At 44.2% G+C, this 115343-nt stretch carries 96 protein-coding genes, 1 tRNA gene and 2 pseudogenes (1 of these 99 running past the window's edge); 58 read left to right on the forward strand and 41 right to left on the reverse strand.

Annotated features, from left to right (window positions below; genetic code table 11):
• Positions 1–140, reverse strand: a pseudogene (locus tag L5M17_RS05900) (IS4 family transposase); the annotation flags it as partial.
• Positions 141–261: 121 nt separating this feature from the next.
• On the opposite strand from L5M17_RS05900, the gene L5M17_RS05905 reads away from it, so the two are divergent.
• A complete protein-coding gene (locus tag L5M17_RS05905; RefSeq protein ID WP_113941310.1) occupies positions 262–567 on the forward strand; it encodes a TapY2 family type IVa secretion system protein in 306 nt (101 codons plus the stop codon).
• Positions 568–659: 92 nt separating this feature from the next.
• Here L5M17_RS05905 and L5M17_RS05910 read toward each other — a convergent pair whose 3' ends face one another.
• Together L5M17_RS05910 and L5M17_RS05915 are read right to left on the reverse strand one after the other, a co-directional pair.
• Positions 660–1154, reverse strand: a complete 495-nt coding sequence (locus L5M17_RS05910) for a GspH/FimT family pseudopilin (protein WP_028760913.1) — start codon at positions 1152–1154, stop codon at positions 660–662.
• Positions 1155–1297: 143 nt separating this feature from the next.
• The gene (locus tag L5M17_RS05915; RefSeq protein WP_105249932.1) at positions 1298–1810 is read right to left on the reverse strand and encodes a GspH/FimT family pseudopilin; all 513 of its coding nucleotides are present in this window, start codon (positions 1808–1810) and stop codon (positions 1298–1300) included.
• A gap of 241 nt (positions 1811–2051) precedes the next feature.
• Between L5M17_RS05915 and glnB the strand changes: the two genes are divergently transcribed.
• Positions 2052–2390: a nitrogen regulatory protein P-II gene (gene glnB, locus L5M17_RS05920; RefSeq protein WP_028760911.1), complete on the forward strand. Its 339-nt coding sequence runs from the start codon at positions 2052–2054 to the stop codon at positions 2388–2390.
• 196 nt (positions 2391–2586) lie between these two features.
• The gene (locus L5M17_RS05925; protein WP_105249931.1) at positions 2587–3876 is read left to right on the forward strand and encodes an NAD(P)/FAD-dependent oxidoreductase; all 1290 of its coding nucleotides are present in this window, start codon (positions 2587–2589) and stop codon (positions 3874–3876) included.
• A gap of 49 nt (positions 3877–3925) precedes the next feature.
• Here L5M17_RS05925 and L5M17_RS05930 read toward each other — a convergent pair whose 3' ends face one another.
• The gene (locus L5M17_RS05930; protein WP_131525952.1) at positions 3926–4942 is read right to left on the reverse strand and encodes a LacI family DNA-binding transcriptional regulator; all 1017 of its coding nucleotides are present in this window, start codon (positions 4940–4942) and stop codon (positions 3926–3928) included.
• Between the two features lie 429 nt (positions 4943–5371).
• Between L5M17_RS05930 and L5M17_RS05935 the strand changes: the two genes are divergently transcribed.
• The 3 genes from L5M17_RS05935 to L5M17_RS05945 all read left to right on the forward strand — a co-directional run bounded on the left by L5M17_RS05935 (position 5372) and on the right by L5M17_RS05945 (position 10400).
• Positions 5372–7996, forward strand: coding sequence for a TonB-dependent receptor (locus tag L5M17_RS05935; protein ID WP_263146137.1), 2625 nt, complete (start codon positions 5372–5374; stop codon positions 7994–7996).
• A gap of 149 nt (positions 7997–8145) precedes the next feature.
• Positions 8146–9669 (forward strand): tryptophan halogenase family protein, encoded by a 1524-nt coding sequence (locus tag L5M17_RS05940; RefSeq protein WP_105249928.1) that lies wholly within the window; start codon positions 8146–8148, stop codon positions 9667–9669.
• A gap of 44 nt (positions 9670–9713) precedes the next feature.
• Positions 9714–10400 carry a SapC family protein gene (locus tag L5M17_RS05945; protein ID WP_105249927.1) on the forward strand — a complete coding sequence of 229 codons (687 nt, stop codon included), beginning with the start codon at positions 9714–9716 and terminating at the stop codon, positions 10398–10400.
• 102 nt (positions 10401–10502) lie between these two features.
• Here L5M17_RS05945 and L5M17_RS05950 read toward each other — a convergent pair.
• A pseudogene (locus tag L5M17_RS05950) lies at positions 10503–11420 on the reverse strand (sulfite exporter TauE/SafE family protein).
• A gap of 495 nt (positions 11421–11915) precedes the next feature.
• Here L5M17_RS05950 and L5M17_RS05955 point away from each other — a divergent pair.
• The 8 genes from L5M17_RS05955 to nagP all read left to right on the forward strand — a co-directional run bounded on the left by L5M17_RS05955 (position 11916) and on the right by nagP (position 23958).
• Positions 11916–12932 carry a substrate-binding periplasmic protein gene (locus L5M17_RS05955; RefSeq protein WP_263145965.1) on the forward strand — a complete coding sequence of 339 codons (1017 nt, stop codon included), beginning with the start codon at positions 11916–11918 and terminating at the stop codon, positions 12930–12932.
• A complete protein-coding gene (locus L5M17_RS05960; protein ID WP_263145966.1) occupies positions 12932–14419 on the forward strand; it encodes a methyl-accepting chemotaxis protein in 1488 nt (495 codons plus the stop codon). Before L5M17_RS05955 ends, L5M17_RS05960 begins: the two co-directional genes overlap by 1 nt.
• 28 nt (positions 14420–14447) lie before the next feature.
• On the forward strand, positions 14448–17246 hold the full coding sequence (locus tag L5M17_RS05965; protein ID WP_263145968.1) for a family 20 glycosylhydrolase: 2799 nt from the start codon (positions 14448–14450) through the stop codon (positions 17244–17246).
• Between the two features lie 221 nt (positions 17247–17467).
• Positions 17468–18403, forward strand: coding sequence for an N-acetylglucosamine kinase (nagK, locus tag L5M17_RS05970; RefSeq protein ID WP_006080664.1), 936 nt, complete (start codon positions 17468–17470; stop codon positions 18401–18403).
• A gap of 17 nt (positions 18404–18420) precedes the next feature.
• On the forward strand, positions 18421–19419 hold the full coding sequence (gene nagB-II / locus L5M17_RS05975; RefSeq protein WP_219252032.1) for a glucosamine-6-phosphate deaminase NagB-II: 999 nt from the start codon (positions 18421–18423) through the stop codon (positions 19417–19419).
• A 156-nt stretch (positions 19420–19575) separates the two neighbouring features.
• Positions 19576–20730, forward strand: a complete 1155-nt coding sequence (gene nagA, locus L5M17_RS05980; protein ID WP_263145970.1) for an N-acetylglucosamine-6-phosphate deacetylase — start codon at positions 19576–19578, stop codon at positions 20728–20730.
• Between the two features lie 173 nt (positions 20731–20903).
• Positions 20904–22058 (forward strand): transmembrane glucosamine N-acetyltransferase NagX, encoded by a 1155-nt coding sequence (gene nagX / locus L5M17_RS05985; RefSeq protein ID WP_263145972.1) that lies wholly within the window; start codon positions 20904–20906, stop codon positions 22056–22058.
• 601 nt (positions 22059–22659) lie between these two features.
• Positions 22660–23958 carry an N-acetylglucosamine MFS transporter NagP gene (gene nagP / locus L5M17_RS05990; RefSeq protein ID WP_105252977.1) on the forward strand — a complete coding sequence of 433 codons (1299 nt, stop codon included), beginning with the start codon at positions 22660–22662 and terminating at the stop codon, positions 23956–23958.
• 82 nt (positions 23959–24040) lie between these two features.
• Here nagP and L5M17_RS05995 read toward each other — a convergent pair whose 3' ends face one another.
• The 4 genes from L5M17_RS05995 to L5M17_RS06010 form a co-directional block, all read right to left on the reverse strand.
• Positions 24041–24763, reverse strand: coding sequence for a TorF family putative porin (locus tag L5M17_RS05995; RefSeq protein WP_263145975.1), 723 nt, complete (start codon positions 24761–24763; stop codon positions 24041–24043).
• A gap of 183 nt (positions 24764–24946) precedes the next feature.
• On the reverse strand, positions 24947–25312 hold the full coding sequence (locus L5M17_RS06000; protein ID WP_263145978.1) for a cupin domain-containing protein: 366 nt from the start codon (positions 25310–25312) through the stop codon (positions 24947–24949).
• A 30-nt stretch (positions 25313–25342) separates the two neighbouring features.
• Positions 25343–26833, reverse strand: a complete 1491-nt coding sequence (locus L5M17_RS06005) for a CoA-acylating methylmalonate-semialdehyde dehydrogenase (RefSeq protein ID WP_263145981.1) — start codon at positions 26831–26833, stop codon at positions 25343–25345.
• A 69-nt stretch (positions 26834–26902) separates the two neighbouring features.
• On the reverse strand, positions 26903–28240 hold the full coding sequence (locus tag L5M17_RS06010) for an aspartate aminotransferase family protein (protein ID WP_263145982.1): 1338 nt from the start codon (positions 28238–28240) through the stop codon (positions 26903–26905).
• A gap of 280 nt (positions 28241–28520) precedes the next feature.
• On the opposite strand from L5M17_RS06010, the gene L5M17_RS06015 reads away from it, so the two are divergent.
• From L5M17_RS06015 to L5M17_RS06040, 6 genes are all read left to right on the forward strand, one after another.
• Positions 28521–30017, forward strand: a complete 1497-nt coding sequence (locus L5M17_RS06015; protein WP_028760892.1) for an aldehyde dehydrogenase — start codon at positions 28521–28523, stop codon at positions 30015–30017.
• A 423-nt stretch (positions 30018–30440) separates the two neighbouring features.
• Positions 30441–30836 carry a hypothetical protein gene (locus tag L5M17_RS06020; RefSeq protein WP_263145986.1) on the forward strand — a complete coding sequence of 132 codons (396 nt, stop codon included), beginning with the start codon at positions 30441–30443 and terminating at the stop codon, positions 30834–30836.
• Between the two features lie 118 nt (positions 30837–30954).
• On the forward strand, positions 30955–31350 hold the full coding sequence (locus tag L5M17_RS06025) for a hypothetical protein (protein ID WP_263145988.1): 396 nt from the start codon (positions 30955–30957) through the stop codon (positions 31348–31350).
• A 262-nt stretch (positions 31351–31612) separates the two neighbouring features.
• On the forward strand, positions 31613–32026 hold the full coding sequence (locus L5M17_RS06030; protein ID WP_263145991.1) for a septal ring lytic transglycosylase RlpA family protein: 414 nt from the start codon (positions 31613–31615) through the stop codon (positions 32024–32026).
• Positions 32027–32332: 306 nt separating this feature from the next.
• Positions 32333–33190 (forward strand): sulfurtransferase, encoded by an 858-nt coding sequence (locus L5M17_RS06035; protein WP_263145993.1) that lies wholly within the window; start codon positions 32333–32335, stop codon positions 33188–33190.
• Between the two features lie 108 nt (positions 33191–33298).
• Positions 33299–33805, forward strand: coding sequence for a DUF2937 family protein (locus L5M17_RS06040; protein ID WP_263145995.1), 507 nt, complete (start codon positions 33299–33301; stop codon positions 33803–33805).
• Here the strand turns inward: L5M17_RS06040 and L5M17_RS06045 are convergent.
• The gene (locus L5M17_RS06045) at positions 33789–35096 is read right to left on the reverse strand and encodes an NAD(P)/FAD-dependent oxidoreductase (RefSeq protein ID WP_263145997.1); all 1308 of its coding nucleotides are present in this window, start codon (positions 35094–35096) and stop codon (positions 33789–33791) included. The genes L5M17_RS06040 and L5M17_RS06045 overlap by 17 nt on opposite strands.
• 237 nt (positions 35097–35333) lie before the next feature.
• Here L5M17_RS06045 and L5M17_RS06050 point away from each other — a divergent pair, with 237 nt between their 5' ends.
• From L5M17_RS06050 to gabT, 10 genes are all read left to right on the forward strand, one after another.
• Positions 35334–35882 (forward strand): cupin domain-containing protein, encoded by a 549-nt coding sequence (locus L5M17_RS06050; protein ID WP_028760885.1) that lies wholly within the window; start codon positions 35334–35336, stop codon positions 35880–35882.
• 433 nt (positions 35883–36315) lie between these two features.
• A complete protein-coding gene (locus L5M17_RS06055; RefSeq protein ID WP_219252965.1) occupies positions 36316–37077 on the forward strand; it encodes a gamma-glutamyl-gamma-aminobutyrate hydrolase family protein in 762 nt (253 codons plus the stop codon).
• A 2-nt stretch (positions 37078–37079) separates the two neighbouring features.
• The gene (locus L5M17_RS06060; protein WP_105249908.1) at positions 37080–38435 is read left to right on the forward strand and encodes a glutamine synthetase family protein; all 1356 of its coding nucleotides are present in this window, start codon (positions 37080–37082) and stop codon (positions 38433–38435) included.
• 599 nt (positions 38436–39034) lie between these two features.
• Entirely contained in the window at positions 39035–40135 is a 1101-nt protein-coding gene (locus L5M17_RS06065; RefSeq protein WP_028760882.1) for a polyamine ABC transporter substrate-binding protein, read from the forward strand.
• A 177-nt stretch (positions 40136–40312) separates the two neighbouring features.
• Complete coding sequence (potA, locus tag L5M17_RS06070) at positions 40313–41449, forward strand: polyamine ABC transporter ATP-binding protein (RefSeq protein ID WP_028760881.1); 1137 nt, start codon at positions 40313–40315, stop codon at positions 41447–41449.
• Positions 41446–42351, forward strand: a complete 906-nt coding sequence (locus L5M17_RS06075; RefSeq protein ID WP_028760880.1) for an ABC transporter permease subunit — start codon at positions 41446–41448, stop codon at positions 42349–42351. Before potA ends, L5M17_RS06075 begins: the two co-directional genes overlap by 4 nt.
• The gene (locus L5M17_RS06080; RefSeq protein WP_105249905.1) at positions 42348–43163 is read left to right on the forward strand and encodes an ABC transporter permease subunit; all 816 of its coding nucleotides are present in this window, start codon (positions 42348–42350) and stop codon (positions 43161–43163) included. The genes L5M17_RS06075 and L5M17_RS06080 overlap by 4 nt, the downstream gene beginning before the upstream one ends.
• Before the next feature lie 262 nt (positions 43164–43425).
• Complete coding sequence (locus L5M17_RS06085; protein WP_263146002.1) at positions 43426–44712, forward strand: NAD(P)/FAD-dependent oxidoreductase; 1287 nt, start codon at positions 43426–43428, stop codon at positions 44710–44712.
• Positions 44713–44762: 50 nt separating this feature from the next.
• Positions 44763–46211 carry an NADP-dependent succinate-semialdehyde dehydrogenase gene (gene gabD / locus L5M17_RS06090; protein ID WP_263146005.1) on the forward strand — a complete coding sequence of 483 codons (1449 nt, stop codon included), beginning with the start codon at positions 44763–44765 and terminating at the stop codon, positions 46209–46211.
• A 32-nt stretch (positions 46212–46243) separates the two neighbouring features.
• Positions 46244–47521, forward strand: coding sequence for a 4-aminobutyrate--2-oxoglutarate transaminase (gabT, locus tag L5M17_RS06095; protein WP_263146007.1), 1278 nt, complete (start codon positions 46244–46246; stop codon positions 47519–47521).
• Positions 47522–47668: 147 nt separating this feature from the next.
• Here the strand turns inward: gabT and L5M17_RS06100 are convergent, their stop codons facing one another.
• Both L5M17_RS06100 and L5M17_RS06105 read right to left on the reverse strand, forming a co-directional pair.
• Positions 47669–48676, reverse strand: coding sequence for an LLM class flavin-dependent oxidoreductase (locus L5M17_RS06100; protein WP_263146009.1), 1008 nt, complete (start codon positions 48674–48676; stop codon positions 47669–47671).
• 540 nt (positions 48677–49216) lie between these two features.
• A complete protein-coding gene (locus L5M17_RS06105; RefSeq protein ID WP_263146012.1) occupies positions 49217–50782 on the reverse strand; it encodes a peptide MFS transporter in 1566 nt (521 codons plus the stop codon).
• A gap of 419 nt (positions 50783–51201) precedes the next feature.
• Here L5M17_RS06105 and mak point away from each other — a divergent pair, with 419 nt between their 5' ends.
• The 4 genes from mak to L5M17_RS06125 all read left to right on the forward strand — a co-directional run bounded on the left by mak (position 51202) and on the right by L5M17_RS06125 (position 57020).
• Positions 51202–52098: a fructokinase gene (mak, locus tag L5M17_RS06110; protein WP_028760873.1), complete on the forward strand. Its 897-nt coding sequence runs from the start codon at positions 51202–51204 to the stop codon at positions 52096–52098.
• A gap of 230 nt (positions 52099–52328) precedes the next feature.
• Entirely contained in the window at positions 52329–54449 is a 2121-nt protein-coding gene (locus L5M17_RS06115; protein ID WP_105249900.1) for a methyl-accepting chemotaxis protein, read from the forward strand.
• Between the two features lie 454 nt (positions 54450–54903).
• Complete coding sequence (locus L5M17_RS06120; protein ID WP_011846135.1) at positions 54904–56445, forward strand: tyrosine-type recombinase/integrase; 1542 nt, start codon at positions 54904–54906, stop codon at positions 56443–56445.
• Between the two features lie 104 nt (positions 56446–56549).
• Positions 56550–57020, forward strand: coding sequence for a 5' nucleotidase, NT5C type (locus L5M17_RS06125; protein ID WP_263146018.1), 471 nt, complete (start codon positions 56550–56552; stop codon positions 57018–57020).
• A 1776-nt stretch (positions 57021–58796) separates the two neighbouring features.
• Here the strand turns inward: L5M17_RS06125 and L5M17_RS06130 are convergent.
• The gene (locus tag L5M17_RS06130) at positions 58797–59006 is read right to left on the reverse strand and encodes a hypothetical protein (RefSeq protein ID WP_220778090.1); all 210 of its coding nucleotides are present in this window, start codon (positions 59004–59006) and stop codon (positions 58797–58799) included.
• An 817-nt stretch (positions 59007–59823) separates the two neighbouring features.
• Between L5M17_RS06130 and L5M17_RS06135 the strand changes: the two genes are divergently transcribed.
• The 11 genes from L5M17_RS06135 (at position 59824) to L5M17_RS06185 (ending at position 74827) form a co-directional block, all read left to right on the forward strand.
• Complete coding sequence (locus tag L5M17_RS06135) at positions 59824–60702, forward strand: hypothetical protein (protein WP_248943595.1); 879 nt, start codon at positions 59824–59826, stop codon at positions 60700–60702.
• 393 nt (positions 60703–61095) lie between these two features.
• Positions 61096–63558: an EcoAI/FtnUII family type I restriction enzme subunit R gene (hsdR, locus tag L5M17_RS06140; RefSeq protein ID WP_220777842.1), complete on the forward strand. Its 2463-nt coding sequence runs from the start codon at positions 61096–61098 to the stop codon at positions 63556–63558.
• Positions 63559–63659: 101 nt separating this feature from the next.
• Positions 63660–65162 (forward strand): type I restriction-modification system subunit M, encoded by a 1503-nt coding sequence (locus L5M17_RS06145; RefSeq protein WP_220777841.1) that lies wholly within the window; start codon positions 63660–63662, stop codon positions 65160–65162.
• The gene (locus tag L5M17_RS06150; protein WP_220777840.1) at positions 65162–67015 is read left to right on the forward strand and encodes a restriction endonuclease subunit S; all 1854 of its coding nucleotides are present in this window, start codon (positions 65162–65164) and stop codon (positions 67013–67015) included. The genes L5M17_RS06145 and L5M17_RS06150 overlap by 1 nt, the downstream gene beginning before the upstream one ends.
• Before the next feature lie 3 nt (positions 67016–67018).
• Positions 67019–68410, forward strand: a complete 1392-nt coding sequence (locus L5M17_RS06155) for a DUF262 domain-containing protein (protein WP_220777839.1) — start codon at positions 67019–67021, stop codon at positions 68408–68410.
• The gene (locus L5M17_RS06160; RefSeq protein WP_220777838.1) at positions 68400–70340 is read left to right on the forward strand and encodes a DUF262 domain-containing protein; all 1941 of its coding nucleotides are present in this window, start codon (positions 68400–68402) and stop codon (positions 70338–70340) included. The genes L5M17_RS06155 and L5M17_RS06160 overlap by 11 nt, the downstream gene beginning before the upstream one ends.
• 587 nt (positions 70341–70927) lie before the next feature.
• A complete protein-coding gene (locus L5M17_RS06165) occupies positions 70928–71263 on the forward strand; it encodes a helix-turn-helix domain-containing protein (protein WP_106649799.1) in 336 nt (111 codons plus the stop codon).
• Positions 71250–72491, forward strand: coding sequence for a type II toxin-antitoxin system HipA family toxin (locus L5M17_RS06170; RefSeq protein ID WP_226059044.1), 1242 nt, complete (start codon positions 71250–71252; stop codon positions 72489–72491). The genes L5M17_RS06165 and L5M17_RS06170 overlap by 14 nt, the downstream gene beginning before the upstream one ends.
• A complete protein-coding gene (locus L5M17_RS06175) occupies positions 72492–72923 on the forward strand; it encodes a bifunctional diaminohydroxyphosphoribosylaminopyrimidine deaminase/5-amino-6-(5-phosphoribosylamino)uracil reductase RibD (protein ID WP_107404666.1) in 432 nt (143 codons plus the stop codon).
• A gap of 722 nt (positions 72924–73645) precedes the next feature.
• Positions 73646–74155, forward strand: a complete 510-nt coding sequence (locus tag L5M17_RS06180; protein WP_259582411.1) for a hypothetical protein — start codon at positions 73646–73648, stop codon at positions 74153–74155.
• A gap of 66 nt (positions 74156–74221) precedes the next feature.
• The gene (locus L5M17_RS06185; RefSeq protein ID WP_259582412.1) at positions 74222–74827 is read left to right on the forward strand and encodes a hypothetical protein; all 606 of its coding nucleotides are present in this window, start codon (positions 74222–74224) and stop codon (positions 74825–74827) included.
• A gap of 543 nt (positions 74828–75370) precedes the next feature.
• On the opposite strand, the gene L5M17_RS06190 is transcribed toward L5M17_RS06185, so the two are convergent.
• Positions 75371–75769: a hypothetical protein gene (locus L5M17_RS06190; protein ID WP_248943596.1), complete on the reverse strand. Its 399-nt coding sequence runs from the start codon at positions 75767–75769 to the stop codon at positions 75371–75373.
• A 254-nt stretch (positions 75770–76023) separates the two neighbouring features.
• Here L5M17_RS06190 and L5M17_RS06195 point away from each other — a divergent pair, with 254 nt between their 5' ends.
• Together L5M17_RS06195 and L5M17_RS06200 are read left to right on the forward strand one after the other, a co-directional pair.
• Positions 76024–76812: a type IV toxin-antitoxin system AbiEi family antitoxin gene (locus L5M17_RS06195; protein WP_248943597.1), complete on the forward strand. Its 789-nt coding sequence runs from the start codon at positions 76024–76026 to the stop codon at positions 76810–76812.
• Positions 76805–77740 carry a nucleotidyl transferase AbiEii/AbiGii toxin family protein gene (locus tag L5M17_RS06200; protein WP_220778073.1) on the forward strand — a complete coding sequence of 312 codons (936 nt, stop codon included), beginning with the start codon at positions 76805–76807 and terminating at the stop codon, positions 77738–77740. Before L5M17_RS06195 ends, L5M17_RS06200 begins: the two co-directional genes overlap by 8 nt.
• Positions 77741–77859: 119 nt before the next feature.
• Here L5M17_RS06200 and L5M17_RS06205 read toward each other — a convergent pair whose 3' ends face one another.
• From L5M17_RS06205 to L5M17_RS06215, 3 genes are all read right to left on the reverse strand, one after another.
• Positions 77860–78270, reverse strand: a complete 411-nt coding sequence (locus L5M17_RS06205) for a hypothetical protein (RefSeq protein WP_220778074.1) — start codon at positions 78268–78270, stop codon at positions 77860–77862.
• Between the two features lie 36 nt (positions 78271–78306).
• Complete coding sequence (locus L5M17_RS06210; RefSeq protein WP_107404660.1) at positions 78307–78564, reverse strand: hypothetical protein; 258 nt, start codon at positions 78562–78564, stop codon at positions 78307–78309.
• Between the two features lie 117 nt (positions 78565–78681).
• The gene (locus tag L5M17_RS06215) at positions 78682–80142 is read right to left on the reverse strand and encodes a tyrosine-type recombinase/integrase (protein ID WP_107404062.1); all 1461 of its coding nucleotides are present in this window, start codon (positions 80140–80142) and stop codon (positions 78682–78684) included.
• A 188-nt stretch (positions 80143–80330) separates the two neighbouring features.
• Here L5M17_RS06215 and L5M17_RS06220 point away from each other — a divergent pair, with 188 nt between their 5' ends.
• Complete coding sequence (locus L5M17_RS06220) at positions 80331–80717, forward strand: helix-turn-helix transcriptional regulator (protein WP_107404063.1); 387 nt, start codon at positions 80331–80333, stop codon at positions 80715–80717.
• Between the two features lie 482 nt (positions 80718–81199).
• Here the strand turns inward: L5M17_RS06220 and L5M17_RS06225 are convergent.
• From L5M17_RS06225 to rpsU, 5 genes are all read right to left on the reverse strand, one after another.
• Positions 81200–81276: transfer RNA gene (locus tag L5M17_RS06225), tRNA-Ile, on the reverse strand.
• 255 nt (positions 81277–81531) lie between these two features.
• Positions 81532–83370, reverse strand: a complete 1839-nt coding sequence (rpoD, locus tag L5M17_RS06230) for an RNA polymerase sigma factor RpoD (RefSeq protein ID WP_105249892.1) — start codon at positions 83368–83370, stop codon at positions 81532–81534.
• A 135-nt stretch (positions 83371–83505) separates the two neighbouring features.
• A complete protein-coding gene (dnaG, locus tag L5M17_RS06235) occupies positions 83506–85230 on the reverse strand; it encodes a DNA primase (RefSeq protein WP_105249891.1) in 1725 nt (574 codons plus the stop codon).
• An 83-nt stretch (positions 85231–85313) separates the two neighbouring features.
• Positions 85314–85757, reverse strand: a complete 444-nt coding sequence (locus tag L5M17_RS06240) for a GatB/YqeY domain-containing protein (RefSeq protein ID WP_028760869.1) — start codon at positions 85755–85757, stop codon at positions 85314–85316.
• A gap of 6 nt (positions 85758–85763) precedes the next feature.
• On the reverse strand, positions 85764–85979 hold the full coding sequence (gene rpsU, locus L5M17_RS06245; protein ID WP_006080725.1) for a 30S ribosomal protein S21: 216 nt from the start codon (positions 85977–85979) through the stop codon (positions 85764–85766).
• 215 nt (positions 85980–86194) lie between these two features.
• Between rpsU and tsaD the strand changes: the two genes are divergently transcribed.
• A complete protein-coding gene (gene tsaD / locus L5M17_RS06250) occupies positions 86195–87211 on the forward strand; it encodes a tRNA (adenosine(37)-N6)-threonylcarbamoyltransferase complex transferase subunit TsaD (RefSeq protein ID WP_071939217.1) in 1017 nt (338 codons plus the stop codon).
• A gap of 84 nt (positions 87212–87295) precedes the next feature.
• Here tsaD and plsY read toward each other — a convergent pair whose 3' ends face one another.
• Positions 87296–87907 carry a glycerol-3-phosphate 1-O-acyltransferase PlsY gene (gene plsY, locus L5M17_RS06255; protein ID WP_028760867.1) on the reverse strand — a complete coding sequence of 204 codons (612 nt, stop codon included), beginning with the start codon at positions 87905–87907 and terminating at the stop codon, positions 87296–87298.
• A 268-nt stretch (positions 87908–88175) separates the two neighbouring features.
• Here plsY and folB point away from each other — a divergent pair, with 268 nt between their 5' ends.
• From folB to L5M17_RS06275, 4 genes are all read left to right on the forward strand, one after another.
• On the forward strand, positions 88176–88526 hold the full coding sequence (folB, locus tag L5M17_RS06260; protein ID WP_131523061.1) for a dihydroneopterin aldolase: 351 nt from the start codon (positions 88176–88178) through the stop codon (positions 88524–88526).
• Between the two features lie 68 nt (positions 88527–88594).
• On the forward strand, positions 88595–89098 hold the full coding sequence (folK, locus tag L5M17_RS06265; protein WP_263146041.1) for a 2-amino-4-hydroxy-6-hydroxymethyldihydropteridine diphosphokinase: 504 nt from the start codon (positions 88595–88597) through the stop codon (positions 89096–89098).
• An 18-nt stretch (positions 89099–89116) separates the two neighbouring features.
• Positions 89117–89917, forward strand: a complete 801-nt coding sequence (locus L5M17_RS06270; RefSeq protein ID WP_168823474.1) for an undecaprenyl-diphosphate phosphatase — start codon at positions 89117–89119, stop codon at positions 89915–89917.
• Positions 89918–90035: 118 nt separating this feature from the next.
• On the forward strand, positions 90036–90878 hold the full coding sequence (locus L5M17_RS06275) for a putative RNA methyltransferase (protein WP_263146042.1): 843 nt from the start codon (positions 90036–90038) through the stop codon (positions 90876–90878).
• Positions 90879–91501: 623 nt separating this feature from the next.
• Here L5M17_RS06275 and L5M17_RS06280 read toward each other — a convergent pair.
• Positions 91502–91768 (reverse strand): Lpp/OprI family alanine-zipper lipoprotein, encoded by a 267-nt coding sequence (locus L5M17_RS06280; RefSeq protein ID WP_006080732.1) that lies wholly within the window; start codon positions 91766–91768, stop codon positions 91502–91504.
• A 233-nt stretch (positions 91769–92001) separates the two neighbouring features.
• On the reverse strand, positions 92002–93252 hold the full coding sequence (locus tag L5M17_RS06285) for a multifunctional CCA addition/repair protein (protein ID WP_263146043.1): 1251 nt from the start codon (positions 93250–93252) through the stop codon (positions 92002–92004).
• A gap of 178 nt (positions 93253–93430) precedes the next feature.
• On the opposite strand from L5M17_RS06285, the gene L5M17_RS06290 reads away from it, so the two are divergent.
• A complete protein-coding gene (locus L5M17_RS06290; protein WP_028760861.1) occupies positions 93431–95104 on the forward strand; it encodes an ExeA family protein in 1674 nt (557 codons plus the stop codon).
• The gene (locus L5M17_RS06295) at positions 95104–96192 is read left to right on the forward strand and encodes a general secretion pathway protein GspB (RefSeq protein WP_263146044.1); all 1089 of its coding nucleotides are present in this window, start codon (positions 95104–95106) and stop codon (positions 96190–96192) included. Before L5M17_RS06290 ends, L5M17_RS06295 begins: the two co-directional genes overlap by 1 nt.
• Positions 96193–96299: 107 nt before the next feature.
• Here L5M17_RS06295 and nhaD read toward each other — a convergent pair whose 3' ends face one another.
• The 4 genes from nhaD to L5M17_RS06315 all read right to left on the reverse strand — a co-directional run bounded on the left by nhaD (position 96300) and on the right by L5M17_RS06315 (position 102641).
• Positions 96300–97547, reverse strand: coding sequence for a sodium:proton antiporter NhaD (gene nhaD / locus L5M17_RS06300; RefSeq protein ID WP_263146045.1), 1248 nt, complete (start codon positions 97545–97547; stop codon positions 96300–96302).
• Positions 97548–98346: 799 nt separating this feature from the next.
• Positions 98347–99639 (reverse strand): glutamate-1-semialdehyde 2,1-aminomutase, encoded by a 1293-nt coding sequence (gene hemL, locus L5M17_RS06305; protein WP_263146046.1) that lies wholly within the window; start codon positions 99637–99639, stop codon positions 98347–98349.
• Positions 99640–99665: 26 nt separating this feature from the next.
• The gene (locus tag L5M17_RS06310; RefSeq protein WP_113940696.1) at positions 99666–100685 is read right to left on the reverse strand and encodes an aspartate carbamoyltransferase; all 1020 of its coding nucleotides are present in this window, start codon (positions 100683–100685) and stop codon (positions 99666–99668) included.
• Between the two features lie 231 nt (positions 100686–100916).
• Positions 100917–102641, reverse strand: a complete 1725-nt coding sequence (locus L5M17_RS06315) for a chloride channel protein (protein ID WP_263146047.1) — start codon at positions 102639–102641, stop codon at positions 100917–100919.
• A gap of 74 nt (positions 102642–102715) precedes the next feature.
• On the opposite strand from L5M17_RS06315, the gene L5M17_RS06320 reads away from it, so the two are divergent.
• Both L5M17_RS06320 and erpA read left to right on the forward strand, forming a co-directional pair.
• Positions 102716–103519 carry a DUF6776 family protein gene (locus L5M17_RS06320; RefSeq protein ID WP_028760855.1) on the forward strand — a complete coding sequence of 268 codons (804 nt, stop codon included), beginning with the start codon at positions 102716–102718 and terminating at the stop codon, positions 103517–103519.
• Complete coding sequence (erpA, locus tag L5M17_RS06325; protein ID WP_006080742.1) at positions 103512–103862, forward strand: iron-sulfur cluster insertion protein ErpA; 351 nt, start codon at positions 103512–103514, stop codon at positions 103860–103862. The genes L5M17_RS06320 and erpA overlap by 8 nt, the downstream gene beginning before the upstream one ends.
• A 116-nt stretch (positions 103863–103978) precedes the next feature.
• On the opposite strand, the gene L5M17_RS06330 is transcribed toward erpA, so the two are convergent.
• The 5 genes from L5M17_RS06330 to L5M17_RS06350 all read right to left on the reverse strand — a co-directional run bounded on the left by L5M17_RS06330 (position 103979) and on the right by L5M17_RS06350 (position 108665).
• On the reverse strand, positions 103979–104428 hold the full coding sequence (locus L5M17_RS06330; RefSeq protein ID WP_028760854.1) for a hypothetical protein: 450 nt from the start codon (positions 104426–104428) through the stop codon (positions 103979–103981).
• A 25-nt stretch (positions 104429–104453) separates the two neighbouring features.
• Positions 104454–104834, reverse strand: a complete 381-nt coding sequence (locus L5M17_RS06335) for a DUF2750 domain-containing protein (protein WP_028760853.1) — start codon at positions 104832–104834, stop codon at positions 104454–104456.
• 164 nt (positions 104835–104998) lie between these two features.
• Positions 104999–105694 carry an aquaporin Z gene (gene aqpZ, locus L5M17_RS06340; RefSeq protein ID WP_028760852.1) on the reverse strand — a complete coding sequence of 232 codons (696 nt, stop codon included), beginning with the start codon at positions 105692–105694 and terminating at the stop codon, positions 104999–105001.
• Positions 105695–106128: 434 nt separating this feature from the next.
• The gene (locus L5M17_RS06345) at positions 106129–107238 is read right to left on the reverse strand and encodes an anhydro-N-acetylmuramic acid kinase (protein ID WP_028760851.1); all 1110 of its coding nucleotides are present in this window, start codon (positions 107236–107238) and stop codon (positions 106129–106131) included.
• 20 nt (positions 107239–107258) lie between these two features.
• Positions 107259–108665: a peptidoglycan DD-metalloendopeptidase family protein gene (locus L5M17_RS06350; protein WP_263146048.1), complete on the reverse strand. Its 1407-nt coding sequence runs from the start codon at positions 108663–108665 to the stop codon at positions 107259–107261.
• A gap of 126 nt (positions 108666–108791) precedes the next feature.
• On the opposite strand from L5M17_RS06350, the gene tyrS reads away from it, so the two are divergent.
• The gene (gene tyrS, locus L5M17_RS06355; protein WP_168823448.1) at positions 108792–109985 is read left to right on the forward strand and encodes a tyrosine--tRNA ligase; all 1194 of its coding nucleotides are present in this window, start codon (positions 108792–108794) and stop codon (positions 109983–109985) included.
• A 99-nt stretch (positions 109986–110084) separates the two neighbouring features.
• Here the strand turns inward: tyrS and L5M17_RS06360 are convergent, their stop codons facing one another.
• From L5M17_RS06360 to L5M17_RS06390, 7 genes are all read right to left on the reverse strand, one after another.
• Complete coding sequence (locus tag L5M17_RS06360) at positions 110085–110513, reverse strand: hypothetical protein (protein ID WP_028760848.1); 429 nt, start codon at positions 110511–110513, stop codon at positions 110085–110087.
• Between the two features lie 126 nt (positions 110514–110639).
• A complete protein-coding gene (locus tag L5M17_RS06365) occupies positions 110640–111131 on the reverse strand; it encodes a nuclear transport factor 2 family protein (protein ID WP_028760847.1) in 492 nt (163 codons plus the stop codon).
• A 1-nt stretch (position 111132) separates the two neighbouring features.
• On the reverse strand, positions 111133–111759 hold the full coding sequence (locus tag L5M17_RS06370; protein WP_173497025.1) for a trimeric intracellular cation channel family protein: 627 nt from the start codon (positions 111757–111759) through the stop codon (positions 111133–111135).
• Positions 111756–112133 carry a DUF2721 domain-containing protein gene (locus L5M17_RS06375; protein ID WP_012088590.1) on the reverse strand — a complete coding sequence of 126 codons (378 nt, stop codon included), beginning with the start codon at positions 112131–112133 and terminating at the stop codon, positions 111756–111758. The genes L5M17_RS06370 and L5M17_RS06375 overlap by 4 nt, the downstream gene beginning before the upstream one ends.
• A 56-nt stretch (positions 112134–112189) precedes the next feature.
• Positions 112190–113179, reverse strand: coding sequence for a cobalamin biosynthesis protein (locus L5M17_RS06380; protein WP_263146050.1), 990 nt, complete (start codon positions 113177–113179; stop codon positions 112190–112192).
• A 22-nt stretch (positions 113180–113201) separates the two neighbouring features.
• Positions 113202–113912 carry a 5'-methylthioadenosine/adenosylhomocysteine nucleosidase gene (locus L5M17_RS06385; protein WP_028760844.1) on the reverse strand — a complete coding sequence of 237 codons (711 nt, stop codon included), beginning with the start codon at positions 113910–113912 and terminating at the stop codon, positions 113202–113204.
• 322 nt (positions 113913–114234) lie between these two features.
• Positions 114235–115343: the 3' portion of an FAD-dependent oxidoreductase gene (locus tag L5M17_RS06390; RefSeq protein ID WP_263140514.1), read on the reverse strand. It continues 298 nt past the right edge of the window; the window shows 1109 of its 1407 coding nt (coding positions 299–1407); its start codon lies beyond the right edge, outside the window — the gene reads right to left on this strand; its stop codon occupies positions 114235–114237.

Raw genomic sequence — 115343 nt, forward strand, 5'->3', positions numbered from 1 at the left:
TTTCGACCTAACTCAGTCAAGGTCAGTGTCTTACATTCAATCAGTGCCTTAGAGGCCAGCATCAAGCTGTTTAATCGTTTTAGGTGAAGTTCTGGGCAGTATTGGTGTAAAGAATGTTGTAGGATATTGGCTTCGCGCATCTTGTTGTCCAAGTGTAGTTTTTAGCGAAACCATTTGATCATGCAACAAGATGCGCTTCCACCCTAATTTGATGATTTATTTGTAAATCATCAGGGGATTCTTCAGTGCGGAGTGTTGGAAATGAAATTAATAAACCTCTTTATAACGGTGGCTTTCTTACCAAGCTTAGTTTGGGCTGACTCTGGAGCGACAGTCAGCGAACAAGACTTCAAATGCTACATTACATCAAAGAAAAGTGCTGAGATTGCCTTCTATCATTGGAAGAGTAGTGAAATGAATGTGAGAATGGCTAGCCTTGTTGGTACTACTCGCCAATCAAATGATGGATCGAAATATTACATCTATAGTGTTGAGGAGTGTGTCGCATTAAACGCTGAATTTACTAATACTAAGGCGCAAGTTTTGGATAAGTTAACACCTAGATAAACATCTAACATGTATTTTTAAATATTAACAACGAACGATTTAAGGATAATATTATTTTAGGGTAGTGAACGGTAGATTTAGTCTCCCATAGTTTATGTGCAGCTTTTCCCATCTGCGCCCTCTTTTATTAAACCTGAAGTGCTAATGTTGATGCTTTTAGAATTGTCACTTTGCCCATTTGAACAATAGATAATTGATGTTTCAACTGAGACTAAACCATCGGGTGTAAAATCAATTTTTTTATCGGCGGGCCCTGATAGGGAAATTACATCGTGTGTATTGAAACTATCGATCACTTTCAATACATTCTTGGCACCCCCATTGTCAATATATACACTGAACCCCTTATTCCAGTCTGTGCCGCATGGTGATGCCGCGTATGGGCAGACTGTTACTGTTGCGCCATAGTTGACAGCTTGGTTTCTTGCAAAAGCAAACACATCACTAATTTTTCGTATTTCATTAGCGCTGCGTGTCCCTTCGTATAGCGACGTAAGTGATGGAACCCCTATGGCTAGTAGGATTGCTGCTACGGCAATTGTGACCATCAGTTCGACTAAGGTAAATCCTCTTGAAATAATTAACATGTAGCTATCCTCGTTAAAACTTAGCTAAGTATATGCGAGGAGACTCTAATGGTCAGTATCTATTCTATATTTTCAATATACCCAATAAATTGATTTTCTTGCTTTTATATAATTAAATTTAAATAGGGAGTATATATTTAAATTTAATCGCAATTGATATTTTTTGCGGTAGAAAGGCGAACTCTACCCGCCTGATTAACAACGATTGCACGGGAGTTTTTGCTATCAATTGTTCGTGGGCAATACTTGAAAGTACCATTACTTCCAGAAGCTAACCCATCAGGTTGAAATTTTATCGAACTTTTATTGTATGTTAAAAAATCTTTCGAATCGAATTCATCAATGACCTTAATAATTTTATCGTTAGCATCGAAGCTTTCGACTACACCTGTATCAATGAAAATTGTTAATCCCTTTTGCCAATCTTGAGTGCATTTTCCATTTACGAGTGGGCATACTGTGACCCTATAACCATAACTAACAGCTGTATTTCGCGCAAATTGAAGTGTCTGCTGGATAGTTTTAATATTAGTATCAGCTCTTATCTGATCGCTGAGCTCGGTCAAGGAAGGAGCTCCAACTGTTAACAAGATTGTTGAAATCGATATCGTAGTGATAAGTTCTATCAGGCTAAAGCCTTTTCGATGGAAGTTCATAACAGATCCTTGTTATTTTACGCTTGCATCCCGCGAGCGAGTTAGTGCTGGTTAGAATGTAAGTATAAAATCTGAGGCAATATTCATAGTACTTTTTTTAGACTTTTATGTGCTAAAAGCGATTTTATAGAAACTGTGTTTTATGAGTAAAGCACTACATTCACTTCAATATTGACGTAACCCCGTGTAAGCTAGTGTTATTCTGTTTGTTTATGTTATTGCAAGGGATGAGGAATTTTTAATGAAAAAAGTTGAAGCCATTATTAAGCCATTTAAGTTAGATGATGTGCGCGAATCACTTGCAGAAATTGGTATCACTGGGATGACGGTACTGGAGGTTAAGGGTTTTGGTCGTCAGAAAGGGCATACAGAGTTGTATCGTGGTGCCGAATATATGGTGGATTTTCTTCCAAAAGTAAAAATAGAGTTAGTGATCCAAGACGATCTGCTCGACCAAGCAATTGATGTCATTGTTGAAACGGCCCGCACAGGCAAAATTGGTGATGGTAAAATTTTTGTCACTGATGTTGAACGTGTTATCCGTATTCGAACGGGTGAAGAAAACGAAGAAGCGGTATAAACTGCTTACGAACGATTCTAAAGGGCCTAGTGGCCCTTTTTTGTTGCCTAAGCATGTGGAAAAACTAAATAGTACCGCTAGGTTTCTGAAATATCTTTAATGGAAAATAGCCTGTTTTACTCAACTAATGTAGTTATCTCTTATCTGTAACATGGTATAACTTAGCCTCGCAAATGAGTTTTATGAGGTTGTCATTTTGGCTACAAAAAGAATAGTGATCGTGGGTGGTGGTGCTGCTGGTTTAGCGCTTGCATCGAAGTTGGGCCGTAAATGGGGCGGTAGTGATGTCGTCGATGTGTGCTTAATTGATAAAAGTCCTATTCATATATGGAAGCCTAAATTACACGAAGTCGCTGTTGGTGTGATAGATCAATCTATTGAAGGTTTACTCTATCGCGATCATGGACTTAAAAACGGTTATCGCTATATTCGTGGTGAGATAGAGCAGTGTGAGCCGGATGCTAAATCGATTCAGTTAGCCGCAGTCTATAATGATGAAGGTGAGTTGCTCCTAGAGCAGCGACAAATCAATTACGATTTTTTAGTGCTTGCATTGGGTGGAGTTTCTAATAGTTTCAATACATTAGGTGCTGATGAGCATTGTATTTTCTTAGACAGCCTTGAAAATGCTAATTTATTTCATCATAAATTACTCGACGCTTTACTCCAATTAAATGAAACGCAAGAAAGAGTCAGCATTGGTATTGTCGGTGCGGGTGCGACAGGTGTTGAATTGGCAGCAGAGCTTCATCATGTCATTGAGTCTGTTAAAGAGTACGGCTATCTGAATATCGCTAAGCATCATCTTGATGTGCATTTGATTGAAGCGTCCCCCAAAATCCTTCCTCAATTACCAGAGCGTGTAAGCGCTAGGGCTCAGGCTGTTCTTGATCAGATTGGTATACGTTTACATATCGGTGTTCAAGTTAAAGAAGTGACTCGTGATGGTTTCATTACCCAAGATGGCGATGTGATTAAAGCAGGCTTAAAAGTATGGGCAGCCGGTGTCAAAGGGCCAAAAGCATTTCAGCATTTTGCAAAACTGCCGATTACTCCGCGAAATCAGGTAGAAGTTGATGATTGTATGCGAGTGAAAGGTCATCAAGATATCTACGCCCTTGGCGATTGCGCTCTATTGATCCAAAGTTCTGGCCAGCCTGTTCCACCAAGGGCGCAAGCAGCAGCTCAGATGGCTGATACCTTGTTTGATAATATCGTTAATCGATTACAAGGTAAGCCTGAAAAGGCCTTTATTTATAAAGATTACGGCTCATTAGTGTCTTTAAGCCGCTTCTCTGCGGTAGGCAATTTAATGGGGAACCTACGTTCTGGCACTTTCTTTGTTGAAGGCCATATAGCAAGATTGATGTATATCTCTTTGTATCAGAGGCATTTAGCCAGCCTTTATGGTTGGTTTTCGGCAATTGTGTATCGAGTGGCACAAAAGTTATTGAAGTGGCAGCGTCCGAAGCTCAAATTACATTGATTTCTATGTGATTTAGGAGATAGAAAGAGAGCAAATATGCTCTCTTTTTTTATTGTTTAGGAATTGCCGACGAGTCACGAATGATAGGTTCAGGAGTAAAGGTTCTAGAATATATGGCATCTTGCTCGCGACGTTTTGCTATTAATAATTCAGTAGCAACCTGAGCTATTTCTGCGTTTGGCTGATGTACTGTGGTAAGTTTAGGCCAGGTTTGACGTGAGAATGGGCTATCTTCGAAACCGACAATTGATAAATCAACGGGTATGTCTAAACCCGCTAAACGAGCCGCAAAAAGTGCACCAGCGGCAATTTCATCGTTACAAGCAACAATCGCCGTCGGGCGATTTTTTAGTTTGATGAGCTTGTTAGCGCCATCAACACCGGACTCAAATGAGTACTTCCCTTCAATTATGTAGTTTTCATTCAGCTTTAGGTTATTTATTGTTAATGCCTGTTTAAAACCAAGTAATCGCTCTTTGGTGGATTCATGGTGTAAATCTCCGCTTAAAAAAGCGATATGCTTGTGGCCTAAATCAATCAGATGCTGGGTGATTTGAACTGCACCGAATTTATCGTTGACTAAAATAGTCAACCCATTCTGATCGTTGTCCTTTTCTCCCGCAATAATGCGCACATAGTTAGCATCAATTTCAGTGAGTGCTTTGAGTACTTTAGGATCTTCTGACAAGGGAGGTGTCAGTACTAATCCAGCGAGCCTAGAATATTTGACTAGTGCTGTAAGCTCATCACATATGGTCTCTGATTTGGCATTGCAAGGGTGGATGACAAGTTCATAGCCCTTGTCTTTACAGGCTGACAAGATCCCATTTTGCATATCAATAATATAGTAAGCGTTTGGATTATCGTAAATAAAACCAATAGCATAGGATTTAGTTCCTGCTAGATTTCTTGCTGCTAAATTAGGTTGGTAGTTAAGTGCTTTTATCGCCTCGTTCACTTTGTCAACGGTGGCCTGCTTCACTGAAGGTTCGTTATTGGTTACACGGGATACTGTCTTGATAGACACTCCAGCATATTTAGCTACGTCGTTGATAGTGACTTTCATTGATGTAAAAACTCTTTGTCTAAGGTCGCGAGGGGTTAACTGTTCTATGAACCTAAATTCTTTACCAGCAATTTACAAGCTTACATTTTTTATCAGTTTTTTCTGACTTATACATCTTATAGTGCGAGCTTTTGATGTGCTTAGCAATCCTGAATTGTTACAAATTGGCGTTAATTTATCATTGTTGCAATTATGCTGGGAGTTGTAAATTTACGTCATAATATTAAAGCTCATGTTTTATAATGGTTTTTAATAAAACTACTGATTCAAAATTCTGCTTTATGACATTTTTTTGCTTCCATCGTTATTTTGTTGTGGCAAGGCTGTTAATTATTGTGTAATGTTTGCACTAGACATGACAGCGTTGTCATTCCTCAGGGAATGGTTATGAATACTAAAACGATAATAAAGTTATGGAAGGGAAACGAGATGCGACCATCAACCTTTAAGAAAACTGTACTAGCTACAAATATTGCTATCCTACTCGGCAGTGCTGTATCCATTAGCGCTGTTGCTGCAGACGCCGTGGCAACCACCGCAGCATCTGAAAATATTGAAAAAATTGAAGTTCGCGGTATGAGAGCATCAATGAAGGCATCAGTTAACGACAAACGTTTTTCTGATGCTGTAGTGGATGCGGTCACTGCAGAAGATATTGGTAAATTTCCAGATGGAGATGTGGGTGAGTCTTTAGGACGCATTCCTGGTGTCGCGGTTAATCGTCAATTTGGTCAAGGCCAACAAGTATCAATTCGTGGTGCTTCAAGCCAGTTAACCAGTACTCTGCTAAATGGTCATTCTGTGGCTTCAACGGGTTGGTTCGACCAACAAGCTATTGACCGTAGCTTCAATTACAGTCTATTACCACCAGAAATGGTGGGCGGTATTCAAGTTTTCAAATCATCTCAGGCAGATATTGCCGAAGGTGGTATTGGTGGTACTGTAATTGTTAAAACCCGTAACCCATTAGATTTAGATGCAAATTCTGTATTCTTAAGTACAAAGGGGGATTACGGCACTGTATCCGAAGAGATAGATCCACAAACCTCAGGACTTTATAGCTGGAAAACGGAAGATGAAAAATTCGGTTTCTTAGTTGCAGGTTCTTTAGATAAAACTCAATATCAACGCAATGGTATCGAATCTTTACTTGGTTGGGGGGAGATAGTTCCGACCACATTCCAGCAAGACCGAGAGCGTACCGCTGTTAATGCGGCATTCCAATACAGACCAACTGATAATCTTGAGTTTGGTTTGAATTTGATGAGCCTTCAACTTGATGCAAACAATGCTAATACTTCAATTTTCTTATTTCCTACTCAGCAGGGTGAAAATACTTGCCTTAAGAAAAATGCTGCAGGCGTGTGTACATTAGTTGAGCACACAGGTAAAGGTGGATTTGCTTGGGCTCAAACTTGGGCACGTAAAGCGAGTATGTCTTCTGACACAATTGATTTGGATTTTGCATATCAGGCAGATGCTTATAAGTTAGATGGTCGTATTGGTAAGACTAAAGCTGAAGGTGGTACCGATTTAACTTCAAACTATGGTCAGTCTATTGGTAAACCTGAAGATTTCGCGGGTATCTATGATGCTACTGGCGATGTCATTGATATTAACATTGCAAACAACGCATTTGATGCTTCTGATTTTAATGGACAATTAGAAACAGCGGGTTGGGCTCTAAAAAAACAACCTAATACTGATGAAGAGTCCTTTGCGACATTTGACATTACTATTCCTGTTGAGCTAGGTGCTATCACATCATTTAAATCAGGTATTAGTTATGCCGATCATGATGTTACTCAAACTACCGAGGCTGCTCAATCCTCTAATATAGTAGCAAAAGATGCATCAGCTTATTATTCTGGTACTATGTCATCTGGCGCAGGCTTCACCTTACCTAAGCCCATTTTTGATAACATGATTAATGATGCCTATGCTGCTATCGATGGTTTTACTCTCGATAAATCAGGATATGGCACACTGCAAGAAAAGAATTTAGCGCTCTATACTATGGCTACATTCGCTGGTGAAGGCGTTCGTGGTAACTTCGGTTTAAGATATGTGTCTACTGATGTTGAATCTGATTATTATGCGTTCAGCAAAACAGGTACATATGCTGATGGTTTAAGTACTGATAAAGCCAGCTATAACGATGTTTTACCAAGTGTAAATATTGCATTTGACCTTGCAAGTGATTTAATTTTAAGAGCCTCAGCAGCTCAAGTTATTTCACGTCCAAATTATGCCGATTTATTCGCAACCTCTAAGTTACCTGGCTTCAACGATGGTACTCCTGGTAACGAGAAGAAAGTCACCGGTAGCGTAAATTTACAGCCTTTTAAAGCTTCACAAGCAGATGTCAGTTTAGAATGGTACTTCAGTGGAGAAGGTTTATTTGCAGCAACTTACTTTATCAAAGATGTAAGTTCATTTATCTCTACAAGAGAAAAACTGAATCAACAAATAGGAATTGAAGATCCCAACTTAATCACTGCTGGTGGTAGTACATGTGGTGCGGGTATTTACGATTGTTGGACTGTAAGTGAAAATTATAACGCTAATGGTGGCTCAATTGATGGTATCGAACTTCAGTTACAAGATTCATTCGATAGTGGTTTAGGTTACTCAGTTAACTACACCTTTGCAGACGCTTCATCACCAGCTGAAAACTATGCAGACCGTGTTGGAGTATTCTCTGACTCATCCAAACATACTGTAAACTTAGTTGGTTACTACGAAATGGATGATTTCTCAGCTCGGGTAGCTTATAACTGGCGTTCTGAATATATGATGCGTGAATTACCAGGGTTCTATGGTAACCGTGAACATCAAGCGTATGGCACCTTAGATTTAAGTGCTAGCTATAATCTAACAGATTATCTGTCGTTAACTTTTGAAGTGGTTAACTTGCTTGAAGAAGATAGCGTACAAAAAGGTGTATCTCCAGTGGATGCAGAGGGGGTTATTAGTGAATTTAAAGATAATTACCCTGTATGGAGTTTTGATGGTGAAGCCCGTTATAAACTCGGTGTTGCGTTGCGCTTCTAATTTAATTAGTTAGATTAATAAGAGCCTAGCAATTGCTAGGCTTTTTATTAAGCACTAAACTGCGTTAAGTTAAAAGTAATAATATTAAAGGGCTAATGGTTATCCAATATATGACTCAATGTGTTCATGCTTAATTGTAGGATCATGCTATGACTATAAGAAAAGTAGCGATAGTTGGTGGTGGGACATCAGGTTGGTTAGCTGCTAATCATTTAGGACTGGTTTTAAAGAACAATCCAGAACTCTCCATTACGCTCATCGAATCTCTAGATATCCCCATTATTGGTGTTGGTGAGGGGACTGTTCCCTCAATACGTAAATCATTATCAAGCTTTGGTATAAGTGAGTCAGACTTTATTAAATCTTGTGACGTCACTTTTAAACAGTCAATAAAGTTTGTAAATTGGCTCGATCGAGCAAAGCACGGAAACAATAATTTTTATCATCACCTTTTTGATATGCCGAGTCCATTGGGTGAGGATTTGACACCATATTGGTTAACTCATCCAAGAGAGCACTTTGCCGATTTAGTCTCGCCACAGCATGCCGTTTGTGAGGAAAATAAAGGACCTAAGTTTATAACAACTCCGGAGTATGGTGGCGTTATGGGTTATGCTTACCATCTTAATGCCGCAAAGTTTGCTAAGTTATTAGCTAAAAATGCCATTGAACGATTTAATGTTGAACATATTTATGCAACGGTAAATGATATTTCTTTAGAGAAAGATGGTTCTATTTGTTCATTGTTGACAGATAAAGGGGAGTTATTTTTTGATTTATATATTGATTGCAGTGGTTTTGAATCTATTTTGTTAGCAAAAGGATTTGATGTACCATTTATTGATAAATCACACCAACTCTTCATTAATACAGCATTAGTTGCTCAAGTGCCCACACAGGCTTTAGATCAAATTCCGCCATTTACGATTGCAACGGCTCATCAGGCAGGGTGGATTTGGGATATTGCCCTCACACAAAGACGTGGAACTGGTTTTGTCTACTCGACTGATTATATGAGTAATGCTGAAGCTGAAGATACATTTGATCAGTACTTAGGTGGTCAACTTGCCGATCTTTCACATAGAAAAATTGCTATGAAAGTTGGTTATCGTCAGCAGTTTTGGGTAAAAAATTGTGTTGCATTAGGCTTAGCACAGGGATTTTTAGAACCGATTGAAGCGACATCTATTCTACTGACGGACTTTTCTGCACGCTTTCTTGCGGAGCGATTTCCTTCCGATAAAGATGATATTGATTATCTTGCTAAGCGCTTTAATGAAACAGTTTCTCAAGCGTGGGAGAGAGTCGTTGAATTTGCTAAGTTACATTATTGTTTATCCGACAGGTCAGACTCTGCTTTCTGGCGTGATAATCGCACCGATGAAACTATTCCTGAAGGCTTAAAACAACGTCTTAAAATGTGGCAAGATTTTATTCCAATCGCAGAGGATTTTCCTTCAAAGTTTGAAGTGTTCAACAGAGAAAATTATTTATATGTGCTTTACGGTATGAAGTATTCTACTCGACCAACTTATAGCAATGCAGAAGTTGATCAACGCGTTGTTCAACATCTGGCTAAGATGACGTTGTTAAAAAGTAAAATGATAAGTGAGTTGCCAGATCATAGAGAACTACTTGATAAAATCCGTCTCTACGGATTGCAATCTATATAGAGTTGTACGAGTTATATAGAAAAATATTAACAAGGAAAATAAAGATGACAACACATTATGTCCCTTTGAATGATTCTATTCATAGACACTTAAAAGTGAAAAACATTGTTGACTATAAATTTTTTGAAAACATGCACATGTTGCCTCTTCAGGTTCAAGAGTTCATGTCAGCAGCGACGAGCTTTCCTATTATATTTACCAAAAATTCTCAAACAGGTGAATTCTTACCTGTAGCAGTTACATCTTTAAAAGAAAACTCGAACAAATTGATGATAAATGGTAGATGGATTGCTCGTTATTTACCTATTCAAGTTCAATTGTATCCTTTTGGTGCGAGTTATATTGATAATAAAATAATTATTGGAATTGATCTAAATAACTCGTCTGTGTGTGAAAACGGTGAAAATTCTTTGTTTACAGCTGATGGCGATAATACTGCTTATCTCAATACGCTGCTAGAGTTGGCCAGTCTTCAGGCTGACTATCAGGAAATGACAAAACATTTTATTAAGACTTTAATACAGCATGAGCTATTACAGCCTAGAACATTAACAGTAAATGCTCTGGACGGTACTAAGACTAACATTAATGGTATTTATATCGTTGATGAACAAAAAATTCATGAACTAGACGAAAGCGTTATGCTGGATTTTGCAAAACGTGGATTTTATTCTGTGATTTATGCACACCTTTGTTCTCTTAGTTTAATTGATTTAGTTATGGATAAATAATATTTAAAGAATGGTGTCATGCTGTATTGGTGGCATCAAATTATACGATTTATTTATGCTAGTTTTAAATTTAAGTAATGAATATGAATCACTTATAAATTTCTAACTCGCCAACATTACGCTACCCGTCAAAATGATCCAAATGGAGAAAAAGAGTTTTAATACTTTTACTGGGAGAAAGAGTGCTAATTTACGAGCGAGTAATCCTCCGATAATGGCGCCAGGACCTGCGAATAACACTAGCTCAAAGAGGGCATGGCTATTTGTTGAAAAAATATGGATAGGGCTTGCCGACCAGACTGTAATCGCAGAAACAACAACGCCAGTGGCGACCGCCATTTTGGCGCATAGTCCCCTTATCATGAGATAAATGACGACTAATTCACCGACGCCTACCGATAACCAAGCTGTGATAATACCGCCGAAATAGCCAATGAGAGCGAGCCAAAGAAAATCGACCGGCATTATAGAGCGAGTGATTTGTGTGCTACTTTTGCTACTGATAATGATGGCGATACCAAGCACTATCGAGAAAATGCTAAAGCTGGTGTGTAGCGAAGAGGGCGAATTGAGTTGTAGTAATTGGCTACTCCAGAAACCTAAGACAGAAAAGAAGGCAGCAAGTAATGATGCTTTTACAAAACCAGACCATGCATCATCTTCTCGGTGGTGCTTTTTATAATGCAGTGACCATGAAATCGCGCCTGCGGTCATGCCAAAGCATTGGATCATAAATGAAGTCGAGACACTTTGAGACTCACTAAAGTTGAGGCTCGAAAATACCGGAATAAAGATGACTCCACCGCCAGCTCCAGTCGAGTTTGCAAATATCGCTCCTGTGATGCCTAGAAAAACGAAGCGTCCATATTCTTAGATAAGATCAAATAGCGAATGAAAATGGCTCGCCCAAAATAACCAAGTTCCACAGAGTAGCAATACCAAACTGAGGTTTAGGTAATACCGATTTAAGCGCGGAGCAGGCTGGGTATTATTGGGCACAAGTGTGTTAATGGGATTCATTAATAGCTACCGTGATCTTTGTCATGTTATCGCTATGTTATCAATGAAAGACAGCGTTGTCACATAAGCTTGAATAAATAAATTAAACATTTTAAGTATATGAAAAAATAGCATTAATTATGTCTATTCATAAAAAATAACAATAATTGTCAAAAAAATGTAGAAATCCTGTTCTTTCTTGTGTACTTTAATAATGACAACGCTGTCATCTGCTTGTGTGACGCGTTTTTTGTAAGGTCTGCATGAGAGGATGAGGTCTCCTTATCATGTGTTTGGCAGGAGTATTGCTGTCGGGCGGCGATACGTTTGTCTTTGATATTTTGATAGTCTCTCCCCAGAAACTAGCGTGGGCTGGGTACTGTAAGCAGTGCCCAGCCATTTTTTTAGGATGTTTTTACGGTATTACTCAATTGCCTACCTCAGCACTTGAACGTTAGCGGCATAGATAAATAAAACTCACTGGTATAAACCAGATAATAAAAGAGGCTGCAATTTATGGCGATTCATTTAACGGCTGCGATGCGTGTCATTGCAATTGGCATGACGAGTGTCATTGCCTATATCACCGCACTCATCATGACAAGAAGAACGGTTTGCATACCCCTGTTTATAATGGCATTAGCGTTTTTTTCGGCATTTTCCTCTTTTGCTGTATTTGCTACCGACACAGCTATAAACAATTTAGCTGCAAATTCTGATGTGTCTAAATCGTCTGCACAGGTTTCAAAAAAAATCACCACCGCGATACAGCAGGAATGGTTGCTAAAGTTACTTGATGAAGCACTGCGGCGCTCGGATTCGGGTTATCAAGCGCAAGAAATGCCGACTCAAATGAATCAAAAGCGCAAGGTCGAAGAAGCACTCGCTGGGACAGTAGACGTGTTTTGGAGCATGACCTCAAAAGAATTGGAAGAAACTGTGCTTCCCGTGCGCATTCCATTGTTTAAAGGGTTACTCGGTAATCGGCTGCTGATTATCCGTAAATCGGATGAGGCACGATTTGCTAATGTGAAAACCATGGCGGATTTTAGGCAGTTAAAGGCGGGGCAAAATCGTTATTGGCCCGATGCAACGATTTTAGAAGCCAATGGATTACCCGTCGTCACTAGCTATCAGTACACCAATTTATACCCCATGTTAGAAGGCGGGCGTTTCGATTATCTTGCCCTCGGCGCCCAGGAAATTGGCGAAGAACTCGCAAATCACCCCGATCCCGCACTTAAGGTCGATAGCCATATCCTGCTGCAATATCGTTCGCCAGCTTATTTCTTTGTTTCCCCTAAGCGCCCCGAACTTGCTGCGGCCATTTTAGCCGGGCTTGAAAGTATGGTAAGCGACGGCTCTTTTGATGAGATGTTTAATCGCGAGCTTAAAATTGAGCAACTGTATCGTGAGGCTAAGTTTGAACAACGGGTGATTATCCGTCTTGATACACCTGATTTAAGTCCATTAACACCAATAGAACGCACAGAATTATGGTTAGATCTTTTTAGTATGCAAGGTGCAAAATAATGAAAACATTAGCCTTAAAAGTACAGATTGGATTAGCGGCAGCAATTTTTATGATTGTTAGCGTTCTGTTCGGTGCATCTTACTGGTTGGCGAGCGATAAATTGGCTGCCAGTGAAACTGAGTTTGAAGAAAATACCGTCGCCAATTTACAAGTGACCATGGCGCAGCCCATCTTCACCTACGACTATGAACAAATCCAAGCCGTGTTGTCTGTGATGCTTAAATCTGCGCAAATTTATCATATTGTCGTGAGTGACCATCGCGGTAAAGTGTTAGCCGAGAGTCAACAGGCTCAAACAGTGGCCGATGAGTATCTAGTGAAACGTGAAATTCAATTTGCTGATCAAGGTAACCCAACGGGCCAATTGGCTATTCAGTTTTCTATGTTGCCTATTCGCGCTCAGTTGTCAGATTTACTCTTAGGTTATTTCTTGCAGGCTTTGTTAATTCTCGGTGGCAGTTTAATTGTTATCTTCATTATTCTTAAACGTTTAGTGATTAATCCACTTGGGAATGTGGTCCGTGCTATGGAAGAAATTGCCAGCGGTGACGGCGATTTATGCCACAGATTACCCGTTGAGAGTCAGGATGAGATTGGTCAGCTTGCCAAGGCATTTAATGGTTTTGTTGAGCAAATTCACGGCACGATTTCCAGAGTGCACGAAACCTCAGGGCAATTACTGGGCGATGCCAAATCGCTTGGTTCACTGTCGCAAACCAACAATGATCGTGTGCAAACCCAATTAAAAGAAACCGAGGCGGCAGTGACGGCTGTAACTCAGCTGAGCGCCAGTGCCAATGAAGTCGCCATTAATGCGAAACGCACCGCGGATGCGGCGAGTCAGGCCGATAAAGCGGTCGATGACAGCCAGCGGCAGTTCGATTCGGGATTAGACATTACTCGTAAACTGGCATCTGAATTAGCCCGCTCGGCACTGTCTGTTTCACAGTTACAGCAAGAAACGCAAAAGATTGATGAAGTCGTTGTAGTCATCAACAGTATTGCCGAACAAACCAACTTACTGGCGCTTAATGCTGCGATTGAAGCGGCGAGGGCGGGTGAACAAGGGCGCGGTTTTGCTGTGGTTGCCGACGAAGTGCGTACGCTGGCGAGCCGAACCCAACAGGCAACTGGTGAGATCCAGAAGATGATCCAGCAGGTCCAGAGCCGAGTGGCCGAAACAGTCACTGTGATGAAAGCGAGCCAAGCCCTCTCAACTCAGGGCGTTAACCGCTCGGAAGAAATTAAGTTAGTACTCACTAAAGTGACTGATTTAGTCTCAAATATCAGTAATATGAACATCGAAGTTTCCCATGCGGCGCAGGAGCAAACCTGCGTCACCGAAGCGATTTCTCGTACGTTAAATGATCTTGCCAATGTCTCAGGTTCAGCCTCACTCGATAGCGAGCACTTAGCGCACTCGAGCGAGCGACTGTTTCACCAAGGGGAAAGACTGCGGACGTTAGTAACTTCCTTCAGATTGTAGCCATTTCTGGAGCTAGATAAGGATAATCATGAAAAAAACACTCTCAGCAAGCGCCATTTTACTGGCTTTAGGATTAGCGGCCTGTACCGAGGCGCCTGTGACGCCTTCCGCAGCGTCAGCCGATAAGGCTGTGGCTCAAATACTGCAAGTTCAGGACGCATTAACTCAAGCGCAGTTGCAACAACTCGGGGATTCGTTAGTCGTAACTTACCGTGTTGTGACCAATATGCCAGACGATAAGTGCCTAAAAGATAAAGCCGATGGTCGCTGTTTTGTCGCTCAAATTGATTTCGTCCCCAGTATGGATTTAGCCAGCCAAGATTGGGAAATTTATTTAAGCCAAATGCGCCCAGTGCAATCGGTTGAAAGCGGTGAATTGACGATAACGCACGTTAAAGGCGATTTACATCGTATTACGCCAACGGCTGCTTTTAAGGGATTTGTTAAGGGCGAGAAAAAGCAACTGACATTCCGTGGTGAGCCGTGGCAATTGGCTGAAACCGACGCTATGCCAAACTATTACCTCGCAGCAAAAGGATTAGAGCCCGTCATTATCGCCAGCACTCAAGTGGGTAAAGATGCCGAAACGGGTTTAGAGACGCGTCCGTATGTTGAAGGGTTTACGAATTTTAAAACCCAATATCAACGCACTGAAACGGATAAACTCGCGCCAGCCGATGCCGCGCAATTATTTAAAGCTAATCAAAGCGTGAGTGAAGATGCCGCCTTGGCTGTGGATACCATTATCCCAACGCCACAAAAGGTGAAGATCCATTCAACTGATACACCAGTATCCCTTGCTGGTGGTATTAAGCTCGAATATCAGCAAGATAACCCAGAGCAAAAGAGTCAAGTTGCGGCGGCGGTGGCACGTTTAGCTCGCCTGAGTGTGGCTGAATCTGCTAGTGGCATTACGGTGAAATTTGCCAGCCAAAAAGGGGATGAGGGCAGTTATCGCTTAGATATTCAGCCAACTGAAATTGTGATTGCTGCCAATGATGCGGCGGGCTTCTCTTACGGTTTGTCATCACTAGCAAGCCTTGTGGATGTGAATTTGCTGAAAGTGAATTCCATGACCATTGAAGACAGCCCACGTTATCCGTTCCGTGGTATGCACATTGATGTGGCACGTAATTTCCACAGCAAACAATTGTTGCTGGATTTGCTCGACCAAATAGCGGCTTATAAGCTCAATAAACTGCATTTACACATGGCTGACGATGAAGGTTGGCGTTTAGAAATCGACGGGTTACCTGAGCTGACCGACATCGGTAGTAAACGTTGTCATGATCTTGCTGAAAATACCTGTCTGTTACCGCAACTGGGCAGTGGTCCTTTTGCGGGGTCGAGCGTTAATGGTTTCTATACTAAACAAGACTATATCGACATAGTGAAATATGCCGAGGCGCGTCAAATTCAAGTGATCCCATCGATGGATATGCCGGGTCACAGCCGCGCCGCGATTAAAGCGATGGATGCGCGTTTTCGTCGATTACAGGCTGAAGACGTAGAGCTTAAAAACACGGGCAAAGTGCAAGTTGTCCCTGTGCAGGAAACGGCAAATCAAGCTAGCACAGCGGTAAAAGCGTTAGATGCGGGCGCTCGTCAATTGCAAGCTGAAGGGAAAACCACTGCAGCTGAGCAATATTTGTTATCCGATGCAAACGACAAAACGGTTTATTCTTCAGTGCAATATTACGACGACAATACGCTTAACGTGTGTATGGAGTCGACTTATCACTTTGTCGATAAAGTGATTGATGAAATTGCCAAGTTACACCAAGCCGCGGGTCAACCATTGACGCGTTACCACATTGGTGCCGATGAAACGGCGGGAGCTTGGAAACAATCTCCGCAGTGTTTAGCATTTGTCGCCAATAACGATAAAGGCGTTAAGTCGATAGATGACTTAGGCGCTTATTTTATTGAACGAATTTCGACTATGTTAGCGGCAAAAGGCATTGAAGCAGCAGGATGGAGCGATGGTATGAGCCATGTTCGCCCTGAGAATATGCCCGCTAAAGTGCAGTCTAATATTTGGGATGTGATTGCCCACAAAGGTCATTCGCGCGCCAATCAGCAGGCGAATCTCGGCTGGGAAACCATACTTTCTAATCCTGAGGTATTGTACTTTGACTTCCCCTATGAGGCCGATCCTAAAGAGCATGGTTATTACTGGGCGAGCCGCGCGACCAATAGCCATAAAGTCTTTAGCTTTATGCCTGATAATTTAGCCGCTAACGCCGAGCAATGGACCGATATTGAAAATCAGCCATTCGAAGCGGATGACAGAATAAAATTTGATGAGGCGGGTAACAAAGTCTCGGGTCCAAGGGAGAAAGGCAAACCCTTTACTGGCTTGCAAGGGCAGGTTTGGAGTGAGTCGATTCGCAGTGACGATACGATTGAATACATGGTGTTTCCGCGTTTGTTGATGCTGGCTGAGCGTGCTTGGCATCAAGCTGCGTGGGAAGTGCCTTATCAGTATCAAGGCGCTGTGTATAACCAAAGCTCTGGGGCTTTTACCTTAGCCATGCGTGATGCACAGGCAAAGGAGTGGCAACAACTTGCGAATACCTTGGGCCACAAAGAGTTTATCAAGCTAGATAAAGCGGGGATTGATTATCGCGTACCGACGGTCGGCGCCGAGATCCGTGACGGTAAACTGTTTGCCAATATTGCCTATCCCGGCCTTAAACTCGAATACCGTAGCCTCAATGGCCAATGGCAAGCTTATCAAGCGGGATTGGCGGTCACTGCACCAATTGAGATCCGAGCCATTGCGGCCGATGGTATTCGTAAAGGCCGAAGTTTAATCGTTAACTAAATCGTTTTTATATCTGGCTGTATTTTAAAGATAAAATACAGCCTTTTTGTTTTTCTGTGTCAGTGATTGCCTAAATTTGATTTTAGATCATAAATCACTTAAAAACTAAATGACAACGCTGTCATTTTTGCTGTAACATTGAGTTAACTAAAGTTGAGCGCTGTATTAACGGCAAATAATAAGCAACGGTAGCGCTGCATTGATAGGTGAAGAGGGGTGTCATGGGGTTAGTCCAGACAAAAGATCAACAACTGTTTATAGGTGTAGATGGCGGCGGCAGTAAATGTCGAGCCACCATTTACTGCGCAGACGGTACCGTTTTAGGGACAGGTGTTGCTGGACGCGCAAATCCACTGCATGGTCTCACACAAACATTTGAATCCATTGAAGCATCGACTCGCCTGGCGTTGCTGGATGCGGGCATGAACGAGAGCGATAGTCACTTGCTGGTGGCGGGTCTTGGTCTTGCTGGCGTAAATGTCCCTCGGTTATATCAAGACGTGATCAACTGGCAGCATCCTTTTGCAGCCATGTATGTCACTACCGATTTGCATACGGCTTGTATTGGTGCCCACCGTGGTGCCGATGGCGCGGTGATCATCACGGGTACAGGCTCTTGCGGTTATGCCCATGTTGGTGATACCAGTTTGAGTATTGGCGGTTATGGTTTTGCATTAGGTGATAAGGGCAGCGGTGCTTGGCTTGGATTAAAAGCTGCGGAACACGTGCTGTTAGCACTCGATGGCTTTGCCGTACCAACCCGATTAACCGATATGCTGCTGAGCTACTTTAACGTCACCGATGCGCTCGGCATTGTCGAAAATCTAGCCGGTAAATCATCAAGTTGCTATGCCGCATTAGCCAGAAGTGTGCTCGATTGCGCCAGTGAAGGTGACGCGGTCGCGACGGCGATAGTACAAGAGGGCGCAGATTATATTAGCGACATGGCGCGTAAGCTATTTAGCCTAAATCCGGTGCGTTTTTCGATGATCGGTGGCCTTGCAGAGCCTTTACAAGCCTGGCTCGGTGCCGATGTGGTCGCCAAAATTTCAGAAACCTTAGCACCACCCGAACTCGGTGCTATGTATTTTGCTCAGCAAGAATTTAATAAGTCGTTGTCAGTGCAAATAGGCACTGAAGCCAAATCCTGTATTTGAACGTGAAGGTAAAAGACATGACAAACACTATTATGGAACAAGAAGCACGCACTGCACCGCAAAAAATTGCGGGTCAATTAGAAGCTAACGCTGACATCATGCAGCAGTTAGGTGAGAAACTGCGCGCCTTCGCCCCTCGTTTTGTGATGATAGTAGGTCGCGGCTCATCGGATCATGCGGGAGTGTTCGCTAAATATTTATTTGAAATTGAAGCGGGTGTACCGACCTTCGCCGCCGCACCTTCAGTGGCGAGTGTGTATGGTAAAACCTTGAAACTCGAAGGCGCGTTAGTCATTGTGATTTCACAATCTGGCCGTAGCCCTGACATTTTGGCGCAGGCGCGTATGGCAAAAAATGCCGGTGCTTTCTGTGTTGCCTTAGTGAATGATGAAAGTGCACCGATTAAAGATATCGCCGATGTCGTTGTGCCTTTACGTGCAGGTGAAGAAAAAGCCGTTGCTGCGACTAAGAGTTACCTCGCAACGTTGTCGGCGATTTTACAACTCGCCGCCGCCTGGACTCAAAGCGAATCGCTCGCTAGCGCCGTAGCGTCTTTACCCCAAGCGCTGCAAACGGCGGTGGACGCTGAGCCGCAGCTCACGCCAGAATCCGTTGCCGACGTGAAGAACTTAGTCGTACTCGGCCGTGGTTTAGGTTATGCGGTATCTAAGGAAATCGCACTTAAGCTAAAAGAAGTGTGTTCAATCCATGCCGAAGCGTTCAGCAGCGCCGAGTTCCTCCACGGCCCTGTCACTTTAGTTGAGAAAAAACTCACTATCGTCGATGTGTGTATTGGCGATGAATCCTACGCTAGCCATATCGAACAGATTGAAAATGTGAGCCAACGCGGCGCCGATTTAGTGCATCTGAATCAAACCTCGACGGACATTCACCCACGTGTGGCGCCGTTAGCCTTATTACAACGTTTCTATATCGATGTGGCTGCGGTTGCGATTGCCCGCGGTATTGATCCCGATCAACCTGCTGGCCTTAAAAAAGTGACCCAAACGCTCTAAGCCGCCAACGTTTTAAAGGTTTAGGTGCTGCGGATTAGATTTAGCGGACTTTTAGCTGCACGATTAAGCAGCTGCACGATTAAACCTGTTCAGCTAAGCCAGCGCAGTTAATTTAAGACTTAAGTCACTCGTGTTATTTATTGAAAGAGGTTTGCGATGAAAATCACCTTGATCGCCGAGCGTATTTTTGATGGTGAATATTTCCATCAAGATGTGCCTGTGACTGTTGAAGACGGGCACATTCTGGCGTTTGATACGGTTGTTGGCGCGAAGGAAATCCGCCAAGCCGGAACGCTGGTGCCAGGTTTTATTGATGTGCAAGTGAACGGTGGCGGCGGGGCGTTATTCAATGCCGATCCGAGTGTTAATTGCATTGAAACTATCGGCCGTGCCCATGCGCGTTTTGGTACGACAGGTTTTTTACCCACGCTTATCACCGATGATGTCAGCGTGATGGCCAATGCGGCCGATGCTGTGGCCGAGGCTTTAGTCAAAGGTAGCGCTGGCGTTTTAGGGGTGCATTTTGAAGGACCACATTTATCTGTGCCTAAAAAAGGTGTACATCCGCAGGGTTTTATTCGCGAAATCACCGATGCTGAACTCGCGGTATTTTGTCGTCAAGATCTGGGGATTAAAGTGGTCACACTTGCGCCTGAGAATGTGTCGCCAGAGGTGATCCGCACGCTTGTCGCCTCGGGCGTGAAGGTGTGTTTGGGTCATTCTAATGCCGACTACGATACTGTGGTTGCGGCATTAGCGGCAGGCGCGACGGGCTTTACCCATCTTTATAATGCGATGTCTCCTCTGGGCTCCCGTGAGCCAGGCATGGTTGGCGCGGCGATTGAGAGTGAAACCGCTTGGTGTGGTTTGATTGTTGATGGTCACCATGTGCATCCCGCTGCGGCAAAGGTTGCACTAAGGGCAAAACCGAGAGGTAAAATGATGTTAGTCACTGATGCTATGCCGCCTGTCGGTATGGACGATGAGACTAGCTTCGAGCTTTTTGGTACTCGAGTGCTGAGAGTCGGCGACAGATTAAATGCCGTGACAGGTGAGCTGGCGGGTTGTGTGCTCGATATGGCGACTGCGGTCAATAATACCGTCAACTTGTTGGGTTTACCTTTGGCGGAAGCCTTGAGAATGGCGGCGTTATATCCCGCGCAGTTCCTCGGGATTGACCATAAGGCTGGCCGTTTAGCACTGGGACATAGGGCTGACTTTGTCTTGCTCGATGCGCAGAACAAAGTGCAGGCAAACTACATTGCGGGACGAGCCGTCTATTCAGGACAGACAATAGGGGGACACCCTTAAATTGCTTTCGTAGTTGAGGTGATGTGTAACAATTGGCCCTTGTCGTATTTTGATGACAGGGGCTAAGTTTTTTTATTGTACAGCACTAATTTTATTCAGTATTAGTTTTGTACCGTATTAGTTTTGCTCAACTTTTATAAAAACTTTTAATAACAATAATAAAGGATGATGGCATGGGGACGACACAGACAAACGCAATTGCGCCAGTAAAGGTGAATAAACCTAGGTTGATGTCGCTGGATGCACTGCGCGGCTTCGATATGTTTTGGATTTTGGGCGGTGAGGCTCTGTTTGGTGGCTTGCTTATTTTAACGGGCTGGGCAGGTTGGCAATGGGGCGATGAACAAATGCACCATAGCCAATGGCATGGTTTTCACTTCTACGATTTGATTTTTCCGCTGTTTATTTTCCTCTCTGGTGTGGCCTTAGGTTTATCTCCCAAACGTTTAGATAAATTACTGATGAAGGATCGATTACCTGTGTATCGGCATGGGATTAAACGACTCTTTTTATTGCTGCTACTGGGCATTTTATACAATCACGGTTGGGGTACGGGCGCGCCTGCCGATCCTGAAAAAATTCGCTATGCCAGTGTGTTAGGCCGAATCGCCTTTGCATGGTTCTTTGCCGCATTACTGGTGTGGCATACGAGTCTACGAACGCAAGTTATTGTCGCCTTGGGCATTTTACTCGGTTATGGCGCAATGCAACTTTGGTTGCCTTTCTCAGGTGGACAGGCGGGCGTGCTCTCGCCAACGGAATCCATCAATGCCTATGTCGATTCAATTTTACTACCCGGCATAAGCTATCAGGGGCGCACGCCCGATCCTGAAGGTTTACTGTCGACCATCCCCGCCATAGTCAATGCGTTAGCGGGTGTGTTTGTCGGCCACTTTATTGTTAAATTCCATCCTAAAGGTGAGTGGGTCAAAGTGGGATTACTCGCCGCAGCGGGTGGTGCTTGCTTAGCCTTAGGTTGGCTGTTGGATCTTATTATTCCGGTCAATAAAGATCTGTGGACCAGTTCATTTGTGCTGGTGACGTCGGGCTGGAGCATGATCCTGCTGGCGGTATTCTATGCATTAGTCGATGTGCTTAAGTGGCAAAAAACCGCATTTTTCTTTGTGGTGATTGGCACCAACGCCATCATTATTTACCTAGCGTCGAGTTTAGTGGATTGGAAATATGTCGCCCAAAGCGTGTTTGGCGGCTTAGTGATGGCCTTGCCTGAAAGCGCTCAAGCGTTAGCTGCAGTTATCAGCTTACTTGCGGTGCAGTGGCTGGTGTTATATTGGATGTATCGCCGCAATATTTTTGTCAGAATTTAATCTGTTCGCTTAATTGCTTGAGCCGCACGCACTCAGTGTCTGCGGCTTTTTTTACATTATTTTCTGGATGTGAGTCATCACTTACTTATACCCATCGTATTAAATATCTGTTCATTCAGCGGGAGTTCAACGCGCTTTAGACAAGGCGAAGGCTTGAAAGCATAGTGGTGCTCTGTCGAAAACCTTAAACGCAGTATAAAGCGCGTTGCCATGTAGTGAACATCAGCCGCCCTTCGGGAGCCACACAGGCATCCCACTCCGGTGTTGCATTGACTTAAAAGGGAATAACCATTTCAGCGTCAATGCGCCTTGGATTGAGATGCCTGTGAGGCTCTGAACTGATTAGATATTTATGTGATTGGTATTTCTACTAGTTGTCGGCTAATTAATGATTACGAGGGAATATTCGCGAGAATTTATTAAATGACAGCGTTGTCTTTTTGTGTTATTTGTTTTAACATCACTGAAACAATGGTGCGTTTGGATGATAACATTAGCCATTGCGGACGAGTCGCGATACGGATATTCGGGAACTTAGGCATTAATTTAAACCCCGTTATCACCTAAATAATTAATTACTATAAGAAGCAGGTTTATGGAAATGACACTCGATAAAAGCCAGCAGAAAAGCAGCTTTCTCCCCATGGCCATAGTGGCCGCTCTCTTTTTCATCCTCGGATTCGCCACTTGGTTGAATGGTTCTTTGATGCCTTATTTGAAACAAATATTGCAACTCAATCCCTTTCAAGCGTCGTTGATCCTGTTTTCTTTTTACATTGCCGTGACCTTTACTGCCTTGCCATCCGCTTGGCTTATTCGCAAAGTCGGCTATAAGAATGGTATGGCGATAGGCATGGGCGTGATGATGTTGGCGGGCTTACTGTTTATCCCTGCTGCGGAAACACAAATATTTGCCCTATTCCTTTTCGCCCAATTAGTGATGGGCGCAGGCCAAACCCTATTACAAACTGCGGTTAACCCTTATGTGGTGCGTTTGGGGCCTGAAGAATCTGCGGCCGCCCGTGTCAGTGTGATGGGTATTTTGAATAAAGGTGCGGGTGTGATTGCGCCTTTGGTGTTTTCGGCGTTGATTTTAGACAGCTTTAAAGACCGTATTGGTACTGAGCTAACTCAAGTACAAATTGAAGAAATGGCTGACGGTTTAGTATTCCCCTATTTAGGCATGGCCATTTTTATCGGTATTTTAGCGCTCGCGGTAAAAAAATCACCTTTGCCAGAGTTGTTGAATGAAGATGAAGCTGCTGAAAATACTGATAAAGGGCAACTTAAAGCGGCATTATCTCACCCTAACTTAGCGTTTGGCGTGTTAGCGCTGTTTGTTTATGTTGCTGTAGAGGTTATTGCTGGCGATACCATTGGTACATTTGCTTTGTCTTTAGGCATAGAGTCATACGGTGTTATGACTTCCTATACTATGGTGTGTATGGTGTTGGGTTATTCTTTAGGTATCCTGTTAATTCCTCGTTTTATTTCACAGCCTAAGGCTTTGATGGTGTCGGCTATTCTGGGTTTGTTACTGACATGCGGTATTTTGTTTGGCGACAATAATTCCTACGCTATTGCTAATGTTTTGTTAGTGCCTTTTGGCGGTGTGGCGCTGCCCGATACTTTGTTGATGATTGCTTTTCTTGGTTTAGCTAATGCGATTGTTTGGCCTGCGGTGTGGCCGCTAGCTTTGTCTGGTATGGGTAAATTGACCAGTACAGGTTCTGCGCTTCTCATCATGGGGATTGCAGGTGGCGCCTTTGGTCCAGTGTCTTGGGGGTTAATGAGCTCAGCGACAGATATGGGCATGCAGGGTGGTTATATTGTGATGTTGCCATGCTACTTGTTCATCCTTTTCTACGCGGTGAAAGGCCATAAAATGCGTAGTTGGTAGTCAAGTCTGTTTGAACAGCTAAAAAGAAGCCCTCGATGATGAGGGCTTTTTTGTGTCTTAGTTAATCTAACCTAAGGCGAAATTAAAATGCGTAACTTACGCTAGCAAGTACGGTATCTGAGTTTTTGAATGCACCATCAGAGACTTTTTGGTCACCGCTGAGATCTGTGCCTAACCAAGCGAGAGAAAGCCCAAAGCCTGCCAATTCAGTCGATACACCAATGGAGTAATCTGAGTAGCTATCAAAACCTTCACCGTCATCTAATGCATCACCAACGTTATAGCCGTAGTGCAGATCGAGACTCCAGTTTTCAACAAATTCATGGGAATAGTTAAGCTCGGCATAGTGATAGTCTAAATCAGTACCACCGTAATCATTGGTAAACCAATAGGCTAGGCGAAAGCCCTTAAATTCCATACCCGTAATCACTTCGAAATAACCTATATCACTCTCGCCTGAGTAGTTATAACGGTTAAGGGTGATGTCGTAGGTCAGAGCTTCGTTGATCTCACCACCATAGGCGACATAGAAATCGTATTCGATCGCTGGGCCGTTATAACCTGGCTCATCAAAGTCCACGTTACTTGCCCAAGCCCCGACAGAGAAACCCGAATCGAAGCTCCAATCGATACCACCTTGCAGGGCAGGATCGCCAGCGGTTTGTGATACGCCGCGAAAACGATAGTCATTAGTAAGACTAATTTCCCCAGTCACTTCGGCGGCGACCATGCCGGAGAATAGGGTCGTGGTTAGCGCGAGTCCGACAAGCTGTACCAGCCGTTTTTTTTTCAGATTATTATGCACGGTATTTCTCCCATTTTCTTTGTTGACTCGGACGTGTTACTGGCGACCATGGTTATTCAATCGCGCCAGTGCATCCGTTGGTTTGCCAAACAACAGCCTAGGAAAACCCGTTGCTGTGACCTCATGGCGAGTTATTGCTAAGATAACTTAGCTTTTTTGAGGCTAACATCAGCCTCGTCGATCTCACTTTTGTTCGAAAATGACGTAAACCTTGCGGCAGGGCTCCACGACTTCCCAAGTGCCTTGAAAACCCGCGGGTATGATAAACCTGTCACCCACAGTGAACGTCTGCGATTGACCTTGAAGATCTGTGATAACACTCATCCCTTCGAGGATTTCGCAGTACTCGTATTCAGTGTAGTTTATTTTCCAAGCGCCTGATTCACTTTGCCAAATTCCACTGTGAAATTGATCACAAGGGCTAGAATAATGATTCTCTAGCCCTTGAGTTGGATTGCCTACTAACAACTTTTCCACCGGTAACTGATAGGTTTCGACGGGTGTTTGCGCCGTAGCAAAGCGAATAATGGCGTTGATACTCACAGTCATTTGCGATTTCCTTGTTGAGCTGACATTCGGCTATTTCATCGTTGGCATCACAAACTCAGCTTGAGTCTGTTTACCCACGGGCCAGCGGGCAGTAATTGCCTTACGCTTGGTATAAAAACGCACGCCATCGGGGCCATGCATATGCAGCGGCCCAAACAATGAACGCTTCCAACCGCCAAAACTGTGGAACGCCATTGGTACTGGGATCGGCACGTTCACTCCAACCATACCGACTTGCACGTGGTGACAGAAATGCCTTGCCGCTTCACCACTTTGGGTGAAAATCGCCGTGCCATTACCAAATTCGTGTCGGTTAATCAGCTCAAGCGCCGTTGGGTAATCTTTCACGCGCACAATCGCCAGCACAGGGCCAAAGATTTCTTCGCGGTAGATGCTCATTTCAGGCGTGACGTGGTCGAACAAACAGGCGCCGAGGAAATAACCCTGTGGATTTTCTTCAACACTCAGTTTACGGCCATCGACCAGCAGCGCTGCGCCTTCTTGAACACCGGCTTCAACATATTGGGTGACCTTGGCAAGGTGCTGTTTGGAGATCAGTGGCCCCATTTCCATCTCTGGCGTCAGGCCGTTGCCGACTTTTAAGGTTTGAATTTGCGGTAGCAGTTTTTCCACTAATGCGTCGCCCACATCGCCTACCGCGAGTACGACTGAAATTGCCATACAACGCTCACCAGCACTGCCGTAAGCGGCACCCATTAAGGCGCTAACGGCTTGATCTAAATCTGCATCTGGCATGAGTAACATATGGTTTTTCGCGCCGCCTAAGGCTTGCACGCGTTTGCCATGTTTAGAGGCTGTACTGTAGATGTATTCAGCAATCGGCGTTGAGCCGACAAAGCTCACCGCTTGCACATCTTTATGGGTGAGTAAGGTATCGACGGCTTCTTTGTCGCCGTTAATCACGTTAAACACGCCATCGGGAAGACCCGCTTCTTTAAGCAGCTCGGCAATCCGCATCACCGAGCTTGGGTCTTTTTCCGAGGGTTTCATAATAAAGGTGTTACCGCAGGCAATCGCGATTGGGAACATCCACATGGGAACCATCACGGGGAAGTTAAAGGGCGCTATGCCTGCGACAACACCTAAAGCTTGATTAACTGACCAAGAATCGACGCCGCCACCGACTTGCTGGGTGTGTTCACCTTTAAGCAAGTGCGGAATACCACAGGCAAATTCGACCACTTCGAGACCACGGATCAACTCGCCCTTAGCATCGTCTATCACTTTGCCGTGCTCACGGGTGATAAGCTGCGCCATTTCATCTAGGTGCTGCTCGACTAAGGCTTTGAATTTAAACAGCACTCGAGCACGGTTGAGCGGCGTGACTTGCGACCAGGTTTCAAAGGCGGTTTTAGCGATTGCGATGGCTTCATCCACTTCAGTTTCGCTTGCGAGTGAGACTTGGCCACGTAGTTCACCCGTGGCGGGTTCAAAAATATCTTGGGTTCTGGTACTGGTAGGGGTGTGCTGACCATTAACAAAGTGAGTGATCTTGAGCATAGTTAACCTTTGAAGTTCCCCGCCGCAGCGGGGTGTTAAATGTGAGAGTGGAACGAACAGCTAGTGCTATTATCCAACGGCGTTAATGGCATCGCTTAGGCTATTAACCATTTGGTCAATCTCGCGTTTATCGACAATCAGTGGTGGTGACATGGCAATAATGTCTCCCGTGGCTCGCACTAAAGTGCCGTGGCGGAAGCAGTGTTCAAACACGCCGTAACCCCGTTTACCCGCGCCTTGAGCGTTAGGGGAGAATTGAATCCCCGCCACTAAGCCTGTGTTGCGGATATCAATCACATTCGGCAACCCTTTGAGGCTGTGCACGGCGTCTTCAAAGTAGCGCTCAAGCTCAAAACTACGTTCGAATAATTGCTCATTCTCATAAATTGATAGGGTGGCAAGTGCCGCAGCCGCGGCCACGGGATGACCTGAATAGGTGTAGCCGTGGAAAAACTCAATCAGTTCATTAGGGCCTTGCATGCAAGTGTCGTGAATAAAATCTTGCACAAACACTGCGCCCATAGGGATGGCGCCGTTATTGATGGCTTTAGCCGTGGTGATTATATCTGGGATAACGCCCCAACGTTGACTCGCAAAAGCGGCGCCAACGCGGCCAAAAGCGGTAATGACTTCGTCAAAAATCAGTAGGATGCCGTGTTTTTTGGTGATTTCACGTAGACGTTTTAAGTAACCTTGTGGCGGCAATATCACCCCTGCTGAACCCGACATAGGTTCAACGATCACGGCGGCAATATTCTCGGCGCCATGCAGGGTCACTAGTTGTTCTAATACTTCGGCTTTTTCAGCGCCAAAGTGTGAGAGTCCACGGGTAAATGCCGCATTTTGGATATCTAAGGTGTGCGGTAAGTGATCGACGCCTTGCAGTAATTGGCCGCTAAATGCCTTGCGATTATTGCTTAACCCACCCACAGAGATGCCGCCAAAGCCGACACCGTGGTAACCCATTTCGCGCCCGATAAAGCGGGTGCGTGAGGCTTGACCATTGGCTCTGTGATAGCAAAGTGCCATCTTAAGCGCAGTATCGACGGACTCAGAACCTGAGTTAGTAAAGAAGACTTTGTTCAATCCCTCAGGACTGAGCTCGACTAACCGCTCGGCAAGTTCAAAGGCAATAGGATGACCCATTTGGAAGGAGGGTGCGTAGTCCATCTCTTTAATTTGTTTGCTGACCGCTTCGCTGATTTCCTTGCGACCATGGCCTGCGTTACAACACCATAAACCGGCGGTGGCATCTAATACCTTATTACCATCAATATCCGTGTAATACATGCCTTCCGCTTTGGTGAGTAACCGCGGACTGGCTTTGAATTGGCGGTTGGCGGTAAAAGGCATCCAGAAATGTTCAAGTGAGGGTGCGCTTGAGGAATTGAGCGGCAAATCGGCCATAGTGTCTACCTTGTCCTGTATTTTCAGGTCTTGTTTTAGGGTGGCTAATATTTGCTATGCTATGTTAGAAATAATGAACATGGAAGAGCCGTGTGCAGTTATTTGTGGCAAAAAAGCTATTTTTGTAAAAAATATTGAATTTTATTGCTTAAACAGCGTAACCTGAAACTCGGATTATGACTGTGATGATGTTTAGCATTTGCGTTAAAGTCGTCACAGACCACTATTTTCTTGTCGATGAACGATAAACCACACCTATACGAATGATTAAGAGGTCATCATGAGCACACCGAAGAAACGCAGCGAATGGGAAAGTCTGGCTGCCAGCCTGTCTATTAATGGTAAGGCGTTTATCAATGGCGAATACCAAGATGCCGTTTCGGGTAACACCTTTGATTGTATTAGTCCTATTGATGGTCGCTTGTTGGTAAAAGTGGCGAGTTGCGATCTTGCAGATGCTAATCTTGCGGTTGCTAATGGCCGCAGCGTATTCGAGTCTGGTGTTTGGTCGCAGCAATCTCCGGTAAAGCGCAAACAAGTGATGATACGTTTCGCCGAGTTACTGGAAGAAAATGCCAATGAACTCGCGCTGTTAGAAACCCTCGACATGGGTAAACCAATTCGTTTCTCCAAAGCGGTGGATGTGGCGGGGGCTGCCCGTGCGATTCGCTGGTCTGGCGAAGCGATTGATAAAATTTACGATGAACTTGCGCCAACGGCTCACAATGAAATTGGCATGATCACCCGTGAGCCTGTGGGGGTTGTGGCCGCGATTGTTCCGTGGAACTTCCCAATGCTGATGGCGTGTTGGAAGCTCGGGCCCGCGCTGGCCACGGGTAATAGTGTAGTGTTAAAACCCTCTGAAAAATCACCCTTAACGGCTATCCGCATGGCGCAACTCGCCATTGAAGCTGGGATCCCACAAGGCGTATTAAACGTGTTGCCAGGATTTGGTCATACCGTAGGTAAAGCCTTAGCATTGCATATGGATGTGGATACGTTGGTGTTCACAGGTTCCACCAAAATTGCTAAACAATTAATGATTTACGCTGGTGAGTCGAACATGAAACGCGTGTGGTTAGAGGCGGGAGGCAAGAGCCCCAATATCGTCTTTAATGACGCGCCAGATCTAAAAGCCGCCGCTGTTGCTGCGGCCGAAGCCATTGCCTTCAACCAAGGTGAAGTTTGCACCGCAGGTTCGCGTTTGCTGGTGGAATCTGGGGTGAAAGATGAGCTTATCGCGCTTATTGCTGAGGAGTTAGCATCATGGCATCCGGGGCATCCACTCGATCCCGCCACTGTGAGCGGCGCCGTTGTGGATAAACAACAGTTAGATACAGTACTCAGTTACATCAAAGCGGGTAAAGACGAAGGTGCAACTTTAGTTCACGGTGGCTGCCAAGTTATGGCCGACACGGGCGGTGTATATGTGCAGCCAACGGTATTTTCTAACGTAAACAACCAAATGAAAATTGCCAGCGAAGAAATCTTTGGCCCTGTGTTATCTGTTATTGAATTTAATGGCATGGAAGAGGCGATATCGATAGCCAACGATACTATTTACGGTTTAGCCGCTGGCGTGTGGACATCGGATATCAGCAAGGCCCATAAAACCGCTAAAGCCCTGCGCTCTGGCATGGTGTGGATCAACCATTATGATGGCGGCGATATGACAGCGCCATTCGGTGGCTATAAACAGTCAGGTAATGGCCGAGATAAATCTCTGCACTCCTTCGACAAATACACAGAATTGAAAGCGACTTGGATCGTGCTATAACCGCTCTTTTTTTGTCTATATAAGAGAAGGAGCCGCTTTCGCTCAATACTAAAACCTCTTTTCATATTACATGGAAAGAGGTTTTTTATTTTTTGTAGCTCAAGGCGTCCCCATTTTTCTAAGCCAGATTTCACTTGTAAAATCTGCATCTGTTACCGTAAATAAAATGTTACCGTCTTGATTCGTAATGTTGTTGCTCATTTATACCCGATAGAATATTGACTTTAAACACTCCCATTAATATCTCAATTTACTTCCATTCTTATCTGCTTCATAAATATCGTAAGTTATCGCTTATAAATTTGTGGCTTTCAAAAATTACCATTAATGAATTTAGTCATAGTGTAGTGGCATAGTGTGAAAAGTGTTGTAAGTTATTTGTGATATTATAGGGTGCTTAGATCATTGAATAAGAAGACAAGTATGAACAACGTAGAAGAGTTTGGGGCAATCGTCAGTAAAGCTCTCGATAGTTACAAATCTGATTTTATGGAACTTGTTAGGGAATATGCGATTTACTGTAAGAATCAAGGTGAGGCATATTGCGATTTTTTTGTCGACATAGCCTCTATGATGAATGGCGCATGGCTTTTAACCGCAGTATGTGAGTTTGAGGATGTTTCAGAATTTAAAGCCTTTAATTGGTATCAATTATTAAATTTTGATATAGACAATATGCCAGAAGATGATTTGTTCTCCCTACAAAATAAGCTATATGAAATCGGTTATATTTGGTTGGTGGAGCAATTAATTTCCTCTAAAAAAGAAATAAAATGTATCGAAATTAGGTTATTTCATAATGGCAGCAATGAATACTAATCTTTGGCATAATTAGCTTCTAACAGAGCTAAACGACATCAGTCACTGGGCTCATTGGATAGACTTTTTTGTGTGTGGTTATGTCATACCGTTGGTAGTATTTACCTCTAGGGCAAGTATGAAGAACTTTATTAGCAAAGATCTAGATATTGAAGAGTTCAAAAAAAGATTCGATAACACCAGAGAAAGTTTTATAAATTCTCTAAAAACAGCAAGTAAAGGTTATCGAAATGTAAGGTTCTTCGCTTGTGATGAAAGTGGAGTCCCCATTAAATGGGTATGGGATGATGAAACGTTCACACATAACTGGGAAGAGGGCACTCTTGAAGACGCTATTCAGTTTGCCCGTCACATGATAAATAGTGGAATGTATTTTATGTTTATGGGTTGTTTGTCTGGTTCCAGTGATCTTGATATTTGGCTGACCACCTTTGAAAACCCCATAAAGAAACCTACATGGCCAAGTGGTAAAGAACCCAAATTTGAGATTATCCATGAAGTGTTAACTCGTTAGGGCTTTGTTTACCGATCTAAATTAGGAAACAAAGCCTCGTTATGACTGCATATTTTATCTCAACGTAAGAGCATTCACCTGTAAATACGTGATTTTAGCGTGCAACTGCTGTAGCCTCGTGGAAATTTATTGTTTCTTATTTTGATCTTTTAGGATGCAGGTCTTGAGCTTTGCCATCTAAGGTTGTTGGTTATTTTCCCCGAGACTTTTGCTGAGCCTTTCGCTCGTCAGCAAAGCGTTCACTCATTAGAGAGGGTGTCATGTGAATGCACTTCAAAACCCAATTAGGCAGTTCAATGTCGTCAAACTAGCTGTGCTGGCATTGTTAAGTTTTTTGGCTGGCTGTTCTTCACTGCAGACGGGTGAGAATGGAAACTGGGTGGGATTCACGGAAGCTGGTCAGGCTTCATTTTATGGGGATAAACATCAGAATAAGCAGACGGCCAGCGGTGAACTTTACCAGCATAAATTAAAGACAGCAGCGCATAAAAAGTTACCCTTTGGCTCGAGTGTTAAGGTCACCAATGTCGATAATGGCAAAAGTGTGATTGTGAAAATCAATGATAGAGGGCCTTTCGTGCGTGGCCGCATTATTGATCTGTCTAAATCGGCGTTCAGTAGTATAGGCAATACTTCTTCTGGCTTGATTGACGTGAAAATAGAAGTCATTAAATAGCGGCTATTTTGAAAACAGTTGTCTCGAAAAGGACTTTTGCGAAAACGGCTATCTCGAACACGGCCATATCGACAGGATCGTTTTGAAAGCGGCATCATTAAAAATGAGCAGTTTGAAAGCACTCTCTTCAAAACACGGCTTCGCTGCAATCTAATGATTGAATGCACTAATAATTGAGCGCATAAAACCGAGTCGGCGCTTTTAAATAAAATCCCAAAGCAGACAATTTGTTAAGCTGATATTTGGGCTTTACGGCATTTGGTGAGAGACTATCGGCAGATTTGGATAACAGTAAAAGGACCCGCTATGGAATACCCACTTGTTAGTACGCAGTGGCTCGAAGCACACCTCACCGATCCCCATTTAGTCTTACTCGATGCCAGTATGGAAACCGTTATTGGTAAAGAACCCCTAGTTTACGATGAGCCTATTTGCATTCCGCGCTCACGTCGATTCGACTTGGAAAATGTGTTTTGCGATAAGACTTCAACCCAAATTCATGCCTTGCCGACGTTTGAGCAGTTCAGCCAAGGGATAGCTCAACTTGGGATTGAGGTCGACAGTGTTATTGTTATCTATGATAACCAAGGCATTTATTCATCTCCACGGGCGTGGTGGACCTTTAAAGTCATGGGCTTTAATCGAGTCTATGTGCTTGATGGTGGCTTGCCTCAATGGATTGAAGAAGACCGCATTACCTCATCGCGTTATCAAGCGAAAGGCGTCGATTATGGCCCGACGGATATCGATACTTTGGCGGATGTGTTGCAATACCACCCTGAGCTTGTGATGGATGCCGAGGCCGTGTTATCACGAATTGAAGATGCCGGAACGGCGATTGTCGATGCCCGTGGTGCGCCACGCTTTTTAGGTCAAGTGAGTGAGCCGCGTCCCGGTGTGCGCTCTGGGCATATTCCTTGCTCGGTTAATTTACCCTTCGCTCAAGTACTCGATGGTAATAAAATCAAAACGGTCAGTGAGCTACAGTCTATTTATCAAGGGCTAGCAGCGGATAAATCCGCACGGATATTCAGCTGTGGTTCCGGGATTACGGCGTGTATTTTGATCTTAGCTTCGGTCGCCGCGGGGCATAAAAATCCCATCCTCTATGACGGTTCATGGGCGGATTGGGGCAGCCGTAACGATCTGCCGATAGAGTGTTAATTGAGTATCACCATTGAAATTAGTGCTGTAGATTAATTAAGTTAGCGTGGTTTTTGTTGAACATCATGTGACTTCTACGTCGTTTGGCTAAATGCCAAGGAGAAACCTTTGATAGCGAGATTGATCGATAAGTTGGTATTTGGATTTATTTTAGTGATTGCCTTACAGTTACCACAACTGGCTGATCATTATCAGCAATTTTTATCAGGCCTTTATGAATCGACTCGATGGCAGGTAGAAGGTTACGAGGCAACGGCTAAGGAATATCATTACGCCGATGTTGATGCCATGATTGCCCGCCACCAGCAAAATGAGGAGCCAAGTGTGCGTGCCGACGCGGAGCAAAAGGTACAGACACTGGCGCTTTATAAAGCGTTAACACAGGGCGTGGCGATCTTTAATACGGGCAATTTGTTTGAGAAAACTGCCTATATGTTTAACCCTGTTCGCTTTGATTATCTTGAGAAAACCATCAGCAACTTTAAGCCAGGGATACCTTTAACTTCTAGTGGTATTGGCTTTGGTGTGTTGGTGGCTTTAGTCGTGCATTATCTTGGATCTATCCCTTTTATCCTGTGGGCAAGGCGTAACAAGCGAATTAAAACAAGTCCTTAAATCTGTGATACAGCATGCCTGCAGCGAGCATAGGTGAGCGGAATGTTGGGCCGCCGGGGAAAGTGATGTGTTTGATTTTAGCAAACACATCGAAATGTCCCGCCTGTTGGCAAATGGCCTCGGCAAGCAGTTTTGCCGCCATGTGAGTGGCATTCACACCATGTCCCGCATAGGCTTGGGCGTAAAAAATATTATTGGCATCAGGAAGGCGACCAATTTGTGGCATACGGTTAGCACCGATACCTATCATGCCGCCCCATTCATAATCGATACGTACCCCTTTTAATTGCGGGAAAACTTTCTCAAGATTCGGTCTCAGTGCCGCTTCAATGTCTTTCGGATCTTTACCCGAATAGGTACAAAGGCCGCCAAACAGCAAACGACGATCTGCCGATAAGTGAAAGTAATCTAGGGCAATTCGCATATCCGCGAAGGCCATGTTTTGCGGGATAATACTCGCGCATTGGGCCTCAGTTAAGGGCTCTGTCGCCAATAAATAACTGCCTGCAGGTAATACTTTCCCCCCTACAAAGCTATTAAGTTTGTGGCCGATATAGGCATTGCCCGCCAGCACTACGTATTGGCATGTGACTTCGCCCTTAGCGGTAATGACCTTAGGTTTGGCGCCTTGAATGATTTTTTCAGCAGCGCTGTACTCAAACAACCTAGCGCCGAGATTACGGGCGACGCGTGCCTCACCCAGAGCAAGATTCAGCGGGTGTAAATGGCCGCTGCCCATATCTACCAGCGCACCTTGATAAAAATCTGAGCCTATGACTTCACCTAATTGTGGCTTAGTTAACAGCTTGATTTCTTGCTGATAACCCATGGCCTTGAGTGCGCTAAATTCTTCTTCAAGCTCATCCATGTGACGAGGTTTTACCGCTAAGTCGCAATAACCCATTTGCAGATCACAGTCGATACTGTGTTCTTGTATGCGATTTCGCACAATTTCGACGGCTTCAAAGCCCATCTGTTGAATTGCTTGAACACCTTCAGTGCCGATTTCACTTTGAAATTGCGAAGGGTCATGGCCTATGCCGCGAATGAGTTCGCCGCCATTACGCCCCGATGCGCCCCAGCCAATTCGCCTCGCTTCTAACAGCACAACACTCATACCGCGCAGTGCGAGTTCTATGGCGGTATTGATACCGCTAAAGCCGCCGCCCACGATACAGACATCGGCATTGATATTGCCTTCTAGTTGTGGGTGCGCATAAATTTCTTTAGCAGTATCAACATAATAAGAGTGTGGATACTGTTCGCTGTGCACTGGAGGTTTGCTTGCCATTATGGCTCCCAAAAATTGTTTTTATTGTAAATTGGACTTGTCTCAGTATACTCATCACACTTTTAACCATGACGCAAAAAAGTGTTCGTTTTATTTAACACGCTTTTTATGTAGAATACAATGAAAGCAGTAAAACACGCGCTTTTTGGGCGAAAATGCGTTCTGGATGGTGTTTATCCTGAACAACCTGTTCGTCATCTATCGGGATTGACCCGAGCCTTTAGGGGGATGTGAAATTTGGATATTGGAGCCAGCCTCAAAACTGTTAGAAAAATGAAAGGCTTATCTCAACGAGAATTAGCCAAACGTGCTGGTGTGACTAACAGTACGATTTCAATGATCGAGAAAAACAGTGTTAGCCCGTCAGTCAGCTCTTTAAAAAAAGTGCTGTCGGGTATCCCGATGTCTTTAGTGGACTTTTTCTCCATTGAAGCCTCAACGGATAGTGAGCAAAAGGTCGTCTATCGATCCAATGAATTACTGAATATCGGTACTGGACCACTTGAATTTAAACTGATTGGCCGTGATTACCCGAACCGCGCAATGTCAGTGATGAATGAGATTTACCCACCCGGTTCAGATACGGGTGAAGAGATGCTAAAGCACGAAGGTGAAGAGGCCGCTATGGTGATAGAAGGTAAATTCGAACTCACTGTTGGGGATGAAGTGTATATTTTGGAAGCGGGTGACAGTTATTATTTTAACAGTGAATTGCCCCATAGATTCCGCAATCCCTTCGATGAACCTTGTCGCCTAGTGAGTGCGACTACGCCTGCAAACTTCTAATTAAGTCATTAACTTACCCTATTATTCAACATATTAGGCCACTTATTAGCTAAAAGTGAGTGGCGTAATACTGTTATTCAACATTCCTGCGTATTTACCTACTTTCTAACCCTGTCATATTGGTTATGTATCCTCTTCTTTGTGTAAATAATATTGGTTCAAATTTGGTTCGAATACGGTTTAATTTACCCTGTAAAAAGTGAGCTTTATGCTGGTGTAACCGCTGGTTTATATACATGAATTAGCGAGAAATGGGGTAAATATACATTTAACTACATGTTATTTATGCTTATTAAGAATAAGTGGATTAAATAACCTTTAACAAGTGTTTAACCTCTTGCCTAGTGCTAAATTTCGGTGTACTGTGTGAAAAAATGAACATTTAAAGGCAAAGTGTTCGTTATGCTAGTAAAATCAATTCTAAAGGTGAGATATGTCAGCCGATTTACCCCTCATAGGTGTTATTGCATGCAATCAACAATTGGGATCACACCCCTTTAATATTGTTGGTGAAAAATACCTTTTAGGCGTAGTTAATGGCGCGAAAGGCTGGCCGTTAGTGATCCCATCTTTAGGTGGCGATTTACCGATAGACGCTATTTTAGATCGTCTTGACGGTATTTTGTTTACTGGCTCTCCTTCTAATGTAGAACCCCATCTTTATGCAGGCCAGCCGAGTGAGCTTGGTACACACCATGATCCTAAACGTGACGCGACAACTTTGCCGCTGATCCACGCTGCTATTGCTGCTGGGGTACCTGTATTAGGTATTTGTCGCGGTTTTCAAGAAATGAATGTGGCTTTTGGTGGCAGTTTGCATCAGAAGCTCCATGAGGTGGGTGGCTTTATTGAACATCGAGAAGATAAAACCACATCCTTAGATGTGCAGTATGGGGCTTCTCACAGTATTACTGTTGAGCCCGGGGGGCTTATTTACGAGGCCTGGGGCCGTAACTCTGCAGAGATTAACTCTGTACATACTCAAGGCGTGGAGCGCCTGGGTGTTGGGTTGCGGCCAGAAGCTTATGCTCCAGATGGGTTAGTGGAGGCTTTCTCCGTAATTGGTACTAAAGAATTTGCCCTCGGTGTGCAATGGCATCCAGAGTGGAAGGTGAGCGAGAATCCGTTTTACCTCTCCATTTTCAATGCTTTCGGTGATGCATGCCGACGTAGGGCTACAACTCGAGTGAAATAATAATGAATAAGCTAATCGCTTTTTTAAAAGAACGAAAAATCACAGAAGTCGAATGTGTTATCAGTGACATGACTGGCATCGCCCGCGGCAAGATTGCTCCAGTCGATAAGTTTCTCGATGAAAAAGGCATGCGTTTGCCCGAAAGTGTGTTGTTGCAAACTGTGACCGGTGATTTTGTCGACGAAGAGATTTATTACAGTTTGCTCGATCCCGCCGACATCGATTTTGTTTGTGTACCCGATGAAAATGCCGTTTTTATGTTGCCTTGGACCATCGAAGCCACGGCACAGGTTATCCACGATTGCTACGACAGAATGGGTAATCCTATTGAGCTTTCACCACGTAACGTATTGAAAAAAGTCTTGTCTCTCTATGACGAACAGGGCTGGGAACCTGTTATCGCTCCCGAAATGGAGTTCTATTTGACTCGTCGTAGTGACGACCACGATTTACCCCTAAAGCCTCCAATTGGTCGTTCAGGCCGCCCCGAAGCGGGTCGCCAGTCATTCTCTATTGATGCTGCCAACGAATACGATCCTATGTTTGAAGACATGTACGATTGGTGTGAGCTTCAAGGTTTAGATATCGATACTTTAATCCATGAAGATGGTCCCGCACAGATGGAGATTAACTTCAGCCATGGCAACGCATTATCTTTAGCTGATCAAGTGTTTATCTTTAAACGCACTTTACGGGAAGCCGCGCTGAAGCACGATGTGTGTGCCACTTTTATGGCAAAACCCGTGACGGATGAACCTGGCAGTGCGATGCATATTCATCAAAGCGTGATCAATAAAGAGACGGGCAAGAATATTTTCACCAATGAAGATGGGACTAAGAGCAAGCTATTCTTGGGATATATTGCAGGCCTACAAAAATTCATTCCTGAGTTGCTGCCACTGATGGCGCCAAATGCGAACTCGTTTCGTCGTTTCCTCCCCGGCACTTCGGCACCTGTAAACTTAGAATGGGGCGATGAAAACCGTACCTGTGGTTTACGCATTCCAGAATCTTCACCACAAAACCGTCGCATTGAAAACCGCATTCCCGGCGCCGATGCTAACTGTTATTTGGCGATTGCCGCGAGCTTGTTGTGTGGCTATATCGGCATGGTTGAGTCGCTAAAACCTTCGACTCCTGTGCAAGGTAAAGCCAATGAAAGTCGTAGCAATAATACCCATTGTTTACCACTGACATTAGAGGAAGCATTAGCGGCGATGGAAGAAAGTGATGCCTGTAAGCAATATTTAGGCGAATCCTTCACCACTGGATTTGTGGCGGTAAAACAGGCTGAACTTGAAAACTTCCGCCGTGTTGTCAGCTCATGGGAACGTGAATTCCTATTACTCACTGTGTAATGTTTTGGATTGATTGCACTGACCGTGTTGCCGCGTTAACCCAAGGAATAAGGGGTTAACGTTGGCCATAATGATACTGATGTGTGCACTGTTTTAGCGAGGTTGCACTTAACTGGTGCAACTCGCTTGTTAAATAATATGATGGTTTTTAATGGCTTGTCCGTTAAAGTGATTATTCAATTCCATTGCTTGTCTGCAAGGGAAGTAAAATAGGCTTAACAATTTTAGGTTGTTCGCTTGCTAGCGTTACTAACTAATTGTTAGTCATATTTAAAATGTGTTTATCTAAGTGTTTTTTTGCGATTGCTTAGGGACTTGAGGCATTTGCCTTAATGTTGCAAAATGTACAAGCAGTGTCATATCTAGTCTATTTTTTTGAGTGTTAATGCAATACCGATGCCTCGAAAATTTGGCACGAAACCTGATACTTAACAAATTGCAGCAAGATATAAAGTAGGCATGGTTATCATGCCGTAGAGACTGCCGATGCGGTTTTTAAGGTGTAGCATTGGTCGAAAATAACAACAATATCCGGGCAGCCCGGTGACACAATGTCAGAATTTGCTTAAGCAGTTCTGCTACCCGAGAAAGGAGAAAGCATGAAGCTATTTAATAAGATGACCACATTAGCGCTGGTGACTGCGAGCGTATTTGCGAGCGCAGTGGCCCAAGCGGAAGAAGTGGTTCGCGTGTATAACTGGTCAGATTATATCGCGGAAGATACCTTAGAAAACTTCAAGAAAGAAACGAGCATTAGGGTAATTTACGATGTATTTGATAGTAATGAAGTGCTTGAGGCTAAATTACTGTCTGGTCGTAGTGGCTACGATATCGTTGTACCTTCTAACCACTTTCTCGCTAAGCAAATCAAAGCGGGTGCTTTCAAACCTTTAGACCGCGCTAAGTTACCTAATTTTAAAAATTTAAATCCAGCCCTGATGAAGTTGCTTGAAAAAGCCGATCCGGGTAACCAATATGCCGTGCCTTATTTATGGGGAACCAATGGCATTGGTTACAACATAGATAAAGTGAAAGCCGCTGTGGGGGAAGATGCGCCATTTAACTCAATGGAACTGATCTTCAATCCTAAATACGCTGAAAAAATTTCTAAGTGTGGCTTTGCTATGTTGGACTCTGCCGACGACATGGTGCCACAGGCGATGATTTATTTAGGCTTAGATCCTAACAGCACTAAGGCTGAAGATTATGAAAAAGCGGGTGAGTTACTGGAAAAAATTCGTCCTTATGTGACGTATTTCCATTCTTCACGTTATATTTCTGACTTAGCAAACGGTGACATTTGTGTCGCTTACGGTTTCTCCGGTGACGTATTCCAGGCGAAGGCCCGTGCTGAAGAAGCAAAAAATGGCAATAAGATCGGCTACTCCATTCCAAAAGAAGGTGCCAATCTGTGGTTCGATATGTTAGCTATCCCAGCTGATTCAACGAACGTCGATAATGCACTCACGCTGATTAACTATTTTCTGCGTCCAGAAGTCATAGCGCCTATCTCTAACTATGTGGCCTATGCTAACCCCAACGATCCCGCTCAACCTCTGGTTGATGAGGCTATCCGTACCGATCCTGCGATCTATCCGCCACAAGAAGTGTTAGACAAACTTTATATTGGTGAAATTCGTCCTTTGAAAATTCAGCGCGTATTAACCCGTGTTTGGACCAAAGTGAAATCAGGACAATAGTCGATAGGGGGCAAGCCTAGCTTGCCCCCAGCTTGGCAAACTTCTATGTCCAATCCTATGCATAGTTAATCCACGTATAGGATTTGACACAGTTTGTTTAACCACTTTTCATTCATTAATCGTGTTGAACCTAGAGTTTGAGCGTATCTACGCCTCATTTTCGGGTGGAGAAGTACTATGGCAATCACCTCGAGCGTCACCAATAAACCGACAACAAAGACGCAAGAAAAAGTACTGCTCAAGATTGAGCGGGTAAGCAAATTATTCGATGACGTGCGGGCTGTCGACGATGTGTCATTAACTATCAATAAAGGCGAAATTTTTGCCTTACTTGGCGGGTCAGGCTCGGGTAAGTCAACACTACTGCGCATGTTGGCGGGTTTTGAAAAGCCCACCTCTGGCCGTATTTTCCTTGATGGGGAAGATATCACCGATTTACCGCCATACGAACGTCCCATCAATATGATGTTTCAATCCTATGCTTTGTTTCCCCACATGACAGTGGCACAAAACATTGCATTTGGTTTGAAGCAAGATAAGCTGCCTAAAGCCGAAATTGAACAGCGTGTGCAAGATATGCTGAAACTCGTGCATATGGAGCAATACGGTAAGCGTAAACCGCATCAGTTATCCGGTGGTCAGCGCCAGCGTGTTGCACTGGCCCGTTCATTGGCGAAACGACCTAAATTATTACTGCTCGATGAGCCTATGGGCGCATTGGATAAAAAACTGCGTACCCAAATGCAGCTAGAAGTGGTTGAAATCCTTGAGCGTGTCGGCGTGACCTGTGTGATGGTGACCCACGATCAGGAAGAAGCCATGACAATGGCTGGTCGAATTTCGATCATGAGTGATGGCTGGATTGCTCAAACTGGCTCGCCAATGGATATTTACGAAAGCCCGAACAGTCGTATGATTGCCGAGTTTATCGGTACTGTGAATTTGTTTGGTGGCGCGATTGAAGTAGATGAAGTCGACCATTTGATCATTAAGTCCAATGATTTGGCCCAACCTTTCTATGTCGGTTATGGCGTCACGACTAACGTTGAAGATAAGAATGTTTGGTTAGCAGTGCGTCCCGAAAAGACCATTATTAGCCGTGAACAGCCTGAAGGTCAGTACAACTGGGCAAAAGGAATCGTGCATGATATCGCTTATTTAGGCGGTATTTCAGTCTATTACATTCGTTTAGAGAATGGTCAAATCGTACAGTGCAGTATGACTAACCGTGAACGCCGCGCCGATCATGCCACATGGGATGACGAAGTGTTCATTAGTTGGGAGGACACCAGTGGCGTGGTGTTGAGATCATGAAGAAACCCATTAAATTAAAGTGGCTTAAGGGCCGCTTCTGGACCATAGGTATTCCCTACGCTTGGCTGCTGCTGTTTTTTGCCTTACCGTTTGCGATTGTCCTTAAACTGAGTTTTTCGACGGCGGCGATTGCTATCCCGCCCTATGAAGCAACATTCCAATATGCTGACGATGTATTAAATATCTTCCTGCATTTGGGTAACTATTTGATGTTGCTCGATGATTCGCTATATTACATGGCTTATCTCAGCTCATTGAAAATGGCGTTAATTTCGACCTTGGGCTGCTTGATTATTGGCTACCCAATGGCCTATGCCATTGCCCGTGCCCCTGCGCGGTTGCAAACCGTGCTGCTGCTGTTAGTTATGTTGCCTTCTTGGACCTCATTTTTAATCCGTGTTTACGCTTGGATGGGGATCTTAAGTAACACTGGTATTATCAATAATTCACTGATGTGGTTGGGGATTATTTCTGAGCCGTTACAGATCCTCAATACCAATATTGCCGTGTATATCGGCATCATCTATGCGTATTTACCCTTTATGATTCTGCCCTTGTACGCCACCTTAGTGAAACTTGATATGAGTTTGATTGAAGCTGCGTCTGACTTGGGTTCAAGCCGTTTGAATACCTTCTGGAAAATTACTTTCCCGCTGTCAAAAAGTGGTGTGATTGCTGGTTCTATGCTGGTGTTTATTCCTGCCGTGGGTGAGTTTGTGATCCCAGAGCTACTCGGTGGTCCCGATTCCTTGATGATAGGTCGAGTGTTATGGCAAGAGTTTTTCAATAACCGCGACTGGCCTGTGGCTTCGTCACTGGCGATTGTGATGCTGGGCTTATTGATTATTCCGATCACTTTATTCCATCGCTATCAGGCGCGTAGTTTGGAGAAAGACCTATGAAAAAATTAAGCTTTTCTTCAGTGATGCTCTGGTTTGGCTTGTTTTTCTTGTATGCACCTATGTTAGTGCTGGTGATTTATTCCTTTAACGACTCTAAATTAGTGACGGTATGGGGCGGATTTTCACCTAAATGGTATGGCGAGTTATTTCAAGACCAACAGATTTTAGATGCAGTATGGACCAGCCTGCGGATAGCGTTTTATAGCTCAACTATGGCAGTCATTATCGGCACTATGGCAGCCTTTGTGATGACACGCTTTAAGCGTTCATGGGCAAAACTGACCCTGTCGAACATGATTACTGCACCGCTGGTAATGCCTGAAGTGATCACTGGTCTGTCTTTGCTTTTACTGTTTGTGCACATGGCAGATTTGTTGGGCTGGCCTAGGGAGCGTGGCATGATGACAGTGTGGATTGCACACTCAACATTTTGTGCTGCCTATGTGGCTGTGGTGGTGTCTTCAAGATTGCGCGAGCTTGATATGTCAATCGAAGAGGCGGCAATGGACTTAGGGGCAACACCGCTCAAGACTTTCTTCTTGATCACTGTGCCTATGATTTCGCCGGCGCTGGTGGCGGGTTGGTTGTTGTCATTCAGTTTGTCCTTAGACGATTTAGTGATCGCAAGTTTTGCCTCAGGCCCTGGTGCAACGACCTTGCCTATGGTGGTGTTCTCTTCTGTACGTTTAGGGGTTTCTCCTAAGATCAATGCCTTAGCGACGCTGATCATACTGTGTGTTTCACTCATCGCTTTCCTTTCTTGGTATATGGCAAGACGGGCAGAGAAACGCGACCGTACACCAATGAACTAGTTAGCTTAATTTTGGGATGGCTTTGGTATTGCCAAAGCCATCCTTGATATTTGTCACCGCTCCCATCACCCGCTTTGCTTTGCAGGCTAGTCCTGTTACTCAAGATCACCAGAATTGAATCACTGAGCTAAAAATAATCTCGTGTTTGATATATCAAACAAAATGTAAATTATTGCGCTTTTCTGGCTAGTGTTTCGTTTTATGAAGGTGTAGGATGTGATGGCTGTTTAAAATAATGAACATTAGAATTCAAGGGAACAACATGTCTGCCATAGCTCACGCTGGATCATATTATGCGGCATCGGCCAACGATAAGGTTGAACGTCCGCGTCTACAGGAATCGATTGAAGCCGATGTTTGTGTGATTGGCGCAGGTTATACAGGCCTTTCTGCCGCGCTGCATTTATTAGAATCGGGCATGAGTGTGGTGGTGTTAGAAGCCGCTCGCATAGGTTGGGGCGCCTCGGGCCGTAATGGCGGACAAATCGTTAATAGTTATAGCCGTGACATTGATACTATTGAAAAAACAGTTGGTAAAGAACAAGGTAAACTCTTTGGCCAAATGGCCTTTGAGGGCGGGCAAATCATCCGCGATCGTATTGCTAAGTATAATATTCAATGCGATCTAAAAGATGGCGGCGTGTTTGCCGCGATGAACGAAAAGCAAATGGGCCATCTACGCCATCAAAAACAACTGTGGGAAAGCCACGGCCATGTTAATCAGCTCGAACTTCTCGATGCTAAAGGTATTCGCGGTGTGGTAAATACTGAGCGTTATGTCGGTGGTCTACTCGATAAAAGCGGTGGCCATATTCACCCGCTTAATTTAGCCCTAGGCGAAGCGCGCGCGGTTGAATCCCTCGGCGGTAAAATTTTTGAAGACTCAGCAGTGCTGAGTGTCGATGAGGGCGATAGCCCAGTGGTGCATACGGCGCAGGGCAGCGTCAAAGCCAAATTTGTGGTCGTGGCGGGTAACGCCTATTTAGGTAAGTTAATGCCAGAGCTGCAGGCGAAATCTATGCCCTGCGGTACGCAAGTCATTACCACTGAGCCATTGAGTGCCGATCTGGCGGCGAGCTTATTACCACAGGATTACTGCGTCGAAGACTGTAACTATCTGCTCGATTATTTCCGCCTGTCTGGCGACAAGCGGATGATTTACGGTGGCGGCGTGGTGTATGGCGCCCGCGATCCGGCGGACATTAAATCCATCATTATTCCGAATATGCTCAAAACCTTCCCGCAATTAAAGGATGTGAAAATCGATTATGCCTGGACAGGTAACTTCCTCCTGACGTTATCGCGTCTGCCACAGGTCGGCCGTATCGGTAAAAATATTTATTATTCACAGGGTTGCAGTGGCCACGGTGTCACTTATACCCATCTGGCGGGCAAGTTACTGGCCGAAATGCTCAACGGCCAAGCCACGCGCTTCGATGCCTTTGCTGGATTGCCACATTATCCTTTCCCCGGCGGTCACGCACTTCGCGTCCCTTTTAGTGCTATCGGAGCTTGGTATTACACGTTAAGAGACAAACTGGGTCTCTAACATCATCACTTTTAAGAAGCTAGGTAGCTTCACAATACGAGGAAATCCTTGTGCAATTAAATGATCCGAGTTTGCTACGTCAACAGTCTTTTATTAATGGTCAATGGTGTGATGCCGTTTCTGGTGACACGCTAAAGGTGGTTAATCCCGCAACCAATGCCGTGATTGGCTACGTTCCTAATATGGGACAAGTTGAAACTGAAATGGCGATTAAGGCGGCAGAAGCGGCTTTACCTGCATGGCGAGCGCTCACAGCCAAAGAGCGTGGCGCTAAGTTAAGGCGTTGGTTTGAATTACTCAATGAAAATAGTGATGACTTAGCATTGCTCATGACGACTGAGCAGGGTAAACCGCTGGCAGAAGCGAAAGGTGAAGTAACCTATGCCGCTTCGTTTATCGAGTGGTTTGCCGAAGAAGCGAAGCGTATTTATGGCGATACCATTCCTGGGCATCAAGGGGATAAACGCTTGATGGTAATTAAGCAGCCTGTCGGTGTAACTGCCGCGATTACGCCGTGGAACTTTCCTGCTGCGATGATCACCCGCAAAGCCGCTCCAGCGTTAGCTGCGGGTTGCACTATGGTGGTAAAACCTGCGCACCAAACACCCTTTACCGCATTAGCGATGGCTGAACTCGCTAAGCGTGCCGGTATTCCTGCGGGCGTATTTAGTGTGTTAACGGGTGATGCGGTGCAGATTGGTAATGAAATGTGTGCTAATCCCATAGTGCGTAAATTATCCTTCACGGGCTCAACCAATATCGGTATTAAATTAATGGCGCAATGCGCGCCTACCTTAAAAAAATTGTCGCTAGAGCTTGGCGGCAATGCACCATTTATCGTATTTAACGATGCCAATATCGATGCCGCTGTCGAAGGCGCCATGATAGCTAAATATCGTAATGCCGGCCAAACCTGCGTCTGCGCTAACCGCATTTATGTGCAAGACGGTGTATACGACGAGTTTGCCTTAAAACTTAGCACTGCTGTTGGCAAGCTTAAGGTTGGAGAGGGCATCAACGAGGGCATCACTACGGGCCCGTTGATCAATGCCGCTGCGGTCGAAAAAGTGCAGAGTCACCTTATCGATGCTATCGCTAAAGGCGCCTCTGTGATCGCGGGCGGCAAAGTTCATGATCTTGGCGGTAATTTCTTCGAGCCAACCGTGCTCACCAATGTCGATAAAAGCATGCTTGTTGCCCGCGAAGAAACCTTTGGTCCACTCGCGCCGCTGTTTAAATTCAGCGATGTCGACGATGTGATTAAACAAGCTAATGATACTGAATTTGGCCTCGCCGCCTATTTCTATGGCCGCGATATTTCATTGGTGTGGAAAGTCGCCGAAGCCTTGGAATATGGCATGGTTGGGGTCAACACTGGCTTGATTTCGACGGAAGTCGCGCCCTTTGGTGGGATGAAATCTTCAGGGCTTGGCCGTGAAGGCTCTAAGTTCGGTATCGAAGAATATCTAGAAATTAAATATATCTGTATGTCCGTTTAATACGGCCCGATTTGGCGAGTGAGGAAGACTAAATGACAACAACCAATGATTCATTGATGGCACGTCGCCAAGCCGCAGTTGCGGGTGGTGTCGGGCAAATTCACCCTATTTTTACCGCCCGAGCCGAAAATGCGACTGTGTGGGATGTTGAAGGTCGCGAGTTTATCGATTTTGCGGGTGGCATTGCCGTGCTCAATACGGGCCACCTTCATCCTAAGGTTAAGGCGGCGGTTGCTGCTCAGCTGGATAATTTTTCCCATACCTGTTTTATGGTGCTCGGCTACGAGAGCTATATCCAAGTATGTGAAAAGCTCAATCAACTGGTTCCTGGGGATTTTGCCAAGAAGACGGCACTATTCACTAGTGGTTCAGAAGCGGTTGAAAACGCAGTTAAAGTGGCGCGTGCCTATACCAAACGTGCTGGTGTGATTGCGTTTACCTCGGGCTACCATGGTCGCACTATTGCGGCTTTGGCATTGACCGGAAAAGTCGCGCCTTACAGTAAAGGTATGGGGCTGATGTCGGCGAATGTGTTCCGCGCTGAGTTCCCGTGCGAAATGCATGGCGTGTCCGATGATGATGCTATGGCCTCGATTGAACGTATCTTTAAAAATGATGCCGAGCCGAGTGATATCGCCGCCATTATTTTAGAGCCAGTGCAGGGCGAGGGCGGTTTCTACGCCGCATCGCCCGCTTTTATGCAACGTTTACGCGCACTATGCGACCGTGAAGGCATCATGCTTATCGCCGATGAAGTGCAAACAGGCGCGGGCCGTACTGGCACTTTCTTCGCTATGGAGCAAATGGGGGTTGCTGCAGATATCACGACCTTTGCTAAATCTATTGCGGGTGGTTTTCCACTCTCGGGTATTACCGGCCGCGCCCAAGTCATGGATGCAGTGGGTCCCGGTGGTCTTGGCGGTACTTATGGTGGTAATCCGTTAGCGTGCGCCGCTGCGCTTGCTGTCATTGAAGTGTTTGAAGAAGAAAAGTTGCTAGAAAGGGCTAATGCCATTGGTGAGCGCATTAAGTCTGCCCTAAATGTGATGCAGGTCGAACATCCACAAATCGCCGATGTGCGTGGTTTAGGCGCTATGATCGCCATCGAATTGATGGAAGAGGGTAAACCTGCACCGCACTATTGCGCGCAAGTGTTGGCTGAAGCTCGTAACCGTGGATTGATTTTATTATCTTGCGGTACTTACGGTAATGTGCTGCGTATTTTGGTGCCATTAACGGCGCCGGATGCACAAATTGATGCAGGCCTTGGTATTCTTAACGCCAGCTTTAATGCCGTACTGAAAAGCTAATATCACTTTGATATAAAAACAGTTTTAGATAAAAGCTTTGCCCAATAAAAATCCCGCTTCGGCGGGATTTTTATTGGGGGCGATTGTTTTGGAATTGGCTGTTTTTACTGCCAGTGACTTTTAGTACCTATGACGGTTACTGAATCGCTACTTTTTAATCTCCATTAGGATCTGTAATGCTTTTTTGCGTTTATCAAGGTCATACAAGTCGTTGGTAAAAATAAACTCATTCACGCCGAGTTCTTTTACGATCATTTCCAAACGATGCTTAATCGTCGCTGGGCCACCAGTAACGGATAAACCTAAGAAATTATCGACATAGGTTTCTTCTTGCACACTCCATAAGCCATCCATAGTGTTAACCGGTGGCTTTAGCCATAACTCGTGACCACGGATAAGTGCCAGCACGCGCTGTTTTGAGGTCGTGCCCAAATATTGCGCCTCTTCATCTGTATCGGCGGCAACTAACGGTAAGCCAAGCATCACATACGGCTTATCAAGCACTTGAGAAGGTTTAAAGTCGCGGCGATAGATTTCAATCGCATCGTAGAGAAAACGTGGTGCAAAGTGACCCGCAAACACATAGGGTAAACCGCGCTGCGCCGCTAACTGTGCGCTAAAGAGACTCGAGCCCAATAACCAAATTGGCACATTAGTGCCTTCTCCGGGAATCGCTCGCACCGCATGGCGACCATTGTAAGGGCCAAGTAGAGTTTGTAATTCACTGACTTCTTCGGGGAATTGTTCGGCGCGACTGGTATCACGGTTCAGTGCTCGACTGGTAATTTGATCGCTGCCGGGCGCGCGGCCCAGTCCTAAATCGATTCGACCAGGATATAAGCTTTCAAGGGTACCGAACTGTTCGGCGACCACTAAAGGCGCATGGTTTGGCAGCATAATCCCACCCGCGCCGACGCGAATACGCTGAGTATTGCCAGCAATATAGCCAATTAATACCGAGGTCGCCGCGCTAGCGATACCGGGCATATTATGGTGTTCGGCAAACCAAAAACGATTAAAGCCGAGTCTGTCGGCTTCCTTGGCATACTGCAAACTGCTGTGCAGCGTTTCACCCACGGTTGAGCCTTGGCGCATGGGCGCGAGTTCCAATAGCGAGAAGGGAATATCGGCCAATATTGATGTCTGTTGTGACATAGTGTCTCCAAGTGACTGCCGTTTTTGCTAGCAACAACAAGAGGCGCTAACTGTGTTAGGCGTATTGTTTGTTGCATTGCTAGCTAGGCTCATTGCTAAGAAAAAGCGTTAACGGCTCAGTCTTGATGAATAAAAGGTATTCAGTGTTATTGATATGGGGCTAAGTTCCGTGCTTCTCAAGCTTGAACGGCTAACTCTTTTCCCTTCGTTATTTCATTAGTCATGTCAATTTGAGTTTGTACTTGAGCAGCGCTATTAAACCGAGTGCGTCCGAGTTCATACTTTCTTTGTAACAAATCGAGACGGTGAAGTCATCCCTGTATGAGGGCCGATAATGTGGAACTGAAGTTCTTATTCTCAGCAACTCAGCGCTAAGCCAGTCACAGTGGGATTGCATGACTTTCGCTAAAGCTCATTTGGCTATGAGTAGCAATATAAGGGTATAAACGATGTTGAATGAAGTGATAAAAAAACTGCCGATAGCAGGGCTATCGGCAGTTAATGTTATGCAATAGATAAATCGCTATTGTCAGTCGAGCATTACTGCTCGGCTTTCACATCCCGTAGCGATGCTGCAGCACTTTCATTAATATCATGATCAGCCGCATTGCTATGTGAATGGTGAGTCTCAGTCAGGCGACGCATCAGAGGTAATACCGCAAGTGCGATAAAGGTACAGACCACAGCGGCTATACCTAGTTTATTAAACAGACTTGTGTATACGGGTAAGGTTTGCAGTGGGTCGACTAAATCCTTGGGTACACTGGCGAAGTTAGCAACCACACCGCCTAAATACTGGGAAATACCTGATGCGACGAAATAGGCACCCATCATAAAGCCGCCCATGCGTGCAGGTACGTAACGAGCAATCATGGCAAGTCCAAGACCACTCACCAGCAATTCCCCTAAAGAGTAAGAGGCATAGCCCCAGATCATGATCCATGAAGAGGTTTTACCATTGACGGCAAATTGGCCCGCAAAGCCATAGATAAAGAAGCCAATCGCCACAACGGCAAAACCGAGAGCAAATTTCGCCGCGATAGAAAAGTCTTTATCATTGCGTCCAGCCCACGAATAGCTCCATGCGAGTACTGGACTTAATACCATAATCCATAATGGATTTAATGCTTGGAACTGGGCAGGTGACCAAGTCCACAAGTGGGTACCAAAAACTTGAAAATCCCAATCCACGTTACGCAGGGCAAACAGCGCGAGTGACGTTGACATTTGTTGATAGAAAATAAAGAAGAACACAGTTTGCACGGTAAGGATCAGTGCTGCAATCAGTCCAGCTCTTTCACTGGTTTCGCTGGTGCGGATCAAGTGGAAGAAGATTGCCAATACGGCTACGCCTGCTGCATAAACGAAGACGCGCGCAACAGCTTCGTATTCAAGAATAATGGCTGAAGCGACAACCGACAATGCGGATAGACCCAATACAATCGCGAGGTTTTTCTTGTTCACTGGGCGAGTATCTGGCTCAGAACCGTAATGGACTAGACTCTTACGCATGAGTGCATAGTTACCTAACCCCACCAATATACCGACACAGCACACAGCAAAGGCCGCGTGCCAGCCAAATTCGTTGCCATATTGGGCGTTAACGTAATCTTTAATCCAAGGCGTGAGCAACATAGAGAAGGTCGAACCCACGTTTACCGCCATGTAATAGATGGTAAAAGCACTGTCGATTTTAGAATCGTCACCTTCATAGATTTTACGGACTAAGTTACCCGCATTCGGCTTGAATAGGCCGTTACCGACCACAATCACGCCGAGCGCTGAAAACATAAACCACGTATTTTCAGTGGGTACGGCCATTAGCGCATAACCCAGAGAGAGGATCCCCGCACCGAGCAGCATAGTGCGTTTGGTGCCGAGAATTTTATCCCCAACCCAGCCACCAATCGCTGGTGATACATAAATAAGTGCCGCACAGGCACTCCATACTAAGTTTGCACGTGAGTCATCAAAGCCAAGGCGCTGCACCATAAAGTACACAATCAGCGCTTGCATGCCGTAATAACCAAAGCGTTCCCATAATTCGATAAGAGACACTGTCATAAATGAATGTGTTTTACTTACCGGAGCAGTCCCAATAGTCATATCGCTTGCTTCCAACATTGTTGTTTTAATATTTGAGCTCAAAAGTATAAGGCGATAACCAATTCAAACCAATGGCAGACATAGGCAAAAACAGACTTTGTTACAAATGACCTTATCAATTTTAAGGTGGATTTAAGCGGAGACAGTTTTATCCAAGTTTTTCTGCTGCGGATAAATCAAGGAACATTCGCAGTACTATCGGATAAGCAGATAATGGCATGTGCGGGTATGCGCTATGGTGTATTTAAATACATTGAGGTTGATTGCTGTTTGTCCAGCAGGCATAGTGCGCTTGGAAATTCTAATGTAGATCACTTTAAAACGAAAAGTTCTACTTAGCAGCGTCTCTACAGTTGCAGATATGCATCAGGTTGTTAATGCACCGCTTTGCGTTAAATATATTTAAACGGAGTATATGAATGTTACGAATTGGTATCGATCTTGGTGGCACAAAAATCGAGGTAGTCGCATTAGATAGCGATGGTAACGAAGTCTTTCGTAAACGCATCCCGACACCGAGAGAATATGTTGCGACAGTCAATGCTTTGGTTGCATTGGTAACTGAAGTCGAAGACAGCCTGCAGCAAACCGCCACTATCGGAATAGGTATTCCTGGGGTTGTTTCTCCTTTTACTGGCCTAGTAAAAAACGCTAATTCAACTTGGATCAATGGTCATCCACTTGATGTGGATCTGGGGACTCGATTAAATCGTAAAGTAAAAATTGCTAATGATGCGAACTGTTTTGCCGTATCAGAAGCGGTAGATGGCGCTGCCGCAGGAAAGTCCGTTGTATTTGGTGCCATTATTGGAACGGGATGTGGTGCTGGTATCGCAATTAAAGGCCAAGTACATGACGGTGGCAATGGTATTGGTGGTGAGTGGGGCCATAATCCTTTACCGTGGATGAAAGCCGATGAATTTAATACCACGACGTGTTTTTGTGGTAATAGAGACTGTATCGAAACGTTTATATCTGGAACGGGTTTTGTTCGCGACTTTCGCGCTGCGGGCGGTGTTGCTGACAGCGGTATTGAAATTGCCCAAATGATGCAAGCGGGAGATCCGCTGGCAACTCAAGCATTTAACCGCTTTATTGATCGTTTAGCCCGTTCATTGGCCCATGTGATCAATATGATGGATCCTGATGTTATCGTCCTTGGCGGCGGCGTGTCTAACATCGATGCTATTTATACCGAATTACCGAAAATTTTGCCGCTCTATGTGGTTGGCCGAGAGTGCCACACACCTGTTGTTAAAAATTATTATGGTGCTTCATCGGGGGTGCGTGGCGCCGCTTGGTTGTGGGGACGCTAATCCTAGACTCAATCAAGAATAGTGTTTGATATTAAAGGCTGAATTCATTTATTTGAATTTGGCCTTTTTTTGATTTAGTCATTCAAAAGTTTTACATTCCATTGACAACTCTTTATCTTAAGTACTGGTAATTCTTACCCTAAGTGCTATTTTTAATGCTGTATAGAAAGTATAAAAATAAAGTAGATCAAAATAATTACGCTATTGTCGTTCTCTTGGGAGTTTACTAGATGAAGCATTTGTCCATCAGTACTAAGTTGTTGTGGATTACATCAGCATTATTTTTATCGATAGTGGCTATTTTATCTATCAGTTTATGGTGGACACTGTCGGCTCAAAACGCGCAATTATCGGATCAAGTTCAAAATACCCTACAAACTGAAACGCGGGATAAACTCGAAGCCCGCGCCGGTGAATATGGCGAAATGGTCGCTGGATTTATTAACGAAGCCTATCGTATTCCTTACTCTTTTGCCGGTATGGTGGAGAGTACGGCAGAAGAACTTCCCTTAAAGCGTGATCGTTTAGAACTCACTGTGGCGGCTGTGCTTAAGAAGAATGCGCAAGTTTCCTCCATGTATGCCCAGTTTGAACCTAATGGTTATGATGGGCTCGATACTGAGTTTCTGAATATTAATTCCAGCCACAGTGTTACGACATCAGGCGCCCTAGAGGTTTACTATACCCGTGATGACAATGGCACTGTTGCACATCAACAGGTTGAAGATTCGTCAGAAAAATACCTTACTAGCCTAAATGAATTTGGGATCCGTGATGCAGAATGGTATTTATGCGGTAAAGAAACCTTAAAGCCCTGTCTAATGGAGCCGTATTTATACGAAATCACTCCCGGTAATAAAGCATTAATGACCTCGCTAACTGTGCCTGTGCTTAAGCGTAAACAGTTTATCGGTGTGGTCGGTGTTGATTTAAACTTACCCGTCTTTCAAACCCTTATCGATAAGTTATCTAAGAGCCTCTACGATGGGCAAGCAAAAGTGACCTTATTAAGTACCCGAGGTTTAGTGGTTGCAGCAAGTCATTACAGTAAAAAGGCACGCCCTTTAGCTGAGTCAATAAATCCAGCTATTGCCTCACAAATCATCTCGTTACATAAGAACTCGGGTTACATGGTTAACGATGATGAAATTATTGTTGCCTACCCAATTAAGATCCCTTTAGCGAATGCCGAGTGGTCCTTAGTGATCCAAGTGCCGACTGCGCAGGCGTACAAGAGTTCGATTGTGTTAAATAATGACATGGATGAAATGGCAACTTCCTTGGGAAGTTTGTTGCTCATGGTCGGTGTTGTCGTGTCGATTGCTGCTGTGATTACGATTAGCCTAGTGATCCGTAGCATTATTTCACCCTTAAAGATGATCCAAGGCCGTGTAGAACACTTGGCAAGCGCTGATGGCGATTTAACGCAATCGATAGAAGTGGACTCCCATGCAGAGTTGATTGCGTTAGCAAAAGGTTTCAACTCCTTTATTTATAAACTGAAAAACCTGATTGCCGAGCTTAAAACCCTCGCGAGTCGTTCTCAGGAAGAAAGCCAAGCTTCAGCGAAAATTGCCCAGCTCACGCGTGATAGTGTCAATCGTCAATATGGTGAAATTGAGAGTGTGGTAACGGCCGTAAACCAAATGAGTGCCACCGCACTTGAGGTTGCTAAGGCGTCTGAGCAAACCGCTGCAGAAACAGAAGCTATGTCACGCAACATTCGTCACAGTGAAGAAAGTCTGACTAAGGCGATGGGCTTTGTGGCGACTATGTCTAAAGAGTCAATGGAAGCTAAGCTGGCCGTAAGTAAAGTCGCAGACAGCAGTATGAATATTAGTCGTATTCTTGAGGTGATCAGCTCCATTGCCGCACAAACAAACCTGCTGGCACTAAATGCGGCGATTGAGGCGGCGAGGGCGGGTGAACAAGGACGGGGTTTTGCTGTGGTGGCTGACGAAGTCCGTGCGCTGGCATCTAAGACTCAAAGCTCGACGAATGATATTAGTACTCTTATCGATGCACTGCAAAAAGAAGTTCAAAGTGCTTCTGGCATCATAGATAAAGGCGCTGAACGGGCACAAATGGCCGTATCTCAAACTGAGCAAGCGCTGAACTCATTGAACTCTATGGTGAGTCAGATTGAAGAAATTTCGGGCCAAGTGACCCATATCGCGGCAGCGGCAGAAGAGCAGAGCGCGGTGACTGAAGAGGTTAATCGCAATATTACAGGCATTTCTGATTCGGCTTCTGAACTTGCGCGTCTTGCGGGTGAAGCACAGCAAAGCAGTGTAGTTTTAGCAAACTTAGTGAAGCAGCAACATGAGCAGTTAGGCAAGTTAAAAACCTAGCACCAGAGGTTTGTTGAATTAGTTCATTGATTTTAAATAGGCTCTTTGATTGTGTTGCTGCTTAACACTTATCAAAGAGCCTATTTTATGGATATTTAAATAGCATCGAATAGGCTAAAAATTTAAAACAGTTCAGCGAGGGGAATGTGTAAATACACGGATATTGTGTGATAACTAGCGGAGATCAGTTTTTAGATACAAAAAAGCCCATTGGATCAATGGGCTTTTTTGTTGAATCGGGTGGTGGCCCCTCACGGACTTGAACCGTGGACCTAACGATTATGAGTCGATCCTGAATGATTTACCCGACCCGCGAAACCATGTTAAGTTGTTGATAATAAATATTTTTTGTATTTTTGGCAACTTAGGGTTTTGCATGGTTTTGCACTGTTTTGCATGTATCATGTGCGATAGGTGTGCGATCAAATTTCATCAAATTGAAGTGAGATAGCACATGAATAAGACATTAAAAATTGCGTTTACCAATCAATCTATATCAAGTTTTTTGGCCTACTTAGGTTACAGAGTCTCTTCTACTAGGAAGAGATTAAAAGTTGTCCAAGAGTTTGAGGTGTATTTAAATAGTCAATTTACGTTTGCAGAACTAGCTGCTTTCCACGAGAGCATAGAAAGTTGGTGGGCGGGGAATTCTAAATACTTGGCTATAAATAGTCATGAGATAGCAGGTCTTTCAATTCGGCTTTACAAGTCTGAATTTACATTGAAAAATGAAAAGCTTACAGCGATAGGAGAATCTCTCGCGAGTGTTTATCTAAGGCAGCGTGATACGCTTTCTGCAGCGCTGAAAACAATAAAGCTTGGCAATTTGACCAATTCTAATTTTCAAGTTCTTCTGAAGGCTGCACAACACGTTAAAGCAGGAAATAATCTAGGGATAAAAATCGTCGACAAACAACGTGGAACATCCGCAAGTGGAGAGAGTAGTGTTTCCCTTAGGGATTTTTTATATGGAGAATATGTAGAGACAAAACGATATGAAAATCCAAAAACGGTAATGGTGAAGGTGGATATCATTTCACGTCATTTTGGGCATTTACTAGATAGCCCTATCGGTAATATTAATGCTGATTTGGTACGGCAGTGGATGAAATCTAAAGAGCGAAAGTTGACGAAAAGGCAGTTAGCTGCGGGTGATAGTCTTTGGACGTTGAGTCCTTCAACGATGAAAGAAGGTATTTGCACTTTTCGAGCCTGTATCCAGTTAGCAAAGGAAAAAGGTCTTATTAAAGATCATGATCTGTATAGCTTACCTAGAATAAGAGTCGATAATCAGGTCATTCGTTATCTATCTGACCATGAGGAATTAAGGCTGTATGCTGCAATTAACCAGCGCAACTCATTAAAACATGAGCAAAGAGCTAGGACGATTGAGCATAGGATATTACGCAGGCTAGAAACGCCAGCGCATCTCGAAAGTTGTCATTTTGTGGATCATGTTTCACCTTTTATTATTTTGTTCAAAGAGACGGGAATTAGGCCTGGTACGTTGTTCAATTCAAAATGGTCTGATGTTGACTTGGACTCAAAATTTTTCCGTATTCGAAAATCGATTGATAAACGCGGAATATCTAATGTAATTCCTTTAAATTCTCTGGCGTTGGAGACACTAAAAGAATGGCGTAAACATGGCATTCATAACGAATCTGCTAGTTATTTTAAGACCAGAATGGATGCTTGGTTATTTCCATCGCCAGCTAATCCTGAGCTTCAGCTCACCACAATAAAAAAATCATGGGACATGATTATTAAAGAGGCAAAAATTGAAAATTTTAGGCTGTACGATTTACGGCATGATTTTGCATCTAAAGTGATGATGCAGACTGGTAACATCTATATGGTTAGTCAGCTGCTAAACCATCAACAGATTGAGACAACTAAACGTTATGCACATTTGATGGATAGCTCAAGGTTTGAAGCTGTGAATACACTTGATAAATCAAGACAAGTGGGTGCATTACCTGACTTTCTTAAGTAAGTTAAGACACTGCTTCTATAGAACGTACTCTTCTATATTGTGAGAATGCAGATGTCTTATTATAATAATCATATTTTAATACAGTTACTTAGGTTGGTTTTGTTATGAATGGTAAGGCTATGCCAAAAATCGTATATGTTGATATGGACGATGTGCTTGTAAATTATACAGAAGCTGTAACCTTTAAAAAACTCCAGAAACCTGAGCAGGCATACCCTCAAGCTGAATTGGGTTTTTTCAGCTGCTTAGCCCCTAAAATAGGTGGCATTGCTGTGATGAAAAAGATGCTTGAACATCCAGAAATTGAACCTTATATAGCCACAGCGCCAAGTCTGCAAAATCCATTGTGTTATATGGAGAAGCGTATTTGGGTAGAGCAACACTTAGGCATGGAATATGTCAGTCGTCTTATCATCATTCCGAACAAAGGATTACTGAAGGGAGATATTCTTATCGACGACCACGTTGAAGGAAAGGGCCAAGAGTTTTTTAAGGGGGATTTGTGGCAGTTTGGTTCGATTCGCTTTCCAGACTGGAGTGCTGTTGAGATTGAATTATTTAATAACTTGCTTTGATGATTAAAGATCCTTTCAATTGTAGTTCTTGTTTTCACTGGAAACAGCTTTTTATCGATAGCCCTCGTTTGCTTATTGCCTGCGCTGATCTTGTTTCCATTGGAAACAAGCTAGTTTCTTAGTGATCAGCTGTAGCTATTTGTCTGAGCTATTCTTGTTTCCAGTGGAAACAAAGACCTTATTGATGTCTATTGTTCGCGGTTTTTAACGGCCGGATGACTTTTAGGAAACCGCTGGGTTGCGGCTACAGGTCGATTCAGCGGGTTTGTTTCCACTGGAAACAGCTTTTTATCGATGGCCCACGTAGGCTTACTGCCTGAGTTAATCTTGTTTCCAGTGGAAACAACTTTCTTGTCAAAGCCCAAGGTGGTTTTTGCCTGCGTGAATCTTGTTTCCACTGGAAACAAAGACCTCATTGATGTCTATTATTCGCGGTTTTTAACGGCCGGATGACTTTTAGGAAACCGCTGGGTTGCGGCTACAGGTCGATTCAGCGGGTTTGTTCCCACTGGAAACAGCTTTTTATCGATGGCCCAGGTAGGCTTATTGCCTGAGTTAATCTTATTTCCAGTGGAAACAACGACCTCATTGATGTCTATTGTTCGCGGTTTTAACGGCCGGATGACTTTGAGGCAACTGCTGGGTTGCGGCTACAGGTCAATTCAGCGGGTTTGTTTCCAGTGGAAACAGCTTTTTTATCGATGGCCCACACGTTGGGTTATTGTCTGCGTGAATCTTGTTTCCACTGGAAACAAAGACCTCATTGATGTCTATTGTTCGCGGTGTTTAACGGCCGGATTGACTTTGATACAACCGCTGGGTTGCGGCTACAGGTCAATTCAGCGGGTTTGTTTCTAGTGGAAACAGCTTTTTTATCTATAGCCCTCGTTTGCTTATTGCCTGCGCTGATCTTGTTTCCATTGGAAACAAGCTAGTTTCTTAGTGATCAGCTGTAGCTATTTGTCTGGGCTATTCTTGTTTCCATTGGAAACAAGCTAGTTTCTTAGTGATCAGCTGTAGCTATTTGTCTGGGCTATTCTTGTTTCCAGTGGAAACAACGACCTCATTGATGTCTATTGTTCGCGGTTTTAACGGCCGGATGACTTTGCGGCAACCGCTGGGTTGTGGCAACAGGTCGATTCAGCGGGTTTGTTTCCACTGGAAACAGCTTTTTATCGATGGCCCACGTAGGCTTACTGCCTGCGTTGATCTTGTTTCTTAGTGATCAACACGGCCTGTGGAGTCTTTGCATGGCTTGAGGTTATAGTTACTTTTGGTAAAGCAAATTATAACTTCTTGCCATGCTATCTAAAAATAACTCTCGGAAGAGCAATAGACCCTAGGCAGATTCCTTACTATGGTCATGGATTTCTGAGTTTTTTCTTATCTATTTCTTTGGCTTACATCTTTTCACAAGCACTATGCTGCCAATAATCATTAGTGCAATTGGTAGTAAAAATTCCATCATTTTTCCTTAACCGCCCTATAGGCGTCATTCACTAATTTGTCTGGTTAGTTACATTGATGTTTAGCAAAACCGGAACATCATGTACTTAAAACGCACCCATGGATCCTCGGGCTCGGGTGTATTTGCATAACGTCTATCATAGGCTAAAACACCGAAGGCGTACTTAATCTGCAGTATTAACGGAGGTAAAAGGCAATTCATATCCTCAGTATAGATAAACCAGCAAAAGCACATGATGGTGATAATGCTCAAAAGGACTAAAGGTATCCATTTGGCAAGTGTTTTGTCGTTTAGATGACGGCGCATAATTAGAAACCATCCCCAAATCCACTGTCGAAATCGCAGCTAAATGTGTCGTTAGGCAATGACCAAGCATCATCGCTTATGCTGCTATTACACGTCGATGTGTCGGATTCAGTAATGCCAAATGGGTTGCCATGCACATCGACTCCTGTGTTACCTATCATAGGTGTGCCATCAATGTTTACGATCGGGCCGTTGTGATTATTGTCAGTCATGCTGTTATTCCTTTAATGTGATTAAGAGTAAAGCTCCTAAATTGACATTAATGAAAAAAAGCACTTTTTCAAGCATATTTTTCGCAATGGTGGACAATAAAAATGTTGAGTGAGTTTTGTAGTTTTTCTTTCATTTTTTTATCTTGTCTCGGACTTCACACTCACATTATTGACGACATTTTAATGCTGAGCTTGCAGGTTGGCGTTAACAGAATGTGCTTTTGACGAGCAAAAATCGGTACGATTTTCTGCGACAAAAGTGCTTGTGATAACAAGCTTTCAAGCGCGGATTTGGGCGATTACGCAGTAATGGCTCAAAGGAGCACGCGCATGTACAGCTGGTCTGTACTAACCGCATTTTAGTTTTGCCTCAGCAAAATTTAGGGGTGAATTTGGCACAAATACACCGCTAAACCCCAGACTTTTCGTGAGAAAAGTGAGCGAGACGCGAGGGGGAATAAGATGGCACATCGCCCCCTCGACGTGAGCGGCGAAAATGCGGTTAGTACAGAGCGTAGCTCGGTGCATGCGCGTCTGATGTCGTGAAGTGCTAGAACGGAGTTCGTAAGCCAGCGTCGATGACGAGTCATCAGAGCTGGCGGGCGCTTCAGGGCATCTGAGTCGTTTGCGCAGCAAGTGACTCATCAGCCAAAGGCTGGCTTGGTAGCGATGTTCATCGCTATTTTCATTCCGATAGGATGAAAGCAGTTTATCGTGATGAAAATCTGCAACTATTCACTCAAAAATATCATCAATGCGTTAAATTTGTCCCCTCGATGGCTAGTTAATTGTACCCATTTAATCAAAGGTATTTTTAATGACATCACACAGTAGCGTAAAGGATAAATCTGTCGCGAATCTTCCACTTCGATACGACCCGTTTTTGAATTTCGATATGCAATATCGACCTGGTGTAAATAACAATAAAACGGGGAAAATCCGCCGCGAGTTCACCATGAAATTGGTGGCTCGATTTGGCCTGATTTCACCGAGTAACATTGCTTGGCTCTATGGCATCAGCCATCGGCAATCTCTGGAGCATTTAAATAAGCTTGTCCAAGAGCAACTGCTTTGCCTTGTTACTACCCATCGTTCCCACGATGGCCGTGTTTATACACTCACTTACAGTGGCGCAAAATACGCCGAAGAGTTACTGAATGTTGCAGTCTATTATCGTGCGAAAGAGCATCCGGCGCTGCAAGTGAACCAGAACACTTTAATGCACGACTTAATCATGCAGTTTGTGTTGTTGAAAGGCATCCATCATCACAAGCCTAATGGAGAGTCAAATCCGCTATGGTGTGCCATGATGACTGAGCCCGAGTTTAAACGGCGTTTTACTCACAGCAGTGTGCGAAATGTGGATGGGATAGTGAGGGAGGTGGATGGAACAATTTGTGCCGTCGAAATAGAGCATTCCTTTAAGACAAAAGCCGCGCGGCAAACCATTTTATTGAAATGGCATGATGGGATAGGGCAAGGCTATTACGATAAGGTCATGCTGTTTTCTCAATCCTTGCACATTTTTAGCGACATTAAACGACTTCATGAGCAGCTCTATGATGAGCTAACCACAAGGCCTGATAAAAAGACTCGTCAGCCTTTATTAACCGCGCAAGATGCGGCATCACTTAAGCAACGAATTATCTATCGTACTCTGCTGTGTGATGAACTCACCGAACGGTTTTATCGCTAACAAACAATCTCTAATTTCCAAAACGACAAAAGGCACCTAAGTGCCTTTTGAAGGGTATACAAAGATTTTACAATGCATTACCAGTAGATGAAGTCGGCTGCACACTTTGGTACTGCCATCTGAAATAATAATTTTTATTATTTCAGCCTGTTAAGGCTTCATTGCGAGGTCGTCCCTGTTCCCCACATTGATAAGTAAGCGCATCCTCGGGCAAATTAATCAGTTGATTGGATATTTATGATGAAATGTCCACGTTATTTGGTTTTGATGTAAAACACAAAATAAGATAATTACAGGCTAATTGCTGTTCTAACCCTAGGTTACTTAAGGGCTTTGTGGCAAACTCAATAACCAGAATATTCGGTTATCTATCTAGAGGGAATTGGATTAGTAATGGTCAACCATAACGCGAGCATCAATAAAGCAAAGTTAACCGAAACAGACATCATCACAAAGTTCATCATGCCTGCGGTAAAAAATGCGGGTTGGGATGATATGACGCAAATTCGCCAGGAGGTGAAGTTGCGTGATGGTAAGGTGATTGTTCGGGGTCAAATGGGCATGCGCACAACGGTTAAGTCAGCCGACATTGTGCTCTACCATAAACCGAGTATGCCGCTGGCGGTGATTGAGGCTAAAGCGAATAAGCATGAAGTCGGTAAGGGCATACAACAAGCACTCGATTATGCTCATTTGCTCGATGTTCCCTTTGTGTTTGCCTCTAACGGCGATGGTTTTATCTTCCACGACAAGACCAAACTAGGCACCCCAGAGGCTCACAACCTTGAATCCGAAATCCGCTTAGAAGATTTTCCTAGTCCTGAAGAACTTTGGGCTAAATATTGTATTTGGAAAGGTTATACCGCAGCGCAGTTACCTATCATTAACGAAGCCTATTACGATGACGGCACGGGTAAGCACCCGCGTTATTATCAGTTGCAAGCCATCAATAAAACCGTTGAAGCTATCTCATCGGGTAAAGATCGGGTATTGCTGGTGATGGCAACGGGCACAGGTAAAACCTACACAGCATTTCAAATCATTTGGCGGTTATGGAAATCCCGTGCCAAGAAACGCATTTTATTCCTCGCTGACCGTAATATTTTGGTCGATCAAACTCGCATAAACGATTTTCAGCCCTTTGGCACATCGATGACCAAAATTACTGGCCGAACAGTCGATCCTGCTTATGAAATCCATCTAGCACTTTATCAAGCACTGACTGGCCCTGATGAGAGTCAAAAAGCGTTCAAACAAGTCGCTCCAGACTTTTTTGACCTGATCATTATTGATGAATGTCATCGTGGCAGTGCCAGTGACGACAGCGCTTGGCGCGAAATTCTCGAGTATTTTAGCAGTGCCGCGCAAGTGGGCTTAACCGCAACCCCAAAAGAAACCGATGAGGTCTCTAACTCTGATTATTTTGGCGATCCGCTTTACACCTATTCGCTCAAAGAAGGTATCGACGATGGTTTCTTAGCGCCTTATAAAGTGGTTCGTGTGGATATTGATGTGGACTTACAAGGCTGGCGACCTACAAAGGGCCAAATCGACAACAATGGCGAAGTGATCGAAGACAGGATCTATAACCAAAAAGACTTTGACCGCACTATGGTGATTGATGAGCGTACTCAGTTGGTGGCCGAAACCATAACTAACTACCTTAAACGCACCGATCCTATGGGTAAAACCATTGTTTTTTGCAACGATATTGATCACGCCGAACGGATGCGACGCGCACTTGCCAATCTTAACCCTGAGCAAATGGCGAAAAATGACAAATACGTTATGAAGATCACGGGTGATGATGAACTCGGCAAAGCCCAGCTGGATAACTTCATCAACCCTAAAAAGGCCTATCCGGTCATTGCGACCACCTCAGAACTCATGACCACAGGTGTCGATGCGAAAACCTGTAAGTTAGTGGTGCTCGATCAAAATATTCAATCCATGACCAAATTTAAGCAGATCATCGGCCGCGGAACCCGAATTGATGATAAATACAATAAGTTATGGTTTACCATTCTGGATTTCAAAAAGGCAACCGAGTTATTTGCCGACGAACGTTTTGATGGCACCCCTGAAAAAATCATTAAAGTGACGCCTGAAGACATTGAAGATGAAGACGTGGATATTGATGCCGCTGATGATGAACCAAATGAGGAAGATGTTCTGGGGGACATTCAAGATGAGCAACAAGTCGAAGGCCAAGACAACACCAAAAATGACCCTCAAGGCGATGGTAGCTTTGATGAAAGTGAATGGGACGAAGGCGAAACTCGTAAGGTTAACAAGTACCGCGTATCTGGCGTGATAGTCAGCAAAGTTGCCGAGCGGGTGCAGTATTATGACAGCGACGGCAAACTGGTCACTGAATCCTTTAAGGATTACACCCGTAAAACCATGGCGAAACAGTTCAGTTCGCTTGATGAGTTTGTCAGGCGTTGGAATGACGCTGACCGTAAACAAGCGGTCATCGATGAGCTGGCGCAAGAGGGGATTATTTGGTCAGCACTTGAGGAAGAAGTGGGTAAAGACATGGATCCCTTCGATATGATTTGCCATGTCGTCTACGACCAACCGCCGTTAACCCGTGCCGAGCGCGCTTCAAACGTTAAAAAACGCAATTATTTCACTAAATATTCCGACACGGCCCAAGCCGTACTCGAGAATTTATTGGTAAAATACGCCGATGTGGGCGTGCAAGAAATTGAAAATCTGCAAGTGCTTAAAGTTCAGCCATTTAATGATATAGGCAGTTTAAGTGACATCATCAAAAAAGGCTTTGGTGGCAAACCCCAATACGAACAAGCCATTAGTGAGTTAGAAGCCGAAATCTACCAAATAGCACAATAATCTGCCTAATAAGCAGGTTGGATAATGCCGTGCATATTTTGGTGCGTTTTACTTATAACTAAAAAATAAGCGTTAAGCATTAAAAACGAAAAGAGAAATTTATGTCTATCAGTTCAGCCGTTAAATCCATTCAAGACATTATGCGTAAAGATGCCGGCGTCGATGGCGATGCCCAGCGACTAGGCCAAATGTCTTGGTTACTGTTCTTAAAAGTATTCGATGCCCAAGAAGAGCAGTTAGAGCTAGAACTCGATGATTACAGTACACCTATCCCGAGTGATTTTTTATGGCGTAATTGGGCGGCCGATAACGAAGGGATCACAGGTGACGAGCTGCTTGAATTTGTGAATGATGAGCTATTCCCAGATCTTAAAAATCTCACCGCCCCGATAGATAAAAATCCCCGCGGTTATGTGGTAAAAGCGGCGTTTTCAGATGCCTTTAACTACATGAAAAACGGCACGCTACTGCGTCAAGTCATCAATAAACTCAATGAAATCGACTTTACCGACTCAAAAGAGCGGCATTTGTTTGGTGATTTGTACGAGCAAATCTTAAAAGACTTACAAAGCGCGGGTAATGCAGGCGAGTTCTATACTCCGCGTGCCATCACCAAGTTTATTGTGGCCGTAACAGACCCAAAACTTGGCGAGTCGATTATGGATCCGGCCTGTGGCACCGGTGGCTTTTTGGCCTGTGCCTTTGATCATGTAAAAGCAAATTACGTCAAGACAGCGGATGATCACCAAACTCTGCAACAGCAAATTCATGGGGTAGAGAAAAAGCAATTACCGCACTTACTGTGTACCACCAATATGATGTTGCACGGTATTGAAGTGCCCGTACAAATTAAACACGGCAATACCTTAAACAAACCCTTATCAAGCTGGGATGAAGATATCGATGTCATCATCACCAACCCGCCTTTCGGCGGCACCGAAGAGGACGGGATTGAAAAAAACTTCCCTAGCGAGTTCCAAACCCGCGAAACTGCCGACTTATTCCTGCAGTTGATTATCGAAGTGCTTGCCCCTGCAACAAATGGCAAGGGCGGCCGCGCAGCCGTGGTATTGCCCGATGGCACCTTGTTTGGTGAGGGCGTTAAAACCAAAATTAAAAAAATGCTGCTCGAAGAATGTAATCTGCACACCATAGTGCGATTACCTAACGGTGTGTTTAATCCTTACACTGGCATTAAAACCAATATCCTGTTTTTCACTAAAGGCACGCCGACTAAAAATGTCTGGTTTTACGAGCATCCCTACCCAGTAGGGGTAAAAAACTACAATAAAACCAAGCCTATGAAGTTCGAAGAGTTTGAGACAGAACTCGCGTGGTGGGGCGATGAAGCCGATGGTTTTGCTGCGCGGGTCGAAAACGAGCAAGCGTGGCAAGTCTCCATCGACGACATTATTGCCCGTAACTACAACCTTGATATTAAAAACCCGCATGTGGGCGAGGTAGTAAGCCACGATCCGCAAGCCTTGTTAGCCGATTACGCTAAACAACAAGCGGATATTCAAGCCTTGCGTGACCAACTCAAAGGCATCTTGTCTGCGGCATTATCGTCACCTTCGGCAGCATCAGACGGTGAGGGCAAGTAATGGCTGATTTATCCATAACAGACACTTACTCTCGCAATATCAAAGCCACGCCAACGGCTGAAAATTTAATTACCACTCACCTTGATATTTGGACGACCGCCATTGAGCAAAAGTCTTCAGCAGGCCGTGGTAGCTCCAATAAGTTTTCGCTTTATGGCATCAAAAAACTGCGTGAACTGATTTTAGAACTCGCCGTGCGTGGTAAGTTAGTGCCGCAGGCCAGCCGCGAGGCGAGAAATAGTGCAAACTATGAACCCGCGTCAGTATTGCTCGAGCGCATTGCTGCTGAAAAAGCGCAATTGGTGAAGGAGGGGAAGCTTAAAAAACAGAAGCCTTTTCCTGAGATTAGTGAAGATGAAAAGCTGTTTGAATTGCCTAACGGATGGGAGTGGGGTCGAATTGGTACTGTTTTTAAATCTATTATGAGTGGGGGAACCCCAAGTAAAAGAGAAAGCTCGTATTGGGGAGGTGATATTCCTTGGGCAAGTGTTAAAGACTTGGGGTCAAGTCGAAGTATATCGACCACCCAAGACTTTATATCACGGGCAGGATTAGATAACGGCAGTAAACTGGCTGATATTGGTGATCTGCTTATTTGTACCAGAATGGGTCTTGGTAAAATTGCAGTTGTAAAAAAACCATTAGCCTTCAATCAAGATTTAAAAGCAGTTACTTTGTCTACTCACATTAATATTGAGTTTTTCATTAATTATTATTCGACGATAAAAATTGAAGGAACTGGAACTACGGTTGCTGGAATAACTCAAGATCAGCTATTGAATTATGTTGCGGCGATTCCTCCGCTCGAAGAACAACACCGTATCGTCGCTAAAGTCGATGAGTTGATGAGTTTGTGTGATGCCCTTGAAGCACAAACCGAAGCGAGCATTGCGGCACACCAAACCTTAGTTGAAACCCTGCTCAATGCGCTGCTACTGCCACAAACGGCTGCTAATACGGCAAGTCAATCTGATATCAGCCTTGAACGGCCTTTTACAAATAGCTTTGTTAAGGATTGGCAACGTGTTGCCGAGCACTTCGACACCTTATTCACTACTAGCGCCAGCATCGACACCCTAAAACAAACTATCCTCCAACTTGCCGTGATGGGTAAGCTAGTAAAACAAGACCCTAATGACGAACCAGCAGCCAAACTACTTGCGCGTATCGCCAAAGAAAAAGCCCAACTGTTCAAAGAGGGGAAAATCAAAAAGCAGAAGCCACTGCCCGCCATCACCGACGAAGAAAAACAGTTTGAACTACCGAGTGGGTGGGCATATGAAAGAATTGGAACATTTGGGATAGTCGGTACGGGATCAACACCATCAAGAAGTAATCCATTGTACTGGGAACCAGCTGAAATCAACTGGGTTTCGAGTGGTGAAACTTCAAATTTCTTTGTAACTCAAACAAAAGAAAGAGTTTCAGAGTTAGCCATCAAAGAGACAAATGTGTCAATTTACCCAGCAGGTACGTTAATTGTAGCTATGTATGGGCAGGGAAAAACGAGAGGACAGATAACAGAGTTATTGGAGCCTGCGGGAACTAACCAAGCTTGTGCAGCCATCAGGCTTGTAGATGAATCTGTAAATCATAAAGATTATGTGAAGTTATTCTTTAGAAAAGCATACTTAGAATTGAGAGAGCACGCTGCTGGTGGAGCACAACCAAATTTAAATGTAGGTAAAATTGCTTCAACAATAGTGCCTCTTCCACCACTCGAAGAACAACACCGCATCGTCGCTAAAGTCGAAGAGTTAATGGCACTTTGTGATCAACTCAAAGTCCGTTTAGCGGATGCGCAAACCACCCAACTGCACCTCACCGACGCCATCGTCGAACAGGCCGTTTAAACGATGGCAATTATTAACAAGGATGTGATCGCTGTTAAAGGCATTATGGACATGGCGTTGGCGATCCCTGATTACCAGCGCCCCTATAAATGGCAAGCTGAGCATGTTAACCAGCTATTCGATGATGTGATGCACCATAGTGAACAAGCAGCCTATCGACTGGGCACTCTGGTGTTATGTCGCGAGCAACATAGTGGGAAGTTTGACATCGTTGATGGTCAGCAACGTTTACTCACTTTGACGCTGTTCATTGATGCCTTGTATCGGGAATTAGCACTAACATCATCAGCAACATCAAGATCAACGCCGCGACCGCTTAAGTTGGGTTTACTGTCTACCCAATTTAGCTCGCCTGAAAGTATCAAAAACCTGTCGCATAACGCAGCGCTATTGCAGAGTCGGGTACGGCGCTTAACCTTTGATGAGCAAAATAAACTACTCGGATTTTTGTTGGGGCAATGTGAGCTCATTTGTATCACCTTGGATAACCTCAGCGAAGCATTTCAGTTTTTTGACTCACAAAATGCCCGTGGTAAGCCACTTGCGCCCTATGATTTACTGAAAGCTTATCATCTGCGTGAGATAGGTATTCAAGACAAACATGCTGAGGCGGGGTGTGTTGAGGCATGGGAATTAGCAGCAACGTCTGTTGAAAATAATCAACCTTCACAGTTACAAGTTGTGATGTCTCATCACCTTTACCGCCTGCGCCGATGGGCTCGCGGGCGATCTGGGCGCACATTTACGAATCAAGAGATTGGGGTGTTTAAAGGGGTTAACCTTGCCAATACAGTATTCCCCTTTGTTGATCGTTTCAGGGCCGCTAATTATGCCGTGGATCTCTACAACGCGGATCCCGCGCGGCAGTGGGATTTGAACCAACGTCACTTCCCATTTCAGATTGATCAAATCATGGTTAATGGTCGACGTTTTTTTGAATATATTCATTATTACATCGCGCTACATCACCGTTTGTTTGTACAAGTTCATCCCGTCTTACAGCCTGTACTTGAGGTGCTTAATCATTATCCGGGAAAACATCGAACCGGTGATGGTTATGTCCGCAATCTGTTTGAATGTGCCGTGCTCTTTTATGTTGATAAGTTCGGTGAGCATTCTCTTGAACAAGTGGTGTGGTTGTGTTTTTTCTGGAGTTACCGCATCAGGCTTACTCATCATACTGTTCAGCTTATCACCGTTGATAATGCTGGCAGTGGGCAAGGTAAGTTTGATGCAGGGCTGATCCAAGTGATTGCTAATGCGCTGCATCCTAAAGAAGTATTGTCATTTATGGTGCCAATGTTAAGCGCTAACGATCTAGATGGTAATCAAACACAAGTTGAAGATTTACTCGAATGCTTCAAAGCGAAAAGGTATTTTATTGATGCCCAATAATCCAGATATTACCCCGTTGACTGTGGCTGAGCTGTTCAACCAAGGACATTATTTTATCCCTATTTATCAGCGTAACTACGCTTGGGGCGAGCCTGAAGTTAGACAGTTACTGCAAGATATTCTTGATGAATCGCGTAGAGCTAAAAACAGTCGTCATCCAGCAAGCCAGTATTACATTGGTAGTTTAGTTGTCGATAAAAGGGGCGAAGGTCAGTTTGAGACGATTGACGGTCAACAGCGCCATACCACTTTGTGTGTGGTGTTATCTGCATTAAAAAACGAGTTTGCTGATAGCATAAATCAGCAAAGTTGTTTAAACGTTAAAGCAACCGAAGATACACCTTTTCAAAAGCTTAGCTCGCTATCGCTTAATTTATCATTTACCAATCGTAAACGGTCGACCAGTACGTTAGCCTTATTAGCACAGGGGATAACGACTGGCTGTGAACAGGCCTCTATGCATGGGGCTTATGATGTTGCGGTTCGTTTTTTTGAAGAGCATAAGCAGGAGTTATGCACTCTCACGGATTATTTGTTGAACAATGTGGTTATTTTGCGCGTTGCCGTTCCTAAAGGAACCGATCTTAACCATTATTTTGAGATTATGAATAACCGAGGTGAGCAACTTGAAAAGCACGAGGTGCTTAAAGCTAGGCTGATGCGGCCTCTGGGTATCGATGAACGTAAAGTGTTTTCGACGATTTGGGATGCCTGTGCCAGTATGGACAGATATGCTCAACTCGGTTTTGAGAAAAGTTTGCGCTGCACCTTGTTTGGCGCTAACTGGGATCAACATCCTGTTGATTTTGAATCAATCAGGCAAGAAATGGTGAACTCTGATAGCCCTGCGCCATTAGTTAGCTTGGAAGAGATAGTTCAACATCCAGTATTGCAAGACAAGAAAGAAAACCCAGTTAATGACGATTCTGAACAATATGCTTCAATTATTAGTTTTCCTAACTTTTTACTGCACGTGTTGCGCATTACCCATGTAAGCCATATTGATACGGATGTGCCATTAGACGATAAGCGGTTATTGCTCGCGTTTGAGCGGTTTAGCAATCGTACTGATGAGGATATAGCAACGTTTTCCCGTGAATTTGTCATGAATTTGCTAAGATGTCGGCTATTGTTTGATCGTTATATTATTAAGCGAAAAAATGATCTCGACTGGAGTTTGGAACAGTTAAAACCGAATGAAACAAGGCATCATTATGTTTCCAGTGGTGGCGATTTTAATCAACAGTTGATTATGCAGTTGTCTATGTTCCATGTTTCCTTTCCTACACAGGTGTATAAACACTGGTTAAGTGCGGTGTTGTATTATTTGCTAAAGCAGCATCAACTCGGTGAGTTTCGCATTAGTCAATACCCTGCTTTTTTAGATCAGTTGAGTAATAAATTTTTCTATGGTCGTTTTGGCAAGCAACCCATTGAGTATTTTGATATTTGTTTTGAAGATGTTATGCCAGAAAACGACTTTGATCATCATAACCTCAAATTAGGAACGCATATCCAGAATTTTATTTTTAATCGCCTAGATTATCGCTTGTGGCGTAAATTGAAAGATGGTCATGAGTTTGATGTCGATATGGACTTTGTAAAGTCATTTTTAGATAAGTTCCGTTTTACTTTTAGAACGTCAGTGGAACATTATTTTCCGCAGCATCCCATAGCGGGTGAACCGATGGACGAGTCGATACTCCATAGCTTTGGTAATTTATGTTTGATCAGCCATAGCGATAATTCCAAATTTAGTAATAACGATCCCGCCACCAAAAAAAATCAGGTAAAGGATAAGTTGAACCGAGAACAATTGGCTGAAAGCCTCAAGCTGGTCTTTATGATGAGTTATGAACACTGGGATCCAGAAAATCAACCAGCGATGATTCAACACGAAAAGATGATGGTTGATGTCCTATGTTCTTAGAGGGTTTATTTACGCTGAGATGAGATACGAAGTGGTTTAAGCTTACTTAATTGCTGTAAGCGAATCTTTCTCGATCAATTCAATGGATCATGTTTACCTTTACTGATGTTTATCTTAAGAATTTAGCGTGAGTGCACTTTTTAGGCGTAACGAAAATGGTTGAATGAGTTAACCACCTTGTTCGCTGCTGGGATTAAGTGAATTTTGTTAGTTAAGTGACACTCAGCATATTCCTCAAAAAGTGATTTACTGATGCCAATGCTTAAGTGCTGTCCTTTAATATCGCGATGAAGATAGATATATCAGCTGAAAATTGTAGCTTGGAAAATATCCAGAAGTGGATTGATACCTTAAAACGTTTTTCCCCGAAGCGTGTTAAACCAATCACTCAATAAAGAGTTCAGATTGGATCTCTGTTGTTCATTTACTGCAGTCTCAACGACTGTTTACTTAGTAAAATACAGTTTACTTTTAAACGATTACGGTAAAGTAGTATTTACCAATCTGACTTGGCCTATTATTTTGACATTTGGGTTTTGGTAAATTATTGTTTACTCTAACTGGTTTATGGTGAAGAGTAATTTTCTATGGGAAGGAATAAAATTCAAGTTGGCACTGTTGCTAGTGCTGCACTAGCTCATTTCGCCACTCTGCTTTCAATCCAGCGTAAGGAAAAGAAAATCACAGTAGAAGAGCTGTGTTCACGAGTTGGGGCATCTAAGCCCACTATGATAAAGATTCTTAAGGGTGATCCGTCTGTAAGTATCGGACTTTACTTCGAAACTGCTTGGGTGTTAGGTGTTTCCTTATTTGAACCCGATGAAAATCGGTTTGCTATTAAACATAAAACAAATGCGAAAATAGAAGCACTGCTGCCTAATCGAGTGAGAAGGAAAAAGGTAATTTTGGATGACGACTTCTAGTAACCAATGCTTCGTTTGGAAATGGCTTAGAGGACATTCAGAACCTGTGGTAGCTGGTAAACTCACTATTGATGAATCTGGCCAACACTTTACCTATGGTCAGTCTTACTTGAAGCGTCCAGATGCAGAGCCAATTTACTCACATGAATTACCGCTTTCTGCTGGTACTATGGGGCCAGTTCAAGGCATGTCTATATTCTCATGCTTGCGTGATGCAGCTCCTGATGCTTGGGGACGTAGGGCCATTATTTCTCGGCTGATGAGCAAAGGCTACGATGCTGAGTTTAACGAAATGACGTATTTGATGCATTCCGCTTCAGACCGGATCGGTTCTCTCGACTTTCAAGATTCAGCCACTGAGTATGTTGATCGTTCTACTGATGCAGCCACGCTTGAAGAGTTATACCTGGTGTCTGAAATCGTCGCTCAAGGTAAGAAAATCCCGTTGGATTTGGATAGAGCACTTATGCATTGTACATCGCTGGGAGGTGCTCGTCCGAAAGGGATGATCACTGGTGGCGAAGCTAAGTATATTGCTAAGTTTTCATCCCCAAATGATACTTACGAGGTTGTTTATTCAGAATACGTAGCCATGAAGTTAGCTAAGTTAGCCGGACTCAATGTGGCCGAAGTTGTATTAAAAAAAGCATTAGGCAAAGATGTTCTTCTTGTTAAACGATTCGATAGAGAGTTGATTGGTGGTATTTGGTGTCGTCGCTCTATGGTGTCCGGACTGACAGTTTTAGGCTTAGATGAAGCATGGGCTAGCGAGGCTTCTTATGTAGACCTAGTAAACGTTATGAAGCAGTATTGCATCGCATTTGCCTCTGATAGCCAAGAGCTATTTGCACGGATGGTATTTAACGTGCTGATCGGCAATTCGGATGACCATGCTCGTAATCACGCTTTCTTTGTCGAAGGGGATAAAATATCTCTATCACCTGCTTATGATATTTGTCCACAAAACCATAGCGGTGGGGTGGCGAATCATGGAATGAAGCTCTTCGACAATTCAAATTTGTCTCTGTTATCACTTTGTCTGAAAGCAGCACCAAGCTTCAATATTAAGGCCGAAAAAGCGGAAGAAATTATTAGTTCGCAAATTAATACGATTATCCAAGAGTTTGAATCCGTGTGTAATGAAGTAGATGTCCCTGAAGTAACGCGAAAGTTACTTTTCAAACGTGTGATATTGAATGACTACATATTCAATGAAATGGAACTTTAGATGAATCTAGACAAGGCATTTATGCTTAAAGCATTGGAAGTATCTCGGGCTGCTCTGCCTGAGTGCCAACCTAATCCTCCGGTAGGTTGCGTTCTCGTTCTAGGCGGGCAAGTCATTGCCGAAGGATTCACACAGAAAATTGGTGGCAACCATGCTGAGGTCGAAGCGATTAGTGCTTATGATGGCCCTATGGAAGAAGTGACTGCATATGTCACTCTTGAGCCATGTTCATTTGTTGGCAGAACTCCGGCATGTTCTTCTGTAATCATTAAATCAGGAATTAAGAGAGTTGTAGTTGCTATTCTAGATCCTGATGAAAGGAACAATGGAAAGGGTCTTTATGCTCTAGAGAAAGAGGGCATAAAAGTTGATATTGGTATCGCTTCAAGAGAAGTTAGTGAATTTTTGTATCCTTATCTTGGAAAGTCATAATTAACCTCGCATAAGTTCCAGGCGAGGACGGTGATGTATTACAGGATTTTGCCTCCCAAATGGGCTAGTTGGTTAACTCATTTATGCCCCTAAGTGCGCCACGGCTCGAAGATCAGCCCTTTGTTATCTGATAATTTGAGATACTTAAAGTAATGGGCACCCAAAAGAAAGACCTGACCATGAGGATTGCAAAAATCGTTACAGTGAATCAGACTTACCTAGTCTGATTCACGCGCGAACGCGATCATTTTTCATGAGCTTTGGGCTAACAAATCTTTGCCCCATTCCGAGTTAGAACCTGCCCCATCGAAAGATACTTTTCTCATGAACAGGCGTTTGGGTTGCCACCTATTTAGTAACAATTCTGGGGCAATAGCTCGTTTGGCGCTATTCTTATTTAAGCTGGTGTATCTCATAGGTATAATGGGTAAGTGCTTAATTCGTAGCTTTTTGCTTCCTATTTTGTAAATATACTAATCTCGCTTTTCTCTCTTATGCTCTTATAAGTATTGATTATATGAGATTATTTTTAGTTCAAATTGATTTATTAGGAAGTGAACTCGATTTATTTAGCCTTGGTCAAAGAACCCTTGCGTAAATAAGTGAATTATTGTTATAAGATTCAGGCAATTAAAAGCATTACTGAAGGCGGGCATTAGATTGTAGTCATTTACATAGGCGGCATGCTCGCTACTAAAACGTTATATTTTAAGGAAGCATTGATGTATTTAATAGAGCTTTTTTCTGAAAAGTCAGATCAAGTAAGATTAGTCACATTTCTGCTATCAGCCCTTCTCGCTGTTTTTGTGGTTCTGATCAATCAGTACATTAATACCAAGAGAAATAAACGAGACTTTCTTCTGTCAAAAATTGAGGATTTATATAAGGCATCAATCGAATATACTAATCTTTGCACCGAAATACTTGATGATGTTCAGCACCAAAAAGTCGACTTTCCATCAGTTAACAAAGAGCATAAAAAGGAAATACAGAATATCATACGAAAAATGGAAATGCTATGTGGCTTATACTTCCCTGAGTCTCGCTTTGATACCAACGACTATCGATTGTGGAATATGGAGGTTCTTGAACATCTTGGAGAAGGTAAATATGCAGAAGAAAGTGAACTTCATTGTATGTGGGAAGATGCACGACAGCATATAGTTAATTCCGATGCGAAATTAGCAGTAATATGCTCCAATTTAATGAAGTCACATGGCTACAAAACATAACGAAGAAAAGTCAGCCGATGCATACTTGCGCGGTGGCATTAGGCATACCAAAATAATGGAGTATACATGACCACTGTTGTGTTTTTTGATGGTGCGATGGCCTCAGATAGTAAGTATGGATATAATTTTCTGGGTGTTGATGGTTTCCCCATTATCCCCAAAGTAGTTAAATATATAAACGGCAACTGTGAGTTCGTATGTGGATGTGCTGGCGCGTCCAATCTAATGGCGTTAGCTCAAGATTTTTTCGCTTTTCATTTTGAGAGCCTTTCCATGGAAAACATTGACGAGCTAATTGAACAGCTATCATCAATTATTGGCAGTTATGTAACTGAAAAACAAGCAGCATCAAATCACACGTTACTTGAATTATTGCTGGTGATAGACGGTAAATTTAAAGTTTTTTTCTATAATTTCGGCTCTAATATTTTACCTAAGTCTGATCAGTTTCCCGCCATTGGCTCAGGTTCGGAATATGTTAAGGAAGTCATTTTCAAACAACAGTCTCTTATTGAGCTAGTTCAATATGCTATTAGTAAAGACGAGGAAAGTGGAGGTATTATCTACACTACTGGCAACGTTTTACCTGACCAGCAAGCTAAAGCTGCAATGACTATTGAGAGCCCCATAAAAACAAATTTCCTTGAACAATTGGATGCAACGTATACCTAACAAGCGCTGCTGTCGAATAAGTTGTCCGCAGTGCTCAAAATTTGCTGTAGAGCTCGACGTTAACCTTTAAAATAACTAATCTGAAATTTACCAAATAGTGCCTTTTAACTAACAATTTTTTGTCCAAAAGTGAGCCAGTGAATCACTCTACACCAGACTGATTCACGCCAACCGCTAAAACCCGCTCTAGCGCCCCATTTGCGGCTATTCTGGGGCGGTTTGTTCCCTTAAGATGAATCAAATCTCTAGAGAACTGATTCATGTCCCTGTTATGCCTATTCCGACTGGTTATATCGTTCATTGATTAGTTTGTAGCCAAACGAAGCATTACTAATAGAATAGCTAATCCGAATCTGGCTCATAAGAGTGAATTATCTAACAAGGTTTTGTCCCAAAGCGTTTGTGTTGTAACATGTTGCTAGAGCATCATCAAATATGATCTATGGACTTAATTTGTGCACAAGTTTGATTCGGTATGAAAAGCGAACCCTTTCGGGTTCGCGAGTAAGTGGCTAACGCTTAACATTACGGCTGAATGTTAGCTTAAGCTTCGGCTTCAATAATCTGCTCAGCCCAGAATTGTTCGGCAGCGTCAAAATAGAGAATCGGGGGCAACCCGAATATCTGTTGAAACTCCGCGGTAAACAACTCGCAAAAGGCAGAAATATCATCTTTATACATCAACAATAGCATCGTCATTTCCAAGCCCATTAAATACTGAGTATCAAACTCAGCATGTTCCTCAAGAAGTGATTTACTGATGCTAATGCCTAAGTGTTGTCCTTTGATGTCGCGATGAAGATAGATATATCGAGTGAATTGTAAGGCTCTAGGATCGTTATCATTTTCGTCAATGTCAGCGAGTAACAAGACGGTACTATGATCATCCCAAGGGCTTTTTGATTTACGTTGATATACGCGAATAAACGGTGACTGACTCATTATTAACTCCTCGTTATTGTCCTTATCAATAACTAGAATTGGGCACCGGAAATTCTTTCGGTTCAGGGGTTAAGTTTAACGTTTTAAGTAAGAATCCCTTCTTAGCCTTTTGCTAGTAACTAATTATCCCCTCATCCTGCTAGTTTGTATTTTGCGATAAAGATGTACTAAGGGTACTAAGTAATTGCAATTTATAAACTCTACTTCTATAGTTGGTTTAATTTACTCTATATCCTGGTACTTATGGTGCAACTATGCCATCAAAAATAAACTGGCTGATTAATCATACGAGCCCTGGTGCGGTAGTGCTTCAGTCGTGGTTGACACAAAATGAGATCAGCTCATCTTTGGTGAGAAAATATGTGCAGAGTGGTTGGTTGTACAAGATAAGTGCGGGGGTTTACGTTCGTCCTGAGTCAACAGGCAAGTTACAGCCTCATTGGGTTGAAGCGCTCAAGGCTGTGAATGAACAGCTAAGGCTTCCTGTTCACCTTGCGGGAGTCAGTAGCCTAACGCATCAAGGGCTTAGTCATTATCTTCAACTAAGCAGCGAGCAAATTTGGGTTGGCTGTCAAAGTAAGCAGGCGTTGCCAAAGTGGTTCCGCGAATTGGAGGAGCAAAATTGGCTTTTCTATACCAGTAGCAAGCTGACCCAAACGTTGGAAAAAGACTTTATTACTATAGGGGTGAACAATAGGGAAGTTAAGGCAAGTTGTGCGGAGCTTGCAGCCTATGAGGTCGTCAATGCCATTGGCAAACATATCAGTTTTGAGCATGCCGCGGAGCTGTTTCAAGGGTTAGTGAATCTCAGCCCACGTAAAATACAGTCAATACTGAATCGAAGTGAAGCCGTACAAGCTAATCGCGTATTTCTCTTTTTAGGCCACTACTATCAACACCAGTGGAGCAAAAGGTTAGATGAGCAGCAAATCACGCTTGGTGCGGGAAAGCGTCAGGTGGTGGCTCATGGCCGTTACGATGGACGGTATCAAATAACAGTGCCTGCATCGTTTATTAAGGCAGAAGAAAATCAGTATGAATAAGTCATCGATATACTACCAGCAAGTGACCTTGCTTATTCGGATGCTGCCGCTCGTCGCCCAAGAGAAGGTATTTGCCCTAAAGGGCGGTACGGCTATCAACCTATTTGTGCGCAACTTCCCACGCTTATCGGTCGATATCGATTTGGCTTATCTTCCTTTGGAGCCAAGGGAACAAGCGCTACAAAGTGTGAAGGAAGCGCTTGGTCGTTTGACTGCGCAGATCAATCTACAACCGAACCTTAGTGCAGTATTTCAAGACAATAAATATGATGAGCTCAGGGTTGTCGTGACAAGTGATAGAGTCACAATAAAAATTGAAGTCTCTCCTGTTGCGAGAGGTACGCTACACAAAGCGGTATTAATGCCAGTCGTTGAGTTAGTTGAAGAGGAATTTGGGTATGCAGAGATCCCTGTTGTAAGCCTGCCTGATCTATACGGTGGTAAGTTATGTGCAGCGATGGATAGACAGCACCCAAGAGATCTATTCGATGTGAAAATGCTGCTGGCGGAAGAGGGGATCAGTCGAGAGATTTTAGTCGGCTTTCTCACTTATACACTTAGCCATCCAAGGCCCATTAATGAAGTGATGTCTCCACGCTGGAAACCGCTTGATGAAAGCTTTCAAACTGAATTCAATGGAATGACGACAAAGCCGATTAAACTCGATGAGCTTATTTTAACTCGCTCAGAAATGCTGACAGCGTTGCAGCATCACTTTACTGCAAAAGACAGAGACTTTTTATTATCCTTTAAACAGGGTCAGCCTGATTGGTCATTGTTTGATGAACCGAGCGTCGCGGCACTACCTGCGGTGAGATGGAAGTTATTGAATATCCAAAACCTAGCGAAAAATAAATCCAAGCATCAAGAACAACTCATTAAACTGGCTGATGTATTGGAGACGTGGGTTGCAGGTCGGATACTGTAATGTGCAGTGTATTGCCGATTTTATCTGATAGTTCGCTGTTTGTGGGCGTTGGCGACTTAGATTGAGCTAAGGCTATAAGCAAATAAAAAAAGCGAACCGTGAGGTTCGCGAGTAGGTGATTATTGAGGCGCGTTAGATTGCACTTCAATAATCTGCTTTTCCCAATATTGCTCCGCGGCTTCAAAGTAGACTGTCGGGTGATACCCTAAGACATACTCAAACTCTGCGGCAAATAATTGGCAAAAATTTTTTATATCATCAACATACATGAGCAAAAGCTGCATCATTTCTAAGTCGTTTAAAAACTGAGAGCTAAACTCAGGATGCTCCTCAAAAATAGATTGGCTAATACTCACACCTAGAACATGTCCATCTATATTTAAGTGAAGATAAATGTAGCGTGTAAACAGCAGCTCTATTGATGTTTGGTCGTTCAGTTTAATATCTGCAAGCAACACGACTTTGCAGTGTTCATGCCAAGGACTAAATGTTTTAAGCTGATTTACATGAATAAAAGTTGAGTGTTCCATTTGTTACTCCTATTGGTTTGGCCTTTCAACTTTTACTTAGGTCTGCACCATGGAACTTAGCCCTGTTTGCATAAATTGCTCAGCAAATGAAATTGCGAGTTCAATCTGAACGACGGACATTTTTTCACGCACTAAGCGTTGTTTAAGCATGTGCAGGAGTATTTCTTGCTCAACGTTGTCCTCGTAAGAAAAGGTGTTGCTATCAGGCATCTCTTTTTTAATTACATAGGTCATCAATTCGAAGACCATCAGCAGATTGTGGGCTTGTTGTTCAAACGCAGTCGATTGCATCATCGTGGTTTCTCGCTTTGCAGGAAAGTATGTCCTGAATAACTAGAAACGCACGATGAGAATTTCACTGTTCTGTCGTTAAATTTATACCGTCATATTCTGAGTTACGAGATTTTGACGTTACTTCGTACCTGCTACTAGTGCTCTGGCCTGAAGGATCTCGTTATCTACCATCTCGGAGTATTGAGTGTAACAACGCTTGATATCCAAATCCGTATGATGCGAATATCGCAACGTTGTCGTGACATTTCCATGGCCAAGGAACCGTTGCGTTTTAAAGATATCATGGCCCCCAGATTGAAAATGTGTCGCAGATGTATGACGAACAGTTGTAAAGTCAAAGTGTTCAAAACTCAGCGTTTTTTTGAAGTTTTTGACTAATTTACTGTAGTCTACTAGGTGTGATTTATGATCAATTGGATTAGGGAAAAGCCATTGACTTTTTGAGGAGTGAATTGGGTGTTGTAACCATTCTTTAATAATAACATCGAGGCCATTACACAATGGAGTGTATTGCGGCTGCTTAACTTTTCCCTTATCTCCTCGAATAATCAGCATGTTACTTTCCCAATAAATATCTGTTTTTTTGATTTTTAGTGCATAGCTCGGCCTTAACCCTAAGTAGATGCAAATTAAAATTAGAGGTGTCAGGTAGTCGTAGAACGGGCAGGAACCTATTTTTCCAAGCAGTTTGTTCCGGTCTCGTACAAATAATTTTTGGTAAATTTCTACTCGCTCTTCTTGGCTGTAATATTTATGCACCAAGTTTTTGGGAATAAATTTAAGCTCGCTGGTGTGAATGATCTCCTCCGGAATTTTATAATTATGAAATGGTGATGCGGAAGCCGATCGTAAAGCTGCTCTGAGTGATGAAATTGCGCCTTTAAGTGTTGATTCTGCCAAATCATATGGACATTCACTTTGTTGTTTCTGTTTTGTTGTTAGCTTTCTGATATGGCTTTCCTTCCAGAGAATTAGTAATTTTAAGTCTATTTTATCAATAGGATATGCTAGGAATTGTTTGAAGTGATAACGGATGATATTGATTTTATTTCGCGCTGTTTTTGGGTTTTTTGATATCAAAACCACTTCATATTCTTTCAGATACTCATCAAGCGTTAGGAGATTTGTGGAGGTCAAGTGGAATTGAGGTTTGGCGAGTTTAAGTAGATGAGCTGAAATAACGTTATCCAAATCTTGTTTTGGCGTAAGGTCGCAAATTTTCCTTGTTTTCAATTTCCCCGTGCTGCTTTCTCTCACTCTGCTATAAAAACTCATGGCTGCTAGGCTGTTGGGGACTAGCTCGTTAGTATCGTTATTTTGGAAGTTTTTGATATCTAAAATCCGAATGTAAAAGTTAGGTATATCTTTCACTGAAACGGTCAGATATTTTCGTTTACCTGAGTGCCATTCGTGAACAACCTGGATCAATTTAAGGTCTTTGTTCTGCGGCTCATTTCCGCTCCCGCTGACATTGAAGGTTTTGTGAAACTGTTGAATGACATCGTCGTTTGGCGATCCCACAATAATCAGGTTGAATGTATGAAGTAGAAGATCCCACATAAGTTGGTAGAGTTTCATTTGTTTTGCCTTTTGTTGTTTAAGATGGCAATAGCATGCAAATTTTTTTCAAAAGGCAGAAATTTCGATTATGCATAAAAAAATTAATGAGGAGTGTGCACAAGATTTCTAGACCAAACATAATCGTTTTTTTTGTTTTTTTTACGCACCAGATATTCTTCGCGGGTCTACCCACTAGGAGTTATTTGATGTCAGATGTAAGGCTATACACCGAAAAACAAACCGCGATGAGGTTGTCTATGTCAGTTAGCGCATTACAGAAGAGTCGAGCTAAGGGCTCAACTGCAATTGAGCTGGGGCATGCACCAAGCTTTATTAAGATTGGTAGTCTTGTACGCTACACGGCCGAGGATATTGAAAATTTTATTTCTTCAGCAAAGCAATATGCACTTGAGTCAGAATCGAAGTCCTCGACCAAAAAGCAAAATCTTGGAACCGTGATGTGGGGAAATACGGGGGGGAATGAGAGGACAGATAATAGTCAACATGTAGAAATGGTAGTTGAAGACTCTATGGAGGGGCGGCTGATAAAGGAAAAAAAACCTAAATGTTGGCTGACGGGTATTGGCTTATAGCATGTTGATATTGGGCCTAATCCTTTATTTCTTTGCTCTCAGGCCCATTGAACTTCTATAAGTTGCATACGCTTTATCAGGTAAGTAAGCATTATTAAAAAATGCTGTAATTGGACGAGTTGAACACTGGACTCGTCAAGATTGATACTTTCATCTTAAGCGACGCGTTAGAGCGTCGCTTTACTCTTTTCGGGTCATCTTCAGCTTCGTTTTTTTGCACTCTATTAACTCCCTAACTTTTATCATTCTAAGATGCTGACACGACCTAATGCGTGTTCCATTTTAGATAGAATAAATTTGTAGCTTGAATTGCCTTGAAGTTTGGTTAGACTGATGTTTTGCACCCTTTTGCATGGGGTTGCATGCAGTTTGTGCGATATAGGTGCGATCGTTCCTAGGTTCAGGTATTTCGAAGGTGAGAATGGGTGTGCTTTAGATACAAAAAAGCCCATTGAATCAATGGGCTTCTTCGTTGTATTGGGTGGTGGCCCCTCACGGACTTGAACCGTGGACCTAACGATTATGAGTCGTGTGCTCTAACCAACTGAGCTAAGGGGCCGACTTAAGGTAATCGTCATTACCTGAAGCGGGAGGAAGTATACTAAGCTTACTTACGCTTGTCACCCGTGTTTTGGCTGGAAATTCACGCAACTGATTCAATTGGTTATCTGTTAATCAACTTAAAATGCTATTGTCGCCTAAATTTAAGGCTTCGATGTTGTGCTTGTGCATAAATTGAGGTGATAAAGACAATAAAAAGCCCTGCATGGGCAGGGCTTTAATCCATCTTAGCTGACTTTAGGCTTGTAACAGCCTATTCATCTAGGAACGATTTTAAGATTTCTGAGCGTGAAGGGTGACGCAGTTTGCGCAGTGCTTTAGCTTCAATCTGACGAATACGTTCACGGGTCACGTCGAACTGTTTACCCACTTCTTCAAGTGTGTGGTCAGTGTTCATATCGATACCAAAACGCATACGCAGTACTTTCGCTTCACGGGCGGTTAGACCTGCTAACACTTCGTGAGTGGCGTTTTTCAAGCTTTCGCTGGTCGCTGAATCCAGTGGTAATTCGAGGGTTGTATCCTCGATAAAATCACCTAAATGCGAATCTTCATCGTCACCGATTGGGGTTTCCATGGAGATAGGTTCTTTAGCTATTTTCAGTACCTTACGGATCTTATCTTCCGGCATCATCATACGCTCAGCCAGTTCTTCAGGTGAAGGCTCGCGGCCCATTTCCTGTAGCATTTGGCGAGAGATACGGTTCAGCTTGTTGATCGTTTCGATCATGTGTACTGGAATTCGAATAGTACGCGCTTGGTCGGCGATAGAACGGGTAATCGCCTGACGGATCCACCAAGTAGCATAGGTCGAAAATTTATAACCACGACGGTATTCGAATTTATCTACGGCTTTCATTAAGCCAATGTTACCTTCTTGGATTAAGTCCAAGAATTGCAGACCACGGTTGGTGTATTTCTTCGCGATAGAAATTACCAGACGTAAGTTGGCTTCAACCATTTCTTTCTTCGCACGGCGAGCTTTGGCTTCACCGATTGACATACGACGGTTGATGTCTTTTATGGCAGAAATCGCTAAGCCGGTTTCTTCTTCAACTGCTGCAAGCTTGGTACGACAACGAATGACGTCATCTTCAACCATTCTTAGGCCTTCGGCATAAGGTTTCGTTGAGGCTTTCTCTGTGTTGAACCAATCAAGGTTGGTTTCGTTGCCAGTGAAGAATTTGACGAAGTTTTTCTTCGGCATTTTGGCTTGTTCAACGCACAGTTTTAACACTAAACGTTCTTGAACACGCACGCGGTCCATCATAGTGCGCATGCTTTTGACTAAACGGTCAAACTGCTTAGGTACTAAGCGGAATTCTTTGAAGATTTCGCCGATTTCGAAGAGGGCTTTTACCGATTCAGGGTGTTCACGGCCCTTAGCTTCGATAATTTTCAGTGCGCTTTCGTAAGCGGCTCTGAGTTGACCGAATCTTTCACGAGCTTCTTCAGGATCAGGCCCTTTGTTGCCTTCTTCTTCATCTTCGCTGTCATCGTCATCCTCTTCGTCATCTTCATCGTCCAGCTCTTCTTCAGATAATTCTGAGCCGATGTGAGTGGCGGTCGGGGCGACGTCATCTTCGTCCGGGTTTACAAATCCAGAGATAATATCAGATAAGCGCAGTTCGTCGGCTTCAAATTGGTCGAATTGCTCAAGGATCATAGCGATCGCTTGTGGATATTCGGCGACTGAACTTTGAACTGTGTTGATGCCTTCTTCGATGCGTTTGGCGATAACAATTTCGCCTTCGCGGGTCAGAAGCTCAACGGTACCCATTTCACGCATGTACATGCGTACGGGATCGGTTGTGCGGCCAAGTTCGCTTTCTACTGTTGCCAGTGCTGCGGCGGCTTCTTCTGCTGCATCTTCGTCTGTGTTGTCTTCCGACATCATCATGTCATCGGCATCGGGGGCTTCTTCGAACACCCGGATACCCATGTCATTTATCATCTGGATAATATCTTCGATCTGGTCAGAATCGACCATGTCTGCAGGTAAGTGATCGTTCACTTCTGCATAGGTTAAGTAACCTTGCTCTTTACCTTTGGCAAGCAACAGCTTAAGTTGCGACTGCGGAGTATGATCCATAGATATCATCCAAGTTGGGAAACTGTTACAACGACGGACACTTAGCATAAGCCAAGTGCCGCGCAAATCGTCAATTATAGCCGTGTGCACATATCTGTGCTAGTCACTGGGGTAGCGAATGAGGACATTTTTGCCTCAGTTTAACCCTTTCATGACTGAGATCAGCTTCGAGAGCTGCATCTTCTCTTCTTTTGTATGAGTCTGTTTTAGACTCAATTCCTGATATCGTTGTTCAATATATTGATTGTTCAACCAAACCAGGGTTTGTTTAAACTTTTCGAGCAAGTTTTCATCCGCCACTTGATGGTCCCATTGGGCCAATTTATGGAGAGTGCCGCTGTAAGGGTGCTCTCGGAATTGTTCAAGTAGTTGTGCGCTGTTTAACGTTTGCTCTCGAGTCATCTCCAATAACAGTGGCAGCAATTCTATGCCTGGCATCTGCAAGTGGGCGAGTGCGGGTTGTGGGGGTAAACCCATACCCAGTTTAGGATGTTGTACTAGCAGTGCGATGGCGAGTCGCAATGGTGTACCGCGTCCTTTTAATCCTTTACTTGCCATTGGTTTAGCTTGTTTTACGCTAAAGCCTAGCTTCTTTTTCATATCTTCAGAGCTGTTCATTCCTAACTTGTGAGCTAAGTTCTCAAGTAGTAAATTTTGCAGCACAGTGTCTTGAATTTTTTCAATTAAGATAAAAGCTTGTTTCGCTAAGTTGCCTTTATCTGTACCGTATTTTGTCGCTAACGTGTCAAATAGAAACTCGGGTAGTGCAATGGCAGAGTCCATTAAGGTTTCAAATGCATCTTTACCAATTTTACGAACCATAGAATCAGGATCTTCGGCCTGAGGCAGGAACATAAATCGCACTTGATCGCCCGGCTTTAATAATGGCAATGCTGTTTCTAAGGCGCGCCATGCCGCTTCAGTACCCGCTCTGTCACCGTCGTAACAGCAAATCACTTCTTTAGCGCTGCGCAGCAAAAGCTGAAATTGCTCAGCTGTGGTCGAGGTGCCTAATGAAGCGACAGCATAATCTACGCCAAATTGCGCCAATGCCACCACATCCATATAGCCTTCAACGATCAGTACTTTGTCTGGATCGCGATAGCGCTGCTTTAGTTCGTAGAGACCATAAAGCTCATTGCCCTTATGAAATATGGGCGTTTCTGGAGAATTCAAGTATTTGGGTGTGCCATCACCTAAAACTCTGCCACCAAAACCAATGACTCGTCCGCGCCTGTCGCGGATAGGAAACATGAGGCGGTCACGAAATCTGTCGTAACGTTTCCCACTGTCGTTGCTAATTAACATCCCCGCAGTCAGTAACTTATCCTGCGCATCTTGATTCTGACGATAGCGGCCCAATAAGCCATCCCAACCGTCTGGCGCAAAGCCAATACCAAAATGTTCTACTACATCATCGGATAAACCGCGATAGGCAAGATAATCGATAACTTTTTGTTTATCTTGGTGTTGTCTAAGTTGGTTTTGAAAGTAAAGGCTCGCTTCTTCCATGAGTTGATATAAGTCACGGCTTAAACCGTCATCATGTCGCTTGCCTGTGCCTTGTTCTCTGGGAACCTCTAATCCAAGCTGGCCCGCCAAATCTTCAATGGCATCAATAAAATCGAGTCGGTCATACTCCATCACAAAATCGATGGCGTTGCCGTGAGCACCGCAGCCAAAGCAATGATAGAACTGTTTATCACGGCTGACGGTAAACGAAGGTGATTTTTCGCTATGAAAAGGACAACAGGCCGAGTAGTTCTTACCCGCCTTTTTCAAGGGCACCTTACGATCGATAAGTTCGACTATGTCAGTGCGAGCGATTAGCTCATTGATAAAATCACGAGGTATTGCCATTGAGTGCTTAAAATCCCGCCTTGCGCGAATTTAAACAAACAAGCCGCGCATAGGCACGGCTTGTTCATACAGTGAAACGCTAATTATTGCAATTTAGCACGGATCATAGCGCCGATAGCGCCCATGTCTGCACGTCCTTGCACTTTAGATTTCAATGCTCCCATTACTTTGCCCATATCCGCCATGGCGGATGCACCTACTTCTACAATAGTTGCATCGATGAGCGCCGCGATTTCCGCCTCTGTAAGAGGGGTAGGCAGGAAAGCTTCAATAACTTGAATCTCTGCTGCTTCCACGTCGGCCAACTCGTTACGACCCGCTGCTTCAAATTGAGCAATCGAGTCACGACGTTGTTTCACCATTTTGGTTAAGACCGCTATAACCTGTTCATCAGTCAGAGATTCGCGGGTATCCACTTCAATCTGCTTGATGGCGGCTAATGCCATACGAATAGTGCTCAAGCGCGCCTTCTCTTTGGCGATCATGGCCTGTTTCATATGGTCTTTTAGCTGATCAATTAGGCTCATATGAGATTAATATAAACGTACGCGACGTGCGTTTTCGCGAGAAAGCTTCTTAGCTAAACGTTTAACTGCAGCTGCTTTTGCGCGCTTACGTGCAGTAGTTGGCTTCTCGTAGAATTCACGAGCACGCACGTCGGCTAAAATACCAGCTTTTTCACAAGAGCGCTTGAAACGACGCAGAGCTACGTCGAATGGTTCGTTTTCACGTACTTTAATAATTGGCATACGCCATCACCCCTTAGGTGTAGGTTGTTCTGGTTCAATTGCTCGAACCAAGTCTATTTAAAATGGTGCGGAATTTTATACCGAGACACCTAGGCTTGTAAAGCCCTAAAACTGAGCTCAGTCCTATAGTGGACTCAATATGGCCTGCGCGACTGGAGTAATCGAGCGCTTGCAGGTAGAATTGGCGTCCTTTAGTTAGCAATTGATGAGACACCATGCGGGTTTTAGGTATTGAAACATCCTGTGACGAGACAGGTATCGCCGTCTATGACGATGAACTGGGCTTATTATCTCATACTTTATACAGTCAGGTTAAGCTGCATGCTGACTATGGTGGTGTGGTGCCTGAGTTGGCGTCACGTGACCATGTGCGCAAAATTGTGCCGCTTATTCGTCAAGCGCTGAAGGATGCGAATACTGAAATGGCTGATCTCGATGGGATTGCCTATACCAAGGGCCCAGGTTTGATTGGCGCCTTACTCGTCGGCGCCTGTGTGGGGCGGTCACTGGCGTTTGCTTGGGACAAGCCTGCCATTGGTGTGCATCATATGGAAGGACATCTACTGGCGCCTATGCTTGAAGATGACGCGCCCGAGTTCCCATTTGTGGCCTTATTAGTCTCTGGTGGCCATTCTATGTTGGTTAAAGTCGATGGAATTGGCCGCTATGAAGTATTAGGCGAGTCTGTTGATGATGCTGCGGGTGAAGCGTTTGATAAAACAGCTAAGTTAATGGGGCTGGATTATCCCGGCGGTCCGCGTTTAGCAAAGCTTGCTGCTAAAGGTTTACCTGCAGGGTATAAGTTTCCGCGGCCTATGACCGATAGACCTGGACTCGATTTTAGCTTTTCGGGTCTAAAAACTTTTACCGCTAATACCATTGCTGCCGAACCTGACGATGAACAGACTCGTGCCAATATTGCGCGTGCTTTTGAAGAAGCTGTGGTTGATACGTTAGCGATTAAATGTCGCCGTGCACTGAAGCAAACAGGCTATAACCGCTTAGTGATCGCCGGTGGCGTGAGTGCGAATACGCGCTTAAGAGAAACCTTGGCTGAAATGATGAGCTCGCTTGGTGGACAAGTATTTTATCCCCGTGGTGAGTTTTGTACTGATAACGGCGCTATGATTGCCTTTGCAGGATTGCAGCGTTTAAAGGCGGGGCAGCACGAAGATTTGGCGGTAAAAGGTCAGCCAAGATGGCCGTTAGATACCTTGCCACCTGTGGCATAAAACGCCTTTGATGTTGATAGGTTATGTTGAGACAAAAAAACTGCGCTTATAGCGCAGTTTTTTTATTAGGATAATGTTGTCACATTAAGATTTTTTAGGCGTTTTTTTACGTGAAACTTTGGACTCTTCACCTTTAAGTAGCCGTTGGATATTGTCTTTATGACGAATAATGATAAGCGTCGATAGCATGGCAACGGGAATGGTAAATCTGTCGTCTAACCACCAAGTATAAAGTGGTGCAAGCAAGGCCGTCAGAATGGCTGCAAGGGACGAGTAGCGGCTAATTAAGAGGAGGACAATCCAAGATGCCATTAAGCAAATGGCTAAATCATCGCCAATGGGAGCCATAGCGCCAAAAGCTGTTGCGACACCTTTCCCCCCCTTAAATCCAAAAAATACGGGATAAATATGCCCAAGGCAGGCGGCGATAGCGATAAGTCCGAGTGATACTGCATCTATGCCCATCAGATAGGCTAGATAAGATGGTAGGGCGCCTTTGAGCATGTCGAAAAACAACACCATGGCAGCCGAACTCGCGCCGCCAATTCGCAGTACATTGGTGGCTCCCGGATTACCTGAACCCTGTAATCTTGGATCGGGTAAGCCCCTCATTCTACAAACCAGCACAGCACTCGAGATTGAACCTGCCAAATAGGCGGCCAAAATCATCAAAAGTGTCAGTGTTAATGGACTCACATTGGTTTCCTTACGCGTCTTAAGGTATTATCGCGCAACAATTTAAAAAGCTGACTCAGTTGTCAATCCTGCTATAGGTTTGTGGAATAACTCGCCCATTTGAGGTTGAGATATTTTCTGAATGAGCAAATCCTTTTAGGGCGTTATCCTACTGTGGATTGGCTCGAGTAGAAAGCAAATTAGTTATCTGTCAGAAGATTGCGGATTATACAGCTAGGATCGCTTTTAGCTTATCAGACCTCATAGTAGTAAGTTAGTTGGAGAAAGCATGGATAAAGTACTTATACGGCAATTACGCGTTGATACTGTGATTGGTGTCTATGAGTGGGAAAAGACAATCCATCAGAGCCTGTTGCTAGATTTAGATATGGCGTGGGATAACAAACCTGCCGCCGCGACAGACGATTATCAATATGCGCTTTGCTATGAGACAGTTTCCAATCGATTAACAGAACTTATTACTGAGCATCCAATCGAGTTAATCGAAACGGTTGCCGAGCGCGTGGCGGATTGCTTACTTCAAGAATTTAACGTGACTTGGGTGAAAGTTGTCGTGATGAAGCCGGGGGCAGTAGCCACTGCCGCGTTTGTTGGCGTTGAGATAGAGCGTTCACGTTAGATAAGAGTTTGATCAACTCGACTGTTGATTAAGAAATCATGTTTATCTTCAGAGAAATTGGACATTGCATGGCACGTATTTATATCAGTCTAGGTAGTAATATCGAGCCTGAACAGCATTTGCAAGCGGGATTAATATCGCTGCGAGCGTGTTTTGGGCCGCTGCGCCTCTCTTCTATGTATGAAAGTGAAGCGGTAGGTTTTAGTGGCACTAACTTTTTGAATATGGTTGCTAGTGCTGAAACTGACCTTAATATTGCTGCGGTAGTTGCGCAGTTTAAGCAAATCGAGCAGAATCACGGCCGGCTTGTCGGGGCGAAGAAATTTAGCCCAAGAACTTTAGATTTAGACCTGCTGCTTTATGACCATGTGGTATGTGAAACGCCCGTTACGCTCCCCCGTGCAGAGATAGTTAATAATGCCTTTGTGTTATGGCCATTAGCCGAGTTAGCGCCGGAATTGATTCATCCCGTGGTTGATAAAAGCTATGCCAGTTTGTGGCAAGAGTATGATAAAAAGTCACAGCTACTTTGGCCTGTGATGTTTGAATGGCCCCAAGGGCTGACGTTTTAATTTATTGATAGGATTGTCATGGATACGTTTCAGGTCATTATTTTAGCGCTTATTCAAGGGCTAACTGAGTTTTTGCCTATTTCTAGTTCTGCCCACTTAATTCTGCCTGCTCAGCTTTTAGGCTGGGAAGATCAAGGTTTGTCATTCGACGTGGCGGTGAATACGGGGTCGTTATTTGCTGTGGTGATTTATTTTAGACACGAGTTATGGACTATGTTTAATGCTTGGGTTGCAAGCATTTTTAAAGGTCAGCAATCCGAAGACAGCAAGCTGGCATGGTGGATTATTCTGGCGACGTTACCCGCTGTATTTTTTGGTTTTATGGCTAAGGATTTTATTGCAACTCACCTACGTAATACAGAGGTTATCGCGGTCACGACAGTCGTTTTTGGTTTATTGCTGTGGTGGGCAGATAAGATGTCGCGCCGCGATTTAACAATCTATCAGACTGGATGGCGCAAAGCCTTGTTAATTGGTTTCGCACAGGCGCTTGCTTTAATCCCTGGAACTTCACGTTCTGGTGCCACCATGACCGCGGCGCTAATGCTAGGTTTGAGTCGAGATGCTGCGGCTCGCTTTTCATTCTTAATGTCAGTGCCTGTGAGCTTAGGCGCGGCAATTTTAGTGGGTAAAGATTTGGCGGAAAGCGAGCTGCCAATTGATTATCAAGCATTGATCTTAGGCACTTTGATTTCCTTTGTTGCAGCTTATGCATGTATTCATTATTTCTTGAAAATCATCAGCCGCATGGGAATGACCCCGTTTGTTATTTACCGTTTGGCACTGGGTGCTGTGCTGTGTGGATTTATTTTTTTGTAGTCATTCCAGCTTAGTCATCATAGTGAAATTATGAATAATAGAATCGGGTCAAGTACCCGATTTTTGTTTTTGGAGCTTCCTCATTTTTCTGAAGCTTAACTTATTTTTGGAGCTTTATATGGGTCTCGAATATCAGTGTCCAACCTGCGGACTTGCGTTAAAACAACACAAAGCCTCCCAAGGTTTTTATTGTGCAAATAAGCATCACTTTGATCGAAATGAGCAAGGTTATTGGGTTTTTACTAAACCACAACGCCAAAAGCCGACAGGGGATTCGCGCGAGCAAGTTAGGGCTAAGCGTTTTCTTCTCGAATCAGGCATCTTTTCGCCTTTAATCGATAAACTGGCTGAGTTAATCACGGGCTCTATCAAGCCTGACGCTTGTTTATTGGATTATGAATGCGCTGAGGGCTTCTATTTGCGTGCTTTAGCTTCCAAGTTGGCAGAGGTCGAAAATCCGCGAAACGTCCAGTACGTGGGTGTAGCGGACGCAGAAAATGCTATTTTTGCTGCAGCAAAAGCGCAGACTCCTGGGATCTTGTGTTTAAGCTCTTCTAAAAAATTACCCTTTGCCGATAATTGTGTGGATTTTATTACTGTTATTGATAGGCCGTTAAAGGGAAAAGAGTCTGTCAGGGTATTGAAAGATGATGGGACCATGTTACTGGTTATGCCTGGGCCACGACATCTATGGCAACTCAGAGAATATATTTATTCCGACTTGGCTGAAAAACCTTTCCAAGTGAATTTACCCTCAGCATTATTGGTAAAAGAAACTCAGTCACTGCGCTTTACTTTATCAGTTACAGGTGAACAGGCATTAACGTTATTGGATATGGCACCCTATGCGTGGCGTGCAACTGACAAGATGAAACACGATATTCAAGCTAATCATTTTGAGTCGCTAGAAATTGACTATGTATTAGTCTTAGCACATAAACGCGTGAGTGAATCGCTATAGGTTAAAACTTGCAGTCGATGCGGTTAATTTTAAAACAATTCATAGGCTTAGCTAGATGGTTTTTTGATGTTTTAAAAGGCGATATTACTCAAGTCTATGATTCTGTTTGACGTTTTTATGTTATTTTTATGTTGGATAGGCTGAAGGTGTTATTATTTTTAACTTTAGGCCTATTTGTTCAGTGACAAATACAACCTTCTTATTGCCTTTGTTTCCCATATAGCCTCGATTTTTTTATCTATAGCTGTGCTTTAAATTAATAGCTTTCATTTCCCATGAATACATTTTTTATGATAATGAGGCTGATTGTTAGGGATGCTTAAAAAACGCAAACGAGAAGTTTAGATTAATAACGCGACTTTATTTAAAAGAGGGATAGCACTCGTTTATACAGAAGTATGCCAAGGCTAACTTTTAGGGGGGGAGGTAGGCGAATCGCCTTTAACATACCTTTGGAAGTTTAAAATCAATTTAGCGATTTTGTATTGCCGCATTCGCTATTCTTTGCATGGCAATCTTGAATTGTAGGTATAAAAAAAGGCTTAGATTGATGTGCTTATCGCTTTCATCTTTCTTAAGCCTTTTGTCTTAACTTACTAAATAGTAAGCTAAATTACCTTTCATTACTTCTTGTAACGAGAAGCAACGTTGTCTAAACGGTCGTTTGCGCGTTTAGCTTCTGCTTGTGCGTCCATAGATGCTGCTTTTGCATCTTTAACGTCTGCAGACAGTTTGCTTTGCTCTGATTTCAGAGAACCAACATCAGCTGACAATTGATCAACTTTGTTGCCCAGAGTTGCAACGCTTTCTTCCAGAGCAGTAGTGTTCGCGCAACCACCTAGTAGGGCAGTCATTGCTAAACCAGCAATCATCAGTACTTTTTTGTTCATTGTAAAAAATCCCTTAAAATAGGTTGGATTTGAATGTTTCGTTACTTTGTAAGCGAAACTGCCTAATTATGACATAGCTATTTTAATTTGCTACGAATATTAATGTGTTTAACCACTATAGGCATATAAATTTTTTTTAAAAGCTTTTTTTCTATGTGATATCGACATTTCTAATCGTAAAAAGGGGCATTATTCACCATGCAGTGATGCACGACTTACAAATCCTTTACAAATTACTGGTTATCCATCGGCAGTTTTGTTTGCATTTTTTGTTTAAACTGACAGACGGCTTCAACTCGATGTAAATTTACGGCTTGTTTTATCTCTGCGCCTTGGAAACCAGTGGCAATGATGGCGGCAATATCGACATTATTGGCGACAGTGAAGCACTGAGTTAAATACTCTCCCTGAGGATATGGGATGTTTTCAAATCCTGTGCGGCCGCGCATATCTGCGGTGCAAGCTAATATAAGTTGCGTTAAGCGCTCTGGTTTACGCCAAAAGTCAGCTTTATCGAATATTTTAACGATAGTTTCGGCTCTGAGCTCGAATGCCTGATGGACGTTCTGATGTTGGTCGCTGACGAGTAACGCCAGATCGCGTGCCTCATTCGGTACTCGTAAACGGGTACAGAGTGCTTTTATGAGTGGCAAGCCTTTCTGGCCGTGGCCGTGATGCTTTGGTAAATGCTCTTTTGGGCTCAGTGCTTTGCCCAAATCATGTACTAGGGCGGCAAACCGAACGCTTTTATCTCCAGTGAGCAGTGCGGCTTGAGCGAGCACCATTAAGGTATGCACGCCAGTATCTATTTCAGGATGCCATTTTTCAGGTTGAGGTATGCCAAATAAGGCGTGAATTTCAGGGAATAGGACTTCGAGTGCGCCACATTGGTGAAGTACCTCAAAAAAGACCTCTGGGTGAGGTCCGCCTAAACTTTTATCAACCTCTTGCCAAACTCGCTCCGCCGTTAAAGCGCTAAGCTCATCGCTTGCGCTAATTTGACGCATCAGTGCCAGGGTTTCTGCGGCAATTTGAAATCCTAAGGCATGAAACCTTGCGGCAAAGCGGGCGACGCGTAACACTCGCAGTGGATCTTCAACGAAAGCATCCGACACATGGCGTAACAGGCGCGCGTTAATATCCTCAATACCATTAAAAGGATCATATAAGTTGCCCTTTTCATCTTGGGCGATCGCATTGATGGTTAGATCTCGGCGCAACAAATCTTGTTCTAAAGTCACATCAGGGCTGGCGTGGCAGCTAAAACCACCATAACCCAGACCAATTTTTCGTTCGGTTCGGGCTAAAGCATATTCTTGTTGATTTTTGGGGTGTAGAAATACGGGGAAATCTTTACCCACTTGGCGGTAACCCTGTTGCAGCATTTGTTCTGGTGTTGCTCCAACGACGAGGTAATCTTTATCTTTAATGGGAAGATTGAGCAGGCTGTCACGTACAGCACCGCCGACGAGATATATTTTCACAGGCAAGATTCGGCTAATGTGTCATGAACATAGCTTATCACGCTCATTAAGATGATGGATAAAGTCGTCGCGAGATATTTGCGCACTTATCTGTCACATTGATGTTGCAGATATTTTGACAATAACATTGGGACGCTTTAACGTGGGGCGTTATTTTTAAATTAGGATGATTGGTGGTATGTACAAGGCCTTTTACGGACTCAGCGATAACCCTTTTTCAATTGCACCCAATCCCCATTATTTATTTCTGAGTGATAGGCACAGAGAGGCGTTAGCCCATTTAACCTATGGGTTAGGGGAAACGGGCGGCTTTGTGTTGTTAACAGGGGAAGTCGGTACGGGTAAAACAACAGTATCTCGTTGTTTACTTGGGCAATTGCCCGACAATACCGATACTGCTTTTATCCTTAATCCGTCGTTAACTGAGCTTGAATTACTCGCAACGCTTTGTGATGAGCTTAAGATTTCCTACGGCGATAATCCTACACTCAAGCAATTGACTGATCACTTGAGCCGTTTTTTATTGGCGAATCACAGCAAAGGTCGTAATACCGTGCTCATTATCGATGAAGCACAGCATTTACGTCCTGAGGTGCTGGAGCAATTGCGTCTTCTGACTAATTTGGAGACGGACACTAAGAAGTTACTGCAGGTGATTTTAATCGGTCAGCCGGAATTACAGCTGTTATTGAAGCGCCAAGAATTGCGTCAGTTAGCCCAGCGGATCACGGCTCGTTATCATTTATTGCCGCTCAATGAAGATGAAATCGCCCTCTATGTGCTGCATCGTTTGCAAGTGGCAGGGCGGTTTGAGCCTTTATTCACCCGTAAAGCCGTTAACGTTTTGCAGAAATACAGTGGCGGCATTCCTCGATTAATTAACCTCTTATGTGAACGTTCACTGATGGCAGGCTATGCACAATCGCGGGTGCCCATAGATCATCATATGGTGCGGCAAGCTGCGGCTGAAGTATTAGGTGAAGAAGAACCGACTCAAAATAGATATCTGTGGCCGACAGCAACCGCTGCGGCGTTATGTGTTGCGTTTGGTGTGTCTTATTGGTTATTTACTGATAAGTCAGTCAATACGGTGCCAGCGTCCAATTTGGTTTCTGAGTCTGTGCCAACTAATGTGGCGTCATTAAATGCTCAAACCTTGGGTGGTGAAGGCGTTGTTGATAAGTCAGTAAAACCGACTAATCAACCAAGCGGTCAGACTTCCATTCCCGATCCTAATCAACGTCTGTTAAACGAGGCGATTAATCAGAGTCGCAATATCGATACTGCTTTTGCAGGTTTATTTAGCGTGTGGGGCAAAGTGCCCTATAAAGGCTTGACGGCTTGCCAATCGGCGGTTGAGCAAGGATTAGCTTGCTATCAACAGCAGGGTAACTGGATGTCACTGACTCGGCTTAATTATCCGGCTGTCGTGTATTTGGTTGATGACAAGCAACAAGATTTTTATGGTGCAGTGCTTGCGGTAGAGGGGGAACAATTACTGATGCAACTGGGTGAGCAACAACTTTGGGTTGATAGAGCTTGGTTTAATCAACATTTCAGTGGCACCTTCGAAATATTATGGCAAGCACCTAATTTGCCTATGATGGATATCAGTCAAAAATCGAGTCCTGGTCAATTACAGTGGTTAGAGAATGCGTTAGCCCATGTGAATGGTCGTAGCCCCCGTCGGGTTAATCAATTTGATGTGCAATTGGAAAATGATCTTAAAACCTTCCAAAGTCAGCATGGATTAAAAGCCGATGGTATTGCAGGGAATCAAACATTAGTGAGATTAAATTTGTATTTAAGTCAGCAAGGCCCAAGGTTAACTGATGATGGGGCGCGGAGCTGATGTCCATTTTACTCGATGCCGTAACCCGCAACAAACAACAGCAACAATCACCGTTACCTGATGCTGTGATGACGCCAAGGGCTAATTATCCACAGCCTCGTAAATCGGGTGTGCCGATAGGAAAACTGTCTATATTAGTCGTTGCAGTTGCCGCTGGAATTGGTGTGGCTTGGGGATTAAGCGTTTGGGATAAAACTCGACTTCCCCAAAGTGATACTGTGGCAGTGGCTAACGTACTACCATCAACTTCATCATTACCAGCTTCGACTGGGATTAAAAATGAGCTTCAGTCTACCGCGGTAGGATCTGACTCTGAGCTCCAAGTTGAGCCCAGTGCTGCTTCAGGTGTTCGGCTTGCTGGGAAAGTGGCGCTTCCTCGGACGCAGACTTTACCCGAGCTAACGGTATCGCCACAATTTCAGGCAGAGACTGTAGTATCAAATGCGCCTCAAATGAATGCTAGCGCGAATATAACGACCAATTCTGTTGGCATGCCGGCTCAAAGTGATAGCAATTCGGGTTTTAGTGATTCAAGCTACGCAGATTATATGTCGACGTCAGCCCAAGTCGATGCGGCAAGTCAGGAAGAGGTTGTGTCAGCAGCAGAGACGCAAGCACAGCAGCCTATGATGTTAGGTGCTAATGCCAATGAGTCGGGTCTAGCGAGTCTCGAAGCCCTGCGTCAGCAAGTCAGTGCCGCGGCGGAAGATGTCGGTTTAGAGACCAATAAAAGTCGCGATGAAGATAAGTTAGTGGCTTCCTTTCAAAATGCATTAAAGGATGTGGAATATGTTAATGCTGCAGAGACGAATGTCACTGAAGCTAAATTAGATCCGATCCCCAAAACTGCTGTGGATGAAATTCCGAAATACGGCCAATTACCTGCAGGTCTGCAATTACAAGTGCCTGAATTTAATATCGTTGCTCATGTTTATTCCAGCGACCCTGCCCAGAGATGGCTGAATGTAGACGGTGCTGAGTTACAAGAAGGGGATATGATTGCTGGTAAGCTGAAAATCATCTCTATTCGTCCAAGGGACATAGTGTTAGATATTCAAGGAACCCAGTTTAAGGTGCCCGCAATCTAATCAGGTATTACGATAAGTCATGCTAGCGGTTATTTGTGGTAACAATAAATAAGTAGTTGATAAAAAAGGCGCACTAGGCGCCTTTTTTGATCTTAGTGAATCTCAACTTAATCAAACAGTCTGTTGGCTAAGAATAGGGTCAGTGCGTAACCGACGCTGTAGCAGAGGAAAAGTGCAGGAACATATTTCAAGTAGCTCACAAAAGTCAGTTCTTTCACTTTGTTCATGGCTACAATACCTGATGCTGAACCGATAATCAGCAGTGAACCACCGACTCCGACGCTGTAAGTCAAGCCAAGCCATTCAGGAGTACTCAGTACTGGATTGGCTTTTAACAATGCCGCCGTTAGCGGTACGTTATCAATTAAGGCTGAGCCCATACCAGTGACGAAGTTAGAGATGTTTGGATTAAACTGAGTATAAGCTTCAGTCAACATGTCTAAGGTGCCAATTTCTTTAAGCATACCAACGAGCAGTAAAATACCTAAGAAGAACAACAGGGTGTCGTATTCAACTTGGCGAATATACTCTAGGATCTTGATTTCTTCTTTATCACTGCGCGTGGTATGGCCAATCAGGAACATAATTGATAGACCCGTTAAGAAGGTTAACACTGGCGGGATACCAAACAATATGTTGAGTAGCATGGTCATTAAAATGGTGCAGAAGAAGACGAGGGCAATCAATACATCAACGGTTTGATAAGTATGTTTGATTGGCGTCGTGCTCACAACACCTTCGGCTTTGAGTGAGAATAGGGTTGCCAGTAAAATCACGCTCACGGCCGATGGGATAAATAACATCAGCAGTTCAGACATATGCACATGTCCAGCTAAGAAGATCATCAGTGTCGTTACATCACCGGTGATCAGGGCTACACCACCTGAGTTCACCGCGAAAATAATTAACACTGCCATTCTACGGCGCATTTGCTTGTCGAGTTTAAAGGTGGTTAATAAACCTAAAGACACTAAAGTCGCGGTGACGTTATCACAAAATGCTGAGAGCACGAGTGCAAACAGGGCGACTTGGATCATTAACATACGCACTGATACTTTCTGCGGAAACAGCTTTTGCACCATGATTTGGATCATACCCTTAGCATTCAAATATGCTACGAAGGTCATGGTCGACATCAGAAAGAGCCAAAGTGTGGCAATCTCGAGCAAATTTTCATTGAGCTGATGGGCAACGATTTTCTCATTAGCCGGTTCCCCTGCAGCCATAAACAGCGCTATCCAAGAGATACAACCAAAGAATAAGGTGGTTTTTGCTTTATTAAGGTGGGTCACTTCTTCGAAAATAATACTGAGCAATGCGAGCACGGCCAGTAAGATGAGAAAGGTATTTAACATAACTGCAATTCCAACTGCTGTTTTGATGTCGTAGGGCGACTTGAGTCAACCTAAAGATTGGGCATATCAAGGCTAAATTAAGCTAGCCGTGTTAGCGCGTGCGGATCAGAACATAATGGGCTAGAGAACGCAACTGTTAGCTGTAACTCAATTTAATGCTTCTTTGTGATGTCTATCTCATGCTTTTTGGTTGCCAATTAGTTTTATATATTGGTTTTTGTGATTATTGCAGCGTTATTAACTGTATTGTTTGATTTGATTACCGCGTTAAAAGTGAGATCTACGATTAAAGTCTAAGCAGTTAGTTTGCATATTCTTCAATTAATTTTTATTCAGGGCGATATTCCTGAATTGTCATGCCTATGTAGGCAGGCATTTTTAATGCTTACCTTTTGAATGAGTGCCCGCTCGGAAGTTGAGTGCTCTTAGCACTCAGTCCCGCAGAATTCTGCGTCTTGAGCTTGTTTGGGTATCAATACTGGATGTTGTGTTTTTGAAGTAGAGGAAAATGACATTTGTTATCTGGAGTCTTTTGCTTTTAGGCTCACTCGTTTGGTTAACGTATTGTGGCAAGCAGCTTATTGCGCTGGGCGTGATGGGTTGGCCTTAGCACGTTATTGAGCATATCCACTTGACCTTACAATTTATGGTAGCTGCGAAAATATTTAAATCGGCTTTAGGTTCTAAAAAGTCTGATCGTTATTAAAGTGACACAAAGCTAACTAAATCGAATAAAAGCAAAGGGACGCATTGGCGTCCCTTTGTTATGTTTAAACGGCTTAAATACTAAAGCTTAGGCTTAGCTTGCCGCTTTCATGCTCGCCAATACGCGATCTGCCGCTTCTAAGGTTAAGCGCATCTCTTCTTCGCCATGGGCCATTGACAGGAAGCCTGCTTCATAGGCACTTGGCGCTAAGTAAACACCTTCATCTAGCATGCCGTGGTAGAAAATACGGAACTGTTCGATATTGCATTGGGTCACTTGATCGAAACGAGTGATCTTGGGTTGTTCCGTGAAGAAGAAACCGAACATACCACCAACATAGTTGATCGCCATTGGAATACCGTGCTTATCCGCAGCCGCTTTAAAGCCTTCTGCAATACGTTTGGTTTTCGCGCTCAGCGCTTCGTACAGACCTTCTTCACACAGGGCTTCCATTTGTGCCAGACCCGCTGACATCGCAATGGGGTTACCCGATAACGTACCCGCTTGGTAAACCGGACCCGTAGGGGCGATAAATTGCATCACATCTTTACGGCCACCGAAAGCCCCCACTGGCATACCGCCACCAATCACTTTACCGAGTGTGGTTAAGTCTGGTGTGACGCCGTAGTAACCTTGAGCGCCACTTAGTGATACGCGAAAACCTGTCATCACTTCATCGATAATCAACAGCGCGCCAAACTCATCACACATATCACGCAGGCCTTGAAGGAAACCTGGGACAGGTGGAATGCAGTTCATGTTGCCAGCAACGGGCTCGATGATGATGCAAGAAATCTCAGTTGGATACTGTTCGAACAGGGTTCTAACTGAATCTAAATCGTTATACACAGCGGTTAAGGTGTGCTTGGCAAAATCTTCAGGAATACCGGGTGAGCTAGGTTGACCTAACGTTAACGCGCCAGAACCGGCTTTCACTAACAGGCAATCTGCGTGGCCGTGGTAGCAACCTTCAAATTTTAAGATCTTGTCACGATTGGTAAAACCGCGTGCTAAACGGATAGCACTCATAGTGGCTTCTGTACCTGAACTCACCATGCGTACTTGCTCGATAGAAGGCACCATAGAGATGACTTTTTCGGCCATTTGCACTTCAAGCTCAGTTGGCGCACCAAAAGATAAGCCATTTTCCACTGCTGCTAATACAGCTGCACGGATTTTAGGATGGTTGTGGCCGAGGATCATCGGGCCCCAAGAACCGACATAGTCGATATAAGCTTTACCATCGGCATCGTAAATATAAGCGCCGTTAGCTTTTTCAATAAACAGGGGCGAACCGCCTACACCATTAAATGCACGAACCGGAGAGTTAACGCCGCCGGGGATGGTTTTTTTAGCCTGTTCAAATAGCGCTTCGGAACGGGTCATGTTTAGTCCTTAAAGTCTGTAGCCAATTAGCGATCGGCTTTACGTGAATACCAATTAACCGGACACTCATATTTTTCGAGTTGATTATCAACGCCGAGTGTCAATGCAAACAAAGCCATGCGAATTAACAGCCCATTATCCGCCTGTCTGAAGATAGCAAGATTGGGATGGCTATTTAAATCATTATCTAACTCATTGGCTTGCGCCCGTGAATCCCTTGGAAGCGGGTGCATAATGACTGTGTTAGATTTGCAATGCTGAGTGTAAATACTGCGATTTAAGCGGAACTTGCCGCGATACTTATTTGCTTCTTCCTGTGAAGGGAAGCGTTCTTCTTGAATGCGAGTGAGATACAAAATATCTGCTTTATCTAAATGGCCTTCAAGTTGGTCGGTTATTTTGATGCTATGGCCAGCATTTTCAATGTCGGAGATCACATAATCAGGCATAGCTAATTCAGCAGGTGAAATCAGTGTGAAACTGATGTTCTTATACATGCAGAGTAAGCGCGACAGTGAATGCACAGTACGGCCAAATTTTAAGTCGCCGACCATAGCGATGTGCATGCCATCGATACCGCGGCCAGCACACTTGAGTTCTTTTTGGATAGTATATAAGTCGAGCAAGGCTTGGGTCGGATGCTCGTTCGAACCATCGCCGCCGTTGATCACTGGGACGCGGCTGCCTTCTGCAAACTCTTTTACCGAGTAAGAGTCTGGATGGCGCATGGCAATGACATCAGAATAGGTGGATAACACCCGCGCGGTATCGTACAGGGATTCACCTTTAGATAAAGACGATGAAGCCATGCCTGTGGTTTCACGTACATGGCCGCCGAGCAAGTTAAAGGCACAACCAAAACTCACGCGGGTACGGGTACTGGGTTCGAAAAACAGGTTACCTAAAATGGCGCCATCGAGCACATTATTGCGCTTCTCTCGAAGTGCATAGGGCATCATGCGGCTAGCGACATTAAAAATAGTTTGGATTGAGTCAAGATCTAACTGGTTTACGGAGAGGATATGGGATCCTTCGAACTGATTCATCAGCCTGTTTTCCAATTTGCTAGGGGGCATTTTAAGCAGCTGTATCGCGCTTATCTGCCCTGATGTTATGTAGGGTGGCTGAGGCGCGATTGTAGCAGAAGCACTGGGGCAACGAAATAGCCACATTGCCACTGTGTTAGATTTTTGCGATGAAGCCCAAAGCTTTTAATCTGCCGTCTCAGGTTTGAATCAAAATTAGGTATTGAATAGCGGCTAGATTTTGAAGCGATATTAGACTTGGCCTGAACGAATCTCATGTTGTAGGTTCGACCAACTGATCACCCCAATCACATTGTCTGGTGTATCTTGATAGATAAACACCTCACCGCAGCGTTTGGGCGACAATAGTGAATAGACTTCATTGAGGGTGGTGCTGTCGCTTAGCCCTTGCATGGGATGGCGTGATAGCGTGGTACTGTCATCATAGGATTGCATTTCAAGACTAAGCATTTCGATAATGCCATCGGCATTGCGGACTAGCACAGGGCGACCTTCGGCGCGTTTTAGCACTTCGAGTAACAATTCATCGTTGTTATTGACGATAACAAAGCGTTTATCCATTAAGGCTCGTACGCCTTTTTTCTGCAGTGCTAAATTCACGGGGGCGACCTTATAACCTAGTCCCATAATTTCTAATTGCTTAAAGAAAATGGAGTCGGTCTTAAAACCCTGATAAGCAATTAAAAAAGCCGGAATTGTTACAAACATTGCTGGTAAAATAATGCTGGCGTCATTGGTCATTTCTAACAGGGCGACTAAGGCGGCCAGCGGCGCGCTTAAACACACGCCCATCATGGCTGTCATGCCGATCACAGTGTAAAGCCCTACATAAGGGGCGATGGACGGGAATAAGATAGCGCTGATCAGCGCCAAAATCGCCCCGAGCAGCGCGCCGATACCATAAAGTGGACCAATTAAACCGCCGGGAATACCTAAGCCAATCGCCGCAATAGTGGCAATGATTTTGGCAAATAATAGGGCGATTAACAGCAACAGGCTTGGATGTTGGCTAATGGCTTCGCCAATAGCGAGATCGCCTGTGCCAAGGGCTTGTGGCAATACTAGACCTATTAAGGTGGTGACGCTGCCCGCCAGTAATAGTCGGTAAATGAGTGGCCAGTTTTGACCCGTCGCGGTGACTTTTAATAGCGAGTAATTAAATAGTGCCGCGGCGCAGCCTAATACCACGCCGCCAATGGCGAGAATAGGGTAATGGTCTAAGGGAATGTGGATCACTTGAATACGGTCAAATTCGTGCACATTACCAAACACCAGTTGGCTTGAAACTGCGCCACAAATTGCTGATAGCATAATCGGGAAAAAGTAATGGATTTTATATTCACGTACTATCACTTCGAGTACAAAAATCACCGCCGCCAAGGGCGCGTTAAACGTTGCGGCAATCCCTGCTGCAATGCCACTGGCACACATGATGCGTACGCTATTATCGGGAAGATTGAATTTTTCAGCAAGAAAACTGGCGCTGACAGCACCCAGATGAATGGCAGGACCTTCACGGCCAACTGAGAAATTTGTGCCTAGGGCAAAGAGTGCTTGAAAAAATTGCCCAGCGGCGGATTGTAGGGGGATTTTACCATAATGCAGTTTAACTCTATGTAACACATAGGCTATTCCCATACGTTTGTAGCGTTTGGAGCCTAACTTCGCCACTATCCAAATTAATATTGCGCCTAAAAGGGGTAACAGGGCTCGCCAGTCGGCGACGTTCCCCGTAAAATCCATCGCCTGTATTTGGGTGTAATGATTGGCCCAAACGAGCAAGAGTCGAAACAGTAAGATCACGCAGGATGCAAAAATAGCAAATAACAGTGCCAGTATGCACAGCTGTGCACTGATGCGGGCTTGAGATAAATGGTCACGTAGCTCATTGGTTAAATACTTTTTGGCTGTGACTATGGCATGTTGGATAGCGACTTTATTTATCGTTAATTGCACTACATTGGCCTGAGTTGTATTGTATCGAACTCGTTCTTGAGTTGATTGTATTTTATATAAGGGGCTGTTACCTAATGCCAAATTATCATCGTTGGCTAGATCGGCTGCAAGTGATGGATCTCAAGTATCGTCCATCTTCAGTGTATTTATCGCTTTTAGTGTTAGTTTCTATTCTTTTTGGGGCTTGGATAAGTTTTCTGCTATTAAGTAGCGATGAGCCTGTTGTTAAGCATATCAGCAGCAAGACTCAACGCTTGACCGCTGAGTTAGAGGCACAGACCCAACTACTTGCAACCCGAAATTTAGAGCTGTCCGTCGAGCGCGAGGCTAATACCCAAATGCAAGACATGTTTGGCCAGCAAATGAAAAAGCAAAAAGAATTGGAACATGAGCTGGCGTTTTACCGCAGCATTATGACACCGGATGATAATGCTGAAGGTGTCGCTATTCACGGACTTGAAATGACGCGGGGCGCTTTGGCCGATGAATATCATCTCAAGTTGGTGTTGACTCAGTTGCAAAAGCGTAAGCAAGCTATTCAAGGTCGAACTGAATTGACGCTTATTGGTGTGCAAGATGGCAAATCTGTTAGCTTGAGTGTGAACAAACTCACGGGTTCTAAGTTGGAATTTGATTTTCGCTATTTTCAAGTCATAGATACCAAGGTCACTGTTCCTGCTGGCTTTAATTTACAACAAGTGAAAGTCAAAGTGCTGGTGCCTTCGAGCCGCTGGACTAAGAATTCGCAGACCGAACATGTCTATAGTGCCCCTGAGTTATTACAGGGTGAAAAAGAACCACGGGTAATACTTGAACAAAACAGTCAGGTAAAGGATAATTTGCCCCAGAAAACTGATGTAAGAGGTAGTAATGACTGATCAAGCTGATACAGCAATGCCAATCCAATTTACCGATGCGGCAGCCGCTAAGGTGAAAGGTTTGCTGGAAGAAGAGCAAAATCCTGCACTTAAGCTACGAGTCTATGTGACTGGTGGTGGTTGTTCTGGATTTCAGTACGGCTTTACCTTTGATGAAAAGGTCAATGACGGCGATTTTACGATAGAAAAACAAGGCGTTCTCTTGGTTGTCGATCCTATGAGCCTACAATATTTAGTCGGTGGTGAAGTGGATTACACTTCAGGACTGGAAGGTTCTCGCTTCTTCGTGAAAAACCCTAACGCAACCACAACCTGTGGCTGTGGTGCCAGTTTCTCTGTGTAAAAAAGTTTTTCTGTTTAATGATGACTAACTTTGCATCTTTTTAGGCGTAGATTGAGATCAAAAAAGCCGTCGTAATGACGGCTTTTTGTTGGGCTAAATTTATTTTCTACAAGAGCTTAGCTCATGATGTTCAGGTTAAGCTTAGGTTTAAACCATGCCTTTACCTTTTTATCAAAGGCTATCCAAACTTGCAGTAATGACAAGACGATCAAAGCGATAAAAATCACATAGTCTGGCAGTTTTCCCTGCCATTCACCTAAGTACACTGTCGTTGGACCTACCACTAAGTTGCCCGGATCGTACATGATCACTGGCAGCATGCTAATCAATCCAAGCTGCACGACTGTGTAGCCGCGCAGCATGATAAGCCCTGCTTTTTGCCGACCGATAATGGCAATCACCATCAGGAGGGTTAGCAGACAAAATAACACCCCTTGTTTAGCGATTAAGCCACTCACTGACGCAACAACATACACTAGCAATAGGGCAATGAGTCGTTTCGGAAAGTGCTGACTCAGGGCTGTACTTGCCTCTGGTGTCTGTATCGCTGATTTTTGCTCGCTCATAGGCATTCTCGTTTAGCGATAGCGATTAGTGGCTTTGCTTCGGCGCTAATCTTTGATCTAACTCATAAGGCGGGATTACCACACCTAAATCATCTAATACTGGGAATACGGCGACAAAGAGGTCGTCATCTTCCATGCCTGGCACCCATCTTTCGTGAAATTCGTCGAGTGGAATCGCTAACGTTTGACAATCACTCCATTCATCCACTGCCCAAGAATCAGCGGCTTCTTCGGTTGGCCACATTGGGATGCAATCTTCTTCTTCAGTGGTTAACATCACGCAACCGTCTTGGTCTTGTAATGTCCAAAGTATTTTGTGTTCTTTAACTTGTTCAACGAGGTAATCGTAACGGGCTTCTGGCGTCATTGCTGCTGTCTCAGCGAGGTTTTTAACAGTCTTGCTCATGAAAAATATCTCTTTTGCTTGAATAGGGCGAAGCCTGTTGTGTCTCTAATGTAAAAACCTAGGGTACAGCAAAATTCGCCAGTTGGCTAAATGGTAACATTAGAGCGGGATTAGAAAAAGAACAACAGCGCCAAGAGAGCGCTGTTGTGTTAGATCTTCGGCTTTTATTCTACCGAGCGGAAGTAACGATAGATAAAGCCCGCCAAAATGGCGCCGACAATCGGTGCTACCCAGAACAACCAGAGTTGTGATACCGCCCAGTCACCGACAAACAGTGCAGGGCCTGTGCTACGCGCTGGGTTTACCGAAGTATTGGACACAGGAATACTAATAAGGTGAATTAAGGTTAAACCTAACCCTATGGCAATTGGGGCAAATCCCTTAGGAGCTAGCTCATCGGTGGCACCTAAAATAATAATCAAGAAGAACAGTGTCATAACGATTTCACAAATCATCACCGACAGCATGCTATAGCCACCCGGTGAGTGCTCACCAAAACCGTTAGAGGCAAATCCGCCCGCGAGTGAAAATCCCTCTTGTCCTGAAGCGATGAGATACAAGATGCCAGCGCCAACAATTCCACCCGCGACTTGGGCTACGATATAGGGCAATAATTCTGCTGCCGGAAAACGTCCCCCAGCCCAAAGGCCGAATGACACTGCAGGGTTGAGATGACAACCTGAAATATGGCCAATCGCAAAGGCCATGGTTAATACGGTTAATCCAAAAGCTAAAGCGACGCCGAGTAAGCCTATGCCCACCTCGGGAAATGCAGCGGCAAGTACCGCACTGCCACAACCTCCAAGGACTAACCACAAGGTGCCAAGAAATTCTGCCGCCATTTTTTGTGACATGTTCATTGTTTGATTTCCTATTCTTTTAAAGACGCTTGCTTGTTAATCAGTGCGTCTTTATTCCTAATTTACCTGCCTATTAACGGATCTTGTCTGAGTGAGCAAAATCGCGCTGTAGACACGAGTTCCCTTAAAACCAGTTTTTTATTGGACGCCTATGAGGCTATTCCTAAGTGTTTGAGCTGTTTAGAGCAATATCCTGTATCCGTTTTTACTATAGTGAGACTTGATTAAGCTTCAGTGACGAAACTTTTTTTACTCATGCTTCTGTCACTAAATGCTTCAGTAATTAAGAATAGATGGCTTTAAAATAGCTGCTGATTTTCTTGATAAATTTAGGCAGGAAGAGGGGAAAAGATTAGTTTGTCTTTTAAAGACAACAAGAGCTTTATGTAGAAGCTCTTGTTTAGGTTATCACTTTAGTATTTTGCGAAGGCCAATTACTTAGCGCTAAATCGTCCGCCGAGTACGGCTTCGCGGGAGGCGCCTGTTACTGCAGGGAGATTAGCGGGTAAACCTAAGTGATTGCGCATGGCGAGCCAGGCAAAGGCGATGCCTTCTGCCCACTTAGGATCGACGCCAAGGGCCGAGGTAGTATCCAGCTTATAACCTGGCAATAAGGCTGCAAGTCGCTGCATCAGTTGACCATTAAATGCACCGCCGCCACAGACGAATAATTCCCCTTCATTGGATAGTTTAATAATGTCTTGGGCTATGCTGTGGCAGGTTAAATCCAATAAAGTTGATTGAATATCTTCTTCATCTAAATGATTAAAGGGCGATAATTGCTGCTCTAACCAAGCTTGGTTAAACAGTTCGCGACCGGTGCTTTTAGGGTAAGCAAGGGAGAAATACGGATGCGAAAGTAGCTGAGTTAATAAGCTTTGATCAGTTTTTCCGGATGCAGCCCATTCGCCATTTTTATCGAAGGGTTCACTTTTAACCTGTTGCATCCAGGCATCAATTAAGGTGTTGCCTGGCCCTGTATCAAAACCTAAGACTTCTTCGCTATTGCCCGGCAGATAGGTGATATTAGCAATACCACCAATATTGAGGATGACACGTTTTTTACCGACTTGGGCAAAGGTTTGCTGGTGGAATGCGGGTACTAAGGGCGCGCCTTGCCCACCAAGGGCAATATCTTTGCGACGAAAATCGGCAATGACATCTATGCCTGTTTCGGTCGCAATAGTATTAGGATCGCCAATTTGTAAGGTAAAACCCACTTCGAGGTTTGGCATATGGCGCACGGTTTGACCATGGCTACCAATGGCGATGACATCTTCTTTCGCAATAGCACATTTAGCCATCAGATTATTGACTGCTAAGGCAAACAGCTGACCCACATTACGATCTAAACGGCCGAGGCGGTTAATTTCATCTGAGCTGGGTAAGCACAGGCGCTGTAGACCTTTGAGCAAATGGCTCGGAATAGCTTCGGTATGGCTGGCGATAAGTTGCGGCTGCGCGCCTGAAAAGTCGACCAATACCGCATCGACACCGTCCATGCTGGTGCCTGACATCAGTCCAATATAATAAGCGTTTTTCATTGGGAGGAATCCATCCGTCGTTATTGCATTGCCAATTGCGTTTGCTTGTTTTGCGAAAGTGTAGTCATCAATTGCTTGCTAAGTGCATCGAATTGATTTTTTTCTTTTCTCGCAATTGATTCGGATTTCGGTAGCGTAATCGTTCTCGGGTTGCGGTGTACGCCATTGACGATAAATTCGTAATGTAAATGAGCCCCTGTGACACGGCCTGTTTTACCTAAAGTACCAATAATTTGTCCTTGCTTAACGTTGGCGCCTTTGCTGACATTACGTTTTGTGAGGTGTAGATATTTGGTGGTATAGGTATCGTTATGTTTGATAAACACATAGTTACCGTTGAATTGATTATAACCAGACTCAATAACGCGTCCACTACCCGCAGCTTTAATGGGCGTGCCAATGGCTGCGACATAGTCTACACCCCGATGGGCTTTGACCTGGCCTGTCACTGGGTGCAAACGTCTTGGGTTAAAGTTGGAGCTGACATACTTAAAATCGACCGGTGAGCGCAGGAAGGCTTTACGCATGCTAGTGCCATTTTCGGAATAATAGTTACCGTCGGTATAGCGAATGGCAGTATAGCGCTCATCTTGGTTAACAAATTCTGCAGCTAAGATATTGCCATTACGCAAAAATTCACCATCGGCATATTCTTGCTCGTAAATAATGGCGAAGCTGTCGCCTTCGCGTAAGTCTAAGGCAAAGTCGATATCCCAGCCGAATACGGTCGATAATTGTAATATCTGGTTAGCAGACATGCCTGCATCCACGGCGGCATTCCAGAAATTGCTCTTAATTTTGGCACTGGTGAAATGGTTGCGGATTTCCACATCCTTTTCGGAGATTTTTTCGTTGTATTGCTCTTGGCTTTTAGTGATGACTAGCGTGGAAATAGCATCGACCCGATAACGCACTTCAGTCAAATTACCGTTTGCATCCTTTGAAATCACAATTTCTTCGCCCGGCATTATCTTAAGTAAGTTTTGCTTGGCTAAAGGCAACTGGGTGATTTCATAAACATCTTTGCTGGTTAAGCCAGCGCGATTAAATACCGCAGCTAAAGTATCACCATTTTTGACGTTAAAATGTTCGACATCTCTGTGAAGAGCGCTTTCGTGGGATCCTGCGGCTTGATTATTGACTCCACCTGCAGCGAGCGCATCGGGTGAGGATAACGGTTCAGCCGTTGTCGGAGCATTATCTGTTTGACCTTCTGGCAACTCAGGGCGTTCAGGCGAGCGAAAAGCTAAGGGCACATCATAACGGGTGTTGATTTGAGCTTGGTCATCAATGCTAGTGGTTTGTCTTGAAGCTTGCGCTTCTTCAGAAGGTAGAAGCATGGTTATCATTGTGATAACTGAAAGAATGCTAAGGAGAATTTGATGCTTTTTAGGCAACAATTTAAATAACGTTATAACCTTTCCCATTGACGCCGATACCAATAACCAGAGACTTAAATAATCCCGTTAGTGTACACACTTTCAATTGTGGTGGCTAACAAGTAACATAAGTCTCTTCATTTTATGATCATGGCCTTAGGAGTCCCTGCCGAGATGGCTGATTTAGACCAAGTATTAGCAGAAATTAGACGTGGTACCGATGAGATTTTACTCGAAGCGGATCTGCTGGAAAAACTCAAAGAAGGACGTCCACTCCGTATCAAGTTAGGCGCTGACCCTACCGCTCCGGATATCCATCTTGGACACACAGTAATCTTGAATAAATTAAGATTATTCCAAGAGTTAGGTCATGAAGTCATTTTTTTGATTGGTGACTTTACTGGTATGGTGGGGGACCCAAGTGGTAAAAATAGCACACGTCCGCCGCTCACCCGTGAACAAGTTTTAGCGAACGCAGAAACCTATAAAGAACAGGTTTACAAGATCCTCGATCCTGCTAAGACTCGTATCGAATTCAACTCAAGCTGGTTAGAGCCATTGGGTGCCGCTGGTATGATCCGTCTCGCGTCTAAGCAAACTGTGGCTCGTATGATGGAGCGCGATGACTTTAAGAAGCGTTATGCCTCGGGTCAGTCGATTGCGATTCATGAGTTTATGTATCCTTTACTTCAGGGCTATGACTCAGTTGCGCTACAGGCCGATGTTGAGCTGGGTGGTACAGATCAAAAGTTCAACCTGTTAATGGGCCGTGAACTGCAAAAAGCTGAAGGCCAAAAGCCACAAGCTGTGATCATGATGCCGCTGCTCGAAGGTTTAGACGGCGTGAAGAAAATGTCTAAATCGGCGCATAACTATATTGGCGTGAGCGAACCTGCCAATGAAATGTTTGGCAAGCTGATGTCAATTTCGGATGACTTGATGTGGCGCTACTTTGAACTACTGTCATTCCGCCCACTGGCTGAAATTGAACAGTTTAAGCAAGATGTGGCGAATGGGTCTAACCCACGTGACACTAAAATCGCCTTAGCTAAGGAAATTATCACACGTTTTCATGATGCAGCGTCTGCCGAAAGTGCGCATCAAGCCTTTGTCGATCGTTCTAAGGGCATGATCCCCGATGATATCGAAGAAATTGAGTTAGCTGCCGGTGAAGGTATTGCGATTGCTAATCTGTTGAAAGACGCAGACTTAGTGTCATCGACTTCAGAAGCGATGCGGATGATCAAGCAAGGCGCGGTGAAGATGGACGGCGAAAAGCTAGAAGATAGCCGTATGACTTTGTTCACGGGTACTGTTGCTGTATTCCAAGTCGGTAAACGTAAGTTTGCCAAAGTGACTTTGGTATAGTGACGTTGGTTTAGTTAGATTTACGCTACAGTAAGTTTAAACGAACAAAAAGAGCGCCTTAGGGCGCTCTTTGTTTTTGAATCTTTTCACAAAACAAGATTAAGGCGCTGTGTTGGCCTCATGCTCGGCGATATTACATCTGTCGGTGCCAAAGTGTTGCCCGCCACTGCATTTCCATGCCAATTGGGCCGAACTTACCTGCCAAAGTTTAGCGTTTTGTTTCAGTGAGATAATCAACAGCATCTGTGGATGCTGCTTGGAAAGTTCGCTCACTTGATAGGTCAAAATGCCATCTTTATTGGTTTGAGTTCGCACTAAAGTAAATTTGTTGCCTGCATATTGGCTGCTGATTTTATTGGGATCTTCCGACCAAGGCTGATGTTGCGCCTGAGCGGTACGTAGTTGTTGATTAAAATGACTTACAGGCTGAACGGCGTAGGAAACGATAATGGGCTGTAAAGCCTGTGCTTTTGGGGCCAGTATTAAGCCATTAAGGGCGAGAAGGGCTATCAATCCAAAAAACTTCATACAAACCTCATTGAAACGAAACGGCTCAGTCAATTTTTCAAAGGTGAAATACGCAGTGGTATTGACTCATTGTTAGTTTCGACTCGTTTTTAGGGATCAAGTTTCAAAGACGGATAAATTTTGTTACTACTGCATCGCTAATTGGTCTGACATGGTCTGGTAATCGATTAGGTCGACATGTTCCGTTACTCTGCGATTGAGCATGTCGATCTTAAGGCTTGTCACACCAGGTATCGCAACATCGATGATTTTCCCCGGTTTGCCAAATTGTTCACCTGGACCCTTGAAATGATAGTTACCTATCATCACTACTAAAGAGCCTGCGTTATACATATGTTCTATGTTGAAGTTGTACTCGAGCACGCCCTCGTGGGCGCGCTCAAGGAAGTCGATGATGAAGCGGCCGCCAGTGTATTTACGGTTGGCGGTTTTGTCGAAGAAGACGCTTTCGCGGTTATAGAATTTTCGCAGTGTCTTATAGTCGTGTTCAGTTAGCGCATTCATATATTTTACGGCTAGCTGCTGTTCTTGTGGCATTTCACCTGAGTTGGCTTGCGCCGCTGCAGGATTGAGGGCTGGAACAAAAATGAGGCACAAAATAAAACACAATATTCGCAAACTATTCCCTCTTGGTCTTGAGATCAAAGGCCGGTAATGAAAGATGCCACTTGATGGCACTTAAGCGGATTAACAGGGCACTGGCCATCGCCAGAAACAGCGCCATTTTTTCGCCCATACCGTAGGCTAAGCTCATGGTATAGCCGATACCACCTATGATCGAAGCTGTGGCATAGACTTCTGTGCGTAAGACCATAGGAACTTGTCTACACAGTAAGTCTCGAATAATGCCTCCTCCCACGCCTGTGATCAAGCCCATTACGACGGCAATCATCCCACTCAAGCCCATATTGAGGGCCTTTTCAGCACCTATCACGGTAAAGAGGGCCAATCCAAAGGCATCTGCAACGGGTAAAATATACTCGGGTACCTTACGAGGGCGACGGACTAATAGCAAACAGACGAGCACGGTCGCGAGGATCACTATGATGTAATTCGGGTCGCGGATCCAGAACACTGGCGTTGCACCAATTAAGGCATCACGAATACTGCCACCACCGACAGCGGTAACCGAGGCGAGCACGATTACGCCAAAGGGGTCCATTTTATGGCGTCCAGCGGCAAGTGCGCCGGATAATGCAAATACAGCAGTACCCCATAAATCAAAAAAGTAGATCCACTGGCTCATTTACTCATCTCTTTGATATGGATATTTAATGCGTCAACAGAGATGCGGATTTCAATCACAGATAAAATCAGTGAATAGAGCAAGAGCAGTAGGCTAGCGCCAAAAATCACTGAGCCGGTTTTATTAAAGCCGATATAGATAAAAATCATACACAGTACGCATAGGGCAAAGCTTGACACACCTGCTTCCTGCATTCGACGAATGATGGTAATACGCTGGCTCAGGTTCTTAATTTGATCTTTATGTACGGGTTTTTCACCATTGCTTAAATTTCGGATTAATGCGGCTAAGGCAAAAAAACGATTGGTATAAGCTAATAGTAACAATGAGATAGCAGGAAATAACAACGCAGGTGTTGTTAATGAAACATGCATGTTTTCGAGCAAGATGGTCAGCCTTTAACTTCACGTTGAGATAATGCGGCATCATATCACAGGCTTTGTAACCAACGTAAACTTGCCCATAACAAGGGCAGTATAATGATAAAGCTAAACCAGATAGCACAGGCACGTGAGGTCAGCTTAATTGCAGGCGTGATGTCATTACTGGTTGGCTGCGGACCGTAGCACAATTTATCCACATTGATACGCACGCCAGCAAACTTCTGTGGTCCACCGAGCTCGATTCTCAAAATACTGGCCACGAGATTCACACTGAGAACATAACCTCGAATAGCGTGATGATTTTTAGGGGCTCTAAAAAGTTTTGCAAACGCCTTAGGCCCGCCTTGAATGGCGAGCGACAGGCTCCACAACCAAGCCGGAATCGCCAGCAAGATAATCGATACACCATTCACAGTACTGCAGAAATGTTGATACTTTGGTTGAATGGGCGGCCAGCTCAATTCGAGTTGTTTGAGCATGCGCACTGCTAGCACTAGCGGTGCTCCAGCAATAGCGAAAAAGAAAATGGTCGATGCTGTGCCGTAAATAGGCGCTGTGGCGAGTTTTTCTATGGTGGCTTTGGCTAGGCCGATTTCCGACAAACTATCGGTATCGCGCACCACCCAAGGCTGTAAAAGCTTTTTTGCGCTGGCATTGTCTCCACGTTTTAAGGCTTTAGCGATTTCATCGGCGACTTGGCTAAACCCTGCATCGGTTAAACACAGATAAAGCACCAAAAATTCGAAAAACCATGGAAAGGCAGCCAGTTCGAGCAAAAAGGTGATAATGGCCCAAAATGGAAACAGCAATAGCAACATAGCTAAAAAGCCTGCTGTGGCTTGTTGGCTTGGAGAGCGTTCAGGGCGATTCACTTTGGCAGCGAGTTGCTTGGCTAAATGGCTAAACCAAATAAGCGGCTGCATTTCCCGTGGCAATGGCGCTAACCGCGCCAATAACAAAGCAAAAAAAAGTACCAAAAAGCCTTCAAACAAAGCGCCATCTATCTCGACAAGTTGTTGATAAAAATAGGTGTGCATTCGGTACTTTCCACTTAAGTGATTATTTTACTGCGCTAGGATTCAGTTGCTCAAGCAGCAACATGACCATCAGAGCCGAGTGATAACCCGCTTTGACAATATAAGAGTCGAAATCCACTGGCGAGTCATTGTTGGCGTTATCCGATAAAGAGCGGATCACCACAAATGGCACTCCAAACTGATGACAAACTTGAGCGATTGCCGCACCTTCCATCTCACAGGCGGCCATAGTCGGGAAGTTTTTGAGCATGGCTTGGGTGCGAACTGGATCGCAAATAAAGCTGTCGCCAGTACAAATCAAACCTTCAATCGCTTTGACTTCACCCAGTTGAGCAATCGCTTTGTTGGCTGCTTCAACTAAATGTGCGGCAGGAATAAACGCAGCTGGTTGCTGCGCCATTTGGCCAATTTCATAACCAAAGGCGGTGACATCCACATCATGGTGACGCACTTCAGAAGAAATCACGATATCGCCAATGGCCAGCGAATCCACAAAACCACCGGCAGAACCAGTATTGATCACCGCATCCGGCGCATATTTTTCGATGAGTAGCGTGGTCGCAATACTTGCGGCGACTTTACCTATGCCTGAGCGAGTCACGACTACGTCTTTACCCGCGAGAGTACCAGCAATAAATTCAATACCAGCAATGGTTTGCGATGTCGCATTTGTCATGGCGGCGATCAGGTGAGCGACTTCTGGCTCCATTGCGCCAATAATTCCAATTTTCATGGGAGACCTTTTTGATTCAACACTTAAAGAGTGGGACACGGGAATGCTGGCTAATATACCACACAGTTTTATGCAGTCGTTATGGCGAGATTGGGATTGCTTGATAATCGCGGGGTAAAACGCGGGAGGGTTAACAGAAAAGTACGCTCCTAAGATGCGCGCTTTATCTATCTATTTTATCCATCAACCGATTGCGATAAGCCACAAGCAAATGGCTGAACTCGTTTGCACGAGTCCAGCCATTGGAGTGCTTGTTAAAATGACAAGGGTAAAATGTTTTTTTACCGATAAAACAAACACGTTGGCGCTTAATCTATAGCACTTAGTCTAAGTAATTAAGAATACCTTGGGCGGCATCGCGACCTTCGGCAATGGCTGTCACGACTAAGTCAGAACCACGCACCATATCACCACCGGCAAACACTTTCGGGTTGGTGGTTTGGAATGGGTTTTCGTCTAACTTGCTCGCTTTGACTCGGCCCCATTGATCGAGCTCGATACCGTGTTCGGCAAACCAAGGGGCAGGGCTAGGCTGGAAACCAAAGGCGATAATAATCGCATCGGCTTCGAGCAACTGTTCGCTACCGGCAATCGCTTCGGCGCGTTGACGACCACTTGCATCGGCCTTGCCCATGGCTGTTTCAACGCATTCAATGCCGATCACTTTGCCATCTTGGGTTTTAATCGCCACAGGTTGACGGTTAAACAGGAAGTTAACGCCTTCCTCCCGCGCATTTTGCACTTCGCGACGTGAGCCCGGCATGTTGGCCTCGTCCCGGCGGTAAGCACAGACTACGCTGCTGGCACCTTGTCTGACGGCTGTGCGCACACAATCCATCGCAGTATCACCACCGCCTAATACCACCACACGTTTACCTTCAAGGTTCAGGTAGGGCGTTTCAGCATTCTGAGTGCCCATTAAATGATGGGTGTTACCAATCAAATAGGGCAGGGCTTGGTATACGCCTTGGGCATCTTCACCCTCAAGGCCTGCTTTCATCGCGGTATAGGTGCCCATACCGAGGAAGACGGCATCGTATTCTTCGAGCAGTTTAGTAAATGGGATGTCCTTACCTACAGTGACACCGAGTTTGAACTCAATGCCCATGCCTTCTAATACACTGCGACGGGTCGCCATAACGGCTTTGTCGAGTTTAAAAGACGGAATACCGTAGGTGAGTAGACCACCAATTTGTGGATATTTATCAAAGACCACAGCTTTAACACCGTTGCGAGACAGAATATCCGCGCAGCCTAAACCTGCAGGGCCCGCACCGACAATCGCCACTCGTTCAGGGCGAGGCGTGACCTTGCTCATATCGGGGCGCCAGCCTTGGGCGATCGCTGTGTCGGTAATGTATTTTTCGACATTACCGATAGTGACAGCGCCAAAGTCGTCGTTCAGAGTACAAGCACCTTCACAGAGTCTGT

It is taken from the genome of Shewanella sp. SW24 (genome assembly GCF_025653395.1).
Lineage (GTDB): Bacteria > Pseudomonadota > Gammaproteobacteria > Enterobacterales > Shewanellaceae > Shewanella > Shewanella oncorhynchi.

Coding starts and splice junctions, on each gene's coding strand:
- L5M17_RS05930 (WP_131525952.1), bottom strand. CDS start 4,942: ATGAAAGTCACTATCAACGACGTAGCTAAATATGCTGGAGTGTCTATC.
- L5M17_RS05915 (WP_105249932.1), bottom strand. CDS start 1,810: ATGAACTTCCATCGAAAAGGCTTTAGCCTGATAGAACTTATCACTACG.
- L5M17_RS06165 (WP_106649799.1), top strand. CDS start 70,928: ATGGGAAGGAATAAAATTCAAGTTGGCACTGTTGCTAGTGCTGCACTA.
- L5M17_RS06015 (WP_028760892.1), top strand. CDS start 28,521: ATGAGCACACCGAAGAAACGCAGCGAATGGGAAAGTCTGGCTGCCAGC.
- L5M17_RS06220 (WP_107404063.1), top strand. CDS start 80,331: ATGTCAGATGTAAGGCTATACACCGAAAAACAAACCGCGATGAGGTTG.
- L5M17_RS06000 (WP_263145978.1), bottom strand. CDS start 25,312: ATGACTGTGAGTATCAACGCCATTATTCGCTTTGCTACGGCGCAAACA.
- nagK (WP_006080664.1), top strand. CDS start 17,468: ATGGGGTTAGTCCAGACAAAAGATCAACAACTGTTTATAGGTGTAGAT.
- L5M17_RS06080 (WP_105249905.1), top strand. CDS start 42,348: ATGAAAAAATTAAGCTTTTCTTCAGTGATGCTCTGGTTTGGCTTGTTT.
- glnB (WP_028760911.1), top strand. CDS start 2,052: ATGAAAAAAGTTGAAGCCATTATTAAGCCATTTAAGTTAGATGATGTG.
- L5M17_RS06330 (WP_028760854.1), bottom strand. CDS start 104,428: ATGAGCGAGCAAAAATCAGCGATACAGACACCAGAGGCAAGTACAGCC.
- L5M17_RS06380 (WP_263146050.1), bottom strand. CDS start 113,179: ATGCACACCTATTTTTATCAACAACTTGTCGAGATAGATGGCGCTTTG.
- L5M17_RS06135 (WP_248943595.1), top strand. CDS start 59,824: ATGACATCACACAGTAGCGTAAAGGATAAATCTGTCGCGAATCTTCCA.
- L5M17_RS06120 (WP_011846135.1), top strand. CDS start 54,904: ATGAATAAGACATTAAAAATTGCGTTTACCAATCAATCTATATCAAGT.
- L5M17_RS05905 (WP_113941310.1), top strand. CDS start 262: ATGAAATTAATAAACCTCTTTATAACGGTGGCTTTCTTACCAAGCTTA.
- L5M17_RS06240 (WP_028760869.1), bottom strand. CDS start 85,757: ATGAGCCTAATTGATCAGCTAAAAGACCATATGAAACAGGCCATGATC.
- L5M17_RS06195 (WP_248943597.1), top strand. CDS start 76,024: ATGCCATCAAAAATAAACTGGCTGATTAATCATACGAGCCCTGGTGCG.
- L5M17_RS06025 (WP_263145988.1), top strand. CDS start 30,955: ATGAAGAACTTTATTAGCAAAGATCTAGATATTGAAGAGTTCAAAAAA.
- nagX (WP_263145972.1), top strand. CDS start 20,904: ATGGGGACGACACAGACAAACGCAATTGCGCCAGTAAAGGTGAATAAA.
- erpA (WP_006080742.1), top strand. CDS start 103,512: ATGACTGATCAAGCTGATACAGCAATGCCAATCCAATTTACCGATGCG.
- L5M17_RS06020 (WP_263145986.1), top strand. CDS start 30,441: ATGAACAACGTAGAAGAGTTTGGGGCAATCGTCAGTAAAGCTCTCGAT.
- L5M17_RS06150 (WP_220777840.1), top strand. CDS start 65,162: ATGGCTGATTTATCCATAACAGACACTTACTCTCGCAATATCAAAGCC.
- rpsU (WP_006080725.1), bottom strand. CDS start 85,979: ATGCCAATTATTAAAGTACGTGAAAACGAACCATTCGACGTAGCTCTG.
- L5M17_RS05955 (WP_263145965.1), top strand. CDS start 11,916: ATGGCGATTCATTTAACGGCTGCGATGCGTGTCATTGCAATTGGCATG.
- hsdR (WP_220777842.1), top strand. CDS start 61,096: ATGGTCAACCATAACGCGAGCATCAATAAAGCAAAGTTAACCGAAACA.
- L5M17_RS06175 (WP_107404666.1), top strand. CDS start 72,492: ATGAATCTAGACAAGGCATTTATGCTTAAAGCATTGGAAGTATCTCGG.
- rpoD (WP_105249892.1), bottom strand. CDS start 83,370: ATGGATCATACTCCGCAGTCGCAACTTAAGCTGTTGCTTGCCAAAGGT.
- L5M17_RS06085 (WP_263146002.1), top strand. CDS start 43,426: ATGTCTGCCATAGCTCACGCTGGATCATATTATGCGGCATCGGCCAAC.
- L5M17_RS06295 (WP_263146044.1), top strand. CDS start 95,104: ATGTCCATTTTACTCGATGCCGTAACCCGCAACAAACAACAGCAACAA.
- L5M17_RS06210 (WP_107404660.1), bottom strand. CDS start 78,564: ATGATGCAATCGACTGCGTTTGAACAACAAGCCCACAATCTGCTGATG.
- L5M17_RS06190 (WP_248943596.1), bottom strand. CDS start 75,769: ATGAGTCAGTCACCGTTTATTCGCGTATATCAACGTAAATCAAAAAGC.
- aqpZ (WP_028760852.1), bottom strand. CDS start 105,694: ATGAACATGTCACAAAAAATGGCGGCAGAATTTCTTGGCACCTTGTGG.
- L5M17_RS06200 (WP_220778073.1), top strand. CDS start 76,805: ATGAATAAGTCATCGATATACTACCAGCAAGTGACCTTGCTTATTCGG.
- L5M17_RS05960 (WP_263145966.1), top strand. CDS start 12,932: ATGAAAACATTAGCCTTAAAAGTACAGATTGGATTAGCGGCAGCAATT.
- L5M17_RS06065 (WP_028760882.1), top strand. CDS start 39,035: ATGAAGCTATTTAATAAGATGACCACATTAGCGCTGGTGACTGCGAGC.
- L5M17_RS06115 (WP_105249900.1), top strand. CDS start 52,329: ATGAAGCATTTGTCCATCAGTACTAAGTTGTTGTGGATTACATCAGCA.
- L5M17_RS05945 (WP_105249927.1), top strand. CDS start 9,714: ATGACAACACATTATGTCCCTTTGAATGATTCTATTCATAGACACTTA.
- L5M17_RS06005 (WP_263145981.1), bottom strand. CDS start 26,833: ATGCTCAAGATCACTCACTTTGTTAATGGTCAGCACACCCCTACCAGT.
- L5M17_RS06360 (WP_028760848.1), bottom strand. CDS start 110,513: ATGAAGTTTTTTGGATTGATAGCCCTTCTCGCCCTTAATGGCTTAATA.
- L5M17_RS05965 (WP_263145968.1), top strand. CDS start 14,448: ATGAAAAAAACACTCTCAGCAAGCGCCATTTTACTGGCTTTAGGATTA.
- L5M17_RS05910 (WP_028760913.1), bottom strand. CDS start 1,154: ATGTTAATTATTTCAAGAGGATTTACCTTAGTCGAACTGATGGTCACA.
- mak (WP_028760873.1), top strand. CDS start 51,202: ATGTTACGAATTGGTATCGATCTTGGTGGCACAAAAATCGAGGTAGTC.
- L5M17_RS06370 (WP_173497025.1), bottom strand. CDS start 111,759: ATGAGCCAGTGGATCTACTTTTTTGATTTATGGGGTACTGCTGTATTT.
- nhaD (WP_263146045.1), bottom strand. CDS start 97,547: ATGTTAAATACCTTTCTCATCTTACTGGCCGTGCTCGCATTGCTCAGT.
- gabT (WP_263146007.1), top strand. CDS start 46,244: ATGACAACAACCAATGATTCATTGATGGCACGTCGCCAAGCCGCAGTT.
- L5M17_RS06215 (WP_107404062.1), bottom strand. CDS start 80,142: ATGAAACTCTACCAACTTATGTGGGATCTTCTACTTCATACATTCAAC.
- L5M17_RS06375 (WP_012088590.1), bottom strand. CDS start 112,133: ATGCATGTTTCATTAACAACACCTGCGTTGTTATTTCCTGCTATCTCA.
- potA (WP_028760881.1), top strand. CDS start 40,313: ATGGCAATCACCTCGAGCGTCACCAATAAACCGACAACAAAGACGCAA.
- L5M17_RS06345 (WP_028760851.1), bottom strand. CDS start 107,238: ATGAAAAACGCTTATTATATTGGACTGATGTCAGGCACCAGCATGGAC.
- L5M17_RS05940 (WP_105249928.1), top strand. CDS start 8,146: ATGACTATAAGAAAAGTAGCGATAGTTGGTGGTGGGACATCAGGTTGG.
- L5M17_RS06280 (WP_006080732.1), bottom strand. CDS start 91,768: ATGAACAAAAAAGTACTGATGATTGCTGGTTTAGCAATGACTGCCCTA.
- L5M17_RS06290 (WP_028760861.1), top strand. CDS start 93,431: ATGTACAAGGCCTTTTACGGACTCAGCGATAACCCTTTTTCAATTGCA.
- L5M17_RS06160 (WP_220777838.1), top strand. CDS start 68,400: ATGCCCAATAATCCAGATATTACCCCGTTGACTGTGGCTGAGCTGTTC.
- nagB-II (WP_219252032.1), top strand. CDS start 18,421: ATGACAAACACTATTATGGAACAAGAAGCACGCACTGCACCGCAAAAA.
- L5M17_RS06320 (WP_028760855.1), top strand. CDS start 102,716: ATGCCAAATTATCATCGTTGGCTAGATCGGCTGCAAGTGATGGATCTC.
- L5M17_RS06335 (WP_028760853.1), bottom strand. CDS start 104,834: ATGAGCAAGACTGTTAAAAACCTCGCTGAGACAGCAGCAATGACGCCA.
- L5M17_RS06155 (WP_220777839.1), top strand. CDS start 67,019: ATGGCAATTATTAACAAGGATGTGATCGCTGTTAAAGGCATTATGGAC.
- folB (WP_131523061.1), top strand. CDS start 88,176: ATGGATAAAGTACTTATACGGCAATTACGCGTTGATACTGTGATTGGT.
- tyrS (WP_168823448.1), top strand. CDS start 108,792: ATGGCTGATTTAGACCAAGTATTAGCAGAAATTAGACGTGGTACCGAT.
- L5M17_RS06055 (WP_219252965.1), top strand. CDS start 36,316: ATGTCAGCCGATTTACCCCTCATAGGTGTTATTGCATGCAATCAACAA.
- L5M17_RS06270 (WP_168823474.1), top strand. CDS start 89,117: ATGGATACGTTTCAGGTCATTATTTTAGCGCTTATTCAAGGGCTAACT.
- L5M17_RS05935 (WP_263146137.1), top strand. CDS start 5,372: ATGCGACCATCAACCTTTAAGAAAACTGTACTAGCTACAAATATTGCT.
- L5M17_RS06075 (WP_028760880.1), top strand. CDS start 41,446: ATGAAGAAACCCATTAAATTAAAGTGGCTTAAGGGCCGCTTCTGGACC.
- L5M17_RS06130 (WP_220778090.1), bottom strand. CDS start 59,006: ATGACTGACAATAATCACAACGGCCCGATCGTAAACATTGATGGCACA.
- L5M17_RS06185 (WP_259582412.1), top strand. CDS start 74,222: ATGACCACTGTTGTGTTTTTTGATGGTGCGATGGCCTCAGATAGTAAG.
- L5M17_RS06180 (WP_259582411.1), top strand. CDS start 73,646: ATGTATTTAATAGAGCTTTTTTCTGAAAAGTCAGATCAAGTAAGATTA.
- L5M17_RS06145 (WP_220777841.1), top strand. CDS start 63,660: ATGTCTATCAGTTCAGCCGTTAAATCCATTCAAGACATTATGCGTAAA.
- L5M17_RS06205 (WP_220778074.1), bottom strand. CDS start 78,270: ATGGAACACTCAACTTTTATTCATGTAAATCAGCTTAAAACATTTAGT.
- tsaD (WP_071939217.1), top strand. CDS start 86,195: ATGCGGGTTTTAGGTATTGAAACATCCTGTGACGAGACAGGTATCGCC.
- hemL (WP_263146046.1), bottom strand. CDS start 99,639: ATGACCCGTTCCGAAGCGCTATTTGAACAGGCTAAAAAAACCATCCCC.
- L5M17_RS06385 (WP_028760844.1), bottom strand. CDS start 113,912: ATGAAAATTGGAATTATTGGCGCAATGGAGCCAGAAGTCGCTCACCTG.
- L5M17_RS06035 (WP_263145993.1), top strand. CDS start 32,333: ATGGAATACCCACTTGTTAGTACGCAGTGGCTCGAAGCACACCTCACC.
- L5M17_RS06170 (WP_226059044.1), top strand. CDS start 71,250: ATGACGACTTCTAGTAACCAATGCTTCGTTTGGAAATGGCTTAGAGGA.
- nagP (WP_105252977.1), top strand. CDS start 22,660: ATGACACTCGATAAAAGCCAGCAGAAAAGCAGCTTTCTCCCCATGGCC.
- folK (WP_263146041.1), top strand. CDS start 88,595: ATGGCACGTATTTATATCAGTCTAGGTAGTAATATCGAGCCTGAACAG.
- L5M17_RS06310 (WP_113940696.1), bottom strand. CDS start 100,685: ATGAATCAGTTCGAAGGATCCCATATCCTCTCCGTAAACCAGTTAGAT.
- L5M17_RS06125 (WP_263146018.1), top strand. CDS start 56,550: ATGAATGGTAAGGCTATGCCAAAAATCGTATATGTTGATATGGACGAT.
- L5M17_RS06100 (WP_263146009.1), bottom strand. CDS start 48,676: ATGTCACAACAGACATCAATATTGGCCGATATTCCCTTCTCGCTATTG.
- L5M17_RS06350 (WP_263146048.1), bottom strand. CDS start 108,665: ATGGGAAAGGTTATAACGTTATTTAAATTGTTGCCTAAAAAGCATCAA.
- dnaG (WP_105249891.1), bottom strand. CDS start 85,230: ATGGCAATACCTCGTGATTTTATCAATGAGCTAATCGCTCGCACTGAC.
- L5M17_RS06275 (WP_263146042.1), top strand. CDS start 90,036: ATGGGTCTCGAATATCAGTGTCCAACCTGCGGACTTGCGTTAAAACAA.
- L5M17_RS06105 (WP_263146012.1), bottom strand. CDS start 50,782: ATGACTATTGGGACTGCTCCGGTAAGTAAAACACATTCATTTATGACA.
- L5M17_RS06045 (WP_263145997.1), bottom strand. CDS start 35,096: ATGGCAAGCAAACCTCCAGTGCACAGCGAACAGTATCCACACTCTTAT.
- nagA (WP_263145970.1), top strand. CDS start 19,576: ATGAAAATCACCTTGATCGCCGAGCGTATTTTTGATGGTGAATATTTC.
- L5M17_RS06060 (WP_105249908.1), top strand. CDS start 37,080: ATGAATAAGCTAATCGCTTTTTTAAAAGAACGAAAAATCACAGAAGTC.
- L5M17_RS06010 (WP_263145982.1), bottom strand. CDS start 28,240: ATGGCCGATTTGCCGCTCAATTCCTCAAGCGCACCCTCACTTGAACAT.